Raw genomic sequence first — 115343 nt, forward strand, 5'->3', positions numbered from 1 at the left:
ACAGAACCATATCAAAAAAGACAAAGTCATTCTCAAATCTGGTTGAAAAAATCAGAATCTGTTTAGTGTATTATTTAAGTTTAGATTATATCTGCAATCAGGTTGGAGATGGAGCCAAAAAAATAAGATCAGAACCAGAATTAAAATTCAGTTCTGACTTATTTTCAGCACAATAAAAAAGTAAACGCCTATTTATAATGGGTAACAAGGTGTTTTATGCTCATTCATTAAAACTTTCGGATAGCAATGATAATTGTTCTGTTATTTTCAGTAATATATTTATGAATGTTATTGTTCCATCGTAGCAATTTCGGCTTCAAGTAGTGATCTATGCCATTCCCATAACTCGTCCAAGGTATTGAAATCTTGAGGAACAGGATTATTTTTCCTAAATGCTTCACTTGGTGTTATTGGTTGGTAATGACTAAAGTAACTTTCACTTGTTCTTCTTGGATTATAAGCTAATGATGATTCAAAATAATTATTTGCTATATCATAATGGTGAGTATGAATGAATCCGTTCCATCTATTACGTAAAATATCTTCAGGAGTAATATCTATAACTTCAAATTGCTCCATTTCTCTTTCATCTGGAGTACCCCAGGCTCCGTTTAGTAATGAAACAGCTTCTACATCTGAAACAGGTGCGCCATAACCAAATATAGTTGCTCTTACAGTTCCACTTTCCTTACCTAGCCAATACTTTACTCTTTCCCATTCAATGTTGATAAACTCATCATCTGTGTAGTTTTTTTGCTCAACGGGGTATAAAAGTTTTGTTGGTTCAAACACACCACCATCTTTTCGCATTTGATAGCCAACAGGGCCGCACCTTTTATCATCAGCACTGTAACCAATAGCTACATTACCATGTAAGAAGGAAAGGCGAGGGAGGTCTTTCGTAAATTCTCTATTTCTAACCCATGCCTGATACAGAAAAGGATCCCAATTAAATGTTGCAATTAAATCTTTGTTTCTTAGAGCCAATACCATATAGTCATATATGGTTGGTACTTCAGGAAGTTTCATGTCGCCAAAATATGCTTGAATGCGTTCTTCTATTGCTATAAGAATTTCTGAATTAGGGATTTCTCTATGCAGATTTCCATACAGTTTTTCAAAATTACTATCGCGTAATTTTTGCGGTACTAATTCTAATAAATCCTGTAAACCGACTACCTCTGCAAAATTATCCATTGAAGGCAATCTTTTACCATTTAATTCACTATTTCTTATTGTGGATGCAATACTTGCACCAGCTCCTAAAATAACAACATGGCCACCTCCACCATATACTTGTTTTATACCTTCCTCTTTTGTCATTTTCTCATTTATTATTCAGTTGATTGAATCCTATATTGATAATGGCAAGTTACGAAATATTAAAAGTAACAATGTCACACACTGCCAAGTAATTCCGCTTACTGCCACTTTGTTATAACACTTTCTATTCCATGAGATATTTGTCTGGAAAACCTGCATGGAGCAGGAAAAACATAACAATTTAAAGTGTTAAAATCATGGAAAAACAAAGAAAAAAAATCCTGCTGGCAACAATGGCAATGCTGACAGGCTTCAGTGTGTTGGCACAGGGAGACGGTTCAGCTGGTATCACCGAAGCGACTCAAATGGTTACGTCCTATTTCGATCCTGCTACACAACTCATCTATGCTATTGGAGCCGTGGTAGGTCTCATTGGAGGGGTTAAAGTGTACGGTAAGTTCAGTAGCGGAGATCCCGATACAAGCAAGACTGCAGCAAGCTGGTTTGGTGCATGTATCTTCTTAATCGTAGCCGCTACCATTTTACGTTCATTCTTCCTTTAATCCCTTGCCTTATGAATTACAATATTAATAAAGGCATCGGAAGAACAGTAGAATTTAAGGGGTTGAAAGCACAATACTTGTTCATTTTCGCAGGCGGACTGCTTGGTATGCTTATCCTAGTCATGATACTGTATATGGCAGGCGTAAACTCTTACATCTGCCTGTTGCTTGGAGCAGGCGGTGCTTCGCTGATTGTATGGCAAACTTTCTCACTAAACAAAAAGTATGGGGAACACGGGCTGATGAAAATTGGGGCAAGAAAAAGACACCCACGATACATCATCTGCCGCAAGGCGGTACACCGCTATTTAAAGTTCACTTCTAAATCGAATGCCGTATGAGAAATGTAGCCAAGACCACTACGCTGGAAAATAAGTTTCCATTACTGGCGGTAGAAAATAATTGTATTCTCTCGAAGGATGCTGACATTACCGCCTGTTTTGAAGTGCATTTGCCGGAACTGTTTACGGTGGCTTCTGCTGAATATGAAGCTATTCATTCCGCTTGGCACAAAGCCATCAAGACTTTGCCCGATTATACGGTCATCCATAAACAGGACTGGTACATCAAGGAAAACTATGCGCCCGATATTGCTGGCGATGATTTGAGTTTTTTGGGTAAATCCTATCAACTGCATTTTAACGAACGTCCTTTTCTTAATCATTATTGCTACCTGTTCCTGACCAAGACCACTAAGGAAAGAATGCGAATGCAGAGCAATTTTTCATCGCTTTGCAAAGGTGCTCTTATACCAAAAGAAATCAGGGACAAGGAAGTGATCCATCGTTTCATGGAAGCCGTTGGACAATTTGAACGTATTGCAAATGACAGCGGATTTATCGGTTTGCGACGTCTTACAGAAGAGGACATCATTGGTACGGATGAAAAACAGGGGTTATTGGAACAGTATCTAACGCTGTCGAGGGAGGTCGGGACACCAATGCAGGACATCGGATTGGGAGCTGAGGAAGTACGTGTTGGCAACAAAAGATTGTGCCTGCATACCTTATCCGATACAGACGACCTGCCCTCAACAGTATCAGCAGATACTCGTTACGAAAAACTATCTACCGACCGGAGCGACTGCCGTTTGTCGTTTGCTGCTCCAGTGGGCTTGTTGCTAAACTGCAATCACATCTACAATCAATATCTGTTTTTGGATAACAGTGAAGACAACCTGCAAAAGTTTGAGAAGTCTGCAAGGAATATGCATTCATTGGCTCGTTACAGCCGTGCCAACCAGATCAATAAAGAATGGATAGAGCGATACTTGAACGAAGCACACAGTTTTGGGCTATCCTCCATCAGGGCACACTTCAACATCATGGCTTGGTCGAATGACCCGAGTGAATTTAAACAGTTAAAGAACGACTGCGGTAGTGCTTTGGCACTTATGGAATGCAAGCCCCGTCATAATACCACCGATGTAGCTACGCTCTACTGGGCAGGAATGCCGGGAAATGCTGGCGATTTTCCAAGTGAAGAAAGCTTTTATACGTTCATTGAGCCTGCTTTATGCTTATTCACTGAAGAAACCAACTATCACAATTCGCCATCGCCATTTGGGATCAAGATGGCAGACCGTCTGACCGGAAAGCCAATCCATCTGGATATTTCCGATTTGCCAATGAAGCGTGGCATTATCACAAACCGAAACAAGTTTATATTGGGACCTTCGGGAAGCGGTAAATCTTTCTTTACCAACCACATGGTCAGGCAATACTATGAGCAAGGTGCACACGTCCTGCTTGTGGATACGGGTAATTCGTATCAGGGGTTATGTGAACTTATCAAAGGAAAAACCAAAGGCGAAGACGGGGTTTATTTCACTTACACAGAAGACAATCCCATTGCTTTTAATCCTTTCTATACCGATGATGGCGTGTTCGACATCGAAAAAAGAGAAAGTGTCAAAACCCTGATACTTACGCTTTGGAAACGTGATGATGAACCGCCGACCCGTTCAGAAGAGGTGGCATTGTCCAATGCGGTAAGCGGGTATATCGAACGTATCAAACAGGATGATGTATTTCCTTCTTTCAATGGTTTCTATGAATATGTTCAGGGTGATTACCGTAAGGTATTGGATGAAAAACAGGTCAGGGAAAAAGATTTTGACATCGCCAATTTCCTGAACGTACTGGAACCTTATTACAAAGGTGGCGAGTATGATTACCTGCTAAATTCCGACAAACAGTTAGACCTGCTTTCCAAACGCTTCATTGTGTTTGAAATTGATGCGATTAAAGACCACAAGATTCTCTTTCCAATCGTGACCATCATCATCATGGAGGTGTTCATCAACAAGATGAGAAGATTGAAAGGTATCCGCAAACTCATCCTGATTGAAGAGGCTTGGAAAGCCATTGCCAAAGAGGGAATGGCAGAATATATAAAGTACCTCTTCAAAACAGTTAGGAAGTTCTTCGGTGAAGCTATCGTCGTAACACAGGAAGTGGATGACATCATCCAATCACCCATTGTCAAGGAAAGTATCATCAATAATTCCGATTGTAAAATCCTGCTCGACCAGCGCAAGTACATGAACAAGTTTGATGATATACAGGCTATGCTTGGACTTACGGACAAGGAGAAGGGACAGGTACTTTCCATTAACATGAACAATGACCCGTCACGGCTTTACAAGGAAGTGTGGATTGGTTTGGGTGGAACCCATTCGGCAGTATATGCCACAGAAGTGTCCGTAGAAGAATATCTCGCCTATACCACCGAAGAAACGGAAAAAATGGAAGTGATGCGGCTTGCCGGTGAACTGGATGGAAATGTAGAGCAGGCCATCAAGCGTATAGCCCTGCAAAGAAGAGAAAAGTAAAACAAATTATTAATCATTAAAAATAAAAGAGAAATGAAAAAAATATTATTCATGGTGTTAACAGCACTAATGTTGGCTGTAGCACCGTCTGCAAAAGCCCAATGGGTGGTTACCGATCCTGCAAACCTGGCTTCAGGTATTCTTAACAGTGCCAATGAAATTGTTCAGACTTCAAACACAGTATCCAATGTTGTCAAAAATTTCAAGGAAGTGGAAAAGGTATATAAACAAGGCAAAGAATACTACGACAAGCTACAAGCTGTAAATAATCTAGTGAAAGATGCACGCAAGGTGCAGCAGACCGTACTGCTGGTTGGGGATGTGTCAGAAATGTATGTGCAGAATTTTGGCAAAATGATGAACGACCCCAATTTTTCTGCTCAGGAATTAATAGCTATCGCCAATGGTTATGCAGCTCTGCTTAACGAAAGTACCGAACTGCTGAAAGAACTCAAACAGATAGTAAGCTCTTCCAGCTTGTCGTTGAATGACAAAGAGCGTATGGATATTATTGACCGTGTGTACAAAGAAATAAAGGGATACCACAGCCTTGTACGCTATTATACGAACAAAAATATCTCAGTAAGTTTTCTAAGGGCAAAAAAACAGAATAATAGTAAAAGAGTACTCGAACTCTATGGGACTGCTAACGAAAAATACTGGTAGGTTATGGAATTTAATAATCTTCACGAGGTTCTGCGCTCCTTGTATGATGAGATGCTGCCACTGTCAGCCGATATGTCGGCAGTGGCGAAAGGAGTGGCTGGTTTGGGAGCCTTATTTTATGTAGCAATTAAAGTGTGGCAGGCACTAAGCCGGGCAGAGCCGATTGATGTGTACCCTTTACTGCGTCCTTTTGCTTTAGGTCTTTGCATCATGTTTTTCCCAACCATGGTACTTGGAACAATCAATGCAATCCTTAGTCCGATAGTACAAGGGACGCATGCCATCCTCGAAAATCAGGTGCTTGACCTGAACGACCTACAGACAAAAAAGGATCTGTTGGAACGGGAAGCCATGCTTCGAAATCCTGAAAATGCCTATTTGGTATCTAACGAAGAGTTCGATAAAAAGCTGGAAGAACTGGGTTGGTCACCATCTGATCTGGTCACGATGTCGGGGATGTATATGGAAAAAGAGATGTACAGGATTGAGCAGTCTGTAAAAAACTGGTTCAGGGAATTGCTGGAAATTCTATTTCAAGCAGCTGCTTTGGTGATTGACACCATACGTACATTCTTTTTGATTGTGTTATCAATTTTGGGTCCGATAGCTTTTGCTATATCGGTCTGGGATGGCTTTCAGTCCACACTTACGCAATGGCTTACCCGATATGTTAGCGTGTATCTATGGCTGCCCGTAGCAGACCTGTTTAGCTCCATGCTTGCCAAGATACAATCCCTGATTATAGAAAGGGATATTGAAATGCTTGCGGATCCGACTTTCATTCCAGACACCTCAAACACCGTGTATGTCATTTTTATGATCATTGGTATAGTGGGATATTTTACCATACCAACCGTGACAGGCTGGATTATTCAGGCTGGTGGCGCAGGAAATTTTACCCGTAACGTGAATCAAGCCGCAATGAAAGCTGGAAATATTGCTGGAGCTGGGGCAGGTTCGGCAGCAGGAAATATCGGTGGACAGTTACTCAAATAATGTAAAATGATAAATCAGTAAATAATGGAATTTAAAACGCTAAGAAATATCGAAAACAGCTTTCGTCAAATAAGACTTTACGCCCTTGTATTTGCCGTTCTCTGCATAAGTGTTACAGGATATACCGTATGGCAATCCTACCGCTTTGCAGAAGAACAACGCCAAAAAATCTATGTACTGGACAATGGGAAATCACTAATGCTGGCTCTTGCACAGGATGCATCCATCAACCGACCAGTTGAAGCAAGGGAACACGTAAGACGTTTTCACGAACTGTTTTTTACGCTGGCTCCTGATAAAAATGCTATCGAAAGCAATATGAGCCGGGCGTTTAACCTTGCAGATAAAAGTGCTTTTGATTATTACAAAGACCTTTCGGAAAAAGGATATTACAACCGTATTATATCGGGGAATGTACAGCAGCGTATCGAAGTGGATAGCGTGGTTTGCAATTTCGACAAGTATCCCTATGCGGTACATACGTATGCTAAACAGTTTATTATCCGTTCCAGTAATGTAACCAAACGTAATCTGGTAACTTCCTGCTATCTGGTCAATTCCGTCCGTTCGGATAATAACCCGCAGGGCTTCAATATCGAAAAATTTTCGGTGGTCGAAAACAAGGACATTGAAGTTATTGAACGCTAAAAATAAGAGTATGGAAACATTTTCAGATTTAAACACCTTCGCTATAACCCTTACCGAAAAAGGATATAGCGGTTATTTCCACACTCAGGGCGCGTATCCCGGAAAGCTAAAAGACAGTATTTGTGAATATCTCGAAAGTTGCCAAAAGGATGCCGACAATTTGCCTAAACAGGAATTGTTGCTGACAAGCTATCTGCAATGGTCAGGAGAAGATAAGCCTCGTGTAGAATGCAATATGTGGATAAAATACCTGAACGGCAAATTCTCTCTCAACAGAATGGAGGTAGCAAAAAAAGATGGCTTCGGACAACTGATGAAAAAATCAACTTTGACAGACCTTTCTATACTATCCGTACCCAAAGCAATTGCTTCAATCGCTTTGGTTAGTGAAGAGCCGAAGCAGGAGGCAGAAAAAAGTCCAAAGCGTTTCAAGCTATAACAAAAAGAAATTTGAAGGCTATGAAAAAATTAAGAACAACTATGGACAGGTACTTTGACAAGCTGGATGAACGTTGGCGGGTATTGCCAATACAAAAACAGCATCAATGTATGCTGTACTTCTTTGTGGGCTATCTGCTACTTACTGCAGGGGTCATTGGCAAAGTATGGTATGAAACTTCAAAGTCCCGTAACGATATAGGCATTGAGCATATCGAGAACCCCATCCACAAAAAAAATGAAAGTCCTACAAAATTGCAGGATACATTAACAACAATTTATAAAAATAAGATTTATGAAAGTAAATGAGAACAAAAAAACGGTTGTTCGGGTAACGGAAGGTAACCCAGCAGCAACCGATGATGTACTGCAAGACAGTACACAGGACAAAATTCAAAAGCTTAAAAAGCCACTCATCTTTGGTTTGATGGGTATTGTGTTCCTCGGCTGTATATACCAGATCTTTAAACCGTCTTCAGAGAAAAAAGAAATTGAGAAAATCGGATTGAACGATGTCGTGCCTCAGGCCACGGGTGCAGGAATGCCTGACGATAAGGGCAAGGCATACGAAGAGGAAATGCTGGAAAGTAAGAATCAGGAAAAACGGAACGATCTCACATCTCTTTCTGATTACTGGAATGAAGACGAAAAAGGAGAGACGGGAGACGAGTTGCCTGAAGAGGAAGAAAGCTATAGTAGTGCCAACGAATCTGGAAAAAATAGTAATCCCGCTTTGAACAGTTACGGCAACGTGCAAAGCACATTGGGCTCTTTCTATAAGGACGATAATTCTGAAACGAAGGAACTCCGTAAGCAATTGGAAGAATTAAAGGAAAAACTAGCTGAGAAAGATGCTCCAGCCAGAGTAACAGTAGATGACCAATTGGCATTAATGGAGAAATCCTATCAGATGGCTGCAAAATATCTTCCTTCAGGCACAAATACGGGAGAAGCAGTACCTGTAAATGGTGCTGTTTCTAAGTCTTCTTCCTCTACACAAAAAGAGCAGTTTGTGGCATTCACTTCTACAAAAAAGAACACTGTATCGGCTTTGTATCGTGAGCGTAGCGATAGTGTCTTTTTAGCGGATTGGAGCTGGAACAGGAACAGCCGTTTTTACACTGCTGGTGCTTTAGAACAAGTGGTACTGCCCAAAAACAGCATCAAAGCCTGTGTACAGGAAACGCAGACTATTATCGGTGAAAGCGGTGTACGCCTCCGTTTATTGGAGCCTGTCCAAACGCCTAATCGTACCATTCCCAAAGGAACAATTTTAACGGCTAACGCCAAACTTGAGGGAGGACGTTTACAGATGAAGGTTATTTCCATAGAATTGGAGGGAAACATCCTCCCGGTTGATATTACGGTTTATGATCTGGACGGTCAGCAGGGTTTGTATGTGCCGTATTCGCCCGAAATGAATGCCCTTAGCGAAATGGCAGGGAATATGAGCCAGCAATCCGGTACAAGCCTGATGCTTACCCAATCAGCAGGACAACAGGTTGCCGCTGATTTGAGCCGTGGTGTAGTACAGGGCATCTCGGGCTATTTCTCCAAAAAAGTGAAGACACCGAAAGTTACCTTAAAGGCAGGTCATCAACTGTTTCTTGTCTCCAAAAAATAATGTAAAACATAAATAGAATTAAACAATGAAAAATCATTTTAGAACCTTGTGGGCATTTGCCCTGATCATTGGCTTTGCCATTTCCTCTTTTGCACAGGACAGTGCAAAAAGTTCCCTTACTTTAGGTAAGATAGAACCGTTCTGTATGGAAGTTACTTATGACAAAACTTCACATCTGATTTTCCCAACTGCTATACGCTATGTGGATCTGGGCAGTGAATACCTTATTGCAGGAAAAGCAGAAGATGCGGAAAATGTACTTCGTGTAAAAGCATCGATAAGAGAGTTTGCACCAGAGACAAATTTTTCGGTGATTACCAATGACGGCCGCTTTTACAGCTTCAATGTACATTATAATTCATGCCCAGAGGCATTGAGTTATGACCTGCTATCAATGCAAAAGGCAGTGGATAAAGCGGGCGGGAACGATGTGCTTTTTGAAGAATTGGGAAACAATTCTCCATCTCTGGCAGGTTTGTTATTGGAAACCATTTACAAAAACGATAAGCGTATTGTAAAGCATATCGGGGCGAAAAGTTTCGGCATACAGTTTATTCTCAAAGGAATTTACATCCATAATGGTAAATACTATTTCCATACAGAACTCGCAAACCGTACCAATGTTCCTTTCCAGATTGATTTTATCAATTTCAAGGTAGTGGACAAAAAGATTGCAAAGCGAACCGTGGTACAGGAAAAGCCAATGATACCACTACGCACTTACAGGCCACTGAGTGAGATTGACGGAAAAAGAACTGAACAAAATGTGTTCCTATTAGACCAGTTTACGATTGCCGATGACAAGATGTTGTTGATTGAGATTTTTGAGAAAAACGGGGGCAGACATCAAACACTTCAGGTAGAAAATTCCGATTTGATTAAGGCTCGTTTGATTAATGATATGCACCTCAAATTTTAGTAATCCATTAAAATAAAGATAGAAAAATGAAAAAGTTTATTTATACGATGATGTTTGCCCTTATAGGCATCACTGTCGCACAGGCACAACGAATGCTTCCTAAACAGAAAGGACTGGAAGTAAACACAGGAACGTTATCCAATGACCATCCTGGCAGGAACTACTACCTCAATATAGGTATGACCGTAAACGGTAAAAATGGCAATTACCAGCTTTGGGCTTTGGAATATACGCATCAGTATGATGAGTATAAAGACTTCCGCTTACCACAGGAAACCTACACAGCCGAAGGGGGATACAGTTTCTTTCTGCTGGGCGATGCCCGTAAGAACATTAGCCTGAATGCAGGAATAACTGGTGTGTTGGGGTATGAAAGCATTAACCGTGGCGAAGCTCAGTTGTATGACGGGTCAATAATACTGACTGAGGACAATTTTATCTATGGTACAGGCGGAAGGCTGTCTTTTGAAGCATACCTATCCGACCGTTGTGTATTGATCCTTCAGGGGCGTACTAAAGTTTTGTGGGGTACTGACTTGGAACAGTTCCGAACTTCAGTAGGTCTAGGATTGAGGATTAACTTCTAAAATATAAAACTATGACAGCATTTTTCAATAGATTCAAAATAGGCTTACTGCCAATGTATGTATTGCTGGCAATCCTGACAAGCTCTGTTACATCTTGTAGCAAAGGCGAACTGGAAATACAAAATGATTTCCCTTTTGAGGTTAAGGTTATGCCCGTACCCAAAGAAATTGCTAATGGCAATACCGTGGAGATTAGGATAACGATACAGCCAACCGGCAATTATAATAACACGCAATATTATCTTCGCTACTTTCAGTTTGATGGACAAGGAACTTTGCAGTATTATGAAGAACCGCCGTATCTGCCCAACGATTTGTACCCGTTGCAGGCGAAGCAATTTAGGCTCTATTATACTTCGAACTCCACTGTATCGCAATCCTTTGACGTATGGATTTCGGATAATTTTGGAAACGAAAAGCAATTGAGCTTTGAGTTTAATAGCAGTGACTAAAGTGAAAATGTGTTTAGTCTTAAAAAACCGATACAGGATTAATAAAAAATAAAAATTACAATTTTTAAACAGTAGTAAGCAAAAGTTTACTACTGTTTTTTGTTTTATAAGTCTTCATTTTAATTTGGTTTTGTTTAAATTTATTGGGATTATAATCTTTATAATATGAATGTATAAAATGCGGATAACAAACTGTTAAACAATGCCTTGTAATGCTAATGGCTACAACATTGTTCAGATGTTTAGAAAACCTTTATAAATGTAATTCTATGTTATCTAACATAGGAATAGGAACATTTGGTAATTCCGATGTAACTGTTTTTTTTAATTATAAATTTAAGAAATAAAACCTTAGACCGTAAAATGTTAAAACCCAACTTTAACCAAGCGACCTTCTTTTGCTTCTTTTCTTTGGTCGCTTATGCGGAAAGAAAAGAAGTCCGCTAAAACTATGAAAGGGATAATGTATATCCCTTAGAAATAGAATGGCAACCTGTTTGATAAAATACGGAGTGAGGAAGCGAAGGGTGTATTTTGGCAAAGTGGTTGTACCGATTTGACGCAAAAAGACTTTTCCGACCATCGGAAGGGAGTGTCTTTTTGCCGCCCGATTTTCGGTTATCAGGCGACTTTTATGGGGTGGGTACGAAAGTCCTTCAGATTGTGGAAAAAGCCCCTGTACGGCGTCATACCATATCGAAACAAGTTCCATAAAAGCGAACAGCCCATCTGGGTTAGAGAGGAATTGATAAACAAATCCTGTTTCTCCAATGCTTCTGCCAAACTGCAACTTGGGGTGTTGTCCTCTTGTTCAGACTGTTTCAATAATTCTCCAAATTCTTCCGTAATCATTGGCAGGCTTGCCACCGTTTCATATTTCTCCGAATTGGGTTGATGAATGTTTCCTATGGTAGATAGTAACACTTGCCCTGTATGCTGGCTGTTACCAAAATCCAGCCAATATTTAGGTTCGTCCCTGTGGTGTCTGCGGTTGCTTATTTCTTTCAGTATTTCAGCAACTCCAAATCTCGCCTGTACATTGTCCACGCAGGTAATGTAAATAGTCGCCCGTGCTTCTTCGGGAATTCTGCCCAAACTGTCCTTTTCAAACTTTGCGCTTTCGGCTTTCCAATTTGTCCCCGAAAAGCGGTTTGCACGGTTGATGAGTGCAACGGATTTGTACAAGCCTGTTTCACTTTCTGCAAAACGCTGTCTTCCTAAATTGGCATTGGTCACAATATCATCATCCCACAATCGGACGGTCAACCCTGCGTGTCCCAATTCGATTAAGCTGTGGTTCATTTCCATTAAAGCGGTCAAAACCTTTGAGCCTGTGCCACCTGCACCGATAAGGTTTACCGTAATGGGATTGGTGGGGCTTATCAGATAATTATCGGTAAAATGTACTTTTAGTTTCTCGGTATTCATCACAAAAGATTTTTAAGGGTTTTGTTGTTCTTTTTCAAAACCTCTTTAGGAAAGGTTTTGCTTGTTTCAATCAGTTTTTTCCAAAGGCTTACGCAATTCCCTTTGATGGGGCTGTGGTTTCCTAATAAATGACTGAAATAGCTGTTGAAAAAGTAGTCTTCCCAAGCAGTTGTAAATTCCTCCACAGAAGCGGAATTTTTGATGTCTATACTTACAGTTCCCATACATACTTTGCCATCTTCATAAATGTTGAAGAAAGGAGCATAATACAATGGTGTGTTTTTTGTTGGTCTTCTATCGCTTGCAAGAGCAAATACAGTAAGGCTGTTTTTACTGGCATACCAAAGCATTGACGGTACATATGCTTTGCCGTTGGGCATATCCAGACTGCTGACAAAATACAATTGCTGTTCCTGTGCTTTGGTGTACCAAAGCACCGTGCCTTTTTCGCTTGGATTGATATGCAGTATATTGGTCGGCAAAATTCCTTTTGGCTTTAAAAAGGCTCTGTCTTTTTCTTTATCGGTGTGTAAAGCCTTCGCCAATACTTTAGCTTCATTTACGGTCAATGGGTGGGCATTGACAGGATTTCCGGTTTTATCCATATCAAAATGCTCTACGTACAGATCGGTATTCGTTCCTTTGGTTTGGTAAAAAACCAATGCGGATTTTGGATGGTAAAGCGTTCCAAAATTCTCTGTTATGTCGTTTGCGTTGTTCATTTTCTTGTCGTTTTATAATCATACAGTAGTGTGCAGAGTTCGTCTAAAAGGGAAAATAGGCGGTTCTCAAAATCAAGGTTGGTTTGTGTTATGTTGCTTCCGTCAAAGCGTTTGCAAATGGTCGGTTCTTCCATTGCTTCATACTCGTTAAACTCATTGTTAATACTGTCGGCAAGTCTCTCATACAGCCAACCTGTAGTATCTGCTATAAAGGAGATGTATTTTTCCATTCCAACAGTTTCGGAGTCGTTTTCATCATTATAGGGGTCTTCTTCGGGTCTTGGGGCGTTTCGGAAAATGCTCTCGTGTGGATATTGCGTGTAGAGGGCAAAGGCATTGTAAGCCACTTTTTGACACTCCTGTTCGAATGTGTCACGGCTTTTAAAATGGTTTAAACGATGTTCAAAAACTTGTAAATTGATACGGTTGAACAGTTTTTGTTCTATCCGTTCGCCTATCCATTCGGCTTTTACAATCTCTGCAATGTAACTTTCCGTTTCTTCGGTACAATCATCCTGTTCGACCCAATCGTTCATCATTTCGTACATCCAATATAGATAGCTGTTTTCCTGTCTGTAATAGGGTATATCGACAATATGGTACAGATAACTGCAAACCGAAACAAGCAATTGAGCCGTCTTTTTACGCTTTGGGTCATTAAGCATTTGAAAGAGTGGCACAATTGGAATATAGTACAGGGTTGTGCCTGTGCTGTATCTTTCTTCGCTTGTAAAAAATGTTTTCTTACTGTCCTGTACCAAACGTAAATTATCCCAATTGATATTGTTTTGTTTTAATTTGGTTTCAGTATCCCACATAGCCAAAGCCATATTGTAGGGGTAGCCGTAATCCTGCGTTTGTAACGGTTCAATGCCATAATGTTCGGCAAGTTGGGAAAGGAACTTGTAAAAATCCCTTTCCGTTTTTGCAGTTCTCTTACAAGCCTGTACGGATTGCACTGCTTTCAGTTTAGGCAGAAACATACACTTTAGAAAAGCATTGGTAGCATAGCTATCGGTACAGATTTCTGCTTGTCTTTCCGTACTTCGTTTGTGTCTTTGGCTCTCTGCATCCAATTTGCGAACTCGCCCAATTGTCGGTGCAGTTGCCGTTGTGTTTTCTGTTCGGGTATGCTGATAGTTCCCGATAGGATATTGCGTTGCATAGTTCATCATTTTTGATTTTTGGTTTAACCTTTCGTTCCCATTACGCTTTCGAATTTGTATTCTATCCTATCATCACGGATAATAGGGGCAGATATTTTTGCGGTGGTTAGTATGGGATAGGTATTGGCATAAAAATTCAATACCGCTTCCACACTCCAACGTGGTTCGGGGTCGGTCAGTCTAATGTCCTGTCCTTTATCTTTAAGTATAAATACTCGTTCTAACTGTGTTGCTAATAACATAACTCTTGGATTTTGCATTAAACATTAGGTTGCTCTGTCGCAAACAGACCTGTTGAAGAAAACTTGTCTGATAGTTCCGATTTGCGTTTTCGTATCTCCTCCGCTTTTTCGGGGTAATCGGTGATTTCGGGTACTTTCATCCACGCTTCACGGAACTTTTCCTCTTTTTCCAATTCGTCTGCCTTTGCCATACCATCTTTAAACTTTTTGTCTTTGGTTTCCTGTTCTTTCTTTTCTTTTTCGGCTTTTTCTTTCTCCATTGCTGATTGCTTTTTAGCTTCTTCCAATTGCTTCATAAAGGCTTCCATATTTACCATTAAGCCCGAAGCAGTTTGCAAAGGAGTTGTTATCTGCTGAAAAAATCCCTCGTCCAATTCTTCTGCCGTTCCCCTTAAATTAAGCGGTGGTATCAGTTGTTTTGCGTTATCTCCACATTGTTCGTTTTGGAGCATAACCGATACAATAAGGTTGTTTTCTGCTCCCTTTGCTATGGTCAGGTGCAAATCTCCTGTAATGCTCATTTGCGCTATCTGATTGAAAAAATTTGTGTTCATCGTTCTAAAATTTAATTGTTTTTACATGGCTCTTTTTTAAGACTATCTACGGTCAACGAACGACTCAATTTTCAAAGTTGCTCTTCTGTTTGCCCAATAGACATACTCAAGGGCTCCTTTCTTCGTTCTGAACCTTCTACCGTTTACGTTCCAACGTACTTTTATCCTGCTGATAGTCGATGGTGTTCTGAATGCATCATACGTAATTCCAGTAATTTCTGTCTCTTTTTTAATCTTGACAACTTCGATATATACCCCCTTTTGTTCAACATTAGGATAGTATGTTGACAGTAAGAGGTTGTTGTTTGGGTCAAAGATTTCAAAACGGACAAAATCTTTGTTATTCAACATAATGTGGAGCAGTTCTGATAAATTGAAATTCCAATTAAGCCCTATGTTTTTTACCTCGTATTCCTTATATGTTATAATTCCGATATTCATAGCTTTAGTTCATAAAGACTACCGCCATTTAAGACGGTAGCCCGTGGTTATTTAATTAAGGTTTAAAATTTCCGTACCGTCTATTGCAAAGGCAGTACATAATTCAAATGCTTTCTGTGATTTGAGTTGAGCCGTTCCACCCATTACAATACTTTGTAACTTGGCTTCATCATCTTTGTAATTGCGTACATTTTGATAGTAGCCTGTCACGGCATTGTACGCTCCGAACAATGTACCTTTAGTAGTGTCCATTTGTTGGGTGTCGCTTGTCATAGCGTAGACAAAGGCATCTTGCACCACATTTTTGAACACGGTGGAAACTTCATCTTCCGCACCCTTTTTAAGCAAATCCAACGTTTCTTTGTTTGGGCAAAGTGCCAATTGGATTAGTTTTCTTACTTCACGGTCTGTAACTCTTACCTTAGTCCATTCATTGAATATGCCCTCTAACTGTGTGCTTAGGGTATTCGCCAATCCCATAATTTTGTGGGCATTCTCAATACGTTGTTTTGCTCCCGAAGTATGTTTGATGCGCACTACGTTGGTCATACTGCGAAGCGAAGCATTAAGGGTATTTTGGCAAACAATACGGATAGGGGTGAAGGCTGCTGTTATACTTCCGCTTCCATCGTGCGAAGTGGTTAGGAAAATATACTTTTCTGTCACGTCATCTCCATTGCCTACACGTATATAATCGGGAAGCTTGGCTGTGATAAATATGCGCTCTCCCTGTCCCAACGCTCCTGCGGTTTCATACATTATACCCTCAGTACCTCCTACAATAGCATCAAAAAAATTGAACGCTTCACGGTTTTGTACAATGTGGTAATCTTTACCCACCACACCCAATACGGCATTGTTATCGGTGCGGATATTGGCAAAGTAGTTGGGAACGTGCAGTTCGTTACTGCCTATCTCTATACCGTTTGCCGTTTCAATAATTCCCGAACCTTTGGTATATAGTGGTGTTTTGATGACTTCATAGTCTAAGCCTGCGTGTTTTATAGCTTCTTCGCTTGTTGGATACTGCTCTACAATTTGCCCTAAACCGTGCCACGCTTTTTGGTTTACGCTAAAGAATGAATAGTTTCCTGTTTTCTCGTTGAAATTGATATTATGTGCCATGATATAATGATTTAAAAAGTTTAAAAAAGGTTGATGCTAGTTGTTAAAATGGGAGGTCGTTCTCTGGCTTGTCATTGTTGTTTACTGTAGGAGCTTGTACCGCATCTGCTTTTTTACCTCCCCCGTGCAGTTTGATTTGCGAGGTGTTGAAATTCAGTCCTGCGTGCGGTTGTCCGTCACTGCCTGTCCACGCTCTTGCGCTCACTTTGCCTGTAAGTTCTACCACCGTACCTTTTGTGAGTATCTGCGCTACTTTTGGACTAAGCCAATAGGCGCAGTCGAAATACGTTGTCTGCTCTATGCGTTCGCCCGCTTTGTTTTTGTAGCTGTCGTTGATGGCTACCGAAAAGTTTACTACTGTTTTGCTGTTCGACACGTTGCGTACCTGTGCATCCGCTGTCACTCTTCCTGTGATGTTCATAATTTCTGCGATTTTTAGTGATTAATTTTTTTTGAAATTTTATTCGGCAATGAGAGGAGGTGCTGTTTTGTTTCATCAAATCCATTTTTAATATTTTACTTTTCATTGCTGACATTTTTTTTATTCGTCTAAAGAGCCGGAGTATGCTATGTTTCGTTTCGGGAGCATAAAAAGGTTAGTGTTTAGCAATAGCAAGGTTTTGACAAAAAATACAACCCGGATGGGTGGAGATTTTTTGTCAAACCTGAAGGGCCTGGCCTTGCTATTGCGTTAAGAACACGGAGTTACCTTTGCTGCTGAAATGAGACAAAAGCATACTGGTTTTTGAATACAAAAATGAAGGGGAAGCAACGAAGAGATTGGGAAATGGTTCTAATGATTAGAAAATTTAATCAATATGACAAAATCTCTAAATCGATGTTTAAGAATTTTTATAAAACTGCTGTTGATAGAGTTATTGATTAATAATATTAGATGCTGTTACAACACATGTAATGAGTGCTGATGTAGTTATGCGGGTAAATAATTATATAGTTGTTCACTAATATTAAGTGTTCACGTTTTCGTGAACGTAAGTGTAAAGTGAACAAGATAAATGAGCAGGCAAATACTATATCTCTGATGATGATTCACAATCATCCTTCAGGAAAGCTCACAATCATTATTGGCAAAACTATTGATTAATTTATTATATTTGCATGATAGGCTAATTTGCATACAACAAGACAAGCTAATTTAAATACAACACAATAGGCTAATTTATGTGCGGCACGATAGGCTAATTACGATGCAAAATTATTAAGCTTTTTTTGTTTTAAAAAGATAGTAGGTTAATAATTTCGGATATAAAATATTTCAAGAAAAGAATAATATGGCTACACCTGGAGAAAAATTAGCGGCATCGCTTCAGATACTTCGTGATTTACAGGAGGATCAGAATATTGTCGCAATAAAATCATCGGAAATAAACAGAACGCATAGAGAGCGTCTGATAAAAAACGGCTTCTTGAAGGAAGTATCCAGAGGCTGGTACATTGTGTCAAATCCCCACGAAGCTGCAGGTGACACTACTTCATGGTATACATCCTATTGGCAATTCTGCTCACGTTATCTCAAGGATAAATACGGTGATGCCTACTGTATTTCAGCTGATCAGTCTCTCATGATACATGCAGGAAATAGGACTGTACCTACACAATTGATTATTCGCGCATTGGAAGCTTCAAATAAAGTCATACCATTGTTATATAAAACGTCATTACTGGAAATGAAGTCGCCGCTTCCATATATGACCGATATTGTCGAGATAAATGGCATTAGGATGTTACCATTGCACTCCGCTTTGACAAACTGCTCTACAGCAATGTTCGAAAGGAATGCGGTCGATGTACGCGCCGCGATGACACTGGTTCAGGATGCATCCGAACTTCTCGGCACGCTTCTCGAAGGCTCACACTCAGTAGTGGCCGGACGGTTAGCCGGTGCGTTTCGGAATATTGGGCGAGACCGTATCGCCGATGATATTTTGAAAACAATGAAAGCCGCTGATTACAATGTACGCGAAACAGATCCTTTCCAAAGTAAATCTCCCGTTGCTCTATCATTCAGAGAAAGATCACCCTATGCAAACCGTATCAAGTTGATGTGGGATGAATGGCGAAAAGTTGTTATAAAGTATTTTCCCGATGAACCAGGTCTTCCAAAAGACAAAGAAAAATACCTTGAAGTTGTAGAACAGATATATGTCACAGACGCCTACCATTCCCTTTCTATCGAAAGATATGTGGTATCAGTAGAGTTGATTGAAAAAGTCCGAACTGGTGATTGGGACATCAAGGGGAATGAAAATGATAGAAACCATAGGAATGCAATGGCAGCAAGAGGTTACTGGCAGGCTACACAAGCTGTAAAGAAAAGTCTCGGGAAAATTTTAGAAGGCGACAATGCTGGAAAAGTTGCCGATGATGACCATAGAGAATGGTATCAGGAATTATTTTCGCCGAGTGTAGTAGCCGGAATTTTAAAAGCTTCGGATTTAGCAGGATACAGAACCAATCAGGTCTATATTTCTAATTCTCTGCATGTGCCTCTAAACAGAGATGCTCTGAGAGATGCAATGCCCACGCTTTTTGAATTACTCGAAAGCGAAACCAGCGCCGCGGTACGCGCAGTGCTCGGTCACTTCATATTTGTGTACATACATCCCTATATGGATGGCAATGGTAGGATGGCAAGATTCCTAATGAATGTAATGCTAGCCTCCGGAGGATTTCCTTGGACTGTTATTCCTGTGGAAGAACGTGATCCTTACATGGCAGCTCTTGAAAGTGCAAGTGTGGGAGGCGATATAGAGCCCTTTACAATGTTTCTTTCAAAACTGGTTAGTGAAAGCTTAAAGGGGAAACCAGTCGCACGAATATAAATAATTATATGTCATTGCAGATAATCGAGCTCTCATTTTGAGGGCTTTTTTACGTTATGATTGTGGGTACAGGATACAACCTGAACTAAAATTCAAGTCAGTATAGAATTATTAAAAGATTTTAAATAAGGAAAGTTTTTCCAACTATGGCACACAAAAGAGTGTATATCACTTAATGATAGACATAAGTGATTTTCCATCCTGATGCATTTTTTAGATACTTTCAGTATAATTATATAGTCATTTCATTAGTGTTATACATACTAAAAATGACAGTCTAATTGCTTCCCATATTTTATATCTTTACTTGATTGATTTATAAATAATATCTACAGATAAATGGCATTAACGTCTGCACACGAGGGTTATGAATACCAAGATTTACTTACTGCATACTTTATTTTAAGTGAAATACTGCAAGAAAGGGAAGCTGAATTTATAATTGACAGAAAAGAATATGAGGGAGATAATATAGATGACCTTGTAATCGTAAATAAAGACAGGACTTTTAAGAAACAAATCAAATACAGCAATCCTGATTACAATCATATTCTGTCAAAAACAGATTTATCTACTGACAGCAGTTACAACCTATCTATTGACAGCCTATATTTTACATGGTTAAATCATACCTCTAGGGAGAGCACAGATTTTAGAATCTGTTTATCTTGGCAAGCACCAATTGATGAATTGATTGACATACTGGAAAAAGTAGATGGATTAAGTACGTTTTCAAACGACTCAACTAAAGTCTTTAAAATAAAAGGTGAAAAACTTTGGCCAAAAGACTCACAACCATTGTCCAACTGGAAAAGATTTAGAGCTAAATCGAAAGATATTGATAGAAATTTGTATTTAAAGTTTTGTGACAGTCTATCGATAGAAGTCTTAATGCCAAAAATTAGCTTAAACCTAACAATACCTGGGGATCTTGAAAAAATCGTTATAGAACAAACCAAAGATTTAGGAATAGGTGTATTTCCTAATGGACAAATGCAACCAGAAGCTTTTATATTATCATTATTAGCTATAATAAAACGTTCCAGAAGTAAAGGTAAGTCTATAACAATTTCATCTGTTTTTCATGAATTGAATATAATAACAGATTATGGATCAATTGAACAAACTTTTCCTGTAATAGAGTCTGAAAACATCAAAAGAGTTTCCGCCATCGAAGATTTCACGAATGAAATTAAATCTGACGAAAAAATATTATTGTTAGGAGAACCAGGAAGTGGCAAATCGTGGTTTATTGAAAATCTCATGAACCATATCAAATCTAAGAAAATGTGCGTGATAAGGCATTTTTGCTATACTGATTTGAATGATACTTTACAAAAGGAAAGAATCAAGCTGAATGTTTTTTATGGAAATCTAATTGCCGATATTATACTGCATTATCCAAGTTTAAAAAAAATTAAAAAGCAAAAATTTGCCAGTACTTTAAATGAGTTGAATCATCTTCTGCAACATATTAAAGAACCTACCTTTATTATTATAGATGGGCTGGATCATATCGAAAGGATAGCTACATTCAGGAGCTTTTCAGAAATCTCATTACAAGACAGAGCCATAATTGAGAGTTTAGAAAAATTAAAAGCAACTCCATTTGTTAAAATAATTGTTACCTCTCAAAATATTCCTGAGCTAGACCTTATAAAAAGTTTTACAAAAAAAACACTTCCACCTTGGACAGAAAACGACATAAAGAAACTTTTAAAGAAGAATAATATTAGAAATAAGATATTAAAAAAAGGGTTAAATATTGTGAGTTTCCTTAGTCAAAAAAGCAAAGGAAATCCACTATATCTTAAATATCTTATTGATGAAATCAAAGGGCTTCCTATTGTTACATTAAAATTATTAGAAAAGCTTCCCGAATACTCATTTAACTTAAGTGAATATTATTCCTATCTGTTAAGTCATTTACAGCTTCGCGAAGATGTACCGCAAATCTTATCCGGAGTATCTTTTAGCCTAACAAAACAAGAGCTGAAAGAGATAACTAATAGTGGAGAATTTGTAGATGAATCACTTCAAATTTTATCTCCAGTACTGAAGGTAAATTTATCTCAAAGCGGCTATAGCATATATCATGAAAGCTTTAGAAGATATATTGTAGATCATTTAAACTCAAAATCGATTTCAATTGATAAAAAAATATTCAGGCCTATTTTAGAGTGGTTTGAAACCAAAAATTTCTTTTCGCATCAAAAATCTTATCGATATTATCTACAATTTTTGCATGAAGGAGGAGCTTTTGACAAGATTCTTTCCATATTGAATCAAACATTTGTAACTGATAGTGTTGTCCATGGGCAATCATGGAAACTAATCGAAAAAAATTATAAGTTTTTTGTAAATGCTGCTTGTTTCACTCATAATTTACCCTCTATAGTGCTTTTAAATGAAATTAATAAAATTATTAGTTCTTGTCCCGAGCCATTTGAAGAAATTTATTCAATTTATTTAGAAGCCATTGGAAAAATATATGGATTTCAATATTTGAGTGATTATCTAATATTTGAGGGTATACCAACAATTCCATATTTAGATGGATTAAAGGCTTGCTATATCTGCGATGAAAATAATTTTGTTGCACCTTGGTCTGTTTATATGGAATATTTTAAGGAAAGTAAAAATGTTGATGATGATAATTTTAAATACTTGGTCCGAGGCTTATTAATAGCCAAAGATGAAGAAAGATTGAATAGAATTGGGGAAAAAGTTTTAAAACATTCAGACAATTATCGTGAAGATTTCATAAATGAGTTTAAAATATACTCGGGGAGAGAATTTATTGAATCTTTGTGTAATAAATATGAAAGTATTGCTTTTTTGACAAAGTCTAAAGATTCACTCAAAGAAATTTATACCCATGAAAGTATCATTGAATTAGTAAATAGCATTTTACTAATGAACAATATTCATACTGAAGAGGAAAAAGTCATAAAAAAATTCTTTAATGGTGTAAGAATTCTAATAAATAACGATGCTCTCCTCACTGAAATTATCCAAACCTTTACCGGGAAAAATTGGTTTTATAACTGGTTGATATATTATATTAAAATAATAAAAATTAGTACTAAACCTACTACTCAATTTTCGGAAGTGAAAGAGGCATTTGATTATCTTACCTATAATACTGGACCTTTTGCTGGAAAACCACGAGCTTGTGATTTATATTCTTTACATCCGTTTATTTACGAGTCATTTACTGATGGATTAAAACTAATGGCTAATGAATTTGAGTGGAAAGAAATTATAGAAGCATTAGTTCTTGTAAGTAATAAAACTACCACTACTTTACAAAGAACCCTTACTGGACCTTTGGCTACAGATAAATTATTTCAATTACTGAGTGAATTTATAAATGTTAAAAATATTGATCTTATTATTGCAGAATTGGAAAAGCAGATTGTTGAAAATTCTCAAGATCATCTACACACAAATGTTGCACAATATAATCTTCAATTAGCATCTGTTTATGCTTTACATCAAAATAAGGATATTGCATTAGATTATCTCAAAAAAGGAATTGAATTTAGTCTCGCCTATACAATGCATAAAGACTTAACATTACTTGATGTAATTGAAGGTGTTGAATTTTATTCTTCAATCAATCCTCAAAAAGGCTTGGTAGATTTAAAAAAAGCAAGAATATTGGCCTACTCAGCTGTTCTACATACAGATGGAAAAGAATCAAATCATTTCCCAATAATGTGGTTTGAAAGTTTCTTGAAAATTGATTTTCGAAAAGCTTCTTTGTATTTATTAAATGAACTTATAGATTCCAGATATCACTGGTGGGAAGAATCCTCCCTAATAAATCTCTTATGTCATGCTAATGGTTCCATAAATCCAGAAATTGAAGCATATATCGCTTTAACTTTTCCAATCGAGGATTCCGAGAAATTCATGATTTACTGCTTAAATCTACATAAAAATTTAAAAAGTAGTAATTCTTCTCTTGCTGAAAAGTTAATGGATAGAATAATTGCAGGCATGAAGCCTATTCAGAATAGACAAAGATCAAATGAAATAATTAACATATACAATAATGCGCAGGAAGAAGTTACTTTAAAAATTATTCCTAAGCCCGAAGAAAACAAAATAGCGAGGAAATTTGTTCCTTGGTATAAAAACATTTCCGAAAGACAGCCATTTTCATTGATGCAAAGCGATGAAATACTACTGCATTTTGAAGAAAATAATATTCAATATAAAGATTTAAATTCTTTTGGTTTCTTTTTAGATACGTTTGAAGAATTATCAGAAAGCATAAAAGAACTGATCAGATTAATTGTTTTTAAAAATAATAAAAGCTTTTACGATAAAGTGGACTTGGACACTGCTTTTGGAACTGGAAATGATATAGAATGTTATTATTGGGTATGTAGATTTGTCTCTGATTCGGGAGGATGGTATGAGAAATTTGTAAATCCTGAAGCTTTTTTGAAAGCTTATCATATTGACCAACAAAACGCATTTAAATTTCTATTTGAACTATTACCAATATATTTAGAAATTGGCTTCAATACTCTGTTTTCCTCTAACTTGATAAAGTTATTGGCCTCATTGAATTATGATCGAGATATAATTGAAAAATGCTGGCAAAATTTACTGGATATCACAAGCTATAGATTGCCTGTTCAAGAAGATATTGAATGGGAAACTGTTTTCGAAACAGAAATGAATATAGAAGAAATCTTTCTTGCTATACTTTTATCGAGAGTTAAGGCAGAAACTTCGGATAGATACAAAGTGACAGTGATGGCGCTGGAAAACCTTGCGATGGCTGAATCTGTAAATTTAATAAAGCCATTCCAATGGTTTCTTCAAAACAGAGGGGAATTTTCAAATGCTTCATTTATTATAGTGCTTCAATACATTTATAAAAAATCAATTAAAGACCAAAATTATCATTTAAACTTTAAAGAAGATTTACTTAAAGTATATCCGTCAAAATATTTTCTAATTGATTACATAATTACTCAACTTTATAATCCCCAGATAAGTAAGATATATAATCCTAAAGGATTGATTTATCCTGTCATTTCAAAAGGAATCTTTGATTTTATTTATTATCTGAATTACAAATTTCGAATCTTTGAAACCAACGAAATTGATTTAAATAGCTGCTTTAATAAATATGCTGCTACTTTTAGTCAAAAATATAAAGACCACTTTAAACTTTATGGAAGCAGAATATATAATAAAATGGTTCGTCATATTTATGGATCGGAGCACATGATGGAAATATTCAATACGGAATGTTATGAAGAATTTAGTTTATGGCAGCTTTGGGAGGAACCAGAGTTTTTTACATTAGGTATCTTCATTGATACTGATGCTATTGCTGCCCATGCAAATTCGTGTGGTATACGACCATCAGATTTGCTAAGACCATCAGAGATTGAAAAAGAAAATTCCGTTTTAAAAACCTTTAAAGGAGATTGGATTAGATTAGGACATGTTGAAACTGAGTTAAAAAAACAAGATACATTTAAAACTATTCCATATAAAAATTTTGGCGGAATTGTATTTTCAAATAATTCTGAGACTGGAGTTCCATATTCAAGATATGCTTTATATCCTATTCACTTTTGGGGAGATATTAAATTAGATTTAGCACTTGAAAAAAATATAATTTTTTCGATTATTCAAGAAGATCCTTTAGAATATTTTAAACTTCTTTGGTTAAACCCTAAAATAATTGATCTTTTAAAATTAACTGTTGTTCGAAATTCTGATGGCCTATTCGCTAATGATGAAACAGGAAAAAAAATTTTAATAATGAGAACATGGAGCGGTGATTACATCGGAGAAGGCGGATACCACTCTTCGCTTTCAGATGAAATACCAACATTAGAGGGAACTGATCTCATAATCAGAAAAGATTATTTTGAAAAATTATGCAGCTTATTTAAATATAAGCCCAAGTATTATATAAAAAAAGTTCAGAAAGAATTTGCCTGATTTTTTTGTATTTTAAATTACTTATCTTCAACCTTTGTTATATCAAACTGATAATTATAAATCTTAGACAATGACAATTCATATCTTGAAAGAAAAGTATAAAATTTACAAAGGAGAAAAAACAGCCGGAAAAAAATATAGAAATGCATTATCAAAAATACTAATTGATAACTATGGAAAAGGCCCATTCAGTCAAGATGAAATTAGAGAAATATTAAATACAAGCCTGGAATATTACATATCAGAATTCAATAAAATATGTCATAATGAAACCTCTGTGCGATTTTATCAGGATATCTTCACAATGCACGAAGATGTAACTGATATGGTTTATAGGCACTCTGAGGAAGAATTATCGGATGAGATTGATTGGCCATACATCGCTAGATATCGCCGAATACTAAAGTTTATTATTGAGACAGGTTGTGATGTTAAAATGGTGAACGGCGAAGTAAGAAATCATGCATACATATCCAGAATTACACCCAAAATAGACGACTTATTTTTTTTGGGAGAAATGATTTTAACATGTGTAGGTCTATTTGCGGAACAATCAATGATAGATGATTTAGCGGAAGTTACTTTTGACAAAAATGAACAATATCAATTTAGTCGAAGACATCATTACGAGTTTATATTTGAAGACATCACTAAAAATTTAGATGGGCAATTTACAAAAGTTGTAGTCGATAGTAGTGATTTAGCAGGATTCAAAGATCTTAAAGATGCAATAAAAAATTGTTTCGATATTGTATACGATGAAGTTAGGACTTTAATCTCTACAATCCATCAGCAACTTGAGTCAAAAGGGGGACAACTAGTGGGTAATGAATGGAGAGTCTTACCCATAAATCTTAACCATTTTTGTAAAGTACCAATGGACGTTGCCGAGCAATTTTTTAAAGGGCTAACATTGGATAAGTCAAACAAAATGACGCTACTTGATTTGGCCTGTAAGCCTTACAGTCTGGACCGATATATGTACAAACCAATAATTATTTGGAACATCAATGGTGCCGATTATGCTTTTTTTGGAAAAAATGCTTGGTCAGAAACTTTCATACAACTGTCCTCAAATGCAATCCCATGGGGTAAGGCTCCGAAGGAATGGCTGGCAAATAAATGCTTTAAAAAATATGTACACGGTAAAGAAGATGCTCATGATAAATGGTTAGATGATGAAGTTGAGACACAATTAAAAAAAAACAATTTACAATATGATCGAAATGTAAAACGAATTTTTTATGATAAAATATCAGTTAATATTGACGTTGAAGGTTTAGGCGAAATTGACTTTATAATAATTTCTCCTACCTCAAAAAAGATTTTTGTAGCTGATTGTAAACACTTGGTTAGTAGATACGATACTGTTAATCAGAAAAACGATTTTAATGCATTTTCAAAAGGCTCTAAAAGCTCACGATCGTATAATGATACTATTAGTAAAAAGGTTAAATGGTTTGAAGAGAATAAAATTTTACTACAAAAACATTTTATTAAAAAATATCCTGAAGAGCATATTGATATAAGCGACTTTACAATTGAGGGAATATTTATTATAAATACTCCAACATTATATATGTATAATGCTGAATACCGGATTTATACAGTAGAACAAATTGAAGAAGTAATTAACGGTACTTTTGTAGATAAAACATTTACGATTTTGGATAGCCATGAGAAATATGAAAAGTTTCTTATTATAAAATACCCATACTTTCAAAAACCAGCATATTTGAAATTTGATCCTTTTAATACTGAAAATTAATTATTAAATATAGCATATTATACATGGCGACAGAATCCGAAAGTATTGTAACAGAAATCAACGCTAATATATTTTTCAAGGAATTTACTTTTGCAAAAAACGAATTTTACCCGCCAGAAGGACAAAAAGAATTGGCAGACCATATTCTATGGCTGGATAATCTTCTTTTTATAATTCAGACCAAAGAAAGAAATCCTAAGGATATCAAATCTGCAGCTGAAGAAAATAACTGGTTCAAAAACACCGTCCTCAAGAAAGCAAAGAACCAGATTAAGGACTCGGTAGCCTTCTTTAAATCTTACGACAGCATCGATATACAAAACCTGCAAAATCATAAGCTTAATGTAGCTGGGGCGTATTCCGAGTTTGCTAATAATATTATTATTTACAAACCGAACAGTGATCTTATTAATGAAGAAAACAAATTGATGAAATTCTATGAAAGTTCTGATGTTGGACTTATTCATATTTTTCATATTGAATACTATTACAAGCTTTGCCGTACTCTTCATACACCGACGGAGCTTGATGATTATTTGAAATTCAGGGAGAGAATTTATCTACTTCATAAAAATACAATCAGCCAATATCCCGAGGAGTATATTCTTGCACACTATCTTAATACAGACAATGAAAGTACCATTGATCCCCACTATATTGCCACGCTCCCTAATCTAGCCAATGATTTAGAGGTTTATGACATGTCCAGAATACTAATGGACTTTTATGACAAAATACATTCACCTGAACATAAGCAATCTACTGATTATTATGCAATCCTTAAGGAAATAGCAAAAATGAAAAGATATGAACTTTCCGAGTTCAAAAAGCGTTTCACCAACATGTTTGAATATGTTTCCATAGGTGAATTTAAGCCGCCCGAAAGGTTTGCCAATTTACGAACAGGTTGCGGTTTTGTTTTTATCTCACTTGCATATGATATGGACAAGTGGGAAAATGTCCTATACAACAATGCGGAGATTTACAAATATAAAAGACAATTGCAAAAATGCATTGCTGTAATCATGTTCAAGAATGGCAAATATCGTGACATTTATTGGGCATTTATGGACAGTCCTTGGCGGTACGATCAGGAATTAGAAGAAGAGGTTGTAGAAATGGAAAAAGGATTCTACGGACCCGGTACGATAAAAAAATACGACAGATACAGGTTTACAGATAATCAAAATACCAATGACAATAGAGGACAATATTAAAGAGATAATGCTCCAAATTGCCGAAAATACAGAAGTGCAATACATAAACAACAATACAAAAATATTTACTGAAGAATCTTTTATATACACCCATACAGGAAGCGACAAATTTGGTTGTTTTTTATATTGTGGGGAAATTAAAGTATAACACACTCATTGTCAGTTTTTTTTATTTAAATTTGATTATGCTTTTTGCCCGAAGTATATCAATATCACACCTCATATCCGGTTGTTTAACGCACTTCTTGTTAAAGGAGTGAATGTTTTTCTATTGATTTCAGCGTCATCTGATTATATAAAGTCATAAAATTTAAACTTATGCAAAACGCAATTGCTTTTTCAAACAATGATATCATTACCATTGCTTGGAGTTATGGAAAAAAACCGGTTGGCTGTATGGGCTTTGCCATTTATCGAATTGATGATAAAGGGATAGAAATACCACTTCCTAACAAAGCGGTATTTAAAAATACGGGGCAGGTTGAGGACAAATCTTCCGTAAAATTCCCAATACAAAAGTTTTATTGGAAAGATGTTTATGTTAGAATGGTTTCCGAAGAAACCAATAATAAAACCTTCAGTTATAAAATTGTTCCCATGCAAGGTACGCCTGGTAATTTTGTTCCGATGGATAATTTTGTCCCTCTTATTTCAAACATAGTAGAGATATCCTCAGATGTAGGAAATAATATGAATGCGTATTTTAATCGTGGACTAATATCTACACAACGTATTTCAAAATATCTTGATGGAGATCTTAATATTCCTTCTCTTCGTACTAAGATTGGTGATTATAAAGGTGATACTGAATTGCGAGATAGCCTATCAGGAGGAATGGTTGAAGCGCTAATAGATTTTATGGATAGAGCGAAAAATTCTGGAAAGATTTATGCGGGTCTTTATGAACTTGGCGACGAGCAATTAATTGAAAATTTATGCGGACTTGGCAATAAACTTAGTATTGTTCTATCCAATTCTGCAAAGAAAGAAGATGATACCAGTAAGCCGAAATATGCACAGAAGAAAACCGGCAAAATGGTTTACCCTCAAAAAACGACTGATGACAATGATCCTGCACGGGAAAAACTTAAACGAAGTGGTGCTCTTGTATATGATCGTGTTATGCCTGATAGCCATATTGGCCACAACAAATTTTTAATTTACGTTGATTCGTCTGGTACGGCAAAGGCTGTACTTTATGGTTCCACGAATTGGACCGGTACTGGCCTCTGTACTCAAACCAATAATACAATAGTTATAGATGATGAGCTTTTGGCAAAACGATATTTAGAATATTGGAATAAGATGGTCGAGGATACTGTAGCAGCTAACAAAGTGAAAACAAATCTGCAAGGATCGGTATTTAGGTCATGGAATAATATAGGTAAGTCTTTAAATATAGGTGAAACTTCAGTGCAAAGTTGGTTTTCTCCGAATACCCCTAAAGCAAGGGGCAAGCGCTCACCTGATGAAATATGTCCATCTGATATGGTAGAAGTCATAAAATGCATTGATAAAGCACAACATGCAATATTGTTTTTAGCTTTTTATCCAGGAGCTCCTTCTCTAGCAAATTGGTCAGCCTTGGCATTAAAAAATAAAAAAGACCTTTTCGTAAGAGGTATGGTAACAAATGATAGTGCTTCAGAAGGATTTTATTATGATCTTATTGGAGGCACACCTCCTAAACGAGATAAAGGTGTGCCAATAAAAGAAGATTATCGTGTTGGTTCGGCTGATGCCTTTACGGGTACAAATATTCCTTTAGGATGGCAAAAAGAAATCCTGAGTGCTGGATTCGCAATTATCCATGATAAGATCATGGTAATAGATCCATTTTCAAAAGATTGTACTGTGATTATGGGTAGCCATAATTTGGGTTATAAAGCTTCCTATGACAATGATGAGAATCTGACAATTATTAAAGGTAATAAAAAATTGTCTTTAGCATATACAACCCACATTCTCGATATATACGACCATTTTTCTTTTCGAATTTATTACAAAAAATATGGAAATGGTTCCAATGCATTTTTAGAAGATAACTCAGAAAAGTTTTTGGGTAAATACTTTAATGCAGCTGGTAAAATCAAAAATGAACAATTAAACTTTTGGATGAATGGTGCTTTAGACATATAAGATGGTTCCTCTAAATTATTCAGATATGAAAAACTTATTATTAGCTCTATTTTTAGTGTGTTGCAATCTTTTTTTTTCAATCTCATTTTGTCAAACAAAAGTGCAGCTTGTTGAAGCCTCAGATTATTGCTTTAATATATATAAGCAAATTCATCAAAATCCCGAACTAGGAAAAAATGAAATTAAAACGTCCGCTTTGATAAAAGAGGAACTGAAAAAAATGGGTTATGGCACTTTAATTGAAATTCCCATACTTCCAACATGTGTTATCGCGGAGCTCGATACAAAAAAACCAGGTCCCGTTATAGCCTTCAGAGCGGAACTTGATGCTAAAAAAGGGAAGGAAGAAACCGGGTTACCATATGCTTCTAAATTGAATTTAAGTCACAGTTGCGGACATGATGCTCATGCATCAATCCTTCTCGCTACTGCTAAACTTTTGATGTCGGTAAAGGGAAATTTGAAAGGGAAAATTTATTTTATTTTTCAGCCTGCCGAAGAAATAGCCGGAGGAGCTGATGATATTGTTAATTCTGGCAAACTTGAAGAATTAGGTATCAAAAACATATTTGCCTTACATTCGGCTCCTAACTTAACGGTCGGAAAGCTTAGTATTTCGCCAGGCTATACTATGGCTGGAAGTAATTATTTTTCTATTGTCGTAGAAGCTAAGGAATCACATGCGGCGGAGCCTTTCAGGGGTGACAATATGCCAATCAAATTGAGTCAATTAATCCCGAATATTACAGCAATTCCTGCAACTAAAATGAGTACTACCTCTAGACCATGTGTAATAAGTGTTACGTATATTGGCATGGGAGATACATTAGTAAAAAATCTTAATACCATCCCTGGCAGGGCGGTTATAAAAGGAACAATAAGGTCATATGAAGATATAAAAAAACGCTTTGATAATCAGCCATCTATAGAAGAACTGATAAAAACTGAAATCAGCGCCGTTTTTAGCGAAGTAAATAACTCTGATAAAATATTTTCAAAAGGCGCACCAGCGACCATCAATGATGAAACCTTATACTATACAATAATCACAAAACTGACAAAAATATATTCTGGCAAAATTGTTCCTTCAGAAAGATATATGTTTTCAGAGGACTTTTCATATTACACGGAAAAAATACCCTGCTTATATTTTGGTTGGGGTATAACAAAAGACGATTTTGGCGTAGCGGATGTTCATACAACCAAATTCTCAATCCATCCCGATGCTTTTATTTATGGGATTGAACTATTTGCTGACATAGCTACAATTCAATAATTTTAATTTATATACAATGATGATATTCGCATATGGTTCAAATATGAATATTAATAGATTACGTGAAAGGGTTCCCTCAGCTACCAAATTTGCAAATGCATATATAACTGGCTATCGGTTGGAATGCAACAAGATAAGTAGAAAGGATGGTTCTGCAAAAGCAAATATTGTGCAAACAGGAAATGATGTTAACATTGTGTGGGGCGTATTATTTGTAATAAACAATAACGAAAAACCTGCCTTAGACAGGCTTGAAGGTCTTGGGTACGGTTATGAAGAACGAACACTTACATTTGTAGATGCTGTTGGTAATTCGCATAACGCAAAGGTTTATATAGCATACGAAGCTAAATATCTAAATAATGAATTATGGCCCTATGATTGGTACAGAGAATTTATATTGTCAGGAGCTATTCAGGCACAGTTTCCGCAGGAATACATTGATTGGCTTAAAACAATACCATCTACAGTTGATTACGATGTTGCCAGAAGACGTGAAAATTTTGCGATAATTAATGCTCAACAATAACAATCTGGCATTTGACACTGTATCTTTCAGTATAATATTTTGGGAATATGGCATCATTAATTTTTCCTTCAGCTATCAGTCCGTAATGTATTGCCCCGAGGCAGAGCCATCGAGATACCTATAGAAAGAAAGAAATTTTTTTGTTTTATGAAAACCAATGGTTTTCAAACTTTCCTCTATAACCCCGAGGTAAAATCTGTATAAATTCAACTGGTTAAAAATAAATATATTAACTCGCTATTTCAAGCTATTAAAAAACGTCAAAACTAATACATCTTGGTAATAAGCACAAAACCAACGAATTAAGGAATAGTTAAATAATCCAGCCACTACTATGTATAAATTTGACAGCATAAACTTAAATTTGACAGCTTAAATTTACTTCTACCTAGCAGATGCGACAGGATCGAATGCTATCGAAGTAATAAAAAACCAACCGAATTGCTAAGGTTGGTTTTTAGTTTATTTAATCCCAAATTGTTCTTTTAGTTTTTGTAATTCTTGTTCCAGTTTCGATATCATAGACATTGCTTCATCAGAAATAGTAGGATTGACTTTACTCAACTTGCTGCTCAAGTTGTTCATCTCCCTTCCAATTGTTTGCTCTGTAGTAATTGCATACGACTCAGTCTGGCGGATTGATTGGTGTCCCAGCATCTCTTTTACTACTGAAATAGGCACATCATTATTAAGAGTAACTGTGCTGCCAAAAGTACGTCTGGCTTTATGAGTGTTCAATTCGGAGGTAAACCCACATAGATCGGCTATTTCTTTGAGATATGCATTCATTTTTTGATTAGATGCGACGGGCAGGACAGCATTTCTTGAAAGGCAGAGTGGATGTTCTTTGTACTTCTCGATTATTTCGAGGGCTTTGGGAAGTAATGGAACATTGGTCACAGAACCGGTCTTTTGTCTTTCCGACATTATCCATTGCGCTCCATCTATACCAGTTTTTATGTCCGTTTTCCGAAGTTGGTAAGCGTCAATATATGCCAGACCGGTATAGCACTGGAAGACGAAGATATCCCGAACAGTTTGGAGTCTTGAGGTTGTAATACTGACCTGTTCAAGCGTGCGCAGTTCACTCGCGGTGAGTGGTCTTTTGACAGTTTTTGTCATCTTACGTTTGAATGCTCTGAAAGGATCCTGCGCAATTATATCTTTATCAATTGCCCTGTTTATTATCTTTTTCATGCAGGAAATGTATTTCAATGCAGAGTTATTTACACAATTCCGTACGGTTTTTAGATATAATTCATAGCTAATGATAAAATCATAATCTAAATCCCTGAACTCAATATCTTCCGTCGCGTATTTGTATTTTACAAATTCTCTAGCATGAAATCTTGCTGTCTCATAACGTTTGTGCGTCGCTAAAGCATAATCCTGTGGAACCAGTGCCAACATCTCGTCATTATGCTTTTTAAATTCTTGAAGAAGCATTGCTTTTGAAACTATCCTTCCCAATACAAAATCAATAATCCGCTGCGCTGAAATCGATTTTTCGTTGTAAATTAAATCCATTTTAAATTGGTTGATCCGAGTGGTTAGAGCATCAAGAAAATGATTTAGAGTTCTGGCATCTTCCTTATTTCCCGTTGCTCTTTCTGTTTTTTGATCCCACCTTTGAATGTCCCATGTCCTTTTAGTAGATGTCTCTTTAGGTATTCCATCTACTGTTACTCTCAGATAAATATATCTGCTGTTTGATTTGTTTTTGGTTGTTTTCAAAAAGAAACAAAGCCCAAAGCTGCTTTCTAACATAATTCAATTTTTTAAGTTAATAAATATAGAATTATGACGTTCTTCAGTCAAGTCGTTAACCTGCTTTACATGTTGTAATTCAGTTACTTAAGCCCTTTTTTATGGCAATTTTGTGGCACTTTTTGCTCCAGTACTAAAATGCCACAAAATTGCCATAAATATTTGGAGCACTTTTGAAAATTTTGATAGTTACAGGAAAAATAAAAAAGCCTGCAAATTCAAAAATTTGCAGGCTTTTAAAGGGTTTCGAGACATTTTGTACGTTTTTGACAACTTTGAAAAGTTGGCTTTAAACGGTCCCAGTGGAATCGCCGAGAATCGAACTCGGGTCCAAACAAGCAACTAAAAGGCTTTCTACACGCTTATTTCCTGATTGGGTTTTCGATGTTGAGCTAGGTCAGAAACAACCACTCAACACTTATCTTCTTAGTTTCGATTACCACCCGAAGCTTATGGAAATCTAGGTTTATTTTTACGGTTCCCCTGTACTGACCGCCACAAACCAAGGCTTTCAAGGAGAATCCAGCTTTCCTACCTTGTAGGAACGTGGCGCAATCGTACTATAATTCGGATTATGCAGCTAAAGCGTAGTTATTTTCGCCGTGTAAAAGTGTGAGATCTTATATTTACGAGCAAGGTCTCAATGCTCGACGTGCTTACTTTTCAATTCGACTTGCTGTCAAAACCAGTCGACCCCAATATTTTTTGGATTGCAAATATAATCTATTTGAGGTAATAAAAAGTATTTAAATCAAATTCTATGCCTATTTTTTAAAAAATGGATTTTCCTTATTCTTCGTCCTCCAGTTTAAACGGGTAATCTCCAAAAAGCGTTGCAAGCTTTCTGACCGAATACGTACTTCTTGTCATTTTATTGGATAAAGCAATGATGACCACTTTTTCTTTTGGAAGTGTGATGTATGAGGAGGTGTTTCCATGCCACCAACCGTTATGGAAATAAAAATTTTGACCTGTTTCCCAATTGATCATTCGAATGCCTAAACCATAGTTTTTGGTTCCTTTTCGTTCGTTACTATAGGGGGTAAAAACTTGCTTCCAAAGATCTGGTGAAATGAAAGTACCTGTATTTCTGGCTAAATCAAATTTTAATAGATCTCTTGGAGTAGAGTAGATGTTTTTGTCGCCATACACCCCGTCTAAGTAATCAATTCCAATTTCAACCTTATTGGCTTTATATGACGGGACTATTTTCTTTTTGTCTTTGGTAATGTCAAACACAAAACTGTGGGTCATTCCCAACGGTTGGAAAATCATTTTGTGCATTGCATCGATATACGTTGTATGAGTTATTTTTTCAATAATCAAAGCCAAAATCGCATAGTTGGTATTGCAATAGGCAAAACGACTATCTGTTTTAAACTCTAAACTGATATCTTTTGTAGCCATTAAATCCAAGACATCTTGGTTGGTTAATGTTTTTTTACGATCCCAAATATTAGCTTTCCTATCCGTAAAGTAAGCATAGTTTCGCATTCCAGAACGGTGATTCAATAAGGTGCGGACTGTAATTTCAGGATATGGAAAGGTTTCAAGAATACTGTTAACCTTTTGGTCCAAATCCAAGCGTTTGGCATTGACTAATTTCAAAATCAATGTAGCCGTTAGCACTTTACTCACCGATGCAATATGCAAAGGAGTTTCGCTTGTAATAGTATCTTTATCTCTAAAATTTCCATAACCATTGTATTTTTCATAAATGATTTGGCCGTTTTGAGCTACTAAAAAACTCCCATTCATAGAATTGTTGGGCCAGGTTTTTTGATAAAACGTAGCGATTTTTGCCTTTTTTTCTTGAATGTAATTTGCACTAAGTTGGGTGCTATCTTTTGGTGCTGGCTTTAATATGGGTAGAACGTTTTTCGGAAGCTGGTCGTCTGTAAGCTCTACTTTTTTAATTTCTTTTGCACAAGAAATTATGGTTAAAGATACGAGGAGTAATTGTGCTATATTTGCTTTTTTGAGAAGTGCCATCTAAAGTAAAATTGAAAGGGGCAAATATATAGATTCCTTTACATTTTTTCTTTCTTGTTTTTTTTCTATTGCTGCATTTAGGATAACTTTAATATTCCTCCAAAAACATAGCGTATTGGTGTTCAATATTAATTTGTTTTTTTTGTAATGAAAATCAAAATAAAAAAAGGCTATTCTTAGTACTATTGTTATATTTGTAACAATAATTCAATTGTGAGTTAAATTAATTGTCGTATAAATACTGTAAAATGAAATTTGGAATTATAAAAGAAAGGAAAAATCCACCAGACAAGCGTGTTGTTTTTTCTCCTAATGAAATAAAAATATTACAAGAACAATTTCCAGATCTTATTTTTAAAGTCGAACCTTCGGATATTCGTGTTTTTAGTGATGCATCTTATCAGGATCAAGGAATAGCGGTAACCGATGATTTGTCGGATTGTGAAGTGTTATTTGGGGTAAAAGAAGTGCCAGTGGAGTGGTTGATCCCCGATAAAAAATACTTCTTTTTTTCGCACACGATCAAAAAACAGCCTTATAATCGAAAATTATTGCAAGCTGTTTTAGAAAAAAACATTGAACTGTATGATCATGAAACCATTGTGGACGCTTCGAATAGACGGCTGATTGGTTTTGGAAGGTATGCAGGAATTGTGGGTGCCTACAATGCTATTCGAGCTTTCGGAATTAAGTTTGAATTGTTTAAAATGCCGAAAGCTTGCACTTTGAATGGAAAAGAAGATCTAGTACGTCAATTAAAGCGCCAAATTCTTCCTCCTATAAAAATTGTGGTGACTGGCAAAGGTAAAGTCGGAGTGGGAATACAAGAAATTTTGACGGCAATGAAAATTAAAGAAGTTTCGGTAGAAAATTTTTTGAATAAAAATTATTCTAGTGCTGTTTTTACCCAAATTGAAGTTTTGGACTACAATAAAAGACTGGATGGTACTACGATCGATACGAACGATTTTTACAAAAATCCCCAAGATTATGGTTCTGATTTTGAGAAATTCACCAAAGTATCCGATATTTATATCTCAGGACATTTTCATGGCAATGGTGCTCCAGACATTCTAACGCAAAAAATGTTACAAGCTAGTGATTGCAAAATAAAAGTGGTAGCTGATGTTTCCTGCGATGTAAACGGACCTATTGCTTGTACACTCCGAGCTTCAACTATTGAAGAGCCATTGTATGGGTATTTACCCTCCGAGCATAAAGAAGTTGATGTGTTTCATCCTGCAGCCATTGTGGTAATGGCCGTAGATAACTTGCCTTGTGAATTGCCGAAAGATGCCAGCGAAGGTTTTGGTCAGATGTTTGCACAACATGTAATTCCAGCCTTTTTTAATGGTGATGCTGACGGAATATTGGCTCGGGCTCGAATGACTCATAACGGGCAATTGACAGAGCGATTCCAGTATTTACAGGAGTATGTGGATGGTAAATAATTGATTTTTAGTTATTTGATAGGATTGCGTAATGATAACGTTATAGTTAAAAAAGCATTCTTAAAAGTTTCTTAAAAATAAAGCTGAGTTTTTATGCTTTTAATTGCTTTAAAACAATATTCCCGCTATATTTGTCGCAACATTCAAAATTCCGGAAAACATGTTTGAATTTTCACAGTATTTAGGTTTCTTGCTTTTTTTAACCATCCTAACCATGGGATTTTGGTTAATGTTTTTCTTAGTTGGTTTCATATCCTATTGGGTAGGAGGCGCTTCTTGGGAAGCTTATAAAGAGAAAAAAGCAAAACAGAAACAAGAAGAAGAATTAGTATAAGCTAATGATCTTAATAAAAAAGGACTCAATTTGAGTCCTTTTTTTTGTGCTTTATCCAAAAAGAAGACCTGCTTAAGCAGGTCTTTTAATTGATTATCCTTGAAATTCCATTTCGCCTTCGTTCATGTTGCGTTTCGGTTTTTCTCTTTCGTTTTTAGGTTTGTTAAAACGATAAGTAAATGAAAGTGTTACTTGTCGGATTCTAAATTGCATTTCTGAATACGATTCAACACTTGGAATGTGTGTTTCTGACATCATTTTTCTACTATTGAAAACGTCACTTATGTTGAAGGCAACCGTAGCTTTGTCTTTTAAGATATCTTTACTGAAACCTAAATTCATAGCCAATATTCCCAATCTTTTTCCTTGGGCATTGTCTTGTGGTCCATTGTAGGATAAGTTGGTTTGCCAGTCTATTTTGGCTGGTAAAGTAATTTTTGAAGTCAATCGGGTAGACCAAGAAGTGGCATCAAAATCAAAATTTTGAACAATAATCTCTCCTTTTGAAGTTGTGTATTCATAATCGCCACGAGTTTGCACGGCAAAGAAGTTAAAATTGCTATTCAACTTCCACCATTTGTAAGGAGAATAATTTAAGTTAACTTCAAAACCAGTTCGCATTTCTGTTCCAAGATTAATAGGTGATGATTCAATTACAGTAATGCCATTAACAGTTTTCCCTGAGTCACGTCTAATAAATTGGAATGCATCTTTAGTAGTGTTATAATACAATGATGTGCTTAAAGTTAACTTTTCCCATCTTTTAATGTAGCCAAAATCAATTGCATCGGTTAGCGCAGGGTCTAAATCAGGATTTCCAACAAAAATATTGATGTTGCTCGAGAAGTTGTTGAAAGGGTTTAAGAAACGTCCTCTTGGTCTTTGAATTCGTTTGCTATAACTAATTGACGTACTACTTTTATCTGATAATTCATAGGTAAAAAACGCACTTGGAAATAAGTTGCTGTATTTTTTGGTATTGAAATCGTTAGTTTTTAAAAAGTTAATATCAATATTTGAATCTTCATAACGCATACCAAAAAGCATTGAGAGTTTGTTTACTTTTACGCCATATTGTGTATATAAGGCGTTTACTTTTTCTTTATACTCTAAAAAATTGGTGAAAATAGCTACAGAAGTACCACTACTAGTTACAGCATAATCAGTGTTTAAATTCGTAAAGTCACCTCGGTAACCCGCTTCAAATTGTTGTCCTTTTCCTAACGGCAACACATAATCAACCACAAATAAATTTCTTTTTTGATCTTGGTTGTTGCGGGAATCATCCAATTTAACCTCTGGATCATTCGTTGCTTTATCAGTAATTATAGCAGAATTCAAATCTTTATTGCTAGAAATAGAGATATCAACACTCAGCTTATGGCCTTCTTTTTTGAAGTTTTTGATAAAATTAGAAGTGTATTCAAAATTCTCGCTATCACTATTTTCTTTATTTAAACGATTACGGGTAAACTCGTAAACAAAATCTTTGTCATAATTATCTTGAAATACATTATCCTCATTGTTACCATTACTTTTTCGGTAATTGATACTATTGGTCCATGAAGTAGACTTATTGATGTACCATTCTATCCCAGCAGTACCATTGTAAGCGCTGTTAAAACGATCGTTTTCTCTGTCTTCGTATACATAGCTTTTGGTTGTCCCGTCAGTATTAAAGTATTTTGAATCGTTTAATCCTCGACCAGGATTGTTTCTGTAATTGTAGCCTTGGGTCGTAAACAAATTGAATTTTTCGGTTTTGTAATTCAAAGTTCCGCTCAAACCATGATTGTCTGGATATCCGGTATTAGCTATGAAGGTTCCGTTGAATCCTTGGTTTTTTCCTTTCTTTAGAATGATGTTCAATAATCCACCACCACCTTCGGCATCGTATCTAGCAGAAGGATTGGTTACAACTTCTACTTTTTCGATAGCATCCGCTGGAATTAAACGTAAGGCTTCGGTAATATTAATAGCGTTTGAAGGTCTTCCGTCAATAAGAATTCTCACATTTTCGTTTCCTCTCAAACTTACGTTTCCTTCGGCATCTACTGCTACAGAAGGAATGTTATCTAGAACATCGCTCACTGTTCCTCCTTTAACCATTAAATCAGAACCTACATTATATACTTTTTTATCTAATTTAATATCCACAGTTGTTTTCTCGGCGCGTATCACGACTTCGTTTAGTTGTGCAGCATCTTCTGTTAGGGAGATGAGTCCAAGTGATACGTTATCTGAAATGTTTTTTTGTTTGATTTCAAAAGGCTTAAACGAAATGAATTCTACAATGATATCGTAAGTACCAGCGTTCAGATCTACTGAAAACTCTCCTTTATTGTTTGTAACACCTCCAGCAATAATTTTTGGATTGCTATTGTTTTTTAAGGTGATTGTAGCGTATTCTAAGGGTTGTTTTGAATTTTTTTCAACAACTCTTCCTGTGACTTTGAGTTTGGTTTTTCCTGGTTGTGCATAACTCGCAATAGTAAAGCAAAGTAGTAATAAGGTAATGAAGTGAGTAAGGTTTTTCATTTTTAGTTTTAATGATTTGGCTTTTTAGACACTTAAAAAGTAAAAAGGTTTCATTCTGAAATCATAATATTTTGTTAAAAAGAAATGATTAATCTTTTAAAAAGTCTAGTATTTTTGATTCCTCACGGGCAATGATCGCTCGATCTCCTGATACAATAATTGGTCGTTCAATAAGTATGGGATTACTAGACAAGATCAAGATGATTTCAGCTTCGGTTAGTGTTTTTTCTTTGTAGTTTTCGATCCAAATTTTTTCTTTTTGCCTTACTAATGCTATAGCTGGTATGGACAGTTTTTGAAGCAGTATTTTTAATTCCTCTGGTGTAGGTGGAGTGGTGAGATACGAAATGATTTCAAACTCTTGATTCATAGTTGTTAACTGAGCAAGGCAATTTCTGGATTTCCCACATCGTGGATTATGAAAAATTTGTAGCATTTTTAAAGTTATTTTTGAATTTATAAACAAATAAAAGGGTATTTTTAGGCATACAAATCTATGAACTTTATTATAAACCATTCATCAAATTGTTAAACTATGTTTTTAACACAAGGAGTTCTTCCTCATAATCATTTTTACAAATATATTATTGGTTCTGTACTTGTTATAGTGGCATCTCTTATTGGTCAACTCCCGATGTTAGTTGTGATTTATTTCAAATCGATTCAAGATAATTTACCCTTTCCTGCAACTAACGAAGCTATGATGCATTTTTTAGCCCCGAATGCTACTTTGTTTTTCATGCTTTTATCGTTTGTCTTTGCATTGTTGGCTTTTTTTCTGGTGGTTAAAGTGATTCATAAACAATCTATTTTGTCAGTAACTACATCAAGAGCTCAGGTCGATTGGAGTAGGGTTTTCTTCTCTTTTTCAATTTGGGCATTTTTCGCAATTGCATCTACTTTATTGGATTGGTTGTTGTCTCCCAAGGATTATGTATTGAATTTTGATCCCTTGTCTTTTTTGCTTCTTTTATTGATTGGAGTGGTTTTTATTCCTATTCAAACCACAACAGAGGAATATGTATTTAGAGGTTATTTAATGCAGGGTTTTGCGAATATGTCTTTGAATAAATGGTTTCCATTGGTCATGACATCTAGTATTTTTGGATTGATGCATTTAGCAAATCCTGAAGTGGTTAAAATGGGCAATAGTATACTGATCTACTATATTGGTACGGGCTTTTTTTTAGGAATTATTACGTTGATGGATGAGGGAATGGAATTGGCTTTGGGTTTTCATGCAGCAAATAATTTGGTTGGCGCTTTATTGGTGACCTCAAATTGGTCCGTTTTTCAGACGCATTCCATTTTAAAAGACGTATCAGAACCATCCGTAGGGTATGATGTATTACTGCCGGTTTTGTTGATATACCCAATTCTTTTGCTTATATTTGGGAGAAAATATCAATGGACTCAATGGAAAAATAGGCTCGCGGGTTCAATTAATAATAGATTATAAATTGCAATAAATTACAACCACTATGAAAACAGTTACATACAAGAATGTTCATAATTATTTTAAGTTTAATGGTGTTCACTTAAATCGCGAACAGTTATGCATGGTAGCTTATTCTTTTATTAAAGAAGGAGCTGAATTTCAAAAATCGTTAGGCGATTTTTTAATTGATTGGTTTGATAATAGATCTTATATTGAGATCAATACTTCAGGTACGACAGGTGCGCCAAAATTAATTCGTATTGAAAAAGACGCCATGGTAAGTTCTGCTTTAGCTACAGGTGATTTTTTTGAGTTAAGCCCAGGTAACAAAATTTTGCACTGCTTACCTATTGATTATGTTGCTGGTAAAATGATGTTTGTTCGTGCCTTTATTCTAGGTTTGGATATGGATTTTGTAGAACCTAATTCTAATCCTTTGCAGTATAATGATGCAAAATATGATTTTGCTGCCATGGTTCCATTACAGGCCAAAAATTCAATAGATAAATTAAAAAATATTAAGAAAATAATAGTCGGAGGGGTGAAAATCCACAAGTCGTTAGAGGATAAGTTAATAAAGTTACCAAATAAAATTTATGAAACTTACGGAATGACTGAGACCATCACACACATTGCTGCTAAAAGGGTAGGGGAAAAAGCTTTTACAACTTTACCTAATGTGACCGTTTCTGTAGATGATAACAATGGTTTAATTGTACATGCTCCGGCTATCAATGCTAATCCAATAGTAACAAATGATATTGTAGAATTGGTTTCAGATACACAATTTATTTGGGTTGGACGATTGGACAATATTATTAATAGCGGTGGAATAAAACTTGTACCTGAAAAAATTGAAGCTAAATTGTCCTCTCAAATACCAAGACGTTATTTTGTAGCAGGTAAACCTGATACTGTTTTGGGAGAAAAAGTAGTTTTGTATGTTGAAGGTGAGCCGATGCCAATTGAGGAGTCTGTTTTTGATGTTTTGGATAAATACGAAAAACCAAAAGAAATTCTATTTGTTCCTGCCTTTGAAGTAACCGCTACTGGAAAAATTATCAGAAAAGAATCGATAGTAGCGTAGTTTAAAAATTATAGTAGTTAGTTTATCTTCTATAGTAGAAATAACCAAGAATTATTGAGTACAAATAAATTTCTACTCTTCAACTTAGAGGGGTAGGAAAGGCAATAAAAAAGAGCTGAGAAATCAGCTCTTTTTTTATGTACTAAGTAGTAAGAAATATATATTGTCATAATCATTTAAAAGAGTTTTTGCTACAGCTTGAAAAATTAATCTGTGCTAATCTGTGACAAAGAAATTTTTAGCTTTAAAACACGAAATCAAATTTTAACCTTAGGTTTGAATGATACCCAGATTAAACTTTTTTTCAATAGGGGCATGATTGGCTGCTTCAATACCCATAGCGATCCAAGTTCGGGTATCCAATGGGTCGATGATAGCATCGGTCCATAATCTGGCGGCGGCGTAATAGGGCGAAACTTGTTCTTCATAGCGAGCTTTGATAGTAGCGAACAATTCGGCTTCTTTGGCCTCGTCTACCACTTCGCCTTTGGCTTTTAGAGAGGAAGCTTCTATTTGCGCCAACACCTTTGCTGCTTGTGTGCCACCCATTACAGCTAATTCTGCACTAGGCCATGCAACAATTAGTCTTGGATCATAAGCTTTGCCACACATGGCGTAATTTCCGGCACCGTAAGAATTTCCAACTATGATGGTGAATTTTGGAACTACAGAATTCGATACAGCATTGACCATTTTGGCGCCATCTTTAATGATTCCGCCATGTTCTGATTTGGATCCCACCATAAATCCGGTGACATCTTGAATAAAAACCAGTGGAATTTTCTTTTGGTTGCAATTGGCAATAAAACGAGTGGCTTTATCGGCGGAATCAGAATAGATTACGCCACCAAATTGCATTTCCCCTTTTTTGGTTTTTACTACTTTGCGTTGATTGGCAACAATACCTACGGCCCAGCCATCAATTCTTGCATACCCCGTTATAATCGTTTGCCCGTAACCGTCTTTATAAGGTTCAAATTCTGAGGCATCAACCAATCGGAGGATAATCTCGTTCATGTCATATTGTTCGTTTCTCGCTTTAGGCAAAATACCATAAATGTCCTTTTGTTCTAAAGTGGGTGGGGCAGATGGAATGCGATTGTAGCCTGCTTTTTCGTAATCGCCAATTTTACCCACAATATTTTTAATTTTATCCAAAGCATCTTTGTCATCTTTGGCTTTATAATCGGTTACACCTGATATTTCGCAATGTGTAGTGGCGCCTCCGAGGGTTTCATTGTCAATGGTTTCTCCAATGGCAGCCTTAACCAAATAGCTTCCTGCCAAGAAAATACTCCCCGTTTTATCTACGATCATGGCTTCATCACTCATAATAGGTAAATAAGCTCCTCCAGCGACACAGCTTCCCATCACAGCGGCAATTTGAGTGATGCCCATACTACTCATTTGTGCGTTGTTTCGAAAAATTCGCCCAAAGTGTTCTTTGTCAGGAAAGATTTCGTCTTGTAGTGGCAAGTACACTCCAGCGCTATCGACTAAGTAAATAATAGGCAACCTGTTTTCCATTGCAATTTCTTGTGCTCTTAGATTTTTTTTGCCTGTAATAGGAAACCATGCTCCTGCTTTTACGGTAGCGTCATTCGCAACTACGATACATTGTTTTCCTTGGATGAAACCTATCTTTATAACAACGCCTCCTGAAGGGCAACCTCCATGTTCAGGGTACATTCCTTCACCAACAAAAGCACCAATTTCAATACTTTCAGCTTTGGCATCTAATAAATAATCAATACGCTCTCTTGCCGTCATTTTGCCTTCGGTATGCAACTTTTCAATTCTTTTTTCGCCACCTCCCAATTTCACTTTACTTAATTTGTGACGCATTTGAGAAAGCAGTAATTTATTGTGGTCTTCGTTTTGATTAAAGTTTAAATCCATAAAGATTGATTGGTTTTTTAAATTGTAAGCTAATTTACAAAAAGGTTTTAATTTCTTTTATGTTTAAATGCATATCAATGTGTTGTTTTTTAATAAAAACAAAAAAGCAGCATAATATTGCTGCTTTTTTTGTGAAATTAATAAAATTTTATCCGTTAGGAGTGTTTATTTTCTTGTGTCATTTACTAATTGTTTTAATATTGCCCATTGGCGTAGTGCATCTTTGGCGGCTACGGCAGGATAGCCCAAAACGACTTTTCCTTCAGGAACATCGCAGGTTACGCCTGAACCAGCACCTACAGTAGCTCCCGATCCAATGGTAGTGTGATCTTTGATCGAAGCACTTCCTCCAATAACTACACCGTCTCCAAGTGTTACAGAACCGGCAAGACCGCTATGCCCAGCCATAATACAAAAACGACCCAGTTTACTGTTGTGACCAATTTGTACCAAATTATCAATTTTGCAGCCATCACCAAGTACGGTAGCGCTAAATTTGCCACGATCCACACAAGAATTAGCACCAATTTCAACTGAATTTCCAATGATTACATTGCCAATTTGTGGAATTTTGACCAATCCTTTTTCTTTACACATTCGAAAACCGAAACCGTCTGCTCCAATAGTAGCATTAGGATGGATGATGCAATGGTTGCCAATTTGACAACGTTCTCTCACCACGACTCCAGACCAAAGTACTGTATGGTCTCCGATAAAGGATCCGTCCAAAATAGTCACATTTGGGTAGATGGTTACATTTTTTCCAATAACCACATTGGGTCCAAGATAACATCCTGCACCAACTTTGCTTCCTATTCCTAAAATAACGCTGTCATGAATAGTGGCATTAGGGTGAACATCAAAGTCAAATTGAGGAGGCTCTGGTGCGTAAAGTTGTAGTAATTGTGCCATTGCTAATTCGGCATTTTTTACTTTAATAAACGCTTTGTTTTCTCCAGGCTCTATGCTAATATCTTCGTTTACAATAGCAGCGCTGGCATTTGAAGTAGCCCAATATTTTTCGTATTTTTTGTTGCCAATAAATGAAATTTGATGGGTTGTTGCTAATTCTAATTGTTCGGGTGCAGTAATATGGTGTAATAAGTTGCCAATTAATTGGCCTTGCAAAGCCTCGTTAATTTCTTGAATAGAGTAGGATTTCATTATAGGGGAAAGAATTTTAAGTGTATTTGGTTTCAAATAAAAGAATTTGTTATAGACCTACCTAATAATTTAACTTTTAAAAGTTAAAAAAAATATAAAACAAGAAAAAAACGACTTTTTATATACAAAAACGACTTCAATACACCATTGAAGTCGTTTTTAGTTGTTGTAAAGAACATATTATTCTTCTTCTCTTTGTCCCATCATCATTAAAAATGATTTCAAAAACGGGTCGATGTTGCCATTCATGACGCTATCCACATCACTGGTTTCATAGCCAGTTCTCACATCTTTGACTAATTTATAGGGGTGCATCACATAGTTTCTAATTTGTGATCCCCATTCAATTTTCATTTTTTTAGCTTCAATTTCGTCTCGTAGTGCTTGTTTCTTTTTTAATTCAATTTCATATAATTGTGATTTCAACAATTGCATGGCTTTGGTTTTGTTGTCCAATTGAGAACGCGTTTCGGAGTTTTCGATAATGATGCCCGTAGGAAAGTGACGCAAACGAACCGCAGTTTCCACTTTGTTTACGTTTTGGCCACCTGCCCCGCTTGAACGCATGGTTTCCCATGAAATATCGGCAGGATTAATCTCAATTTGAATAGTATCATCCGCAAGGGGATATACGTATACAGAAGCAAAAGAAGTATGTCTTTTGGCATTACTATCAAAAGGAGAGATACGAACCAAGCGATGTACTCCATTTTCTCCTTTTAAATATCCAAATGAATAATCGCCTTCAAATTCTAAAGTCACGGTTTTGATACCTGCTGATTCTCCTTTTTGAAAGTTCAATTCTTTGATTTTATAGCCATATTTTTCGCCCCACATGATGTACATACGCATCAGCATTTCAGCCCAATCACAACTTTCGGTTCCGCCAGCACCAGCTGTTATTTGTAGTACAGCACTTAAGGTATCGCCTTCGTCAGAAAGCATGTTTTTGAACTCTATAGCTTCAATGTGGTCTTGCGCAAAATTGTATTGTTCATCCAATTCTTCTGTAGAGAGCTCGCCTTCTTTGTAAAAGTCGTAAGCGAGTTGCAATTCTTCTGTAAGTGCCACGGCCTTATTGTAATCTTCAATCCACTTTTTTTTGTTTCTCAAGTTTTTTACAATAAGCTCAGCTTCTTTTGCATTATTCCAAAAATCTGGAGCAAAAGTTTTTTCTTCTTCATTGGTAATTTCAATAAGTTTGGCATCTACGTCAAAGATACCTCCTCAACGCACCAAGGCGCTCCACAATACCTTTAATTTGTTCGGTAGTTGTCATAAATTTTAATTAATTTTGTTTTGCAAAAATATAAAAAAAATAGCACAGCACAAGCTAAGGTCTTACTGTGATTGATATAAATACTTCTTATGGAAATTAATTTAGTGAGTGATACTGTGACTAAACCCACTCCCGAAATGTTACAATATATGTTCAGAGCGGTTGTTGGTGACGATGTCTACAAGCAAGACCCAACAGTAATTGAATTAGAAGCACGTGTAGCAGCCATGTTTGGGATGGAAGCGGGTTTGTTTTTTCCTTCAGGGACTATGGCGAATCAAACGGCGATTAAATTACATACGCAACCTGGAGAACAACTTATAGCAGATAAATATGCCCACGTTTATAATTATGAAGGAGGAGGAGTTTCGTTTAACAGCGGGGTTTCTTGTTGTTTACTAGATGGATCTCGAGGCATGATTACAGCGGCTCAAGTGGCTGAAGCGATAAATGATCCCGAATTTTATCATAGCCCCAAAACCAGTTTGGTATGTGTAGAAAACACTACCAATAAAGGAGGTGGCGCTTGTTATGAATTAGAAACATTACAACAAATAAAGCAAGTTTGTACTAGCAATAACTTGAAGTTTCATATGGATGGCGCCCGAATTTGGAACGCTTTGGTGGCTAAAAGGCAAAATCCTAAAGAGTACGGAAAATTATTTGATACCATTTCTGTGTGTTTGTCCAAAGGATTAGGCGCACCTATCGGATCAGTTTTGTTGGCTGATAAAGAAACCATTCATAGAGCGCTTCGGGTTCGTAAAATTTTGGGAGGCGGTATGCGTCAAGTGGGGTATTTGGCAGCAGCTGGGATTTATGCTTTAGAAAATAATATCATGCGATTAACCGAAGACCATCGTAGAGCGAAAGAATTAGGGCTACTGTTAAGTCGTTTGCCTTGGGTGGAATCCGTGGAACCGGTGGAAACGAATATCTTGATTTTTAAAGTCATTCCTAGTTTAAGTGATGCTTTATTGATCGAGAAGTTACGCCAAAAAAACATTGCAATTAGTTCACTCGGAAAAGGAAAACTTCGAATTGTGACGCATTTGGATTATAGAGAAGTAATGCATTCTTATGTAATAGAAACCTTGCAGCGTTTGTTTGTAGTATAAAAAAAAAAGGATTTATAGTGACTAACTGTAAATCCTTTTTTTTATGTAATGAAACGAGAATTATTTGAATAGATTATCCATTCCAGGAATCATGGGCATGTCCATTTTGGCAACAGCATCAAGTTCTGTTTGATTCACTTGTTGGGCTCTGCTAATGGCTTTATTGAAAACTAAAATTAAATAGTCTTCTAGTTGTTCTTTGTCTTCAAGTAGCTCGTCAGCAATAGTGATTGATTTTACAGCTGTGTTGGCAGTAAGTGTAACTTTTAATAAGCCATCAGTACTTTGCTCATCAATCAACACAGTATCTAATCTTTTCTTAGTGTCTTCTATTTTTTGTTGGGTTTCTTTAAGTTTACCCATCATTCCCATTAAATCCATGTTTGCTTTATTTAAGATTATTTAAGGCAAAATTACTATATTGCTGGTTGATAATCAATAAAAATTATGGAAAGTACTATTCGTTTGGGGTGGCTTTGTGTTATTTTTGCAGCTTTAATTCCAAAAGGTAAAGCACAAACTATGTCTGAAAATATTCAAGCTCCAATAGCAAAAATTATCCCAAAACAATTAGTAAAACACAAGAATACACGTACTGATAATTATTTTTGGTTGAACGAAAGAGAGAATCCTGAAGTTATTGCTTATTTGAATCAAGAGAACGAGTATTACAACGCTAAAACCGCACACACAAAGCAATTTCAAACTGAACTGTTTGAGGAGATGAAGGCGCGTATCAAGGAAGACGATCAGTCGGTTCCCTATTTTTATAATGGCTATTACTATATAACTCGCTACGAGAAAGGGCAAGATTATCCTATTTATGCGAGAAAAAAAGAAAGTCTTTCGGCTCCCGAAGAAATTCTCTTCAATTGTAATGAAATGGCTAAAGGGCATTCCTATTTTCAGTTGGGGGGACTAAGTGTGAGTCCTAATAATAAATATGCTTCTTTTGGTGTTGATACCCAAGGGAGAAGGATTTATACGATTCAAGTTAAAGATTTAGAAACGGGCGAAATTTTATCCGACACTATCAAAAATGTAACGGGTGGATCGGTTTGGGCTAATGATAATGCGACTCTTTTTTACACCCAACAAGATAAAGTAACGTTACGATCAGACAAAGTGTATCGTCATAAATTAGGGACAGATGCTAAAAAAGATATTTTAGTATTTGACGAAAAAGATGATACTTTCAATGTGTATGTTTATAAAGAAAAGTCTCGAAAATATCTTGTGATTGGTTCAGGAAGTACCTTAACTAGTGAGTACAGAATTTTGAATGCTGATCAACCTGAAGGGGAGTTTCAAGTTTTTCAACCTAGAGTTCGTGGTCTAGAATATAGTATTTCACACTATGGAGATTCTTTTTATGTTTTGACAAATAAAGACAAAGCAACGAATTTTAAGTTGATGAAAACTCCTGAAACTGCTACTTTAAAAAAGCATTGGAAGGATGTCATCCCACACAGAGAAGAAGTGTTGTTGGAAGGGATTGATATCTTCAAAAATTATTTAGTAGTTGAGGAACGTTCTAATGGTTTGAATCATATTCGTATTATGCCTTGGAGTGGGAGTGGAGATTACTATTTGCCTTTCGATAATGAAACTTACAATGCCTATACCACTACAAATATCGATTTTGATACAGATGTCTTGCGCTATGGCTATCAATCTATGGCTACGCCTTCGTCTGTGATTGATTTTAATATGGCCACCAAAACCAAAGTAGTTTTAAAAGAGCAAGAGGTTCTAGGTGGTACTTTTGACAAAAATAACTATGTAGAAGAGAGAGTTTGGGCTACGGCTACTGATGGTACCAAAGTGCCTATTTCGATGGTGTACCATAAATCGGTTCAAAAAAACGGAAAAAACCCACTATTACTTTATGCTTATGGTTCGTATGGTAGTACTATGGAGCCTTATTTTTCTTCGACGCGATTAACATTGTTGGATAGGGGATTTATCTATGCTATTGCTCATATTCGTGGAGGCGAAGATTTAGGAAGAAAATGGTATGAAGACGGGAAATTATTACATAAAAAAAATACGTTTACTGATTTTATCGATTGCTCAAAATTTGTAATTGAACAAAAATACACTTCGGCTTCTCATTTGTATGCCGAAGGTGGTTCGGCAGGAGGATTACTGATGGGAGCTATCGTGAATATGTCGCCTGAATTGTACCACGGTGTAATTGCTCAAGTTCCTTTTGTGGATGTTATTACCACCATGTTAGATGATAGCATTCCATTAACAACAGGGGAGTACGACGAATGGGGGAATCCAAATAGTAAAAAATATTACGATTATATGTTGTCGTATTCACCTTATGATAATGTCAAAGAGCAAAAATACCCTAATATGTTTGTTTCAACTGGCTTGCACGATTCTCAAGTCCAGTATTGGGAACCTGCAAAATGGGTGGCTAAATTGAGAACTGTAAAAAAGGGGGATACCGCCTTGTATCTAGTAACCAATATGGATGCAGGACATGGTGGGGCTTCAGGTCGATTTGAGTCCTTGAAAGAGTTGGCAAGAGAGTTTAGTTTTTTGCTAGATTTAGAGAAAATTAATAAGTAATTGAATTTTTTTGTTAGATTTGTATCTTACCTTCTTGTTTGATTCACAACTCAGGTTAACATTTATTTATGAAAGAAGAAATAAACGCTTTTAATAATGTTTTAGAATTAATAGGAAATACTCCTCTTATAAAGCTAAATAGTGTAACAAAAGAATTAAAAGGTAACTTTTATGCAAAAGTTGAGGCTTTCAATCCAGGGCATTCATCTAAAGATCGAATTGCTTTGTATATCATTGAAGAGGCAGAACGAAAAGGCATTTTGACTCCTGGCGATACTATAATTGAAACGACATCTGGGAATACGGGATTTAGTCTTGCCATGGTGAGTATTATCAAAGGATACAATTGTATTTTAGCGGTGAGTTCCAAATCATCCAAAGATAAGATTGATATGCTCAGAAGCTTGGGCGCTAAAGTATATGTTTGTCCTGCTCATGTATCAGCCGATGATGAGCGTTCCTATTATAACGTAGCGAAAAGACTGCACGAAGAAACGAAAGGATCGGTTTATATCAATCAGTATTTTAATCAATTGAATATTGATGCCCATTATTTAACTACGGGACCCGAAATTTGGAAACAAACCAATGGTAAAATAACCCACTTAGTAGCTTGTAGCGGAACAGGAGGTACCATTTCAGGTACAGCAAAGTATTTGAAAGAACAAAATCCTACCATAAAAATATTAGGCGTTGATGCCTTTGGATCAGTGCTTAAAAAATACCATGAAACCAAAGAGTTTGATAGTGCCGAAATTTATCCATATCGTATTGAAGGTTTGGGGAAAAATTTAATCCCAACGGCTACTGATTTTGATGTTATTGATAAATTCATGAAAGTCACCGATGAAGAAAGTGCCCATTCCACCAGAGAATTAGCTCGCAAAGAAGGACTTTTTGTAGGCTATACTTCTGGGGCAGTGTTGCAAGCTATAAAACAATATGCTGAGGAAGGTGAATTTGACCAAAATAGTAATATAATTGCTATTTTTCCGGATCATGGCTCACGGTATATGAGTAAGGTATTTAGTGACGATTGGATGAATGATCAAGGTTTTTTTGACAGTATCAATGAAGAGGAAGTTCAAAAAATAGAGTTTATTAAGTAATAATACAAGTAAGCGTCTCTGTTCAGGAGACGCTTTTTTTACAGTTTTTTTTAAAAATAACTGACAATTATCAGGTTGTAAATTGATAGATTCAGCTATATTTGAGTAACAAACTAAAACGATTTCGCTATGAAAACTAATGTCACTTTTTTATTCATTTTTCTTTTTTTTAGTATTGGAAGTACTACTGTTTTTGCCCAAGATTCTGATTGGAAAGCGCCAAAATCAGCCGATGCAATAAAGAATCCTCTGGCCGGAAATAGTAAAGCTACTGCAGAGGGAAAACGTATTTATGAACAAATGTGTGTTTTGTGTCATGGAATAAAAGGAAAAGGAAATGGAGAAGCGGGACTAACACTAGATAAAAAACCAGCTAATTTTTTAGCCTTTAAAGTAAAAAAAGAAACAGATGGTGTTATTTATTGGAAAATCACCAATGGAAAATCACCAATGGCGGGTTATGAAGAACTTCTTACTGAAGATCAACGTTGGCAATTGGTAAATTATATTCGGGCCTTAGAAAAATAACGTAAAAAGAAACTCCAATCAAAAAGCAATCTAAAATAATTGCAAATAAGATACACGAACGTTTGCATCGTGATCCTAAATATGTGCCGCATCATTGGCGTGTCTTACCTAATATTGTTATCAATTCCATTTGCTTTTTGTTGTCAGCAGTGGTTGTTTTTACGCTAATGTATTGGCTGGTTAGGTACATACTCACCGTATTTTATCATTTGCAATAAAAATTTTGAATGCTGTTACTTTTGTATCTTTCGAACCGACTTTTTTTGGGGAAGAAGTCGGTTTTTGTATGGATACAACCCTTCTTTGATAATATTAAACCCAGAATCCGCATTAGACTTCGTAGCGAAACTGAATTATTCAATAAAAGCAGGAGCTCACGGACTATTTTTGAAGAAGGAATACTTTTGTATTTTGAATTTAAAAATGGGAGTAAGTTCTTGGTTTTGAAGAAGAAATTCATTCACTGAACTCCGCTAAAGAATATAAAAATGGTGAAGTAATTTAGTTGTAGTAGATTTCTAATGCGGAATCTGGGTTAAAGTTTCTTTGCAATATTTCCTCGTGGTGCATCGCTTTTATGGAGCACTAGTTCAGAATGTAGGAATTGGGCTGCTGAAGCTGAATCGTTTACTTTTACAGCGCTTCGGGTTAACATTTCGGTTTCGAAGGCCTCTAAAACACTGGCTCTTATTCCTTTTTCACGCCATTGCGATCCGGGTTTGCATGCTGTACTGATGGTACGAGCCAGACGTAAGGCATCTAGCAAGGCCTGATTCGCACCTTGTCCTTTAAACGGGCTCATGGGGTGAGCGGCATCGCCAATTAGGGTGATGTTTTCTTGGTTTTGCAGCATTTCATGTTGCAATAATTCACGGTCATACACGGGATATCCCGATACGTTTGCGATGGGCGTCGCTTGAATGATTTGTGGAATAGGATCGTGCCAAGGTGTTCTTTTTATAGCTTCTTCCTTGAGTGCTGCGGGGCCTTGAGCACTTAAAGTCTTGGCTGCTGTCTCAGACATGGGAAAACTAAATTGCCACATGATGGTATCGGCGGTATAGGGCATCATATACATTCGCTCTTGACCATTGGCCGTTTGGAAAACGGTGGCCGAGTCCAATAAAGGATGTTGGGCGTTTTCGAGCGATTCGAGCGAACAAATGCCTAGAATTACAATACAACCCAAATAGCGCAACGATGTTTTTTCTTCACCTATCAAAAGCTTGCGAACGGTGCTTCGTATTCCATCGGCACCAACCAAAAGGTCGGCGGTTATTTTTTTTTGCGCGCCCTTTACATCGAAGGTTAGCGCTATTTTTTGATCTTTTGTAGTTTCAAAACCCATGAATTGATGCCCCCATTGTACAGCTTCGTGACCTTCGAGTTGGTCCAATAATGCCTTGCGCAAATGTTGACGAGCAATGTGAATATTGGTTTTTTTGGACTTATAGTTAGCATCGGATTGCATCCATTTTCGAACGCCCCATTCCCCGATAATGTTGCCATCAGTGGTATGCACTACGTGTCGAGTGGAAACCACACCTGTTGCTAGAGCAACAATTCCTAAACCCGCAATGGCTTTACTGGCTTGCTGTAAGGTGAGTCCGTAGCCTTGGGAGCGAGCGTCAAAATCCGTATCACGTTCAAAAAGAGTAAAAGGAATCCCGCGATGCAAGCAAGCCACCGCAAGGGCCACACCACCAATACCTCCGCCAATGATCGCTACATGAGGAAAATTTTCAGTATCAACACTAGTTGGATTTTCTGACGGTATTATACCTGAACCTTTACATTCTAAACAGGTATAAAGTGCAGCCTTAGGTTTAACGGGCGGTAATCCCGTGCTATTACTTTCAAATTGAGCTAAGGCAATCTCGAACGCCAAGCGATTTTTTTTACTAATTCTTCTACTTTTTTGCCCTTTTCCATGACAATCTGAACAAACAGTCCAATTTTTATGCGAATTTTCAAAATTTTCCAAGTTGTTGTTATTTTATAAAGTGCCATTGAGGGTACAAAAGTAGTAAAAGCAAGCGTATTTATTGGCTTTGGTCCTTCCATTACTTATGACAGCAGAAAAACCAGTGAAATGAACAGGCTTCTAGCTTTCATAAAAAAAAACAAAGACGTTTAATAGTATTTGATATATTTTAACATCGATTTCTCGAAAAAAGTTCGGTATTTTGCAACATAAAAAAAAAGTAATTTATCTAGATCAATATTAGATTCAAAAAGTAGTCTTTAGAACTATTTTCTACCCATAAAACCTTATTTTTTGTCTTGATTTTTATACTTATTTTTTAAAATTAAATATGCTGTAGCCACAGTCTGACACACTTTTTTTAAGTTTTAATACCATACACATGTCCAACAACGTACTTATTGAAGATCAATATAAAAGAACGCAATTATTTGAAAAAGAAAATGTAAATGATCTAGTAAGAGTTTTAAAGCGTTTTAATACCGTACCTAAGATTAATGATATTAATATTATTACCTCTAACAAAGAGCCTAATGTATTTAAGATTATACCCAACAAATCCATCATTATTGGTGCATCTTTTTTAGAGCAACCCGTTCTAGCTCTTACGTATTTACGCTACGGCGTGGAGTGGCAACTTTGGTACAAGGCATTAGGAAAAGATAAATCCAATGTTTTCTTGTGTGATGTTGCTGCATTAAAAGTGACCAAAATATTTTATGATATTTTACCCAAAGAAGATAAAGATAAACTTGCGGATAGCCCACATTTTTTAATTGAATTACTTCAAGAAAAGGAATCTTTAAGCTATTTGAGTTTAGCCAAGAATAAGGAATTAGCAGCTGTACATGGCATTAAAAATGAAGATAAAAAGATTCATGATGCTTGGGAACCTATTTTAGAAAATTTAGCCAAACCAACGGAATACTTATTGATGTCTGGTGGCGATCTTCGTTTAAACATTGACGAAATTGAGTTGTTAAACAAGTACGGCTGTCGACCATTTCCGAGACCAGATGCCTTTACCTTTGCCTCTTCAACAGCTACGAGTATCTCTAACTTTGCCTTTGACAAATCCGATAAACTAAGACGTGTTTTGATTCAAAATAGTCTTAAAAATGGTTTTAAAAGCACGACCAATGATTTTTCGGAATTGCTAAAAAACAAGTTAAGAAAAGCACTCAAGATAAAAGACGAATGTCAAATTATTTTTTCTCCATCGGGCACTGATTCTGCTCTACAGATTGCCGCAATAACACAAGTTGTTTCAGATAAACAAATTACGCATGTTCTGGTAGCATCAGATGAAACGGGTAGTGGTGTACCAGCTGCCTTGAAAGGTTGCCATTTTGAAAACACCACAGCATTGAATTATCCAGTCAAAAAAGGCGATACTATTGAAGGATTTAGACCCGTAAATGTGATACAAATTCCATCGCGCGACGAGAAAGGACAGTTAAAATCGTTGGAACAAATGGATGAGGAAGTTTTCAATGCCATTTTGCAAAAAAATCAAGCAGGACAACACGTTGTATTGCACATTATGGACCAATCCAAACTAGGTTTTCAATCGCCTAGTAAGTCATTATTACAACGCTTAAATACCCTAAAAGAGCTATCCTTGCAATGTATTGTCGATGCTTCACAACTCCGACTTGATCCTAAGGACATTCAGCATTATTTAAACAAAGGATACCTAATTACCATCACCGGAAGTAAATATTTTACTGGACCTCCATATTGTGGAGCCTTGATTTTGCCAAAATCCGTGAGTAAAACTATTGATTCTCTTTCGACTACTTTGCCAAAAGGACTCAACACCTATTACAATCATTCGGATTGGCCAACGACTTGGTCGTGTGCGAAAAATTTATCAGACGGCTTTAATTATGGCTCTAATATGCGTTGGAATGCAGCTATTGTCGAAATGGAACGCTATTACAAAACGCCTATTTTGTACCGAAATATGGGTATCGAAATGTTTTGCAATTTTGTAGAAGATTCCATTAAAGAAGCAACTTTTTTGGAGCCATTATTTATGGATCGATCAACAACAAAACCATTTGAAAAAGAAGAATTTGGCCTCAGAAACATCTGTACCATTTTTCCCTTTTTTATCAAAAAAAATGGAGAAGTCTTGCCACAAAAACAAGTGAAAAATCTGTATGTTTTATTAAATTCTGATATTTCGAATCATTTTGCCCATTCGCCACTCGAAATTATTCGACTCGCAGGTCAAAAATGTCATATCGGTCAACCCGTGGATGTAAAATATAATCCGGAATTTCAAAGTGCCGTTTTACGTATTAGTTTGGGGGCACGAATCATTTCAGAGAGTTGGGTCAATCGCGACATCAGTTTGTTTTTCAGAAACATTGAAAATCAAATGAATCAGATTACCACAATCCTAAAAAAGATTGAGCTCATTCTTTCTACGCCAGACTTGATAGAATAATGTCTCGCCATTAAACATATTTTTCACAACAGCATTAGGTTTTCTATTTATTTGGCTGTTCGGGCAGGCTATCCACTACAAGTCCGCAGCAAGCCGTTCACAAAACAACCCCCAAAAGGAGCTTCCGTTGGTCGCTCTTTTGGGGGGTGTTTTGTAAAAAGAACGGCTAGCTTTACGGGCTTTTCGTTACTATCCTTAACAGAAAATGATCCATAACAAACACATTTCAAATTAATTTTGAAAATCTAAAAGAATAATAGCTTAACTAGTCCTTTAAACTGTAAACTATTTTCTTAAAATCATCTTTATATTTGTTTTTATCTTCTGCAGCTGTCCAAGTTAATACTTTGTAAAATGAGTTTTTAGTTTCAACAATCCCAACTAAATAATAAATCTCAGTCTTATCTTCCTCATTAGTAAAAACAACATCACATTCAACAAAATTTATGTCACCTATTTTTTGAAAAACAGGTTTTGATACAGCACTTTTTTCATCTTTTAAAAAATCTTTCATGAAGTCTTCATAAAATTCATTAATCGAAGTATATTGCATTTCAGCTAATTCGAGCTCTTCTTTGGTATCAAAAATCACAAAACCATAAATTTCTTTTACCTTATTTTGATATTGAATAGCTGCTGCACTATTTAATCCTGATGTTTTACTTAAATAATCTGGCAACCCAATATCAAATAGATGTCCTGCTTTGTATTGTTTTAAATTGGTTTGTGCAATGGATTTTGTTGTCCATATTAGTAGCAATAGTTTTAAAAAAAGAATTGTTTTTTTCATTGAATAAGTACATTTAAAAATATCTGAAATATATTAATAAAAAAAACAAAACAAAATGTTTGTTAAAAAAAAACTGCAAATTGTAAAACAAATTTGCAGTTCTGTAGCCTATTAATTTATAGCGTGTGTTTTTTTAATTGAAAATTACGATGTCATTTCCGTTTCTCTTTTGGGTAACATTATTTGCAGTAACATCGATAAGAAAACAGTCAATAATGCTCCAATAAAATTCAACCACAAATACCCTAATTTTTCTTCATCACTCGGATGGATAAAAATGGCAAAATAATAGATAATAAAAATGGTAATTTGGCTAATTACCGCACTATAGAACACCGCTTGTGATTGTACTTTTTTGATATAAAAACCTACCAAAAAAATACCCAAAACTGTTCCATAAAACACCGAACCAATAATATTAACCAACTGAATTAAGTTTTCGAATAAAGTACCAATGCAAGCAAAAAGGATAGCAATAACGCCCCACATTACCGTAAAAAATTTAGTGGCATTCAAATAATGTGTTTCGGATTTTTCGGTTTTCAGATTGCGCTTGTAAATATCAATGGCGGTGGTTGAAGCTAAGGCACTCAATCCAGAAGCCGTCGAAGACATCGCTGCTGAAAGAATTACCGCCAACAACAAACCAATCAAACCTTTAGGGAGATAGTTGAGTACAAAGTGAAAAAAAACATAATCTTTATCATTGGTCTCGCTATCTGGATCCGCCTTGGCAATAATGACTTTGGCTTGATCACGCAAATCTTTTTCTTTACTTGATAATGCTACCAATTCCTTGCGCAAAGTAGGGTTGTCATAATCCTGATTCAGTTGATCGATGTACAAAAGGTTAATTACTTTCTTGTCTTCAGAAAGCGCATTAAGTTTGTTTTCTAAGGCTTGATATTCTTTTTTATACTTCGAGTTTTCTATTATCGTTTTGTTATTCGGATTGAAGTTAAGCGGAACTGGATTGAATTGAAAAAAGACAAAAACCATAACACCAGTCAATAAGATAAAGAATTGCATTGGTACTTTGAGTAGCCCATTCATAATCAATCCCATTTGACTTTCTCGCACCGATTTTCCAGATAAATAACGTCCTACTTGTGATTGGTCGGTTCCAAAATAAGCTAAAGCCAAGAAAAAACCTCCTGTAATCCCACTCCAAAACGTATATTTTTGCTCAGGGTCAAAAGAAAAATCAACTATATTCATTTTGTCATTGGCTCCTGCGATGTGCAAGGCACTAGAAAAAGTCATATCGTTGGGTAAGTAGTGTAAGATTAAGAAAAAGGTGATGAACATTCCAGACATTATTACAAACATCTGTTGTTTTTGTGTCACGTTTACGGCCTTGGTACCACCAGAAAAAGTATAAATAATCACCGAAATCCCGATAAAAATATTCATATAGGTCAAGTTCCAACCCAATATAGCCGATAAAATAATCGCGGGTGCATAGATGGTCAAACCAGTCCCTAATCCACGTTGTACTAAGAACAAAACCGCTGCTAAGGAACGAGTTTTTAAATCAAATCGTTTTTCTAAATATTCGTAAGCTGTATAGACTTTGTATTTGTGATAAATAGGAATGAAGGTAGCACATATTAATACCATTGCAATGGGTAAGCCAAAATAGAATTGCACGAATCCCATACCATCGTGATACGCTTGCCCAGGAGTGGACAAGAAAGTAATGGCACTGGCTTGAGTTGCCATCACAGAAAGACCAACAACATGCCAAGGGGTTTCGTGGTTACCTAAAATGAAATCTTCAACGTTTTTACTTCCTTTGGTTTTCCAAACGCCATAAATGACAATGAATAAAAGGGTGGTCAATAAAATAATCCAATCAAATAATTGCATAAGCTAGGCGTATAAATTCATAATGAGACAAAAAATCAATATGTAGATAATATTGGCCACCAATACATAGGTGTAGTCCTTTTTCCAAATTTTTTCTTTCTTGGGTTCCATAGAGATCTTTAGTTGTTGATTTTTGGAGTAGGCATTTTGGTTTCGGATTTTACAGAAATGGTATTGGCTATCAGTTTAAAAGCACCAAGAACCCCTTCTGGTAGTTCTCTAAAAAAGCTTAATCCAGTGTAAATATAATTGCCTTTTCCGTAAGGTGCTACTAACAAAGCTCCGTTTTTTGGATTTTCGTCTTTGTCATTTGAGGACAAGATAGGAGTGAAGGCAGCATCAAAAGTATTAGGATAATACAATCCTTGTTCTTGTTTCCAGCCTTTGAAATCATTGGCCGTAATCTTATTTGGGTAATTCAAAATAGGATGATTAGGAGCCAAGAAACGAACTTCGGCATCTTCTTCAGTTACTCGGTCACGAGAAACTTTTAGCGGATAAGGAGCAAGGTTAGGAGTTACTAAATCATCGGTAGTGTTATACTGAACAATCATTGTTTTTCCTTCTTTTACAAAATCAAATAAAATGGATTGTTTGTTGGCCAATGCTTGAACGGTATTGTAGGCTCGAACTCCAGTCATCACCACATCAAACGTAGCCAAACGCTCGGGTGTGATTTCTTCGGGTTTCAAAATAGTTACTTGATAGCCCATTTGCTCTAAGCTTGCAGGAACTTCATCACCAGCTCCCATAATGTAGGCGATTTTTTCATTATTGGTTTTCAAATCTACACGCAAGAACTTAGCCTCGGCATTTTTTAGAATTTGCTGCTTGGTAATATGATTAAAATCAATATTGATTTGGCTTTTGTTCAATTGTTTGTCTCCAATAACCACGATGCTTTTGGCTACAATCTCTTGATTGTTTTTAGGTGGAGTTACGGTAAAATAAACGGTTTTTTCGATTCCTTTTTTATCCAAATTAACTTCGATAAAAGCAGGATTTATTTTCCAATCTTTTCCTAAATCCAATTGAACGATTCCTTTTATTGCATCTTTACCAGCTTTGACTTTCACGCCAACGGTTTTGCTTTTTTCATTGGTAAACAGCAAAACTTTTTCTGTAAAGGTTGATGTGGCTTCAGGAACGATATCCAAGAAATTATACATTTCGCCTTTTACATCGTCATTGTATTTGTAAACTACTGTTCGTTCAAAGGGAATTTCAACATCTTCAATGCTTACAGTAAAAACGGCTTTTGCATCTCTTTCTTTTTCAGGTAGTCCAATTTCAGTAGGATTACTTACAGTGTACATTCCCACAGTAGCTTCTTCAGCCAACCAATATGGTTGTGTGTAGGCTATGGTTTCTGGTAGTTGCAAATCAAGGGCAAAGTTGAGTAATTTGTTGGGTTGTAAATTTGCATTCTGAACCGTTGTGTTTTGGTTAGGCAAGGTGGTTACACTTTTCAATACCATCGGAATTGAAGAACGATTGATGGCTTCTATCTTTAATTTCAGACTACTTCCAGGCGTCGTTTCTTGCGTTGGAGCAACAGCTTCTAGGTATAAACCAGCGCAGGCTGCAATTATTTTTTTGGTTTCGGTTGCTTTTTGTTTCGACCAATGATTTTCGTCTAATTGCAACATCATTTGGTAGGCTTTGACTAGTTTTGGAATGCTAGCCGCAGGATTGTTATGGTTGAATTCTTTGCTAATCAAAGTAAGGAGTTCTCCAATAGCTTTTCCGCCTTTGACACGATTCCAACTTGTATCAATTCCTTCAAAAAGAGAACCGTTTGTAGGGACTCTTTCGCCATTTAAAAATTCTAAATATTCTGTTTCTTCACCACGCGTTCCTGTGCTTCCAAATCCTTGTGATTGATGTGAACTTCTGCTTAATGCAGCAATTTCTTGATTGGATTTTCCAATGTTTGGATAATAAACCCCAGTTTGCATTGCAATTAGATTGGTTTTGTCCGCTGCATTAAATTTTTCTTGTGAACCATAAAACCACCAAGAGGTATTGAAAAACTGGCGTTTGGATTGCCAAGGTTGTACGTATTTAAGTTGCTCTGGATAAACAGAAGGATTGTTGGTTAAATTAAAACTTTCCACACTCAACATTGCTGATGCGGTGTGATGGCCGTGAGTAGTTCCTGGAGAACGATGGTCAAAACGGTTTATGATTACATCGGGTTGGAATTTACGAATCGCCCAAACTACATCGGCAAGGACTTTTTCTTTATCCCAAATGGCTAAAGTTTCGGTTGGATTTTTGGAGAAACCAAAATCATTTGCTCTAGAAAAAAGTTGTTCTCCGCCATCAATTTTTCGTGCTTCTATAAGTTCTTGCGTACGAATTACTCCTAATAATTCGCGCAATTGTGCTCCAATTAGATTTTGTCCTCCATCCCCTCGAGTTAGCGACAAATAGGCTGTTCTGGCTTTGGTTTCATTGGCTAAATACGAAATCAATCGGGTATTTTCGTCATCTGGATGTGCCGCTACATAGAGTACGGAACCCAGAAAATTGAGTTTTTGAATTTGATTGTGAATTTCAACTGAGTTGAGTTTTACTGGTTTTTGTGCATAAGTAGGAAAAACATATAAAAATAAAAGCAAGGAGGCTTTACTAAATAACTTAGGCATAATTCTTCTTTAATTATTGATAGGCCTCAAAAATAGTAATATCCGATTGGTATATTTTGTTAATTTATGTTAATGTTCTGTTTTGCTTTGATAGTATTATCTCAATATTACTAATTATTTTAAGTATTTTAGTAGATCAATTGATTGAACAAAAATTATGAAATATACTGAGGATCATTTAGGACTAGGGTTTGAATGCACCGTTATTGAACAACCCGATGATTATGAGGGAAAGGTTATCACTACTTTGATTAGAAAAAAAGGGAATGCATCGACTACCAAAGCTGTTTTGTATGTTCATGGGTTTAATGATTATTTTTTTCAATCCGAAATGGCAGAACAATTTAACGCTAACGAATTTAATTTTTATGCTCTAGATTTACGCAAATACGGACGCTCTTTGTTGCCTCATCAAAAAATGAATACTATGCGTAGCCTAACGGAATACTATGAAGATTTAGACGCTGCTTTAACTATAATTCGACAAGAAGGCAATAAACAAGTTTTATTATCAGGACATTCTACAGGTGGTTTATTGGTTACCTTATATGCTTCAGAACGCGTGGATAATCAAAAATTTGAGGCTGTTTTTTGTAATAGTCCTTTTTATGATTTCAATATGCCCAACTACCAAAAGCGATTTTTAATTCCATGGGTATGTCAATTGGGTAAATATTTTCCTCAACTATCTATTCCAGGAGGGTTATCACATTGGTATGGATACAGTTTGCATAAAGCACAAAAAGGGGAGTGGGAATACAACTTAACCTGGAAGCCTCATGTTGTTCCTAATGTTAATGCGGGATGGATCAATGCCATACATGAAGGCCATTTGAAAATCAAGAAAGGGATACATCTTACTTGTCCCATTATAGTGATGCATTCTGATAAAAGTAGTATGGATCAAAAATGGAACGATCATTTTTTTGAAGCAGATACCGTATTGGATGTAAAAGACATAAAAAAAGAGGCCGAAAAAATTGTTGCCCCAAAACGGACCATCATTGAAATCAAAAACGGAATGCATGATTTGATTTTGTCCTCGTTTGAGGTTCGAAAAAAGGTCTATACTAAACTTTTTGATTGGTTAGCGGTACATTTAAAATAACGTACTCACCTGTAAATAATAGTTCTAGGTTTGTTCAATTCAAAATCGAGTAATCCAAAATCACTGGTTTCAAAAGCATTATTGATGAGATTTTTATCATTTGGACTAAAGGTATTCGGATAATAGGCAAACGAAAGTTGAAAAGAACTGAATACCAAGTAATCATTGTTAATAATAAAGCCAAGCCCAATACTTGAAAAAGTTTGGTTCTTTTGATTGCTTTTTTTGCTGTTGCCAATCACGGCTATGGAGTAATTAAAAAATGGATTCAATCGAAAGCCCCACAAGTTCCATGGTGAATAGCTTTGCGTTTGTGCACTAAAAACCATCTTTTTAGTGCCATACAAAGCGTTATTAAACCCACGTATTCCATTCTCTTGATTAATGGTTAGTAAATCGCCATTGCTGGGTAATCTATTATAACCAAGCACCACTTGTTGTTTTAAAAATTGCCTAATTTTCCAATCACCCAATTCATATAATTTTGTGAAATAATTGGTTTGAAACGAAAAAGCCGTCTGTGAGGTTTTGCCTTCTTTGAAAAACGTTCCCCATTCTGTATTCATACTAAAAAAGCCCCAACGATAAAAGTTCCCAAAGGAAGCTCTAGTACCAAGATACAATTGCCCCATATGATTTTTTCGTTGATAGCCAGCGGTTACACTATAAGCTTTGCCAATAGGTACATCTTCTATAATTCCGTTATTGAATAAAAAGCGCTCTTGGATAAAGTTTCGTGCATTCAAACCCACACTTATAAGCATTAACTTTTCATTAGAATAAAAATTGATAGTATCGTAAGTAGGTAGCGGTTTTTCTTTAAATAAAACATTTACATACCTGCCGGCTAGAATAATATTGGTGATTTTTGTTTTTTTAGTTGGATCTTTTTCTAAAGCAAAAGCATGACCCAACCAATAATCAGCGGTATTGTATTTGAAATTTTGAAAGTTAAAAACACCATCCGCAGCTGCCAAAGTATCTTTCTTAAAATGTTCTTCGTAAGCTATTCCTCCTGCCCATTTGGTTAAAGGAGAGAAAAATTGTCTTGAAATGTCAAAATTTTTGAACGAGTTATTATCCACGCTTTCTTGATTAGTGGCCTGAATTTTTACAAAAGTTTTTCTGAAATTTGGAATGGTATATTGCAAAAAATGACCATCTTCACCGTTACTAAATTTGTTAGTATACTCACCTCGAATTTCATGTCCTTGACCTAAGAAATTCCGTTCTTTTAGCTTTAATGTAGTTTGACTACTGCTAAAAGAGCCATTAGGGATCAAACTCCACGAGTCTAAAACAGTCAAAGTAACGGCTACTGAATTATTGAAGTCGGGCACATCATCTATAGTGACTTCAACACGATTAATGAAGCGCTGTGCACGAATTAAACGAATACTTTCTTTAATATTGATGGAATCAAGGGCTTCCTTTTCTTTAAACAGCAAGACTTTTCTAATCGTATAATCTTTCGATTTTAAATGGAGTTTATTACCCCATTCTTCTACCATTTTAGGGTTCTTAGGTTCCGATAAAGTCTTTGAATCTTGAATTTTATTACCAAAAGGATCCAAAGTAATAATGGTAATCGAGTGGATATACTTTCCTTGAAAGGGGACGTAATCAAAGGTTGTATTCTTTTTCGAGCTTGCTTTAGGTTGAATTGGTCGAAACACCAAACGATACAAAAGACTTGTACTTTTTTTCTTTTGAGAAAAACTTTGCAAATTCTTATAAAGTGCAATGGTGTCTTTGTTTACCGGTACTTGCGCATAAAAAAAGGGGCTCAACAATAACCAAAGCGCAAAAAATAAGAATGATTTTTTATTTAGCATAGTTGAGCTTTAACATTATCTATTGTAAGCATTCAAAATCAATCGGTAAAATCAGTATATTCAGATGCTTTCTTTTTTTTGATCGAAATTCCTTTTTGAAAAAATAGATTGTTAGGATAAATCACCGTTTCACCATTTTCTGCCAAAATGGTAACATGATAGGCTCCAATATCTTCAATTTCACCTTCAACAGCGTATTCTTTGTCATGAATGACAATAGTATCTCCAATTTTAAAAGGAAACGAAAAAAACAAAATAATTCCTGCTGTGATATTACTCAAAATCGACCATTGGGCAAACATCGCCACACCAATTACCGTTGCTACAGAGGAGATAGTGATAAAGATATCCTTGGCCTGAACGCCCCAAATTAGAATAATGGTAATAACGGCTAAAACAGAAATAAGAATATTGATGTATTTAATGACTAAATTTGTCCTTTTTTCGATGATATCACTAGTTCTAGCGTATCGTCGAATTAGTTTGGCAACCATAGTCCTTGCTAAAACAACAACAAGAAACAATACTCCGGTACTGATTTCTTGTATTAAATAATGTTCAAAAAAGTTCATTTTGTTTCGTTATAATTTACTAAGGTACTCAAAAACTTTATCCGTTGGTAATCCCATTACATTGGTGTACGATCCCTCAATTTTAGCGACTCCTACAAAACCAATCCATTCTTGTATGCCATAAGCACCGGCTTTATCGTAAGGCTGGTATTTTTCTAAATAATAGGCGATTGCCTGATCATTTATATCGCCAAAAGTAACTTTAGTAGTTTCAGAAAGAATAGCTATCGTAGCATTTGTTTTAAAGCAAACCGAAGTAATTACCTCATGTGTATTATTGGATAAAGATTTCAAAATCTGAAAAGCGTCATCATAATCTTTGGGTTTTCCTAAAGCCTTGTCATTATGCCAAACAATAGTATCGCTTGTAACCAAAAGTTCATTATCATTTAGCAATCCTTCAAAAGCATTGGCTTTCAATTGTGCCAAATAATTCGTGATTTCTTCCCCACGTAACGTATCAGGAAACACTTCATCAACCTCTTTGATTCGAATTTCAAAATCCAAATCAAGATCTTTAAAAAATTGTTGTCTCCTCGGTGAACCGGAAGCTAAAATAATTTTTATATGTTGCAATTGAGATTTAAGCATGCTGTTCAATGGTATAATTTAAAATAGGTAATAGAAAAATTCCAAATAAAATAATGACTTTCAATAGGGTACTTATATGGCTAAAATCATTTTTGTTTTGTGCTTTAAATAATTTAATAGTACAATAAATAAGTGGCGAAAGAATGAAAATTAGACTATACAGTGTAATGAGATGCAAGTCATTCAAAATAAAATACTGATACATATAATTAAAAAACAAACCAATAGGAAACAGACAGATTACAGCAAGTAATTTAGCGGTCTTGTAAGTTCCTAATTTAACAGCTAATGTATTCATATTATATTCCTTATCACCATCTATATCTTGTATGTCTTTAACTATTTCTCGAATGAAATTAATGATAAATGCAAAAACAGCATAGTCTATTAAAATACCAAAAACAGGAGCCATCTGCCGTTGATTTTCCTCGGTAGTAACGGGATAGACATCAAAAATTCCGATGATCACTACACTAGAGGCCAAAACCAAAGCAACGGCTAAATTACCAAGTATCAACATCTGTTTTAAAGTTGTGCTATAAAAATACAAAATGGAGGCCACAAGAATAAAAAATACTGCAAAATTTGGCTTCTCAATTGTATTGGACAACCAAAAGCCTATTGCCACACCAAGTATTGTTAGACCAACATATAGATTGTAGGCTTTACTTTCTGAAACAGACTTACCTACTATAACTTTTCTAGGCTTATTAATAGCATCGGTTCCTTGATCAAAAATATCATTGATGATGTATCCACCAGCTGCAATAAAGACTGTAGCGAATACTAAAAGAATAAAATCAAAATTCGATAACGCCAAATCAATGTTCTGCATTTTCAAAAAACCAAAACGCAAAGTCAGTTGCATCAAAGCTAATAATAGCAAATTTTGATATCGAATTAATTGTAAGTATTTCATAAAACGTATAGAAATAGGTTTGAATTGTGAATGCTAATGAAAAAAACGCTTGTTTTTTAACGTTTCATGATAAATTAAAGGAGAAACGCTCAATGATTTAATCTAATTTTCCATCAAAGTTTTCCATCCATTTGCCTTGCACTTTCATTACTTGTTCTATAACGTCGCGTACAGCTCCTTTGCCACCATTTTTATGAGAGATATACCCTGAAATGGATTTAATTTCGGGACAAGCATCTTGTGGACAAGTAGGCAAACCTACCAATTGCATCACATGAAAATCTGGAATATCATCGCCCATATACAACACCTGTTCTGGATTGATTTGATACACATCAGTGTACTCATCAAAAGTAGCTACCTTATCTGGTGTGCCTAAATGAATATCGGTCACGCCTAAATTTCTCAATCGCACTCGAACGCCTTCATTACTTCCTCCAGAAATAATACATACATTGTAGCCGTTATCAACCGCTGTTTTAATAGCATATCCATCGCGAATATTCATAGTACGTAGCATTTCTCCCTCATTATTCACAAATACTGAACCATCAGTAAGAACGCCGTCTACGTCAAAAATAAACGTAGTAATATCATTCATTATTTCTTTATAACTCTTTGCCATGATTTTGAATAGATTGTGTTAATGTTTTATATAAATTATTTTGATTTGCATTCTTTAAAAAAGCCTCATGAGATTGTATGGTTGAAAAATCGTTCCGCTTTGCTGGTCCCGTTTGAGCCTCACTTGGTGATAAATCCATTATTTTATTAGCTGTTTCTATGATTAGTGGTTTTAAAACATCAAACGAAACATGATGTTCTGCACAGATATTCTGACCTATAGCATATAAGTGATTCGTAAAATTATTAACAAATACTGCCGCTACGTGTAAAGCCTTACGCTGTTCCGAATTGATCGAGTGAATGGATCCTGAAATACTTTGCGCTAACCTTTTAAGGATTTCAAAATCTGGAACACTAATCGCTTCCAAACATAAAGGAATGGATTTAAAACTAACTTTTTTGCCCTTAGTAAAAGTTTGTAAAGGATAAAAAACACCTCTTCTGTTTTTAGAAGAAAGCGATTCTAAAGGAGCCGCTCCTGAGGTGTGCACCACCAAACGATTTGAAAACGGAAGTTGCTCAGAAACAGTTGCTATGGCATCGTCAGAAACCGCAATAAGGTAAACATCTGCTTCTTTCAATTCAGCATACGAATGTACCATTTTTTGAGCATCAAAATCAGGAATAGCAATTGTAGTATTCCGAGAAAATACTTGAACAATTTCTATATCCGATTGCGATTGAAAAGCAGAAATTAAATGTTGTGCCACATTACCAGCACCAATAAGCGTTACTTTAATCATCTTACAAAAATACTCATTTTTTTTCTTTGTCTTTAGTAGATAGTAAAACCTTAAAACATAAAAATATGATAATTTTTCAGGAGGGTAATCCACAAAAAAAAGGAACGATTGATGTCATTGCAATACAAGACTCTTTTTAAAAAATAAATAGTATTAAAATCAAGGCTTTTTCTGAATTAAAATGAGCTCATTATGACTTTCAATTCTTGGTATCGCATTAATTTTATATAGTTTAGCGTCTAATTGTTGTATAAAGTTTTTATTCCTTTTGTTATCTGCTTCTTTCAATAACATAGTATTAAAAAGCACAAAGCCATTGGAATTAAGCAAAGAGAGGGTGTGATTGATGAAAAAATGTTCAAACAAAAAATTAGGCATTTCTTTATCCTGAAAAACATCAATAATCACAAGATCATAATGGTCTTTGCATCTCAAAACATACTCAAAGGCATCTTGAATCACTATTTCTACGTTTGGAATACTATTTAACTGAAAATAGGTATTGGCTACTTCAATAATTTCTGGGTCAATATCAACGCCTTTAATCTTACCTTTATATCCAACTTCATTAACTAGCGTTTTGATTACACTTCCTCCAGCCACTCCAAGTACCAAAATATTGTTCATGGATTGAATGGAAGAAAAGCCAATTTGTTTTAAACCGATTCTCAATATACGCTGTAAACTACCGTAGGAGTAATTAGTGTTCTCTGAATCAATAAGTAATTCACCATTCACCCAAGTTACTTCAATGGACTTGCTAATATTGGATTTGGTTTTAAATATAGTAATGGGAAAAACATAACTAAAAAGTTTTTTTAGCATTTCAATAAGTTTTTTTCCAAAAATACCATATTAATCATTTATTTTGTGTCAAATTTTCAAAAAACAATGAAAAAACAAATTTACAAGTGGATATTTTTCAAACTTATGGGATGGAAAATAGTCGGAACTATTGAGCCAGAATTAAAAAAATGTGTGATGATGGTTTTGCCTCATACTAGCAATCATGATTTTTATTTGGGAGTATTTACACGTGGAATCACTGGACTTCAAATGAATTGGATTGGAAAAAAAGAATTGTTTGTTTTTCCTTTTAATTATTATTTCCGTTACATGGGAGGAGAACCATTAGATAGAAGTGGCGGACTTAACAAAGTAGAAGCTATTGCTTCAATTTTTGAAAGAAGAGACGAATTTCGTTTGGCTGTAGCACCTGAAGGCACTCGAAAAAAAGTAACACAACTCAAAACCGGTTTTTATTACATCGCCCAAAAGGCCAATGTGCCCATAGTACCTGTAGCTTTTGATTTTGGCAAAAAAGAAGTGAATTTAGGAAAACCTGTTACTGTCACTGGAAATTATGAAAATGATATTGCGATTCTTAAACAACATTTTGTGGGTGTAGTGGGCAAAATACCCGAAAACGGCTATGTTTGGTAACACTTACAAAGGCAAACCAAGTAATCCATCTTTTGGACGCAGCGTTTTAAAACTGCCGTCAGCATAAATCAAAATAAGCTGCTCTACCTGTTCTTCACTTACGGTTTGAAGAGCAGGTTTTTTTTTATCTTGTTTAAGTGTCATTACTGTCTTTTCGTTCGACAATACTGTAGATGTATCAGTAGGTGAGGGCAAAGTTTTAGTGTGATTACTTTTGTCAACTACCATTTCCTGTTTCGGAAAATTGCCATTACCTAGCAAAATCCAATACAAATCAACTTCAGGAAATACTGCTATTAATTTCAATACAAAATCAAGACTAGGCTTATTTCTCCCCGATAAAAGATGCGACAAACTTGATCGTTGAACTCCAATTTGATCAGCAAAGGAGGCTGCTGTAAGTCCGTAATACTCTAAGATTATCTCTAGCCTTTTATTAAAATCATCAGAATTTACCATTGTAAATTATTTTAAAAATGTTTTGTAATTTACAAAGTTAATTTTTCGTAAACAATAGGCTAGGGTTTTATTTATAATAAAAACAGTCAAATTCACCACAAAAACACTTTATGTAATGTATTTTAAAATACTGATTATATGTAATTTGATTTAAAAATTAACAAAATTAAATAATATCAATTCGTTTGTGTTAGAATTGATTCAAAAGACAATTTGTAACAATTACAATAGTAACTCAATTAACTTTTCAGATTGATTACAATTGTAATTTTAAAGATGTTTATTTTTGTTCACTTAAAAATATTAAACATGGAAGCACTAGATTTATATTACCAACATAAAGAACAATCTATTCAAGGGAGATACCTTACACTAGACTCTATCTTGCCTATACTACAACAATACAATACACAGCATCAACTCCAGCAAGTAGGTCTTTCTGTGATGCAAAAACCAATTTACACCTATAAAATAGGTAATGGGCCAATCAAAATTTTCTTATGGTCACAAATGCATGGTAACGAAAGCACCACAACGAAAGCATTGATAGATTTTATACACTTTTTGAATGGCTCGTCTGATTTAGCAAGAGAACTTCTTGAAGCATTTACCTTTCTCGCTATTCCTATATTAAATCCTGATGGAGCAGCGTTATATACCCGAGAAAATGCAAATAAAGTAGATTTGAATAGAGACTCGCAAAATCTATCACAGCCAGAGAGCGCCACTTTGAGAGGTGTTTTCGAAGTTTTCCAGCCTGACTACTGCTTTAATCTTCATGATCAACGCACTATTTTTGGAGTTGCAGATACTGGTAAACCGGCTACTGTATCGTTTTTAGCCCCGTCTTATAATGAAGCACGCGATATCAACGCTGCACGATTAAAAGCAATAAATAGTATCGCAACAATTAATGAGGTATTACAAAACTACATTCCTGGACAAATTGGGCGTTTTGACGATTCCTTCAATATCAATTGTATAGGAGATACGTTTCAGCATTTAGGAGTTCCAACAATTTTATTTGAAGCAGGCCATTACCCGAACGATTACCAAAGAGAAGAAACGCGTAAATATATTTTTATTTCTCTACTTGCAAGTTTTACTAGCATTGTCGAAAACGATGTAGTTAGCAACAAAACAACTCAATATTTGAATATTCCTCAAAATAAAGTCACTTTTTATGATTTTATATTTAAAAATGTCAAAATAAATTATGACGGTAACGAAAAAATAACGAATTTTGCAATACAATATAAGGAAGAACTAATTGAAGGCGAATTATTTTTCAAAGCATATATCGCCGCCATAAACGATTTAGACTCTTTTTTCGGTCATTATACCTATGATGCTAATGGCGCATTATACAAAGATGATCTAGGTAATTTGCCTATTATTAATAAAATAGCTAGTTTTTCATTAGATAACACGGTGTTTTTTGTTAATGGAGTGAATAAAGTTTAATTATTTTATCAAATTATTGATTTTTTCTTATATTTGCAATCATTCTTGCTTAAACAGTAATATTAATTAAAGAATTATGAGTAAATTTCGTTTAGATGAGGTAGATCATCAAATTTTAGATATGTTGATCGACAACACAAGAGTACCCTTCACAGATATCGCGAAAAAATTATTAATCTCTGCAGGTACCGTTCATGTTAGAGTAAAAAAAATGGAAGATGCTGGAATCATTATGGGCTCTTCTTTAGTATTGGATTACGACAAACTAGGCTATTCCTTTATAGCTTATGTTGGTGTATTTTTGAATAACACCTCTCAAACTAAATTTGTTTTGGAGCGTATTAATGAAATTCCTTTCGTAACCGTTGCTTCTGTAACAACAGGTAAATTTAATATCTTTTGCAAAATTAGAGCAAAAGATACTAAACATGCAAAAGATGTAATCTTCATGATCGATGATATCGAAGGTGTATACAGAACCGAAACAATGATTTCTCTAGAAGAAAGTATCAATGATAAAAAGCGTTTAATGCACACCATCTTCAAAGAGATGTAAGAGGCTTGAATGCGTATAGTTAAAAAATACAACCTCAAGTTTTCTTGGGGTTTTTTTTTGACCAACTTATTAAACTACTAAAAAACAAACCATAATTCATGAATACATTACCTAAAATAGAGCGTTTCCATCGAGATGTACTATCAAAATACAACATTTACAATAGTGTTTTCATTACATTACCTTTTGATTCGGTAGATAATACTGGAGTTTTGCTTCCTTTATTTACTGATATATGTGAAAAAGGTTTTAAAAAACAAGAAACACCTAAAGAGATTGTCAATTTTTTTGCCTCAAAATACTTGAGTACTGCCTCAGAAGCTGAAGCTATTGATTTGATGTTTCGTTTTATTCAATACATCGAACGTCAAATTGTATTGTTTGATGCGATTGAAGACGCCGCTTTTTCATCCGTAAACAATATGGACGGTAGAGGGTCTTTGAGAGATGTAAAAGAAAAATCAGAAGCTAAAAACAAACAAGAAGAACTCATTGATTTTCTTGAAAATTTTAATGTACGCACTGTTCTAACAGCGCATCCTACACAATTTTATCCTGGTGCTGTATTAGGAATCATCAATGATTTGACCGAAGCCATCCGAAAAAATGATTTAATTGAAATCAAACAACTTTTAGCGCAATTAGGAAAAACACCTTTCATTCAAAAAGAAAAACCAAATCCTTTTGACGAAGCTATAAGCTTGATTTGGTACCTTGAAAATGTATTTTATAATACAGCAGGTGAAATGGTACATTATTTAGAAAAAAATATTTTCAATAACAGAACCATTCAAAATCCACTGATTAAATTAGGCTTTTGGCCTGGTGGAGATCGTGATGGTAACCCTTTTGTAACCACAGATATCACTTTAAAAGTAGCTGAAAGACTAAGAACTTCCATCTTAAAATGCTACTACTTTGAAATTAGAAGATTAAAAAGAAAACTTACTTTTTCAGGTGTTGATGTACTCATAACTGAGTTAGAACAAAAACTGTATCGTTCCGTTTTCTACTCCAAAGGTGATATTTTTATTACACTTGAAGAATTTAAAGAACAGATTTGGAAAATTAAAACCATTATAATTGAGCATCATCAGTCCTTGTATTTGGATGAAATCGAGGCGCTATTAATTCGCGTTAATTTGTTTGGATTCCATTTCGCAACGTTAGATATCAGACAAAATAGTAAAATTCACGATGCCGTTTTTAAAGATGTTGTTGATTTTTGTGTAAAACAAGCGGATCCTATTTTTCCAGCAAATTATTTTAGTCTATCAGAGAAGGAAAAATTTGAAATCCTTAATAAAGTATCAGGAAATTTAGACCCGAGTACTTTTGAAAATGACATTACTCGATTGACTTTAGAATCTATAAGAGCGATAAAAAGTATTCAAGCTAATAATGGTGAATTTGGAGCCAATCGTTATATTATTAGTAATAACGAAAGTGCTTTGAATGTAATGGAAACCTTCGCCCTGATTAAATTATCTGATTGGGAGAATGCCGCTCTTGACATTATCCCGCTATTTGAATCGGTAGATGATTTGCAGCATGCACACGAAGTAATGGAGAAATTATATACCAATCCTGCTTACGCTCAGCACTTAAAAAATAGAGGCAACAAACAAACCATCATGCTAGGTTTTTCTGATGGTACCAAAGATGGCGGTTATTTAATGGCGAACTGGAGTATTTACAAAGCAAAAATTGCGCTTACCGAAATCTCTAGAAAATACGACGTACAAGTTGCATTTTTTGACGGTCGAGGTGGACCACCAGCTCGTGGTGGAGGAAAAACACATCAGTTTTATGCTTCTTTAGGATCGAAAATCGAAAATAAAGAAATACAAATTACCATTCAAGGACAAACCATTAGCTCTAATTTTGGAACGCTAGATTCTTGTCGCTATAATTTAGAAAATCTTTTAAGTGCAGGCGTAACCAATCAAGTATTTAGCAAAACCAAAAACATCTTGTCGGAGCAAGAGCTTTTGATATTAGATAAATTAGCAGAATTAGGGTATAATAAATATTTGGGCTTAAAAAATCACCCTCAATTTATTCCTTATTTAGAAAAAATGAGTACGCTAAAATACTACGCCAAAACTAATATTGGTAGCCGACCTTCCAAAAGAAGTACCGCGGAGCAATTGGAGTTTAGCGATTTGAGAGCGATTCCATTTGTGGGGTCTTGGAGTCAATTAAAACAAAATGTACCCGGTTTTTTTGGAGTAGGTACTGCTTTAAAATATTTTGAAGATAATAATGAATGGGATAAAGTACAGGATCTGTATAAAAATTCCTTATTTGTTAAAACACTACTTGAAAACAGTATGATGTCACTAGCAAAATCATTCTTTCCATTAACCGCCTACATGCGAAAAGATCCTGTTTTTGGTGAATTTTGGCAAATCATTTACGATGAATTTTTAGAAACCAAACGATTACTTTTGAAAATTGCCGGTCATCAAGAGCTAATGGAGAATTATCCTGATGGTAAAGCTTCTATTGCAATGAGAGAACGTATAGTGCTGCCTTTGTTGACAATACAACAATACGCATTATCAAGAATCAATGAGCTCAACAAAGAAGAACATCCAGACGAAGCGCTGATCAAAGTTTATGAAAAAATAGTCACACGATCCTTATTTGGTAATACTAACGCGAGTAGAAACTCGGCTTAAAATCATCGTCATGAATTCTAATCAATTGCCCATAAACGAATATTCCAAATTTCAGTCCACTTACATAAACGCTCTTAACGGTGTTGATTTGTTAGAAGAACTTGAAATTTCATTGCATGATTTCATTCGATTTATTCAAAATTTGCCCATGGATAAATTTGATTATCGCTATGCCGAAGGAAAATGGACTATCAAAGATATCATTCAGCACGTCATTGATACCGAGCGCATTTTTAGTTATCGCGCTTTGCGTTTTTCACGCAATGACAAAACGCCTTTGCCTGGTTTCGAAGAAAATGATTTTGCCCAAAACACTGATGCCAATGCACGTAGTATTCAAGAATTATTGACTGAATTTTCTGCTGTACGTTACGCTACTTTATTGCTTTTTAAAAGCTTTAGCCCAAAACAGTTGCTAAATATAGGCATCAGTTCCAATGAAAATGTTTCGGTTCGAGCCATCGGTTTTATCATTATTGGACATCAAAAACACCATCAAAAAGTATTCGAAGGACGCTATTTGTAAAAAAGTATCGGTTATTTTTTTGAAACAGTAGCAATTGGCTTCTTTCAAACAATGTCCCGCTATCCGCTATATCTTTGCTTTTGAAAAAAAAGCAAAGGATGCCGCTACTATCGGGGTTAAGTGATAAAAAATAGGCTTTTTAATAAGATGGGGAACCATAAAAAAAGAAGTTTACAGCTACCGTATCTGGAAAACTGTAAACTTCTTTTCTTTTTATAAGAATTAGAAAACTAAGATTTTGTTTCTTTTTCCAAAACCGCCAAGCCAATTCTAATTTTGTCATAGGACAATTGTTCCTCGAAAAAATCAAAATAAGGTTTAAGTGCATTAGGAGATTCTAATTGTAATTTCGCTTTTCTAATTTTACTAATTTCTTCAGGACTCACAAAACGACTAATATCTATCACATGGCCATCAATATATAATTTGGCAATATGCGATGTAATGGTACTAACACTTAATTTTCTTTTCTCTGCAATTTCTTCCACTGACAATCCTGATTGAAAAAGAGCTAAGGTTTCTTTGAATGTACTTCCTTCTTTTTTGGCCTTAACAGTCTTTTCTTTCTGAAACGCGATAATAGCTTTAATGAAAATATCTCCATATTTTTCTAGCTTAGCTTTACCAACACCGTCAATGGCCAAAAATGCTTCATCACTCATGGGTCTTTCTGTCTCTAATTGTTTTAAAGTCGCATCATTAAAAATCACATAGGCAGGAACACCTTCTTCTTTGGCCAACTCTGAACGAAGTTTTCTTAAACTTTCAAAAAGTGAATTTGCCGCCGCTTTTGTAGTTCGTTCTTTTACTTCAGGTTTTGTTTTATCTGCCTTAAGTACTGTGGTCAATTGCACTTTTTCGCCCTCAAATAAAACTTTTTTAGCAAAAGAAGTCAATCGTAATTTATTTTGCCTATGAAAAGCCACCTCACAATAGCCCAAATTAATCAATTGAATAAGGTATTGATTCCAATCGTACCAAGAAATATCAGCACCAATTCCGTAGGTCTTTAAATCTTGATACCCTTTATCATAAATGGAAGCATTTTTTGAACCTCTTAAAAAATCAACTACAACAGCCAAAGCCTCAGACTCTTTTAATCTTGCAATGGCGGATAATGCTTTTTGAGCGATAATGGTACCATCAAAAAAAGCAGGTGGGTTTTTACAAATATCGCAGTTACCACAAGTATCGCTTACCAATTCACCAAAATAAGAAAGTAAAATCTTGCGACGACAACTTAACGCATCGGCGTACTGCTTCATTCGCTCCAATTTAGCCAACTGCACTTCAGCATTTGCACCTTCCGAAGCAAATTTTTGAAGTTGAATCACATCGCCATAACTTTCAAATAAAATGGTTTCTGATGGTAACCCGTCACGACCAGCACGACCTATTTCTTGGTAATAACCCTCAATATTTTTGGGCAAATTGTAGTGAATCACCCATCGCACATTCGATTTATCGATTCCCATTCCAAAGGCAATAGTAGCGCAAACTATTTGACAATCATCATTAATAAAGGCATCTTGCACTTTTGAACGCGTTGCACTATCTAAGCCTGCATGGTAAGCAGCGACATTAATACCTGTTTTTTGCAACTTTTCTGAAAGTTCCTCCGTAGTTTTTCGACTCAAACAATATATAATACCAGATTCATTGGGCTTATCCTTAATAAAATCAATAATTTGTTTTACTCTATCCAAAGCCGGGCGCACCTCTAAGCTTAAATTTTTTCTATCAAATGAAGCAACAAAAATTTTAGGATGCACTAAGTTCAATTGGTCTACAATGTCTGTACGTGTTGCCTTATCAGCCGTAGCTGTGAGTGCTAAAATTGGAGTAGAAGGGAAGCGGTTTTTTAAAAAACCTAAATTGGTATAAGCAGGTCGAAAATCATGACCCCATGAAGAAATACAATGTGCTTCATCAATGGCAATTAGACTAATAGTCATGCTGGCAAAAGCATTTTCAAGATAGGATAAACTTTCAGGAGCAATATATAATAATTTGTATTCTTTGGTTTTAAGGGCATTAATTAAAGATTGCTGTTCATCAGATGATTGGCTACTATTAATAAAACAGGCTTTAATTCCGTTGGCTTTTAAGCTATCCACTTGGTCTTTCATTAAAGCAATTAGAGGAGAAATCACCACCGTTATTCCGGGTAAGACCAAGGCTGGCAATTGAAAACAAATCGATTTTCCACCACCCGTAGGCATGATGGCTAACGTATCTTGTCCAGATAGGATACAAGTAATAATTTCTTCTTGATTCGGTCTGAATTTTTCGAAACCGAAATTCTCTTTTAAAGCGGCATGTAAAATAGTACTGTTCATAATGGCGTATAAAGGTTTGAATTACAAATATAAAAAAAGGAACTCATTGCTACAGAGTTCCTTTTTTTATATTTTTTGAAAATAAAGAATTAATCTTCATCCTCATCATCGTCTTCATCAATTGGATCGTTATCATTGTCTTCATCGTCCTCAGGATCCAAATCTGGTTTGTCAGAATCGTCATCATCGTCATCATCATCAGACACGGCATCTTCATCATCTAGTTCAATTCCAGAAATTGGAACTACAACATTGTCGATATCATCATCCTCATCAAAATTTTCAATTCTGTCCGCCAATTTCATACTTACTTTTACTAAATAAATAGTATCTTCTGTACGCACTTCAACAGCTTCAATTAACTCATTCTTCGCATTTTTAAAACGAATAATATCCGAATCATCATACCCATCAGGAAATTTTTCAACTAAAAGGTTTAAAATTTCATTAGTTAATTTAGCGTAATCAACAATCACTCTTTTCATAAAATATTTTATAAATCTAACAAATAAGCGAAAATTAATGGAGCCACAATCGTAGCATCCGATTCAATAATAAATTTAGGAGTATTAATATCTAATTTACCCCAAGTGATTTTTTCATTTGGAACTGCCCCAGAATAAGAACCATAACTTGTAGTTGAATCCGAAATTTGACAGAAATAACTCCAAAACGGAACATCATGCATTTCCATATCTTGATACAACATTGGTACCACACAGATTGGAAAATCACCAGCAATTCCACCACCAATTTGGAAAAATCCAATTCCGTTTGAAGAATTTTTAGAGTACCAATCCGCTAAGAAAGTCATGTATTCAATACCCGATTTCATAGTCGAAGCTTTCAATTCACCTTTGATTACATACGAGGCAAAAATGTTACCCATAGTACTATCTTCCCAGCCAGGAACAATAATTGGCAAGTTTTTTTCGGCAGCGGCATACATCCAGCTATCTTTTAAATCAATTTCATAATATTCTTCCAAAACGCCTGAAAGCAACATTTTGTACATGAATTCATGTGGGAAATAACGTTCTCCTTTGTCATCTGCATCTTTCCAAATTTTATAAATGTGTTTTTGCAAACGACGAAATGCTTCATGCTCAGGAATACAAGTATCGGTAACACGGTTCAATCCTCTTTCTAATAAATCCCACTCATCTTGAGGCGTTAAATCACGGTAGTTTGGTACTCTTTCGTAATGAGAGTGCGCTACTAAATTCATGATATCTTCTTCTAGATTGGCTCCAGTACATGATATAACTTGAACTTTATCTTGACGGATAACTTCGGCAAAAATCTTTCCGATTTCGGCAGTACTCATCGCACCAGCCATACTCACCAACATTTTGGCACCGTTGTTTAATTGTTGTTCGTATCCTTTTGCAGCATCTACTAAAGAGGCTGAATTGAAATGCAAATAATGCTTTTCTATAAATTGACTGATTGGTCCTTTACTCATTTTTAACTGTTTAAAGCATTAATATTCAATAAATTATATTTCAAATTTAAAAAAAAATTAATGTAAATATTAAGATCTAATTTTTATTTTTTCCGTAACCTAAAATTTTCAATACATCCTCAGAGGTTTGTTGCTCTGAGAATACTTCTGTAGCCAAAATTCCATTTTCATCCCTATCAATTAAGATATGCTTAGGCTGTGGAATCAAGCAGTGATGCAATCCACCATAACCGCCAATAGTCTCTTGGTATGCACCAGTATTAAAAAAACCAATATACAAAGGTTTTTCTTTAGAATATTTAGGCAAATAAATGGCATTCATGTTTTGCTCTGAATTGTAATAATCATCACTATCACAAGTCATTCCACCGAGTAATACTCTTTCATATGTGTCATTCCAACGATTTACTGCTAGCATTATAAATCGTTTGTTGATCGCCCAAGTATCTGGAAGAGTGGTTATAAATGAAGAGTCGATCATATTCCATTTCTCTCTATCATTTTGTTGTTTTTGATATAAAACTTGATAAATAGCACCGCCACTTTCACCAACTGTAAACGATCCAAACTCGGTAAAAATATTAGGTACATCTACTTCGGCTTCTTCACAAGCTATTTTGATTTGATTGATAATTTCATCAATCATATATTGGTAATCGTACTCAAAAGTTAGTGAGTTTTTAATTGGAAAACCACCTCCAATATTCAAACCATCCAAAGTAGGGCATTCTTTTTTCAAGGCTACATATACTTTGATACATTTTACCAACTCATTCCAATAATAGGCATTGTCGTTGATGCCTGTATTAATAAAAAAATGCAACATTTTGAGTTCCAATTTTTTATTTTCTTTGATTTCTCTTTTATAAAAAGGAACAATGTTTTTGTATCCAATCCCTAATCTAGAAGTATAAAATTCAAATTTCGGTTCTTCCTCAGCTGCGATTCGAATGCCGATTTTGAATTTGTTTTTTATTTGCGATTGCAATAAATCCAATTCTTCATAATTATCAATAATTGGAATGGTATTTTTATGACCATTGTTAATCAATCGAGCAATATTTTCAACATATTGATCTCTTTTGAAACCATTACAAATTACATAAGTGCTTTTGTTGATTTTACCATTTTCTAGTAAATTTTCTACAATGTTAATATCAAAAGCAGAAGAAGTCTCGATGTGGATATTGTTTTTAAAAGCCTCATTCATTATATACTCAAAATGAGAACTCTTAGTGCAATAACAATAGTAATACTTAGCCTCGTACTTGTTTTTTTCCATCGATTTACGAAACCAACTTTTGGCTTTGTTAATGTTGTTGGAAATTTGAGGCAGGTAGGTAAACTTTAACGGAGTACCATATTTTTCAACCAATTTCATCAAATCAATATTGTGAAATTGCAGGTTGTCTTTATTTAATTTAAATTCTTCTTGAGGAAAGTAATACGTTTGATTGATTAAGTCGGAATATTTAGTGTTCATTCTTTAGATGTAAAATTTGTAAAATAATTGAGTTTTCAAACTTTATTATTTATTCAAACCCTAATATTAGCGTACCTAATTTGCAATTTTTCGTTTTCTGTTTTAATGTACTGAAAAGGGTCAAAATTTACACAACCAATCATGGTATAAAAACGATAGAAAGATTTAATTAAAAATCGTTCTTTTCGGTTTTTATCCTTGTTGTTGTTGGTATTATTCTGATTTTTTTTCATCGGTGCAAATGTAAAAAATTTAATCTTCGAAAAACAATGCTTTGCTTAAAATAACTTTTAATTTTCGTAATCTTTAAAGGCTTCAAGAATTAATTCGTTTTCAACTATTTGATTAATTTTGATACCACCGATTCCCTCAATCAGTGCAAATTGAATGGTTCCATATTCATTTTTCTTGTCATGAATCAGAAGCTCGAGAATAGGATCAATGTCTTCATTGTTAAAAATAATCTTGTCGTAAATAGCGTGAATCGTTTTTTTAATTTCTTGATATTCTTCGGTAGTTAGGAGACCTTTTTCTTTTGAAATATAAGCTTCTAATATCATTCCAATAGCTATTGCTTCACCATGCAACAAGGTCGTTTTTTCTGCATTTTCCAAAAAATAACTTTCAATTGCATGACCTAAAGTGTGACCAAAATTTAAAGCTTTTCGAATTCCTTTTTCAGTAGGATCTTGCATCACGATTTCATTCTTTATTGCTACAGAACGATGAATAAGTGCATCAAATTCATCATAATTTATTGCGTCCAAATACAAGAATTTTTCCCAATACTCTTTATCATAAATCAATCCGTGCTTTAGCATTTCTGCCAATCCAGATCGCATTTCAATTTGTGATAGCGTTGCTAAATAAGCGGTATCAATTAAAACCATTTTTGGAACATTAATGACTCCTATTTGATTTTTTAAATTTCCTAAATCAACCCCATTTTTACCTCCAACTGAAGCATCAACCATAGATAATAAAGTAGTTGGGATATGAATAAAATCAACCCCACGTTTGAAAGTTGAAGCCACAAAACCACCTAAATCGGTCACTACACCTCCTCCTAAATTAAGAATCAGGGTTTTTCGATCCGCACCTAATTCGGTCAATACTTTCCAAATTTCAATACATGTTTCAATGTTTTTATTCGCTTCACCTGCATCGAATTCAATAATTTCTATGGATAAATCTGTCTCTAATTGAGGTAAAAACGTTGGTAAACAGCTGTCTACCGTATGGCTATCTACAATAATAAAAAGATTAGAATACTTATGTTCGTTTAAAAAAAGATTCAGGTGATCGTAAGCACTTTCGTTAAAATGAACAGGGTAATTGTTGGCTATTATTGTTTTCATACTTTTCAAAATAATTAAGTCGCAAAATAAGGCAATTTTTAGTTATTAGAATTCAAAACTCTATCTATATTTGCAATAAAAATGTAACAAATAATGAACAATTTATTTAATAACACACAAGTTGCCTTTGCTTTAAAAAGTGATACTGAACTAGATAGAGCTTATTTTTTGTTTAAAATGATTGCAAGTGAACCCTTGGTTCGAATTGGAACTGCTGTAACTAATTTTGCAATTAAAGCAAACTTACCCGTTGAAAGTCTTATCAGGGCTACCGTTTTTGATCATTTTTGTGGAGGTATCAACGAAAACGATTGTTTAAGTGTAGTAGATAAAATGTTTACCAAAGGCGTTTCGTCCGTATTAGATTATTCTGTGGAAGGCAAAGAAGAGGAAGCTCAATTTGATGCGGCTCTAAAAATGACTTTAAAAACAATAGAATTTGCCAAAGAACGACTCGCTATACCGTTTGCTGTATTTAAACCTACTGGTTTGGGCAGATTAGCTTTGTATGAAAAATTAGGGGAGAAAAAAGAGCTAACAGCTGAAGAAACTATAGAATGGAACAAAATTGTAGAACGTTTTGATACCGTTTGCAAAGAAGCCTACATTAAAGATGTTGCCTTGTTAATAGATGCAGAAGAAAGTTGGATGCAAAATGTAGCGGATGAATTGGTTACCACTATGATGCGTAAATACAATAAAGAAAAAGCAATAATCTTCAATACTTTACAAATGTACCGTTGGGATCGTTTGGATTATTTGAAAAAATTACATGAGGAAGCTAAAAGAGACCAATTTTTCATCGGTATGAAATTAGTTCGCGGGGCTTATATGGAAAAAGAAAATCTTCGTGCCCAAGAAATGAATTATCCAACCCCAATTTGTGCCTCAAAAGAAGCAACCGATGCTAATTATGATGCTGCAGTTACTTACATGATGGAACATTTGGAATTTATGTCCATTTTTGCAGGAACACACAACGAATTAAGCACCTACAAATTGATTGATTTGATGGAAAAAAACGGTGTTAAAAATAATGACCCTCGTATTTATTTCGGTCAATTGTATGGAATGAGCGATAATATCAGTTATAATCTTGCTGAAAACGGCTACAATGTTGCTAAGTATTTACCTTTTGGCCCTGTGAAAGATGTAATGCCATACTTAATAAGACGTGCAGAAGAAAACACTTCCGTTGCTGGACAAACCAGTCGCGAATTATTATTGATTAAAACCGAAAGAAAAAGAAGAAAAGAGAAAAATGCTTAATTTGAAACGTTTGATTTTTGGGTATGATTTTTTTTAAAAAGGAAATACCTTATATTTGGCGCTCAAAATAATCCAAACAAGTAATAATCTTTTGAAAATAAATCAAATACCATTTCTTGTGCAATAAGGAACAAGATCGATTTTTATTTTCGAAACGCAAATATTGACAAAAAAATGAAATTATTAGAAGGAAAAGTAGCCATCATTACTGGCGCAAGTCGTGGAATTGGAAAAGGAATTGCCGAAGTTTTTGCCAAACATGGCGCTAATATTGCATTCACATACAGCTCATCTGTTGAATCCGCTTTGGCTTTAGAAAATGAATTGAATACAATGGGCATCAAAGCCAAAGGTTACCAATCGAATGCAGCAGATTTCAACGAAGCACAAACTTTTGTTGACGCAGTTTTAGCAGATTTCGGCTCGGTGGATATTTTAATCAATAACGCTGGAATCACTAAAGATAATTTAATGATGCGTATGTCAGAAGCTGATTTTGATCAAGTGATTGATGTGAATTTGAAATCGGTATTTAACATGACAAAAGCCATTCAAAAAACCTTTTTAAAACAACGTGCGGGTTCTATTATCAATATGAGTTCAGTGGTTGGAGTAAAAGGAAATGCTGGTCAAACGAATTATGCCGCCTCAAAAGCAGGTGTGATTGGTTTTTCAAAATCAGTGGCTTTAGAATTGGGGTCTCGTAATATTCGTTGTAACGTAATTGCACCAGGATTTATTGAAACCGAAATGACCGCCAAATTAAGTGACGATGTTGTCAAAGGTTGGAGAGAAGGAATTCCTTTAAAACGTGGTGGTTCTACAGACGACGTAGCCAATGCTTGCTTGTTCTTTGCATCAGATATGAGTGCTTATGTAACTGGACAAGTGCTAAACGTTTGTGGTGGAATGCTTACATAAAAAACTTTGGTTTTTAGATCCAATTCAAAGTGAAATCTAGCTAAAAAAGCTATATAGTATTGCTAAAACATGACGTAATTACCATTAAAATATGACGATAAACACGATTCTATTCCTGCTCATTGCAATAGTTGTAGCTGCAAGTTTGTCGTATTTTCAGTACTTTTACAAAGCCAAAAACCAATCCAAAGTATATTGGTTTTTGGCTTTTTTACGTTTTGTTACTATTTTGGGAGTATTCGTGTTGTTAATCAATCCGATCATCAGTACCTCTCAGTTGGAAGTCATCAAAACACCTTTACCCATTATAGTTGACAACTCAAGTTCGGTTGTTTTTTTGAATGCTAAAACACAAGCTACCGAGTCGTTTGGCAAAATTATTTCCAATACAGCCATTCAAAACAAGTTTGAGGTGCAGTCGTATGTTTTTGATACCGCATTGCAACAATCGGATGCTTTTAATTTTAAAGGAACACAAACGAAAGTGGATGTTGTGGCCAAAGATTTGAAGAGTTTGTATAAAAACCATCATTTTCCAACCATTCTTATTACGGATGGGAATCAAACTTCGGGCAATGATTATGTATTTGCTTTTAAAGCCGATAATCCTGTTTTTCCAGTTGTTTTAGGCGACACTACAGCGGTTTTTGATTTAAAAATCAATCAGCTCAATGTGAATAAATATGCATTTTATAAGAACAAATTTCCTGTTGAAGTTTTTGTACACTATTCAGGAAACCGACCGGTTAATGCTAATTTCTCCATTTCAGAGGCTGGTAATACACTTACCAAACAGCAAATCAATTTTTCTCCCAATAAAAAAACAGTCAATTTTACGGTTCTTTTACCTGCGGATAAAATAGGATTACACCTTTTTAAAGCTTCAATAGCTTCAAGTTTAAAGGAAAAAAACACGTACAATAATTCCAAAAATTTTGCGGTAGATGTTTTAGATCAAAAAACAAGTATTGGCATTGTTTCGGCTATAAACCATCCTGACATCAGCGCTTTAAAACGCGCCATTGAAACTAATGCACAACGTAAAGTAAATATTATTAAGCCTCAAGAAATCAAATCATTAAAAAATTATAATGTTTTGATTATGTACCAACCTAACACTTCTTTTAAGACTATACTTGACAACGCAAAAACGGCAGGAATCAACACCTTAACCGTTACTGGAATGGCTACCGATTTTGTGTTTTTAAACCAACAGCAAACCGATTTGGCGTTCAAAATGAGCAATCAGAAAGAAGACTATTTACCTTCTTTTAATACCAAATTCAATTTGTTTGCCTCAGAAAATATTGGTCTTGACAATTTCCCTCCTTTGAATCATCCATTCGGAACAGTGACAACTCGAGAAAACGTATCGATTTTACTTTTTTCAAAAATTAGAAGTATTGAGACCGGAATGCCACTTTTAGCTTTTGCAGAGGCAGGAGGAAAACGAAGCGCCTACTTATTGGGAGAAAATAGTTGGAAATGGCGTTTGCAATCGTATGTGCAGCAACAATCTTTTGATAAATACGATACATTTATTGACAAAGCAATTCAGTTTTTAAGTTCAAATAGCACTAAAAAAACCTTTAATGTAACGCATGAAAATTTTTATAATTCAGGAGAAGCCATAGCCATAACAGCAGAGTTTTTCAATAAAAATTATGAATTTGATGAAAATGCTCGATTAACTATTTCGGTCACCAATACCAAAAATAAGCAACAAAAAAATTACGACTTACTTAAAAGTACTAATACTTATCAGGTCAATTTAGATGGACTTTCGGCAGGTAATTATACATTTACTGTAAAAGAACTCAATACAAATTCAACCTATTCTGGACGATTTGAAATCTTAGATTTTGACATTGAAAAACAATTTGTTACACCAGACTACTCAAAACTAAACCAATTAGCAGAGCAAACCAATGGAAAAACGTTTCTCCCTAAACAAGTTGATCAATTAATAGATCAATTACTTGCGGATGAATCGTTCAAGCCGATAGAGAAAGAAATTACTACAAAATTCCCTTTGATTGATTGGATATGGCTTTTGATTATCATCGCCATTTGTTTATCTGCTGAATGGTTTCTACGTAAATACCATGGATTGTTGTAAATTTAGAACTTGTATTTAAATCAACCTCATGGATTTTAGATTAAAAGTTTTTTTCACTGTAGCCACTCGGCTTAATTTTACTAAGGCAGCAGCAGAGTTGTATATTAGTCAACCTGCCGTTTCAAAACATATTCACGAATTAGAGGAGACCTATAATACCAAACTTTTTGAGAGAAATGGTTCGAAAATTGCGTTAACTCCCGCTGGACATCTTTTGTTGAAACATACCAAAGCTATTTTCGATATTTATAGAAATATTGAATTTGACATGAGTACTTTTGTAAGTCAACGTAAGGGATTGCTTAGACTTGGTGCTAGTACCACGATTTCTCAATATGTAATTCCTCCTGTTTTAGCACAATTTCATCAAAGGGAAACAGATATCAGTATTCAATTGACAAATGGAAATACCGAGCAAATTGAAACAGCTTTACTTCAAAAAGAAATTGAAATTGGAATTGTAGAGGGACAATCCAAAAATCAATCCATCAAATATGTTCCTTTTTTGAAAGACGAATTGGTTTTGGTTTGTCATTCTAAGCATCCTTTAGCTAAGCAAAATGAGATTTCAATTGAAGATTTGAAAACACTTCGTCTGTTGACTCGTGAACGTGGGTCTGGAACACTTGAAGTTATAACTTATGCTTTGAGAAAACACAACATTCAACTCTCTGACTTGCAAATTGAAATGGAATTGGGAAGTACCGAAAGCATCAAGTCGTATTTATTGCATTCAGAATGCTTGGCTTTTATGTCAATATTTTCAATAGAAAGTGAACTGAAGAGTGGAGAATTGTCTATTGTAGATATTCAGGGACTCAGCTTTGAGCGCGACATTTATGTTATTACTTTGATGGGGAAGTCGGATACTTTGGCTACCTTGTTCATTCAAAGTCTATTCAAGTATTATAACTTAGAGTTATAGTCTATCTTTTTTTTGAATTGGCATTTGCGGTATAATCGTCGGATCTTTGCATAGTAATATTAACAAACATCACAATGGAAACGATCTCAAATAAAAAACACGCACCCAAACAACATTTATTTCAATTGAATAGAACTACACAACAAATTATATTTGTATTATTATTAATGTCTTGTGCAGTTTTTCCAATTATTTCACCCCCAGTTGCCTTATTAATAGGATTGATAATCGCCAATTTGTTTGGACATCCTTTTTTGCATTTAAATCACAAAGCTACTTCTGTTTTGTTGCAAATTTCAGTAGTAGGTTTAGGTTTCGGTATGAATTTGCATTGTGCCATTGATGCGGGAAAAGAAGGATTTCTGTTTACTGTGGTTTCTATTTTTTCAACCTTAATTTTAGGTTATTTTGTGGGAAAATGGATGGGTATTGACAAAAAAATCTCACATTTGATTTCTTGTGGTACCGCTATCTGTGGTGGAAGTGCCATTGCAGCTATTGCTCCAGTTGTCAAATCTAATGAAAATCAAACATCGGTAGGGTTGGGTGTTATTTTTATTTTGAACTCAGTAGCGTTGTTTTTATTTCCTGCTATTGGTCATTGGTTAGAACTTTCACAAAATGATTTTGGTTTGTGGTGTGCTATTGCGATACATGACACGAGTTCTGTTGTAGGTGCAGCCGACAAATTTGGTGCCGAGGCCTTACAAGTGGCTACTACAGTCAAATTGGCTAGAGCTTTATGGATTATTCCGATTGCTATTGGATCGTCATACATTTTTAAAAGTGGAAAAAGCAAAGTTAAAATCCCTTACTTTATATTCTTGTTCATCTTAGCTTTAGTTGTAAATACTTACATGCCATCGGTATCAACAGTAGCGCCTTATTTTGTAACGATTGCCAAAGTAGGTTTAACTATTACATTATTTTTAATTGGTTCTGGTTTAAATATCAGTAAATTGAAAGAAGTGGGTGTGAAACCTTTATTGCAAGGGGTGTTGTTATGGGCTTTTATCGCTTCTACTTCTTTGTTTGTAATTATGAAACTGAGTTAATTTATAGTAGTATATTTTTATTTATTAGATTATAAAGGTTGCTAATTGCAATAGACTGCCCTCAAATAGTTGAACACTATTTGGGGGCTTTTTTTATGGTATTAAAAATAAAATATATTTTTACTTATAAAGGTGAATAGATAGATTTAGTCTCAAAATTCACTATTTATTTAAAGAGTATTAAATAGAAAGAGGATGTGTTAATGTACTATATTTTTTTAATTTCATTTATCTTTCGAAAAATGCAACATTCATTTTTTTGTAGTTCATCTTATAAAATTAAGATTCCCTTAAAACAACTAATAACGAGTTGAGTTTGACTTTAAATACAATACTTTTACTTTATGAATTTAACAAATGTTTATATGAAGAATACGTTGCTACTATTATTTCTTTTTTTGACCGCAAATGGTTTTTCTCAAAACTGGAGAACCAATTTTGATGATACAAAAGCACAAGCTACTAAAGAGGACAAAAATATCGTTTTGGTATTTTCTGGTTCTGATTGGTGTGCGCCTTGTATGAAATTAGATAATGTAGTTTGGAAATCAGAAGCGTTTAAACAAGAAGTAGAAAAAAATTGGGTTATTTATAAAGCCGATTTTCCAAAGAAAAAAGCGAATCAATTGGCTCCCGATTTAACCGCTGCGAATCAAAAATTAGCCGAAAAATACAATCGTGGGGGAAGCTTTCCTTTAGTAGTGCTATTAGATAAAACTGGGAAAGTGTTAGGAATGACAGGTTTTAAAAATGTTTCTGCCAGTGATTATATTCAATTGATTCATTCGTTAGAGAAAAAATGAAAAAAATAATTCTTTTATTCCTATTAACATCAGTAATCGCTTTTGGGCAAGTGACCCACAAGCGAAAATTGTATATGCTAGGAAGTCCCTTTGAAATGACTGTCGTTGCTAAAGATACAATTCAAGGCAACATTTTTATTGATATGGCTGTTGCCGAAGTAAAGCGCATTGAAAATTTAATTTCAGATTGGATTCCAACCACGCAAATATCTCAAGTGAGTAAAAATTCGGGCATTCAACCTGTAAAAGTTGATAAAGAAGTCTATGATTTGGTAGAACGCGCTATAAAAGTATCACAGCTTACTTCGGGTGCTTTTGATATTTCTTATGCTTCTATGGATAAAATTTGGAAATTCGACGGAAGTATGAAGGCTATGCCCACTCCCGAGGCTATCAAACAATCGGTAGCAAAAATTGGGTATCAAAAAATTGTTTTGGATGCCAAAGCACAGACTATTTACTTGAAGGAAAAAGGAATGAAATTAGGTCTAGGAGGTATTGGTCAAGGCTATATTGCAGATAAAATCAAAGATTTATTGCTATCAAAAGGCTGTACCTCTGGAATTGTAAATGTATCAGGTGATATTAACGCTTGGGGCTATCAAACCACTGGCAAACCTTGGACTGTAGCGATTGTCAATCCAATGAATAAAAGTAAAGTGTTTGCCACTTTTCCACTCGAAAATAGTGCGGTAGAGACTTCAGGCAGTTACGAAAAATATGTGGTTTTTGACGGCAAACGCTATTCTCACATCATTGACCCTAGAACGGGTTATCCAGCACAAGGGATGGTAAGTGTTTCTGTTTTTGCTAAACAAACTGAAATTGCAGATGCTCTAGCTACTGGGATTTTTGTTTTGGGAGTTGATGTAGGGTTGAATTTAGTCAACCAACTGAAAGGCATCGGATGTATAATTGTTGACGATAAAGGGGAAATACATACCTCTAAAAATATTGATATTAAAAAATTTAACTAATGAAAAAATTACTTTTTGCTAGTATAGTGCTAATGGCGCTACAATCTTGTTCTTCTGTAAAAGAATATGAAAAAGTAGCGATTAATGACCCTGATATGAAGCTTGCCGCAAGAGCATCAGAACGCTATGAAACCACTTTTCAGGTCTATAGAGAAGCTTCTGCTGGGGCTAATGGAGGAAAAACTGGTGGTGGTTGTGGATGCAACTAAAACCTTAAAATAATTTATTTTAATTGAAATTTAAATAATGAAAAAAGCCTTATCCATTCTATTATTGTGTATTGTATTCTTTGCCAATGGGCAACAGAAAGACTCCACAGCAGTTGGATTTAAGAAAAGAGTATTAGAAACCACCGAAGTTGATTTCTTGTTGAGCTATTACAAACAAGATGGAATTCATTCGGCTGTTTCTGGTGGTAGCGGAACTGAAAATCTAACCGATGTTACAGCTGCTATAGTAGTAGCAATGCCATTAAGCGATGATGAAGTACTTACGGCTGACATAGGTATTTCTGCTTATTCATCTGCATCATCAAGTAATATTAATCCTTTTGATAGTAATACACCAAACCCTTGGCAATCGAGTTCGGGAGCATCGCAATCAGACCAGTTGACGAGTTTGGCTTTATCGTATTCAGCTAGCTCTGATGACAGAAACACGATTTGGAATGCCCACGTTTCGGCTTCAGTTGAATATGATTATTCTTCTATTGGATTTGGCGGTGGAATTACCAAAGAATTTAATGACAAAAATACTGAAGTAAGCCTTTCTGCTAGTGCGTATTTAGATACGTGGAAACCCATTTATCCGAAAGAATTACAAGATTTTAAAAATAATGGGGATAATTTGAACGGCGGAATATTTGATTATTTTACCATTACTGGAAATACAGCTTATAATCCGAGTCAATTCGAATTCCATAAGGATAAGAAAAGAAATTCTTATTCTGTATCGTTAAGTTTTTCGCAAGTAATTAATAAAAAATTGCAAGCATCGGTGTTTTTGGATGTGTTACAACAACAAGGTTTATTATCTACGCCATATCAAAGGGTATATTTCAAAGATGTGGCTGCTTCCTTTATCAATGATTTTCAATTGGCCAATGATATTGAACGCCTACCAGATTCAAGATTTAAATTACCAATAGGAGCGAGGCTGCATTATTACATCAATGAGCGCTTTGTACTGAGAACCTATTATCGATTCTATTCTGATAACTGGGGAATACAATCACATACCGCTAGTATTGAATTACCAATAAAACTAACGGATCGCTTTACGGTTTTCCCTATGTATCGTTATTATACACAAACGGCTTCAGACTATTTTGCACCAATCAATACGCATTTATCAACGGATCAATTCTACACTTCTGATTATGATTTGTCAGCTTTTGATGCCAATCAGTATGGATTTGGGGTCAATTATACCGATATTTTTACAGGAGCAAAAATTTGGAAATTTGGCTTGAAAAATATTGATTTTAGATACAATCATTACGATAGGAGTGATGGTTTGAAAGCTGATATCGTTTCACTTGGATTCAAGTTTTTAATGCAATAACTATGAAAATTCTTATTGTAGAAGACGAAGTTGGAATTGCTGATTTTCTCAAACAAGGTTTAGAAGAAGAGGGCTATTCAGTATTGGTAGCTTACGATGGTGAAGCAGGTTTAGCCTTGGCTTTACAGCAAAAAGTAAACGTTATTTTATTGGATTGGATGCTGCCAAAAATGCACGGAATAGACATTTGTAAAGCCATTCGAAAAGCCAATATTCAAACGCCTATTTTGTTTTTGACTGCTAGAGATACCGTACAAGAAACGATAGAAGGTTTGAAAGCTGGAGCGAATGATTACATCAAAAAACCTTTTAGTTTTGATGAATTAATTGAACGAATTAAAATTCATTTTAGAAATACCACTTCCAATGACATATTGGTTTTAGGCAACATCAGCATTGATCCGTCCAAACATCAAGTGCTGCTGGGCGATCAAGAAGTTAATCTTACGCAACGCGAATATGAATTATTAGTATATTTAATCAAAAATAAAGGAAAAGTTTGTACTCGAAATCAAATTATTGAGGACGTTTGGGATATTCATTTCGAATACGATACAGGAGTTATTGATGTTTTTATGAACGCTATCCGAAAAAAACTCAATCTCAATAAAGAAGAAGATCTCATCAAAACCATTCGTGGCGTTGGCTATATTGCGAATGATTAATTTCAACTTGTTGGATTTAATTAAAATAAAAAAAATGTAACCACATAGAATCATAGATTAAGCCAATTTGAAGAAGAATAAAATAGAAATAGCACTATTTCTCACATAGAAAGGCTATGTGAAAAGTAAAACGTCTACGAATTCCTTTTAAAAGACTATAAACTCTATGTTTTTCCTGTGTGGTAAAAAAATAGTTTACCTAACGGGTTAATTTCACTTAAATATGTTTTCATTTTCATACAAAGACAGAATTGCCTTTAACTATATTTTGAGCACTGGGCTCTTAATTTCTGTCGTTTTCATTGTGATTTTTCAAAGTATGAAATACAATGTGAACACGCACATTAATGAAGACATTCAAACTGAAGTTCAAAAGCATTTAGAAGAAATTGAAATCGATCGCAACAATACCTATTTAATTCAAGTCGATCAATGGCGTGCGAGAGAGCATAACACTGTAAATGTTAACCCTGTTTTTGTACAGTTTTTTGATAGTAATAATCAATTGATTGACAAGTCGCCCAATTTGAAAGGACTTCAACTTAAAATGTACAAAGAGTCATTTGACAACAAATTCATCGACACCTATTTGAATAAAACTCCTATTCGTCAGATTCAAGTGCCATTGTTTGACCAACAAAAAGTGGTAGGACATTTGTTTGTAGCCATGTCATTAGATGATGCACAAATGATTTTGAATAATTTACGCAATACTCTTTTTGTTTCTTTTCCTTTAATACTCATTTTGCTGTTCCTGATTGCTCGATTGATTGCAGGTCGAAGCATAAAACCTGTTACTGCCATCACCGAAACCTCTAGTAACATTACAAAAGACAACCTAAAAGGACGGATCGTTTTACCTCAAAACAAAGATGAACTCTACACGCTTTCCAAAACAATCAATGATTTACTGGATCGAATAGAAAATGCTGTAGAACGCGAAAAACAATTCACCTCGGATGCTTCTCACGAATTAAGAACACCATTGACCGTTTTGAAAGGGACTTTAGAAGTATTGATACGCAAACCGAGAACACAAGCAGAGTACGAAGAAAAAATTGCATACAGTATTAAAGAAGTCAATCGTGTAAATAACTTGGTGGATCAATTATTGTTATTGGCGCGGTTCGAGAATCAAAAACAACGATTAAAAATTGAGAAGGTTTATTTGAACGCATTGATTTTGGATACTTTGACGATGTATTCAGAGAAGATAAAGTCGAAGAAAACAACCGTTGTTAGTCAATTTACTACTGATTATTATATTGAATCCGATCATTATTTAGTGGCGATAATTATTGGAAATATTATCAGTAACGCCATCAAGTATTCAGGAGAAAATACTGTGGTTACAATTGATTTGAATAAAGACGAAAAAGGCACCCACTGCATCATTACCGACCAAGGAATTGGTATAGCCAAAGCCGATTTGGATAAAATTTACAACCCTTTTTATCGTTCTAATGCGACTAATCATCCTACGATAAAAGGCTCTGGATTAGGACTCTCTATAGTGAAACGAATTGCAGAATTACTCCCTATGGATATCGAAATTTTTAGTGAAACTGGCAAAGGAACTAAAGTAGTCTTAAGTTTTCATTAACCTCTTTTTAAGCCGTTCTTAAGATATTTCATATATTTACCACTTACTTTTGTACTAAAGCTTGACGCTGTAACCATTTGAAAGTAGTTGTATATGTCTGTCAAAAAAATAACGACCCTTTTGTTTCTATTTGTTTTTGTGTATTCCAACACAGAAATAGGGCAGTTATTCAAAATACCCAATTTGGTTCAGCATTATTTAGAGCATCAAAATCACAACCAAGAACAAGCCTTTTCGTTTATAGATTTTACCATCAGCCATTACAATAATTTAAACAAACACACCGATACCGATGGTCACGATAAGCACGAAAACTTACCATTCAAGAGCCAAACTATCAATCTCGATACGGTTGTCTTGGCTTTTGAGGAACCTCAATCTATTTTTACTTTAAAAAAACCTATTCTTGTTGCTGTGAATCAATCACTTCCGATTTATAAAGAATGGTATATTTCTAACGTATTTAGTTCTATTTGGCAACCGCCTAAACTAGTTTAAAATTATCTTTATAATTAATTATCTTTTTGATAGTTACTATTTCGTGAGTTACTAGATTTCTAATAATTCTAAACGTATAATTTTTTAATTTACTAGTATGCTAAATAAAATCATAGCATTTTCTATCCAAAACAAACTCATTGTATTGTTGTTTACTTTGAGCGTGTTCGGTTTCGGATTGTTCTCTGTATTCCAAATTTCTATCGGCGCTGTTCCTGATGTTACCAACAATCAAGTGCAAGTGATTACCACTTCACGCAATCTTTCGACTCAAGATATTGAGCAATTTATTACGTATCCTGTCGAGATTGAAATGGCTAATTTGCCAGGCGTAAAAGAAATTCGTTCCATTTCAAAATTCGGATTATCGGTCGTAACGATTGTTTTTGATGACGATTTGGGAACTTATTTGCCTCGTCAATTAATTGCCGAAAAAATAAAAGCCGCTTCCGAAAAAATCCCCGAAGGTTTTGGTACACCCGAAATGGGACCAATTACCACTGGATTGGGAGAAATTTACCAATACACTTTGGAGGTAAAACCTCAGTTTAAAAACAACTATTCCATAACCGATTTAAGAACAATTCAGGATTGGATTGTGAAACGACAATTATCTGGAATCAATGGAGTGGTCGAAATCAATACTTGGGGTGGTTATTTAAAACAATACGAAATCAGTATTCGTCCTTCGGAATTAAAGGCGATGAATTGTAGTTTGACTGAAATTTTTACCGCTTTGGAGAAGAATAACAGTATTGCTGGTGGGGCTTATATCGAAAAAACAAATCAAAGTTATTTCATTCGTGGCGAAGGAAAAGTCAATAGCATTCAGGATATTGAAAACATTGTGGTTAAAAACACCAATGGTCTTCCCGTTTTGATTAAAAATATTGCCAAAGTTCAATTTGGTCACGCTAATCGTTTTGGAGCGATTACCGGAAATGGAGAAGGAGAGAAGGTGCTCGGACAAGTGATGATGCTTAAGGGCGCCAACTCAAAACAGGTAATTAGTGATGTCAAAGATAGAGTAGCCGAAATCCAAAAATCACTGCCAGAAGGCGTGTATATCAATGGTTTTTTAGAAAGAAGTGAACTCGTTGGAAAAACCACCTTTACGGTAGCCGAGAATTTAATTTTAGGCTGTTTGATAGTAATCTTTGTGGTGGTTTTATTGCTAGGAAATTGGCGTTCTGGATTGGTCGTGGCTTCGGTGATTCCGTTGTGTTTGTTGTTTGCCATTTCGTTTATGAATATTTTCGGAATCGATGCCAATTTGATGAGCTTAGGTGCCATTGATTTTGGAATTATTATCGATGGAGCGGTAATTATTGTTGAATTTATTGCCTTTCAAATTGCTCAAAATTCGGCACATTTGGCGGGATTAAACAAAGAAAATCGCCAAATTGAAATTGACCAAATCACCTATAAAAGCGCTTCTAAAATGATGAATTCTGCCATTTTTGGCCAGTTAATCATTCTGATTGTTTTTATTCCGATTTTGTCTTTGTCAAGCATCGAAGGAAAGATGTTCAAGCCAATGGCTATGACGTTTAGCTTTGCTTTATTGGGCGCGATGATTTTCTGTTTTACTTATGTTCCTGTTGTAGCTTCGATGTTTTTAAAACCAACAAGAGAAAATCCAAACTCGATTTCAGAGAAGCTAATTCGTAAATTAAATTCTTGGTATTTACCAGCAATTACTTGGGCTTTGGGAAATACCAAAAAAGTATTGTACGGAGCCCTTGCGTTATTGGTGTTTTCGGGAGTTTTATTTAGTACTATGGGAGGTGAATTTATTCCCACCTTAGACGAAGGAGATTTTGTGATTCAACCTGTTTTAAAAACAGGAACTTCTTTGACTAAGACCATTGAAACTACTACTAAGATTGAGAAAATTATCCTTAAAAATTTCCCAGAAGTAGAGCAAGTCGTATCAAGAATTGGCGCCGCCGAAGTCCCAACCGACCCAATGTCGATGGAGGAAAGTGATATTATTGTGAAACTAAAACCTAAATCAGAATGGGTTTCCGCCACTTCCAAAGATGAATTGGCCGATAAAATAAAAGAAGCAATAAACGCCCAAATTCCAAATATGGAAATCGAGTTTACACAACCTATTGAAATGCGTTTTAATGAGTTAATTTCTGGAACTCGTTCTGATGTGGCGATTAAGATTTTCGGAACCGATTTGGATGTTTTGTCTAGAAAAGCGCACGAAATAGAACGCGCCATCAAAAAAGTTCCTGGCGCTTCCGATGTTATCATAGAAAAAACAGAAGGTTTACCTCAAATGGTAGTGCATTTTGATCGCTCCAAAATTGCGCGCTACGGTTTGAATATTGAAGATTTGAACGACGCCATCGCGCTGAGCTTCGCTGGAAAAGTAGTGGGAAATGTTTTTGAAGGCGAAAAGCGATTCGATATGGTGATTCGTTTAGACCAAAGCAACAGAAAGAGTATTGAGGATTTGAAAAACCTATATGTTTCTGTTCCTAATGGAGGTCAAATTCCGTTGAGCGAATTGGCAAAAATCGAATACTCTGAAGGACCAGCCAAAATATCGCGCGACAATACTAACCGACGCATTGTGGTTGGAATCAATGTTCGTAATAGAGATTTACAAAGTGTAGTGACTGATATTCAAAAAATTGTGGATACGCAAATTAAGCTACCCGCGGGATATTATGTGCAATACGGCGGGCAATTCGAAAATTTAGAAAGTGCCAAAGCCCGATTGCTTATTGCTGTTCCTATCGCTTTGTTGTTGATATTTATACTGTTGCATTTTGCTTTTGGCTCAATGAAAGAAGCTTTGATGGTGTATTCGGCGATTCCGTTATCAGCAGTGGGAGGAATTTTGTTGTTGTGGATTCGTGATTTGCCTTTCAGTATTTCGGCAGGGGTTGGTTTTATTGCCCTTTTTGGTATTGCAGTATTGAACGGAATCGTGCTTATTGAACATTTTAAAGAACTAAAACATCAAGGAATGACCGATATGAATGCCTTAATTTTGAAAGGAACTACCGACCGTTTGCGTCCAGTGCTATTGACCGCCGCCGCTGCTGCTTTAGGATTTTTACCAATGGCGATTTCGTCATCGGCAGGAGCAGAGGTACAACGTCCTTTGGCTACTGTAGTGATTGGTGGACTTTTTACAGCTACAGTATTGACCTTGATTGTATTGCCAATTCTGTTCAAAGTCTTTGATTCAAAAGAATTCAAAAGACCAAAATTGAAGAAAGGCAAAAAGCACCTAACTGTTATTTTACTTTTGTTAGCCAGTAGCTTTGGATTTGCCCAAAACACAGCGATGTCACGAGAAGCGGTAATAGCCAAAGCTCTTGAAAACAATAAAGGAATTAAAGCTGCAGCATTGCAAGTCAATAAAATGCAAGAGAATATTAAAAGCAGTTTTACCTTTGAAAAAACCAATGTGTATTATTCGTATGACCAAAATAATTTGGCCTTGAATAATCTACCGCTAAAAGTTTTCGGAGTGCAACAACGCTTTTTGTTTCCTACCGTTTATGGCGTGCAAAAGAAAGCAAATACCTCAGAATTTGAGAAAGAGAAAGCCAATTATGAGCTTCAAAAAAATAAACTTTCACTGCAAGTAGCCAAAACTTATGAGCAAATCGTTTATTGGCAACATCAGGAACGCTTGTATTCTTATTTGGATAGTTTGTACCAAAATTTCTCTAAAGCCAGCGACCGTCGTTTCGAATTGGGCGAAACCAATTATTTAGAAAAAATTACAGCCCAATCGAAATACAGACAAATTAAAACCAAGCTCACACAAATTAACTTTGAGAAAAAAGCACAATACGAATCTTTGCAAGCTTTGGTGCAATCCGATGAAAAAATAAGCATTCTTGAGAAAGAATTAGTACCAATGGCTACTTTGGATACTACCTTAAATAAAGCTATTCATGTTGCTTATTTAGAAAGTATTAGTAAAATGTATAAATCTCAGATTAGCTTGCAAAAACAACATTGGTTACCCGATTTGAATTTGGAATATTTTCAAGGACGAAATAACGGTCTGTCACAATCTTTGTATGGTTTTCAAGTGGGTATTGCGGTTCCTATTTTGTTCTCAGGAAATGTATCCAAAACCAAAGTAGCACAATTAGAATCGCAAAGTTGGGAAGAGCAAAAGCTTAATCAAGAACAGAAAATGACGCAATTTATCCGTCAACAGCAAAATGAAATTGCCAAGTACCAAGAAAGCATCAATTATTACAACGCCACTGGGAAAAAATTATCTGAGGAAATCATCAAAGTGGCGAATAGCAGCTATAAAAATGGAGAAATTGACTTTTTTCAATACATCCAAAGTTTAGAAAATGCTGTGGCAATAAAAATAGAATATGTAGAAGCTGTGCTACAGTTCAACAGCAATCAATTAGAATTACACTACCTTAATTTTTAGTTTAGATTATGAGAAAACAACTGTATATATTAGTGATTACACTGCTTTTAATAGGCTGTAAAAAAGAAGAAAAGGCACCAGCAACAACAGAAGACGATGGTTTGGTTAGAGTTACCCAGGCACAATTTCAATCCGCAGGAATGGTGATTAGCAGCCTTGTAATGAAAGATTTTGACGAAACCATAAAAGTATCTGGCAAGATTGATGTTCCGCCTCAAAACAGGGCAAAAGTGACTACTTTTATTGGTGGCTATGTAAAGAGCACACAACTTTTGGTGGGCGACAGAGTTAGCAAAGGACAAGCTTTATTAACCCTTGAAAACACAGCTTTTATCGATATTCAAAAAGAATATTTAGAAGTAGCAGAGCAGTTAAAATACCTCAAATCTGAATTTATTCGACAAAAAACCTTGTATGACGAAAAAATAACCTCACAAAAGAACTATTTCAAGGCGGAAAGCGAGTACAAAAGAGCGATGGCAACCTATCAGAGCTTGAAACAAAAACTGATTTTGATGCACATTAGCCCTGTTCAGGTGGAGAAAGGCAAATTCACATCGGTGATAACTATTTACGCTCCAATTTCTGGTGATATTGTGATTATGAATGCGAATGTAGGAATGCTGATGGCGCCGGAAGATGTCATTCTAGAAATTGTAGATACAGATCATTTGCACTTGGAATTAGCTGTGTTTGAAAAAGACATTTTGAAAGTGACTAAAGGGCAAAAAATCAAATTTACCGTTCCCGAAGCCACCAAGGAAGTCTTTAATGCCGAAGTACATTTGGTAGGGAAATCAATTGAAGGAAATGACAGAACCATTAATGTTCACGGGCATTTAGAAGACGAATCCAAGCAAAGATTACTTACGGGTATGTTTGTAGAAGCGGCCATTATTTTTGATACTAAAAAAGGATTAGCAGTACCTACAGAAGCTATTATGAAAGAAAACAACAAGTATTACGTTTTTACTTTGGTTACCAATAAAAATGGGTATGCCTTCAAGAAATTAGCTGTATCTTTAGGAGAACAAAATGAGGATTTTAGTGAAATACTACCAAATACTACCATCAACGCTTCAACTAAAATCTTGACCAAAGGTGTTTTTGATTTAGCAGAATAGAAAATTTAACTTAAAAAACAATACTTATGAATGATGCACATTTACACCTTGTGGTGAACCATTTTCCTATTATCGGGACGATTTTAGGATTAGGAATTTTAGTAGTTGGGTTGTTGTTTAAGAACAATTCGGTTAAGAATACAGCGTTTTTTCTGTTTATTGTTGCGGCTATTTTTGCTGCAGTGAGTATGGCAACTGGAGAAGGAGCAGAGGAATTGGTTGAAGATATGCCTAACATCGGTCACAATATCATTCACGAACACGAAGAAATGGCAGAAAAATTGGCTATTGCATTGTATGTTTTGGGACTAACTTCCCTAATTGGCTTGTATTTGAATTACAAAAAATCAGCTAAATCAGTTCTAGTAACTTATGTAGCAGTTATTATTGCTGCGGTAGCTGTATTTTTAGGACAACAAACCGGAACAACAGGAGGAGAGATTCGCCATACAGAAATAAGATCGGTAGCCATTCCAGCTGATGTTCAAATGAAAGACAAGGATTAACTATAGTTTTAACCCAGAATTCGCATTAGACATCGTAGCGAAACTGAATTATTCAATAAAAGCAAGAGCTCACGGACTATTTTTGAAGAAGGAAACAACGTTCAGCGAATACCTATATAAATATTAACCAATGAGCTAATACTTTTGTATTTTGAATTTAAAAATAGGAGTAAGTTCTTGGTTTTGAAGAAGAAATTCATTCACTGAACTCCACTAAAATTATAAAAATGGTGAAGTAATTTAGTTGTAGTAGATTTCTAATGCGGAATATGGGTTTAAGCTAATAAAAAAAGGATGTCAAACCAATGACATCCTTTTTTATTGAAATTAAATAACAACATATAGATTAACTCGCGAAGAGTAAAATCAGTAATTGTGCAACCAGAATTCTACTTATGGTTACAAGCGGATACACCGTAGCGTACGATTGATTTGGAATATCCGAATCTAAAAACTTAGTACTAAAAGCCAAGGCTGCAGGATCCGTATAAGAACCACTCATGATTCCCACCATTTGGTAAAAATTGAGTTTGAATACAAATCGACTAATCAATACCAAAAGAATAAGAGGAATAAATGTGATGAAACATCCATAATACAACCACATCCAACCATTGTTAGCTACAAAATTATCATAGAAACCATGTCCCGCTTTGATTCCAAGTGCGGCAAAGAATAAACAAATACCAAAATCCTTCATAAAGTGAATCGCCCCGTTATTGATGTATGAGTGAATCACACCAACACCACCATATCTACTAATAAATAAAGCAGCAATTAGCGGACCAGCAGCTAAACCTAATTTTAACGGAACTGGTAAGGAAGGAATCATAATTGGAATAGATCCGATAATAAGACCAAAGATCAAACCTCCAAATAAAGACAGAAAATCTGGTTCTAGTAAGATTTTTTTCGAATTACCGATTAGTTTTTCAACTTCATGAATCGCTTCTTTATTACCTACTACCATTAAAGTATCTCCATAGAACAATTCCAAAGAAGGTTGTGCTAAAATTTCTAATCCAGAACGAATCACACGAGTTACTTTTACATCAAATTGATTGTATAAATCCAATTCTGCCAAGGTTTTGTGAATGGCAGTTTTGTGTGTAACACTTAAAATTCTTGTCGTTACATCATCTTCTGATTCAATGAATAAATCTGTAGAAGCTTTACCAACCACATGAATAAAACTGTCAATATCCTTTTGTTTGGCTACCACCATCAATACATCTTTATCATGAATGATAGATTCCAATGAAGGAGAATAAACAACTTTACTACCACTTTGTTTTTGTCTTGAAATAATTACATTCTCAATATTATTTTCCTTAAATACTTGTTTGAATGTTTTACCTATAATTCCAGACTTTGTGACTCTACATTTCTGACGTACAATAACATTTTCATGCTCTTTATTTTTTTCTTTTAGCATTTTTACTTCCTTCTGTAAATCAATTTTCAGGAAGCTTTTAGCCAAAATTATAAGCAGAATAATACCAAAAACCCCTATAGGATAAGTAATTGCATAGGCAATAGCCGGATCAGAGAAGTGATCTGTGGGTAAATTTAATTGCTTTTGAATTTCAATTAAGGTCGTTTTTGCAGCTCCTAATCCAGGAGTATTGGTTACAGAACCCGACATTAATCCCACTGCATTTTCAATTTTTACATTAGCAAACCAATGGATTAGATACGCAATAACACCTCCTAAAAACACAGTACTTACAGCTAGACCATTAAATACTAAACCTTCTTTTTTGAAAGAAGAAAAGAAAGTAGGCCCAACTTGTATACCAATTCCATAAACAAATAAAATAAGTCCAAATTCTCTAATAAATTGAATTAAATCAGGATTCATGCTAAAACCCAAATGACCTAAAAACAAACCCACAAACATCACAGCAGAGACACCTAGTGATATTTTTCCGAATTTCAATCTCCCGGCAAAAAAACCGATACTAATTGTTAAAAACAACACAATTAAGGATTGAGCCAACTCCGGTTCTTCTGTCGGAGTAAATAAGAATTTTAACCATTCAAACATACTACTAAAATTTAATTATTATTTTTTTTAAGTAATGTAAAAGAACTCAATATTAATAGTAAGGCGCATGATAAAAATCAGTAAATCAACATTTTTCTTAAAAAAAACTATAAATTTGTTATGAAAACGATTGCGAAAGCGAACTTGTATTCAACTAGAATGATACTAAATCGTTATCGTTTTTTTTCTCTTTCATGACATTTATCAGTTCTGATCCAAAAAAACAGTCTTAAATTTGAATGTATCAAAACAAATAGTATACTATAAATAGGGTTAAAAAATATTTAAATTAATAGAATATGAAAAACATTAAAATTATTCAGGAATTACATGATTTAGGCATAACAGGATATCATGAAGTAGTTTACAATCCAACTTATGAAGAATTGTATCAAGCCGAAATTTCACACAGAAGAAAAGGATATGAAAAAGGAGCCCATACCGACACGGGTGCAATAGCAGTAAAAACAGGAGTCTTTACTGGTCGATCTCCAAAAGACCGATACATTGTAAAAGATGAGATTACAAAAGACACCATTTGTTGGGATAAAGAAAGTGGTATTAGTTCACCAAACTACCCAACAACCAAAGCCATTTGGGACGATCTAAAAGCATTAACACTAGAGCAATTATCAACCTCTCCCAGATTATATGTGGTTGATGCGTTTTGCGGAACGAATCCAGATACACGTTTAAAAGTACGTTTCGTAATGGAAGTTGCTTGGCAAGCGCACTTTGTTACTAATATGTTTATTCGTCCGTCTATTTACGAAATAGAAAATTTTGGAAAACCAGATTTTATTGTGATGAATGGTTCAAAAGCAACCAATCCTAATTGGAAAAAACAAGGTTTAAATTCTGAAAACTTTGTCATGTTTAATTTAACAGAAAAAATCCAAATTATTGGCGGTACATGGTACGGTGGAGAAATGAAAAAAGGAATGTTTGCCATGATGAACTACTATCTACCATTAAAAGGAATGGCTTCCATGCACTGTTCTGCCAACGTAGGAGAAGAAGGTGATGTAGCTGTATTCTTTGGACTTTCAGGAACAGGAAAAACTACTTTATCTGCTGACCCAAAACGTTACTTGATTGGAGATGACGAACATGGTTGGGATGATAATGGAGTATTTAATTATGAAGGTGGCTGTTATGCCAAAGTGATCGACTTGAGCGAAAACAACGAACCCGATATCTGGAGAGCTATTAAACGTGATGCCTTGTTAGAAAATGTAATTGTCGATGAATATGGAGAAATCGATTATTACGATCATTCTATCACAGAAAATTCAAGAGTTTCGTATCCAATTTATCATATTAGCAAAATCGTTTTGCCTTCAAAAGCAGGACATGCTAAGAAAATTATTTACTTATCAGCTGATGCCTTTGGAGTGCTACCTCCAGTTTCAATCTTAGACGAAGATCAAGCTCAATACCACTTTTTGTGCGGATATACCTCTAAATTAGCAGGTACTGAAAGAGGAATTACAGCACCAGAACCTTCTTTTTCTCCTGCATTTGGTGAAGCATTCTTGACTTTACATCCAACAATGTACTCTAAAACGTTAATTGCAAAAATGAAAGAACATGGTGCAAAAGCTTATTTAGTAAATACAGGATGGAATGGAACTGGAAAAAGAATTTCCTTAAAAAACACTCGTGCAATAATCGACGCTATCATCAGTGGAGAAATCGATACAGTGCCAACAAAACACATTCCATATCTAAATTTGACCATCCCGACAGAATTACCAAATGTTAGCGAAGGCATTTTAGACCCAAGGGATACCTACAGTAACGATGAGGAATGGGAGATTAAAGCCCAAGATTTAGCTTCACGCTACATCAAATATTTTGAGCAATACACCAATACGGATGAAGGAAAACGATTGGTTGCAGCAGGACCAAACCTTGAACCGGTATTAAATTAATTTTTTTTTTAGTTGTGGCTTGGAACACTTATTTGGGCTAATATCATCAAGTAAGTGTTCTTTTTTTTTTCGTAAACTAAGAAAAAATAGCGTTTTTACTAATTCGACACTGTTTTAACAAAATTATTACAAAAAAAGTAAAACAAAATTTGCTTTTATCGTTTGGTTTGCATTATATTTGCCGCATAAATTTTTACACACGAAAATGTTCGCGACTCAATTACATCATCATCATTTACATTATTGCTCTCAAGCGATGTGTTAATGGTATGTTTGTAAATCATCATATTTTAAAACCCGTTTGAGTACATCAAACGGGTTTTTTTATACCTATAAAGCTGTACTCAAATTTTATCAATCTAAACAAGAAAACTAAAATGAGTACACTAAAAATTGCTATCCAAAAATCAGGAAGATTAAACGAAGATAGCATCCAAATCCTAAAAGATGCCGGAATATCCATAGACAACGGTATCGATCAATTAAAAGCCGAAGCCTCTAATTTTCCTCTTGAAGTATTGTACTTGAGAAATTCGGACATTCCGCAATATCTTATCGATGGAGTAGTAGATATTGCTATTGTAGGCGATAATTTATTAGTCGAAAAAGGAAAAAACATTGAAGTAATTCAAAAGTTAGGTTTTTCTAAATGCAAAGTTTCTGTAGCTGTTCCAAAATCGTTCAATTATACTTCCGTAAAAGATTTGGAAGGCATGCGAATCGCCACTTCTTACCCAAATACAGTCATTAATTTTTTCAATTCCAAAGGCGTTACGGTTGATATTCACCAAATTTCAGGATCGGTGGAAATTGCTCCAAACATAGGTTTAGCCGACGCAATTGTAGATATTGTTTCAAGTGGTAGTACGTTGTTCAAAAACAATTTGAAAGAAGTTGAAGTGATTTTCAAAAGTGAAGCGGTTTTAGCCGTTTCACCTAAAGTAAGTAAGGAATCTCAAAAGATCATCGATACTTTGAAATTCAGAATTGAATCGGTGTTGAGAGCCAGAAGATCCAAATATATTTTGATGAATATTCCCAATGATAAAATCGATGCTGTAGGCAAAATTCTTCCTGTTTTGAGAAGCTTAACCGTATTACCATTGGCTCAAGAGGGATGGAGTAGTGTTCACTCGGTTATTGATAAAGATACGTTTTGGGAAGTCATCGATCAATTAAAAGAAGTTGGCGCCGAAGGAATTTTGGTTTGCCCAATTGAGAAAATGGTGCTTTAAGCCCCCTAACCCCCGAAGGGGGAATTACCGATTAGGTTTAAAAAATTCAAGACAGAAAATAACATTATAATCTTAGCGAACTTTGCGAGCAACCTTTGCGGACTTTGCGGTTAAAAAAAATAGAATAATGAACAAAATATACAATCCAAAACCCGAAACGTGGTCAATCCTCTTAGAAAGACCCACGAAAACAGTAGATGATATAGAAGCTACTGTAAAAGAAATTTTTAAGGAAGTGCAAAAAAAGGGAGATGAAGCCATTACCAAATACACTTCTCTTTTTGATGGAGTTGCTGTAGCCAATCTTGAGGTTACTGCAGAGGAAATCAATGAGGCGATTGCATCAATTCCTCAAGAATTACAAGACGCTATTCAATTGGCAAAATCCAATATTGAAAAATTCCATACCGCTCAAAAAACGACTCGTGTAAGCGTAGAAACCACTCCAGGTGTTGCTTGTTGGCAAGAAAAACGTCCGATTCAAAAGATTGGGTTGTACATTCCAGGTGGAACAGCTCCTTTGTTTTCGACCGTTTTAATGTTGGCCGTTCCAGCGAATATTGCGGGTTGTAAGGAAATTGTTTTGTGTTCTCCTCCAGACAAAAAAGGAAAAATCAATCCAGCCATTTTGTATGCCGCACAATTGTGTGGGGTAACCAAAATTTTGAAGGTGGGTGGCATTCAGGCCATTGCAGGATTGACTTTTGGTACAGCTGCAATTCCGAAAGTGTATAAAATTTTCGGACCAGGAAATCAATTTGTAACGGTAGCCAAACAATTAGCCACTCAGTTTGGGGTTGCTATAGATATGCCTGCGGGACCATCAGAATTGTTAGTTGTAGCTGATGATACAGCCGTTCCAGCCTTTGTAGCTTCGGATTTGTTATCGCAAGCGGAACACGGTACCGACAGTCAAGTGATTTTAGTTTCGACTTCAAAAGAACTAATTGATACGGTTGAAACTGAAATCCAAACGCAATTGGAAGTACTGCCAAGAAAAGCCATTGCAACAAAAGCTATTGAAAACTCTAAATTGATTTATGTTGAAAATGACCAAATTGCTTTAGATTTGATTGACGAATATGGACCTGAACATTTCATTATTTGCGCTAAAAACGAAGATTTTTATGTAAATAACATTGGTAATGCTGGGTCGGTTTTTATTGGAAATTACACGCCCGAAAGTGCGGGAGATTATGCTTCTGGAACCAATCACACTCTGCCAACTAATGGTTATGCTAAAAATTATAGTGGTGTTAATTTGGATAGTTTCTTGAAATCGATGACGTTTCAAAAAATTACAGCCGAGGGCATTCAAAACATTGGTCCTGCTATTGAACTAATGGCAGAGGCTGAAGGATTGCAAGCCCATAAAAATGCGGTGACGTTAAGATTGAAAGATTTAAAAATTTAAAAATTGAAAGAAATGAATTTCAATATAAATGATATTATTCGCGAGAATGTAAAAAAAATGAAACCTTATTCTTCCGCACGTGATGAATTTGAAGATTTTGATACCGCTCAAATGATTTTCTTGGATGCGAATGAAAATCCGTTTGAAAATGGAGTAAATCGCTATCCAGACCCGCAGCAACAATCGGTAAAATCGATTTTAGGGCAAAATAAAGGATTGCAAAAGAAACAAATCTTACTTGGAAACGGTAGCGACGAGGTGCTGGATTTATTGTTTAGAGGATTTTGTGAGCCAAAAACAGATAATATAATTACATTGCCACCAACCTACGGAATGTATAGTGTTTTGGCGAATTTGAATGATGTAACCAACAAAGAAGTATTGTTGACGAATGAATTCCAGCCGAATGTAGAAGCCATATTGGAAGCGGTGGATGCGAATACCAAAATCATCTTTCTCTGTTCGCCGAATAACCCAACGGGGAACTCGTTTTCGGATGAAAGTGTGGTGTATTTGTTGAATAATTTCAACGGATTAGTAGTTATTGATGAAGCCTATATCGACTTTTCTACAAAAGCGAGTTGGGTAAACGAATTGGACGCTTATCCTAATTTGGTTATTACACAAACCTTGTCCAAAGCTTACGGATTGGCAGGTATCCGACTTGGAATTTGCTATGCTTCAGAAGCTATTATTGGGGTGTTGAATAAAATTAAACCTCCTTATAATGTCAATGAATTAACGCAGCAAAGAGCAATAGAACGTTTGCAACAACCTGCTAAAATTGATTTAGAAATTGCCTCTATTATTTCGCAAAGAGCGCTTTTACTTAAAGCATTACTTAAAGTTAATTTTGTTGAAGTTGTCTACCCAACAGAAGCGAATTTTGTATTGATTAAAGTGGATGATGCGAACAAAAGATACGATGAGTTAATCGCCAAAGGCATCGTGATTCGGAACCGAACTACGCAACCCCTTTGCGACAATTGTTTGCGATTGACGATTGGTACAGAAACAGAAAATAAGAAATTGATAGAAGCACTAACTCTGTCAGGGTTTTAAACCCTGACAGAGTTCTAAATAAAATAAAACAAGATGAAAAAAGTACTTTTTATAGACCGTGACGGAACACTAGTTTTAGAACCAGAAGGGTATCAGTTGGACAGTTTGAGTAAATTAGAATTTTACCCTAAAGCGTTTCAATATATGGCAAAAATCGCCAAGGAATTGGACTATGAATTAGCGATGGTTACCAATCAGGATGGTTTGGGAACCGCTAGTTTTCCTGAAGATACGTTTTGGCCTACTCAAAATTTTATTCTGAGAGCTTTTGAAAACGAGGGCGTTTTGTTTGATGATATTTTTGTCGACCGCTCGTTTCCAGAAGACAACGCGCCAACGCGCAAGCCTAGAACGGGAATGTTGACCAAGTATATCGACAATCCTAAGTATGATTTGGCGAATTCTTTTGTGTTGGGCGACCGCTTGACCGATGTGGAATTGGCTAAAAATCTAGGAGCCAAAGCCATATTCTTGAAACAAGAAGAAGGGTTGGGAGCAGCAGAATTGTCTAGTAAAAAAGAGGAATTAGATGCCGTAATTGCCTTGCAAACTACCGATTGGAAAGCAATTTATGAGTTTTTGAAATTAGAAGCTCGTTCAGCTAATATTGCCAGAAAAACGAATGAAACTGATATCAACATTCAGCTGAACTTGGACGGAACAGGAAAAAGCAAAATCGACACTGGAATTGCCTTTTTTAACCATATGTTGGACCAAATTGCGCGTCACGGGCAAATGGATTTAGAGATTTCGGTCAAAGGCGATTTGGAAGTAGACGAACACCACACTATCGAAGATACAGCCATTGCTTTGGGAGAAGTTTTTGCCAAAGCTTTAGGTAATAAATTAGGGATAGAACGCTATGGTTTTTGTTTGCCAATGGATGATTGTCTATCACAAGTGGCAATTGATTTTGGCGGAAGAAATTGGTTGGTTTGGGAAGCTGAATTCAAGCGTGAAATGGTGGGTAAAATGCCAACCGAGATGTTTTATCATTTCTTCAAATCCTTTTCAGACGGAGCAAAAGCAAACATCAACATCAAAGCGGAAGGCACCAATGAACACCACAAAATCGAAGCGATTTTCAAGGCTTTCGCCAAAGCTATAAAAGTAGCTGTGAAACGCGATACGGAGAAAATGATTTTACCAAGTACGAAGGGAATGTTGTAAAATCCCCCTAACCCCCGAAGGGGGAATTACAAAGTTTGAAATTAAAAATATGGAAAAAAATAAAACACAAACTACTTCAACTCCCCCTTCGGGGGCTGGGGGGCTTGTCATCATAAATTACGGCGCAGGAAACATTCAAAGCATTATGTTTGCCATAGAAAGATTGGGCTACAAAGCGGTTTTGAGTAACAATCCTGAGGAGATAAAAGCAGCAGATAAAGTCATTTTTCCCGGTGTGGGCGAAGCGAGTTACGCAATGAAAATGCTACAAGAAAGCGGACTAGACACCTTGATTCCAACTTTGCAGCAACCTGTTTTAGGCATTTGTTTGGGAATGCAGTTGATGTGTCAATCCTCTGAAGAAGGGAATACAAAAGGTTTAGGAATTTTTGATGTGGATGTGGTCAAATTTTCTTCCAAGGTGAAAGTACCACAAATGGGTTGGAACACGATTTACAATCTAAAATCGGATTTATTCAAAGGCATTGCCGAGAATGAATACATGTATTTGGTACACAGTTTTTATGCGCCACTTTGCAAGGAAACCATTGCTACCACAAACTATGAATTAGAATATTCATCGGCTTTAGAGAAAGACAATTTCTTCGGAACACAATTTCATCCTGAAAAGAGCGGTGATGTTGGGGAGAAGATATTAGAAAACTTTTTAAAATTGTAAGATTGAAAAATTTAAAGATTAAAAAAATCCGAAATCTTTAAATCATTCAATTTTTAAATCTTTTAATAAAACAAAATGAGAATAATACCCGCAATAGATATTATAGAAGGAAAATGTGTGCGTTTGTCCAAAGGGGACTACGATACCAAAATTATTTATAATGAAAATCCACTGGAAGTCGCCAAATCATTTGAGGCACACGGAATCGAGTATTTACATTTAGTAGATTTGGATGGAGCCAAATCTAGCCAAATTGTCAATTATAAAATATTGGAACAAATAGCTACTAAAACGAAATTGAAGATTGATTTTGGCGGTGGTTTGAAATCGGATGCCGATTTGAAAATTGCTTTCGAAAGTGGTGCCAACCAAATCACAGGAGGAAGCATAGCCGTAAAAAATCGAGCCATTTTTGAGAAATGGATTGCTGAATATGGTTCGGATAAAATCATTTTGGGAGCAGATGCCAACAATGAAAAAGTGGCTGTTTCAGGCTGGTTGGAGGATTCGAATGAGGATTTGATTCCGTTTATACAAGACTATCAAAGCAAAGGTATTCAGTACGTGATTTGCACCGATATCGCCAAAGATGGAATGTTAGAAGGCCCGAGTTTTGATTTGTACCAAAAGATACTGGAACAAGCCCCAGGGATAAAATTGATTGCTTCTGGAGGGATTTCCACCTTCGATGAATTGCCAAATTTGGCCGAACTTGGTTGTGAAGGAACCATCATCGGAAAAGCTATTTATGAAGGAAGAATCACGCTGAAACAACTTGAATATTATATTTTAAACCAATAGATTTATTCGCAAAGATGCACAAAGTAAAACACAAAGAGGCACGAAAATCTCTGTGTGGCTCTGTGAAATCTTCGTGATGCTCTGTGAAATAACTACACGATGTTAACAAAAAGAATAATTCCTTGCTTGGATATAAAAAACGGACGAACTGTAAAAGGGGTGAATTTTGTCGATTTACGCGATGCGGGCGACCCAGTAGAATTGGCCAAAATCTATTCACAAGAAGGGGCAGATGAATTGGTGTTTTTGGACATTTCGGCTACTGAGGAGCGACGCAGCACCTTGATTGACTTGGTGCGAAAAGTGGCGGCTACTATCAATATTCCCTTTACGGTGGGTGGTGGTATTTCGTCTGTTGAAGATGTGGAAGTACTCCTTCAAAATGGTGCTGATAAAGTGTCTATCAATTCTTCGGCAGTAAAAAATCCTCAATTGATTAATGACTTAGCGCAGAAATTTGGTAGCCAATGTATTGTGGTTGCTATCGATGCCAAACAAATAGAAGGCGAATGGATGGTGCATTTGGTAGGAGGGAAGGTACCAACGGAAATTCGCCTGTTCGATTGGGCGAAAGAAGTAGAACAACGCGGTGCGGGGGAAATACTCTTTACTTCTATGAATCACGATGGAACCAAAAATGGTTTTGCCAACGAAGCTTTAGCGCAACTATCGCAATTGGTTAATATTCCTATTATTGCTTCAGGAGGCGCTGGAAACATTCAGCATTTTGTGGATACCTTTATTGACGGAAAAGCCGATGCAGCTTTGGCAGCTAGCGTATTTCATTTCAAAGAAATTGAAATTAAAACACTAAAAAAAGAACTTAAAAATAATACTATAGAAGTCAGAATTTAAGTCTTATTACTTAATTCTCAATACTTAATACTAACAAAAATGAATGTAGATATTAAAAGTGCTCACGGATTAATTCCAGCCATCATTCAGGATGCTGAAACCAAAAATGTCTTGATGTTGGGCTATATGAACGAAGAATCGCTTCAAAAAACCATAGATACTCAAAAAGTAACCTTCTTTAGCCGTTCGAAACAACGATTGTGGACCAAAGGAGAAGAAAGTGGTAATTTTTTAGAATTGGTTTCCATTAAAAATGATTGTGATGGTGATACCTTATTGATTCAGGCAAAACCAGTGGGACCTACTTGTCATACTGGCGCTGATACGTGTTGGCAAGAAGCGAATTCCGCAAATTATGGCTTTATCTCACAATTGGAGTCGACCATTAAAACGCGTCGTGAAAATGCCGATTCTGAGAAGAGTTATGTGGCTTCTTTATTTGAAAAAGGCATTAACAAAATTGCTCAAAAAGTAGGAGAGGAAGCGGTTGAAGTGGTTATTGAAGCAAAAGATGATAACGATGAATTATTCTTGAGCGAAAGCGCCGACTTGTTTTTTCATTACTTGATTTTATTGCAAGCCAAAGGGTTTCAATTGAATGATGTAGTGGAAGTATTGAAGGGAAGGCAGAAGAAAGGATAAAAGATTTTAGACTTAAGATTTTAGATTTTTTTTTGAATTAAAACACTCTTAAGAATTTGTTTAACATTTTTTACTAGTTTCGAATCTTTAGTTTCAAATAAAACTTATCAAATGTTAGAGAAAATTAACACCGAAGTAAAAATATTGTTTCGTTTTTATAGTAACATACTAAATGATTGGACTGTTGAAACAATGTGCGCTTCAATAATAGATGAAAAAGAGGGTAAATACAAATTAGATAATATTCCTTTTTATGCACCAGTATCTTGTGGCGATATAATTTCTGCTGAATTTAATCAAGAAGAACAGAGGTTAGTTTATAAAGAAACGATAGAGCATTCTGGAAATTCGACAATTCAAGTTATTGTTGCAAAAAATGAGTCAATTGAAAACCTTAGAGAGATGTTTAAATTATTAGGATGTGACTCTGAGAAGTTTAGTGATAGTTATTTTGTAATGGAAATACCTGCTGCTATAAGTTATGTACCTATTCGCGAAAAATTAAACTATTTAGAAGAAGAAAACATTATTTCTTATGCTGAACCTAATTTGTCTAAAAATCATTGGTACTAAAACTTTAGTTGATTACTGTAAACTTCATAAAGTAGTATTATGTATTATTTTAGATTCCCAAAATTCTATTATGCTTCCAAAAACAAAACCTTCTTTTCTTTTAGCCCCGGGAGTAGCGGCATCCTTTTGTAGTGATGGGTTCTAAACCCATTACTACAAAAGATATAGCGAATCACGGGACGATGCTAGCTGAAATACCTATTTTTTCTGCTCCAAATAAAATTTATGTAGGGAATTCTTGTTTTTTTTTTACTGCAAAATCTAAAAAAGTATGTAGTTTTGAAAAAAACTATACCCGATGAAAAAAATAGCTATCCTTCTTTTAATGACTTCGTTTTCGGTCAGTAAAGCCCAAGGATTATTGAATAAAAAGGAAACCATTTTTACCCGACAAGACAGTCTTAGGGGCAGCATTACCAAAGAACGCGCTTGGTGGGATTTGAAACACTATCACTTAGCTATCAAAGTGAATCCTTCGGATAGCACTATTTCTGGGTCGAATACTATTCGCTATCAGGTGCTTCAAGAGAATTCGGTGTTACAAATTGACTTGCAAAACCCGATGGCCATTACCAATGTCACTCAAGACGGTAAACCGTTGACCTACAAGCGTGAAGGAAATGTCTATTTTATCACTTTAACAGCTCCTCAAAAAGTAGGAACAACCAAAGAAATTGTGGTGTTTTATGGAGGAAAGCCAAAAGTAGCTGTTAATCCGCCTTGGGATGGAGGAATTACATGGAAAAAAGATAAAAATGGAAATCCCTTTATCGCTTCGTCTTGTCAAGGATTGGGCGCTAGTGTTTGGTGGCCTTGTAAGGACCATATGTATGACGAAGTCGAAGAAGGAATGCGCATTAGTGTGAATGTGCCTGGCAACTTAACAGATGTTTCTAACGGGCGTTTACAAAGTGTACAAAAGGAAAAAGACGGCACCAAAACCTTTCATTGGGTGGTTAAAAATCCAATCAATAATTATGGGGTGAACATTAATATTGGCGATTATGTTTCTTTTTCTGAGAAATACAAAGGGGAAAAAGGCGACTTGGATTGTACGTATTATGTATTGCGTGATGATTTAGACAAAGCCAAAAAACAATTTCAAGATGTGCCCAAAATGTTGAAGGCTTTTGAGCATTGGTTTGGTCCTTATCCATTTTATGAAGACAGCTACAAATTGGTGCAGGCTCCGTACTTGGGGATGGAACACCAAAGTAGCGTAACCTACGGCAATAAATTTCTGAATGGTTATTTAGGACGTGATTTGAGTGGTACGGGTTGGGGAATGAAGTTTGATTTTATCATCATTCACGAATCGGGGCACGAGTGGTTTGCGAACAATATTACTTATAAAGACATCGCCGATATGTGGATACACGAAAGCTTTACCAATTATTCGGAGAGTTTGTTTTTGGAATACTACTTTGGTAAAGAAGCGGGCTATACTTATGTCCGCGGCATTCGAAAAAACATAGAAAATGACAAACCGATTATTGGAGTTTATGATGTAAACAATGAAGGTTCTGGAGATATGTACTACAAAGGCGCCAATATGCTGCATACTTTGCGACAAGTGGTAAACAATGACGAAAAATGGCGCGAAATATTGCGAGGTTTGAATGCTACTTTTTACCATCAAACAGTGACGACTCAGCAAATTGAAAGTTATTTGAGCGAAAAAATTGGAAGAGATTTGACGCCTGTTTTTAATCAATATTTGCGTGATACTCGCATTCCAACTTTGGAGTATTTCTTTAAAAATAATCAGTTGGGGTATCGTTGGGCGAATAGTGTAGCCAATTTCAATCTTCCTATAAAAGTGTTTTTGAATGGTACCGCACAAAT

General features: G+C 35.4%; 95 protein-coding genes and 1 other RNA gene (1 of these 96 running past the window's edge). 60 read left to right on the forward strand and 36 right to left on the reverse strand.

The window, feature by feature from the left end:
* Positions 1-288: 288 nt before the first annotated feature.
* Positions 289-1323, reverse strand: coding sequence for a hypothetical protein (locus AO58_RS0110780; RefSeq protein WP_024981712.1), 1035 nt, complete (start codon positions 1321-1323; stop codon positions 289-291).
* A 197-nt stretch (positions 1324-1520) separates the two neighbouring features.
* On the opposite strand from AO58_RS0110780, the gene AO58_RS0110785 reads away from it, so the two are divergent.
* The 12 genes from AO58_RS0110785 to AO58_RS0110840 are packed head-to-tail and all read left to right on the forward strand — an operon-like array spanning position 1521 to position 10989.
* Positions 1521-1826, forward strand: a complete 306-nt coding sequence (locus tag AO58_RS0110785; RefSeq protein WP_024981713.1) for a DUF4134 domain-containing protein — start codon at positions 1521-1523, stop codon at positions 1824-1826.
* An 11-nt stretch (positions 1827-1837) separates the two neighbouring features.
* Positions 1838-2167, forward strand: coding sequence for a DUF4133 domain-containing protein (locus tag AO58_RS0110790; RefSeq protein WP_024981714.1), 330 nt, complete (start codon positions 1838-1840; stop codon positions 2165-2167).
* Positions 2164-4659 (forward strand): TraG family conjugative transposon ATPase, encoded by a 2496-nt coding sequence (locus AO58_RS17220; protein ID WP_035717702.1) that lies wholly within the window; start codon positions 2164-2166, stop codon positions 4657-4659. The genes AO58_RS0110790 and AO58_RS17220 overlap by 4 nt, the downstream gene beginning before the upstream one ends.
* Positions 4660-4692: 33 nt before the next feature.
* Positions 4693-5325, forward strand: coding sequence for a DUF4141 domain-containing protein (locus AO58_RS0110800; RefSeq protein WP_024981869.1), 633 nt, complete (start codon positions 4693-4695; stop codon positions 5323-5325).
* 3 nt (positions 5326-5328) lie between these two features.
* Positions 5329-6321: a conjugative transposon protein TraJ gene (gene traJ, locus AO58_RS0110805; RefSeq protein WP_024981715.1), complete on the forward strand. Its 993-nt coding sequence runs from the start codon at positions 5329-5331 to the stop codon at positions 6319-6321.
* A gap of 24 nt (positions 6322-6345) precedes the next feature.
* A complete protein-coding gene (traK, locus tag AO58_RS0110810) occupies positions 6346-6969 on the forward strand; it encodes a conjugative transposon protein TraK (RefSeq protein WP_024981716.1) in 624 nt (207 codons plus the stop codon).
* Between the two features lie 10 nt (positions 6970-6979).
* Positions 6980-7408 carry a hypothetical protein gene (locus AO58_RS0110815; RefSeq protein WP_024981717.1) on the forward strand — a complete coding sequence of 143 codons (429 nt, stop codon included), beginning with the start codon at positions 6980-6982 and terminating at the stop codon, positions 7406-7408.
* A gap of 20 nt (positions 7409-7428) precedes the next feature.
* Positions 7429-7716: a hypothetical protein gene (locus tag AO58_RS0110820; RefSeq protein ID WP_024981718.1), complete on the forward strand. Its 288-nt coding sequence runs from the start codon at positions 7429-7431 to the stop codon at positions 7714-7716.
* Positions 7703-9031, forward strand: coding sequence for a conjugative transposon protein TraM (traM, locus tag AO58_RS0110825; protein WP_024981719.1), 1329 nt, complete (start codon positions 7703-7705; stop codon positions 9029-9031). Before AO58_RS0110820 ends, traM begins: the two co-directional genes overlap by 14 nt.
* A gap of 25 nt (positions 9032-9056) precedes the next feature.
* Positions 9057-9950: a conjugative transposon protein TraN gene (gene traN, locus AO58_RS0110830; protein WP_024981720.1), complete on the forward strand. Its 894-nt coding sequence runs from the start codon at positions 9057-9059 to the stop codon at positions 9948-9950.
* 26 nt (positions 9951-9976) lie between these two features.
* Positions 9977-10537 (forward strand): conjugal transfer protein TraO, encoded by a 561-nt coding sequence (locus AO58_RS0110835; protein WP_024981721.1) that lies wholly within the window; start codon positions 9977-9979, stop codon positions 10535-10537.
* Positions 10538-10548: 11 nt separating this feature from the next.
* Positions 10549-10989, forward strand: a complete 441-nt coding sequence (locus AO58_RS0110840) for a DUF3872 domain-containing protein (RefSeq protein WP_024981722.1) — start codon at positions 10549-10551, stop codon at positions 10987-10989.
* A 621-nt stretch (positions 10990-11610) separates the two neighbouring features.
* On the opposite strand, the gene AO58_RS0110845 is transcribed toward AO58_RS0110840, so the two are convergent.
* From AO58_RS0110845 to AO58_RS0110880, 8 genes are all read right to left on the reverse strand, one after another.
* Positions 11611-12417: a PRTRC system ThiF family protein gene (locus AO58_RS0110845; RefSeq protein ID WP_024981723.1), complete on the reverse strand. Its 807-nt coding sequence runs from the start codon at positions 12415-12417 to the stop codon at positions 11611-11613.
* Positions 12417-13139, reverse strand: coding sequence for a PRTRC system protein B (locus AO58_RS0110850; protein WP_024981724.1), 723 nt, complete (start codon positions 13137-13139; stop codon positions 12417-12419). The genes AO58_RS0110845 and AO58_RS0110850 overlap by 1 nt, the downstream gene beginning before the upstream one ends.
* Positions 13136-14314 (reverse strand): hypothetical protein, encoded by a 1179-nt coding sequence (locus tag AO58_RS0110855; protein WP_306372110.1) that lies wholly within the window; start codon positions 14312-14314, stop codon positions 13136-13138. Before AO58_RS0110855 ends, AO58_RS0110850 begins: the two co-directional genes overlap by 4 nt.
* A 14-nt stretch (positions 14315-14328) precedes the next feature.
* On the reverse strand, positions 14329-14547 hold the full coding sequence (locus tag AO58_RS0110860; protein ID WP_024981726.1) for a PRTRC system protein C: 219 nt from the start codon (positions 14545-14547) through the stop codon (positions 14329-14331).
* 17 nt (positions 14548-14564) lie between these two features.
* Positions 14565-15101 (reverse strand): PRTRC system protein E, encoded by a 537-nt coding sequence (locus AO58_RS17225; protein WP_035717704.1) that lies wholly within the window; start codon positions 15099-15101, stop codon positions 14565-14567.
* A gap of 42 nt (positions 15102-15143) precedes the next feature.
* Positions 15144-15452, reverse strand: coding sequence for a hypothetical protein (locus tag AO58_RS0110870; RefSeq protein WP_139225583.1), 309 nt, complete (start codon positions 15450-15452; stop codon positions 15144-15146).
* Between the two features lie 141 nt (positions 15453-15593).
* A complete protein-coding gene (locus AO58_RS0110875) occupies positions 15594-16667 on the reverse strand; it encodes a DUF932 domain-containing protein (protein WP_024981728.1) in 1074 nt (357 codons plus the stop codon).
* Between the two features lie 43 nt (positions 16668-16710).
* Positions 16711-17088 carry a single-stranded DNA-binding protein gene (locus tag AO58_RS0110880; RefSeq protein ID WP_024981729.1) on the reverse strand — a complete coding sequence of 126 codons (378 nt, stop codon included), beginning with the start codon at positions 17086-17088 and terminating at the stop codon, positions 16711-16713.
* Between the two features lie 871 nt (positions 17089-17959).
* On the opposite strand from AO58_RS0110880, the gene AO58_RS0110890 reads away from it, so the two are divergent.
* The 7 genes from AO58_RS0110890 to AO58_RS0110925 all read left to right on the forward strand — a co-directional run bounded on the left by AO58_RS0110890 (position 17960) and on the right by AO58_RS0110925 (position 32418).
* Positions 17960-19510, forward strand: coding sequence for a Fic family protein (locus AO58_RS0110890; RefSeq protein WP_024981730.1), 1551 nt, complete (start codon positions 17960-17962; stop codon positions 19508-19510).
* 339 nt (positions 19511-19849) lie between these two features.
* On the forward strand, positions 19850-25489 hold the full coding sequence (locus AO58_RS0110895) for an NACHT domain-containing protein (protein ID WP_024981731.1): 5640 nt from the start codon (positions 19850-19852) through the stop codon (positions 25487-25489).
* A gap of 70 nt (positions 25490-25559) precedes the next feature.
* Positions 25560-27257 (forward strand): hypothetical protein, encoded by a 1698-nt coding sequence (locus AO58_RS0110900; protein WP_024981732.1) that lies wholly within the window; start codon positions 25560-25562, stop codon positions 27255-27257.
* 23 nt (positions 27258-27280) lie between these two features.
* On the forward strand, positions 27281-28474 hold the full coding sequence (locus AO58_RS0110905; RefSeq protein ID WP_024981733.1) for a hypothetical protein: 1194 nt from the start codon (positions 27281-27283) through the stop codon (positions 28472-28474).
* A 318-nt stretch (positions 28475-28792) separates the two neighbouring features.
* Positions 28793-30613, forward strand: coding sequence for a phospholipase D-like domain-containing protein (locus AO58_RS0110915; RefSeq protein WP_024981734.1), 1821 nt, complete (start codon positions 28793-28795; stop codon positions 30611-30613).
* A 25-nt stretch (positions 30614-30638) separates the two neighbouring features.
* On the forward strand, positions 30639-31889 hold the full coding sequence (locus AO58_RS0110920; protein WP_162150403.1) for a M20 metallopeptidase family protein: 1251 nt from the start codon (positions 30639-30641) through the stop codon (positions 31887-31889).
* Positions 31890-31905: 16 nt separating this feature from the next.
* Positions 31906-32418 carry a gamma-glutamylcyclotransferase family protein gene (locus tag AO58_RS0110925; RefSeq protein ID WP_024981736.1) on the forward strand — a complete coding sequence of 171 codons (513 nt, stop codon included), beginning with the start codon at positions 31906-31908 and terminating at the stop codon, positions 32416-32418.
* 462 nt (positions 32419-32880) lie between these two features.
* Here the strand turns inward: AO58_RS0110925 and AO58_RS0110930 are convergent, their stop codons facing one another.
* From AO58_RS0110930 to AO58_RS0110940, 3 genes are all read right to left on the reverse strand, one after another.
* Entirely contained in the window at positions 32881-34185 is a 1305-nt protein-coding gene (locus AO58_RS0110930; RefSeq protein ID WP_024981737.1) for a site-specific integrase, read from the reverse strand.
* A gap of 300 nt (positions 34186-34485) precedes the next feature.
* Positions 34486-34882, reverse strand: a transfer-messenger RNA (tmRNA) gene (ssrA, locus tag AO58_RS17800).
* Positions 34883-34974: 92 nt separating this feature from the next.
* A complete protein-coding gene (locus AO58_RS0110940) occupies positions 34975-36177 on the reverse strand; it encodes a serine hydrolase domain-containing protein (protein WP_024981739.1) in 1203 nt (400 codons plus the stop codon).
* Between the two features lie 248 nt (positions 36178-36425).
* Here AO58_RS0110940 and AO58_RS0110945 point away from each other — a divergent pair, with 248 nt between their 5' ends.
* Positions 36426-37628: an NAD(P)-dependent oxidoreductase gene (locus tag AO58_RS0110945; RefSeq protein WP_024981740.1), complete on the forward strand. Its 1203-nt coding sequence runs from the start codon at positions 36426-36428 to the stop codon at positions 37626-37628.
* Between the two features lie 160 nt (positions 37629-37788).
* Positions 37789-37962 carry a hypothetical protein gene (locus tag AO58_RS18160; RefSeq protein WP_024981741.1) on the forward strand — a complete coding sequence of 58 codons (174 nt, stop codon included), beginning with the start codon at positions 37789-37791 and terminating at the stop codon, positions 37960-37962.
* Between the two features lie 93 nt (positions 37963-38055).
* Here the strand turns inward: AO58_RS18160 and AO58_RS0110955 are convergent, their stop codons facing one another.
* Positions 38056-40500: a TonB-dependent receptor gene (locus AO58_RS0110955; protein ID WP_024981742.1), complete on the reverse strand. Its 2445-nt coding sequence runs from the start codon at positions 40498-40500 to the stop codon at positions 38056-38058.
* A gap of 88 nt (positions 40501-40588) precedes the next feature.
* Positions 40589-40936, reverse strand: a complete 348-nt coding sequence (locus AO58_RS0110960) for an ArsC/Spx/MgsR family protein (RefSeq protein ID WP_024981743.1) — start codon at positions 40934-40936, stop codon at positions 40589-40591.
* A 99-nt stretch (positions 40937-41035) separates the two neighbouring features.
* Between AO58_RS0110960 and AO58_RS0110965 the strand changes: the two genes are divergently transcribed.
* Together AO58_RS0110965 and AO58_RS0110970 are read left to right on the forward strand one after the other, a co-directional pair.
* Positions 41036-41959 carry a CPBP family intramembrane glutamic endopeptidase gene (locus AO58_RS0110965; protein ID WP_024981744.1) on the forward strand — a complete coding sequence of 308 codons (924 nt, stop codon included), beginning with the start codon at positions 41036-41038 and terminating at the stop codon, positions 41957-41959.
* A gap of 22 nt (positions 41960-41981) precedes the next feature.
* On the forward strand, positions 41982-43025 hold the full coding sequence (locus tag AO58_RS0110970; RefSeq protein ID WP_024981745.1) for an AMP-binding protein: 1044 nt from the start codon (positions 41982-41984) through the stop codon (positions 43023-43025).
* Positions 43026-43295: 270 nt separating this feature from the next.
* Here AO58_RS0110970 and AO58_RS0110975 read toward each other — a convergent pair whose 3' ends face one another.
* From AO58_RS0110975 to prfB, 3 genes are all read right to left on the reverse strand, one after another.
* Positions 43296-44924: an acyl-CoA carboxylase subunit beta gene (locus AO58_RS0110975; protein ID WP_024981746.1), complete on the reverse strand. Its 1629-nt coding sequence runs from the start codon at positions 44922-44924 to the stop codon at positions 43296-43298.
* Between the two features lie 165 nt (positions 44925-45089).
* Positions 45090-46088 carry a UDP-3-O-(3-hydroxymyristoyl)glucosamine N-acyltransferase gene (lpxD, locus tag AO58_RS0110980; RefSeq protein ID WP_024981747.1) on the reverse strand — a complete coding sequence of 333 codons (999 nt, stop codon included), beginning with the start codon at positions 46086-46088 and terminating at the stop codon, positions 45090-45092.
* A 180-nt stretch (positions 46089-46268) separates the two neighbouring features.
* Positions 46269-47367 (reverse strand): peptide chain release factor 2 gene (prfB, locus tag AO58_RS17230; RefSeq protein ID WP_139225582.1). Its coding sequence is split into 2 segments (ribosomal slippage): positions 46269-47303 and positions 47305-47367, totalling 1098 coding nucleotides; the frame shifts between segments, so codons are not numbered across the junction.
* 89 nt (positions 47368-47456) lie between these two features.
* On the opposite strand from prfB, the gene AO58_RS0110990 reads away from it, so the two are divergent.
* Entirely contained in the window at positions 47457-48485 is a 1029-nt protein-coding gene (locus AO58_RS0110990; protein ID WP_024981748.1) for a threonine aldolase family protein, read from the forward strand.
* A gap of 60 nt (positions 48486-48545) precedes the next feature.
* On the opposite strand, the gene AO58_RS0110995 is transcribed toward AO58_RS0110990, so the two are convergent.
* A complete protein-coding gene (locus tag AO58_RS0110995) occupies positions 48546-48866 on the reverse strand; it encodes a YbaB/EbfC family nucleoid-associated protein (RefSeq protein WP_024981749.1) in 321 nt (106 codons plus the stop codon).
* 141 nt (positions 48867-49007) lie between these two features.
* On the opposite strand from AO58_RS0110995, the gene AO58_RS0111000 reads away from it, so the two are divergent.
* The 3 genes from AO58_RS0111000 to AO58_RS0111010 all read left to right on the forward strand — a co-directional run bounded on the left by AO58_RS0111000 (position 49008) and on the right by AO58_RS0111010 (position 52705).
* Positions 49008-51068 carry a S9 family peptidase gene (locus tag AO58_RS0111000; RefSeq protein WP_024981750.1) on the forward strand — a complete coding sequence of 687 codons (2061 nt, stop codon included), beginning with the start codon at positions 49008-49010 and terminating at the stop codon, positions 51066-51068.
* Between the two features lie 68 nt (positions 51069-51136).
* The gene (gene capA, locus AO58_RS0111005) at positions 51137-52177 is read left to right on the forward strand and encodes a cysteate synthase (RefSeq protein WP_024981751.1); all 1041 of its coding nucleotides are present in this window, start codon (positions 51137-51139) and stop codon (positions 52175-52177) included.
* A gap of 129 nt (positions 52178-52306) precedes the next feature.
* Positions 52307-52705, forward strand: coding sequence for a c-type cytochrome (locus AO58_RS0111010; RefSeq protein ID WP_024981752.1), 399 nt, complete (start codon positions 52307-52309; stop codon positions 52703-52705).
* A 535-nt stretch (positions 52706-53240) separates the two neighbouring features.
* Here the strand turns inward: AO58_RS0111010 and AO58_RS0111020 are convergent.
* Positions 53241-54689 (reverse strand): FAD-dependent oxidoreductase, encoded by a 1449-nt coding sequence (locus AO58_RS0111020; RefSeq protein WP_024981754.1) that lies wholly within the window; start codon positions 54687-54689, stop codon positions 53241-53243.
* Positions 54690-55071: 382 nt separating this feature from the next.
* Here AO58_RS0111020 and AO58_RS0111025 point away from each other — a divergent pair, with 382 nt between their 5' ends.
* A complete protein-coding gene (locus AO58_RS0111025) occupies positions 55072-57144 on the forward strand; it encodes a hypothetical protein (protein WP_024981755.1) in 2073 nt (690 codons plus the stop codon).
* Positions 57145-57409: 265 nt separating this feature from the next.
* Here AO58_RS0111025 and AO58_RS0111030 read toward each other — a convergent pair whose 3' ends face one another.
* The 3 genes from AO58_RS0111030 to AO58_RS0111040 form a co-directional block, all read right to left on the reverse strand.
* A complete protein-coding gene (locus tag AO58_RS0111030; RefSeq protein ID WP_024981756.1) occupies positions 57410-57934 on the reverse strand; it encodes a hypothetical protein in 525 nt (174 codons plus the stop codon).
* 144 nt (positions 57935-58078) lie between these two features.
* Positions 58079-59803, reverse strand: coding sequence for a sodium:solute symporter family protein (locus tag AO58_RS0111035; RefSeq protein WP_024981757.1), 1725 nt, complete (start codon positions 59801-59803; stop codon positions 58079-58081).
* 119 nt (positions 59804-59922) lie between these two features.
* Complete coding sequence (locus tag AO58_RS0111040; protein WP_024981758.1) at positions 59923-62454, reverse strand: PIG-L family deacetylase; 2532 nt, start codon at positions 62452-62454, stop codon at positions 59923-59925.
* 157 nt (positions 62455-62611) lie between these two features.
* Between AO58_RS0111040 and AO58_RS0111045 the strand changes: the two genes are divergently transcribed.
* Positions 62612-63562 (forward strand): alpha/beta hydrolase, encoded by a 951-nt coding sequence (locus AO58_RS0111045; protein WP_035717706.1) that lies wholly within the window; start codon positions 62612-62614, stop codon positions 63560-63562.
* Between the two features lie 5 nt (positions 63563-63567).
* Here AO58_RS0111045 and AO58_RS0111050 read toward each other — a convergent pair whose 3' ends face one another.
* The 7 genes from AO58_RS0111050 to AO58_RS0111080 all read right to left on the reverse strand — a co-directional run bounded on the left by AO58_RS0111050 (position 63568) and on the right by AO58_RS0111080 (position 69674).
* Positions 63568-65397 carry a BamA/TamA family outer membrane protein gene (locus AO58_RS0111050; RefSeq protein ID WP_024981760.1) on the reverse strand — a complete coding sequence of 610 codons (1830 nt, stop codon included), beginning with the start codon at positions 65395-65397 and terminating at the stop codon, positions 63568-63570.
* A gap of 38 nt (positions 65398-65435) precedes the next feature.
* Positions 65436-65969, reverse strand: a complete 534-nt coding sequence (locus AO58_RS0111055; protein ID WP_024981761.1) for a mechanosensitive ion channel domain-containing protein — start codon at positions 65967-65969, stop codon at positions 65436-65438.
* A 9-nt stretch (positions 65970-65978) separates the two neighbouring features.
* Complete coding sequence (locus AO58_RS0111060; RefSeq protein ID WP_024981762.1) at positions 65979-66560, reverse strand: Maf-like protein; 582 nt, start codon at positions 66558-66560, stop codon at positions 65979-65981.
* Complete coding sequence (locus AO58_RS0111065) at positions 66553-67479, reverse strand: geranylgeranylglycerol-phosphate geranylgeranyltransferase (protein WP_051536701.1); 927 nt, start codon at positions 67477-67479, stop codon at positions 66553-66555. Before AO58_RS0111065 ends, AO58_RS0111060 begins: the two co-directional genes overlap by 8 nt.
* A gap of 97 nt (positions 67480-67576) precedes the next feature.
* Positions 67577-68104, reverse strand: coding sequence for a KdsC family phosphatase (locus AO58_RS0111070; protein ID WP_024981764.1), 528 nt, complete (start codon positions 68102-68104; stop codon positions 67577-67579).
* Positions 68088-68849, reverse strand: coding sequence for a Rossmann-like and DUF2520 domain-containing protein (locus tag AO58_RS0111075; RefSeq protein WP_024981765.1), 762 nt, complete (start codon positions 68847-68849; stop codon positions 68088-68090). Before AO58_RS0111075 ends, AO58_RS0111070 begins: the two co-directional genes overlap by 17 nt.
* 159 nt (positions 68850-69008) lie before the next feature.
* Positions 69009-69674, reverse strand: coding sequence for a spermidine synthase (locus AO58_RS0111080; RefSeq protein WP_024981766.1), 666 nt, complete (start codon positions 69672-69674; stop codon positions 69009-69011).
* A gap of 66 nt (positions 69675-69740) precedes the next feature.
* Between AO58_RS0111080 and AO58_RS0111085 the strand changes: the two genes are divergently transcribed.
* Entirely contained in the window at positions 69741-70292 is a 552-nt protein-coding gene (locus AO58_RS0111085; RefSeq protein ID WP_024981767.1) for a 1-acyl-sn-glycerol-3-phosphate acyltransferase, read from the forward strand.
* A gap of 3 nt (positions 70293-70295) precedes the next feature.
* Here the strand turns inward: AO58_RS0111085 and AO58_RS0111090 are convergent, their stop codons facing one another.
* A complete protein-coding gene (locus AO58_RS0111090; RefSeq protein ID WP_024981768.1) occupies positions 70296-70751 on the reverse strand; it encodes a helix-turn-helix transcriptional regulator in 456 nt (151 codons plus the stop codon).
* Between the two features lie 309 nt (positions 70752-71060).
* On the opposite strand from AO58_RS0111090, the gene AO58_RS0111095 reads away from it, so the two are divergent.
* From AO58_RS0111095 to AO58_RS0111110, 4 genes are all read left to right on the forward strand, one after another.
* On the forward strand, positions 71061-72215 hold the full coding sequence (locus tag AO58_RS0111095) for a M14 family metallopeptidase (protein WP_024981769.1): 1155 nt from the start codon (positions 71061-71063) through the stop codon (positions 72213-72215).
* Positions 72216-72291: 76 nt separating this feature from the next.
* Positions 72292-72771 (forward strand): Lrp/AsnC family transcriptional regulator, encoded by a 480-nt coding sequence (locus tag AO58_RS0111100; RefSeq protein WP_024981770.1) that lies wholly within the window; start codon positions 72292-72294, stop codon positions 72769-72771.
* Positions 72772-72869: 98 nt separating this feature from the next.
* Complete coding sequence (locus AO58_RS0111105; protein WP_024981771.1) at positions 72870-75455, forward strand: phosphoenolpyruvate carboxylase; 2586 nt, start codon at positions 72870-72872, stop codon at positions 75453-75455.
* Positions 75456-75465: 10 nt separating this feature from the next.
* Complete coding sequence (locus AO58_RS0111110; RefSeq protein ID WP_024981772.1) at positions 75466-75981, forward strand: DinB family protein; 516 nt, start codon at positions 75466-75468, stop codon at positions 75979-75981.
* 230 nt (positions 75982-76211) lie between these two features.
* Here AO58_RS0111110 and recQ read toward each other — a convergent pair whose 3' ends face one another.
* The 5 genes from recQ to aroB form a co-directional block, all read right to left on the reverse strand.
* The gene (gene recQ, locus AO58_RS0111115) at positions 76212-78320 is read right to left on the reverse strand and encodes a DNA helicase RecQ (RefSeq protein ID WP_024981773.1); all 2109 of its coding nucleotides are present in this window, start codon (positions 78318-78320) and stop codon (positions 76212-76214) included.
* 89 nt (positions 78321-78409) lie between these two features.
* The gene (locus tag AO58_RS0111120) at positions 78410-78805 is read right to left on the reverse strand and encodes a hypothetical protein (RefSeq protein WP_024981774.1); all 396 of its coding nucleotides are present in this window, start codon (positions 78803-78805) and stop codon (positions 78410-78412) included.
* An 8-nt stretch (positions 78806-78813) separates the two neighbouring features.
* Entirely contained in the window at positions 78814-79785 is a 972-nt protein-coding gene (locus AO58_RS0111125; protein ID WP_024981775.1) for a deoxyhypusine synthase family protein, read from the reverse strand.
* A 76-nt stretch (positions 79786-79861) separates the two neighbouring features.
* Positions 79862-81268 (reverse strand): type III PLP-dependent enzyme domain-containing protein, encoded by a 1407-nt coding sequence (locus AO58_RS0111130; protein WP_024981776.1) that lies wholly within the window; start codon positions 81266-81268, stop codon positions 79862-79864.
* 290 nt (positions 81269-81558) lie between these two features.
* Positions 81559-82626, reverse strand: a complete 1068-nt coding sequence (aroB, locus tag AO58_RS0111140; RefSeq protein WP_024981778.1) for a 3-dehydroquinate synthase — start codon at positions 82624-82626, stop codon at positions 81559-81561.
* A gap of 93 nt (positions 82627-82719) precedes the next feature.
* Here aroB and AO58_RS0111145 point away from each other — a divergent pair, with 93 nt between their 5' ends.
* From AO58_RS0111145 to AO58_RS0111215, 15 genes are all read left to right on the forward strand, one after another.
* On the forward strand, positions 82720-83895 hold the full coding sequence (locus AO58_RS0111145) for a proline dehydrogenase family protein (RefSeq protein WP_024981779.1): 1176 nt from the start codon (positions 82720-82722) through the stop codon (positions 83893-83895).
* Positions 83896-84069: 174 nt separating this feature from the next.
* The gene (gene fabG, locus AO58_RS0111150) at positions 84070-84816 is read left to right on the forward strand and encodes a 3-oxoacyl-[acyl-carrier-protein] reductase (RefSeq protein ID WP_024981780.1); all 747 of its coding nucleotides are present in this window, start codon (positions 84070-84072) and stop codon (positions 84814-84816) included.
* Positions 84817-84907: 91 nt separating this feature from the next.
* Positions 84908-86935 (forward strand): hypothetical protein, encoded by a 2028-nt coding sequence (locus AO58_RS0111155; protein WP_024981781.1) that lies wholly within the window; start codon positions 84908-84910, stop codon positions 86933-86935.
* Positions 86936-86963: 28 nt separating this feature from the next.
* On the forward strand, positions 86964-87860 hold the full coding sequence (locus tag AO58_RS0111160; protein WP_024981782.1) for a LysR family transcriptional regulator: 897 nt from the start codon (positions 86964-86966) through the stop codon (positions 87858-87860).
* A 74-nt stretch (positions 87861-87934) separates the two neighbouring features.
* Positions 87935-88915: a YeiH family protein gene (locus AO58_RS0111165; protein ID WP_024981783.1), complete on the forward strand. Its 981-nt coding sequence runs from the start codon at positions 87935-87937 to the stop codon at positions 88913-88915.
* Positions 88916-89259: 344 nt separating this feature from the next.
* Positions 89260-89718 (forward strand): thioredoxin family protein, encoded by a 459-nt coding sequence (locus AO58_RS0111170; protein WP_244530697.1) that lies wholly within the window; start codon positions 89260-89262, stop codon positions 89716-89718.
* Complete coding sequence (locus AO58_RS0111175; protein ID WP_024981785.1) at positions 89715-90695, forward strand: FAD:protein FMN transferase; 981 nt, start codon at positions 89715-89717, stop codon at positions 90693-90695. Before AO58_RS0111170 ends, AO58_RS0111175 begins: the two co-directional genes overlap by 4 nt.
* Positions 90695-90904: a DUF4266 domain-containing protein gene (locus AO58_RS0111180; RefSeq protein ID WP_024981786.1), complete on the forward strand. Its 210-nt coding sequence runs from the start codon at positions 90695-90697 to the stop codon at positions 90902-90904. Before AO58_RS0111175 ends, AO58_RS0111180 begins: the two co-directional genes overlap by 1 nt.
* A gap of 37 nt (positions 90905-90941) precedes the next feature.
* Positions 90942-92258: a DUF3570 domain-containing protein gene (locus AO58_RS0111185; RefSeq protein ID WP_024981787.1), complete on the forward strand. Its 1317-nt coding sequence runs from the start codon at positions 90942-90944 to the stop codon at positions 92256-92258.
* 2 nt (positions 92259-92260) lie between these two features.
* On the forward strand, positions 92261-92923 hold the full coding sequence (locus AO58_RS0111190; RefSeq protein WP_024981788.1) for a response regulator transcription factor: 663 nt from the start codon (positions 92261-92263) through the stop codon (positions 92921-92923).
* 223 nt (positions 92924-93146) lie between these two features.
* Positions 93147-94526 (forward strand): sensor histidine kinase, encoded by a 1380-nt coding sequence (locus AO58_RS0111195; protein WP_024981789.1) that lies wholly within the window; start codon positions 93147-93149, stop codon positions 94524-94526.
* Positions 94527-94619: 93 nt separating this feature from the next.
* Positions 94620-95024, forward strand: a complete 405-nt coding sequence (locus AO58_RS0111200) for a hypothetical protein (protein WP_024981790.1) — start codon at positions 94620-94622, stop codon at positions 95022-95024.
* Between the two features lie 97 nt (positions 95025-95121).
* The gene (locus tag AO58_RS0111205; RefSeq protein WP_024981791.1) at positions 95122-99456 is read left to right on the forward strand and encodes a CusA/CzcA family heavy metal efflux RND transporter; all 4335 of its coding nucleotides are present in this window, start codon (positions 95122-95124) and stop codon (positions 99454-99456) included.
* Positions 99457-99464: 8 nt separating this feature from the next.
* Positions 99465-100580 (forward strand): efflux RND transporter periplasmic adaptor subunit, encoded by a 1116-nt coding sequence (locus tag AO58_RS0111210; protein WP_024981792.1) that lies wholly within the window; start codon positions 99465-99467, stop codon positions 100578-100580.
* A 26-nt stretch (positions 100581-100606) separates the two neighbouring features.
* Positions 100607-101086, forward strand: coding sequence for a DUF2231 domain-containing protein (locus AO58_RS0111215; RefSeq protein ID WP_024981793.1), 480 nt, complete (start codon positions 100607-100609; stop codon positions 101084-101086).
* 346 nt (positions 101087-101432) lie between these two features.
* Here the strand turns inward: AO58_RS0111215 and AO58_RS0111220 are convergent, their stop codons facing one another.
* A complete protein-coding gene (locus tag AO58_RS0111220; protein WP_024981794.1) occupies positions 101433-103133 on the reverse strand; it encodes a putative transporter in 1701 nt (566 codons plus the stop codon).
* Positions 103134-103432: 299 nt separating this feature from the next.
* Between AO58_RS0111220 and pckA the strand changes: the two genes are divergently transcribed.
* From pckA to AO58_RS0111280, 11 genes are all read left to right on the forward strand, one after another.
* Entirely contained in the window at positions 103433-105067 is a 1635-nt protein-coding gene (gene pckA, locus AO58_RS0111225; RefSeq protein ID WP_024981795.1) for a phosphoenolpyruvate carboxykinase (ATP), read from the forward strand.
* A 377-nt stretch (positions 105068-105444) separates the two neighbouring features.
* On the forward strand, positions 105445-106302 hold the full coding sequence (gene hisG / locus AO58_RS0111230) for an ATP phosphoribosyltransferase (RefSeq protein WP_024981796.1): 858 nt from the start codon (positions 105445-105447) through the stop codon (positions 106300-106302).
* Positions 106303-106429: 127 nt separating this feature from the next.
* Entirely contained in the window at positions 106430-107716 is a 1287-nt protein-coding gene (hisD, locus tag AO58_RS0111235) for a histidinol dehydrogenase (protein ID WP_024981797.1), read from the forward strand.
* Between the two features lie 12 nt (positions 107717-107728).
* Positions 107729-108778, forward strand: coding sequence for a histidinol-phosphate transaminase (gene hisC / locus AO58_RS0111240; RefSeq protein WP_024981798.1), 1050 nt, complete (start codon positions 107729-107731; stop codon positions 108776-108778).
* Between the two features lie 33 nt (positions 108779-108811).
* Positions 108812-109948 (forward strand): bifunctional histidinol-phosphatase/imidazoleglycerol-phosphate dehydratase HisB, encoded by a 1137-nt coding sequence (hisB, locus tag AO58_RS0111245; protein WP_024981799.1) that lies wholly within the window; start codon positions 108812-108814, stop codon positions 109946-109948.
* A gap of 49 nt (positions 109949-109997) precedes the next feature.
* A complete protein-coding gene (gene hisH, locus AO58_RS0111250) occupies positions 109998-110627 on the forward strand; it encodes an imidazole glycerol phosphate synthase subunit HisH (RefSeq protein WP_024981800.1) in 630 nt (209 codons plus the stop codon).
* Positions 110628-110702: 75 nt separating this feature from the next.
* Positions 110703-111428: a 1-(5-phosphoribosyl)-5-[(5-phosphoribosylamino)methylideneamino]imidazole-4-carboxamide isomerase gene (gene hisA / locus AO58_RS0111255; protein WP_024981801.1), complete on the forward strand. Its 726-nt coding sequence runs from the start codon at positions 110703-110705 to the stop codon at positions 111426-111428.
* A gap of 99 nt (positions 111429-111527) precedes the next feature.
* Positions 111528-112283, forward strand: coding sequence for an imidazole glycerol phosphate synthase subunit HisF (gene hisF, locus AO58_RS0111260; protein ID WP_024981802.1), 756 nt, complete (start codon positions 111528-111530; stop codon positions 112281-112283).
* 39 nt (positions 112284-112322) lie between these two features.
* Entirely contained in the window at positions 112323-112925 is a 603-nt protein-coding gene (gene hisIE / locus AO58_RS0111265) for a bifunctional phosphoribosyl-AMP cyclohydrolase/phosphoribosyl-ATP diphosphatase HisIE (RefSeq protein ID WP_024981803.1), read from the forward strand.
* 111 nt (positions 112926-113036) lie between these two features.
* Positions 113037-113498 (forward strand): DUF4265 domain-containing protein, encoded by a 462-nt coding sequence (locus tag AO58_RS0111270; RefSeq protein ID WP_024981804.1) that lies wholly within the window; start codon positions 113037-113039, stop codon positions 113496-113498.
* 298 nt (positions 113499-113796) lie between these two features.
* On the forward strand, positions 113797-115343 hold the 5' portion of the coding sequence (locus tag AO58_RS0111280; RefSeq protein WP_024981805.1) for a M1 family metallopeptidase. The gene runs 109 nt beyond the window's last position; 1547 of the gene's 1656 nt are visible here — the first part of the coding sequence; its start codon is at positions 113797-113799; its stop codon lies off the right edge, out of view.

It is taken from the genome of Flavobacterium succinicans LMG 10402 (assembly GCF_000611675.1).
Classification (GTDB): domain Bacteria; phylum Bacteroidota; class Bacteroidia; order Flavobacteriales; family Flavobacteriaceae; genus Flavobacterium; species Flavobacterium succinicans.

What these genes read in the sequence shown, in the direction of transcription:
- AO58_RS0110780 (WP_024981712.1), bottom strand. Translation starts at nt 1,323, where the DNA reads ATGACAAAAGAGGAAGGTATAAAACAAGTATATGGTGGAGGTGGCCAT.
- AO58_RS0110785 (WP_024981713.1), top strand. Translation starts at nt 1,521, where the DNA reads ATGGAAAAACAAAGAAAAAAAATCCTGCTGGCAACAATGGCAATGCTG.
- AO58_RS0110790 (WP_024981714.1), top strand. Translation starts at nt 1,838, where the DNA reads ATGAATTACAATATTAATAAAGGCATCGGAAGAACAGTAGAATTTAAG.
- AO58_RS17220 (WP_035717702.1), top strand. Translation starts at nt 2,164, where the DNA reads ATGAGAAATGTAGCCAAGACCACTACGCTGGAAAATAAGTTTCCATTA.
- AO58_RS0110800 (WP_024981869.1), top strand. Translation starts at nt 4,693, where the DNA reads ATGAAAAAAATATTATTCATGGTGTTAACAGCACTAATGTTGGCTGTA.
- traJ (WP_024981715.1), top strand. Translation starts at nt 5,329, where the DNA reads ATGGAATTTAATAATCTTCACGAGGTTCTGCGCTCCTTGTATGATGAG.
- traK (WP_024981716.1), top strand. Translation starts at nt 6,346, where the DNA reads ATGGAATTTAAAACGCTAAGAAATATCGAAAACAGCTTTCGTCAAATA.
- AO58_RS0110815 (WP_024981717.1), top strand. Translation starts at nt 6,980, where the DNA reads ATGGAAACATTTTCAGATTTAAACACCTTCGCTATAACCCTTACCGAA.
- AO58_RS0110820 (WP_024981718.1), top strand. Translation starts at nt 7,429, where the DNA reads ATGAAAAAATTAAGAACAACTATGGACAGGTACTTTGACAAGCTGGAT.
- traM (WP_024981719.1), top strand. Translation starts at nt 7,703, where the DNA reads ATGAAAGTAAATGAGAACAAAAAAACGGTTGTTCGGGTAACGGAAGGT.
- traN (WP_024981720.1), top strand. Translation starts at nt 9,057, where the DNA reads ATGAAAAATCATTTTAGAACCTTGTGGGCATTTGCCCTGATCATTGGC.
- AO58_RS0110835 (WP_024981721.1), top strand. Translation starts at nt 9,977, where the DNA reads ATGAAAAAGTTTATTTATACGATGATGTTTGCCCTTATAGGCATCACT.
- AO58_RS0110840 (WP_024981722.1), top strand. Translation starts at nt 10,549, where the DNA reads ATGACAGCATTTTTCAATAGATTCAAAATAGGCTTACTGCCAATGTAT.
- AO58_RS0110845 (WP_024981723.1), bottom strand. Translation starts at nt 12,417, where the DNA reads ATGAATACCGAGAAACTAAAAGTACATTTTACCGATAATTATCTGATA.
- AO58_RS0110850 (WP_024981724.1), bottom strand. Translation starts at nt 13,139, where the DNA reads ATGAACAACGCAAACGACATAACAGAGAATTTTGGAACGCTTTACCAT.
- AO58_RS0110855 (WP_306372110.1), bottom strand. Translation starts at nt 14,314, where the DNA reads ATGATGAACTATGCAACGCAATATCCTATCGGGAACTATCAGCATACC.
- AO58_RS0110860 (WP_024981726.1), bottom strand. Translation starts at nt 14,547, where the DNA reads ATGTTATTAGCAACACAGTTAGAACGAGTATTTATACTTAAAGATAAA.
- AO58_RS17225 (WP_035717704.1), bottom strand. Translation starts at nt 15,101, where the DNA reads ATGAACACAAATTTTTTCAATCAGATAGCGCAAATGAGCATTACAGGA.
- AO58_RS0110870 (WP_139225583.1), bottom strand. Translation starts at nt 15,452, where the DNA reads ATGTTGAATAACAAAGATTTTGTCCGTTTTGAAATCTTTGACCCAAAC.
- AO58_RS0110875 (WP_024981728.1), bottom strand. Translation starts at nt 16,667, where the DNA reads ATGGCACATAATATCAATTTCAACGAGAAAACAGGAAACTATTCATTC.
- AO58_RS0110880 (WP_024981729.1), bottom strand. Translation starts at nt 17,088, where the DNA reads ATGAACATCACAGGAAGAGTGACAGCGGATGCACAGGTACGCAACGTG.
- AO58_RS0110890 (WP_024981730.1), top strand. Translation starts at nt 17,960, where the DNA reads ATGGCTACACCTGGAGAAAAATTAGCGGCATCGCTTCAGATACTTCGT.
- AO58_RS0110895 (WP_024981731.1), top strand. Translation starts at nt 19,850, where the DNA reads ATGGCATTAACGTCTGCACACGAGGGTTATGAATACCAAGATTTACTT.
- AO58_RS0110900 (WP_024981732.1), top strand. Translation starts at nt 25,560, where the DNA reads ATGACAATTCATATCTTGAAAGAAAAGTATAAAATTTACAAAGGAGAA.
- AO58_RS0110905 (WP_024981733.1), top strand. Translation starts at nt 27,281, where the DNA reads ATGGCGACAGAATCCGAAAGTATTGTAACAGAAATCAACGCTAATATA.
- AO58_RS0110915 (WP_024981734.1), top strand. Translation starts at nt 28,793, where the DNA reads ATGCAAAACGCAATTGCTTTTTCAAACAATGATATCATTACCATTGCT.
- AO58_RS0110920 (WP_162150403.1), top strand. Translation starts at nt 30,639, where the DNA reads ATGAAAAACTTATTATTAGCTCTATTTTTAGTGTGTTGCAATCTTTTT.
- AO58_RS0110925 (WP_024981736.1), top strand. Translation starts at nt 31,906, where the DNA reads ATGATGATATTCGCATATGGTTCAAATATGAATATTAATAGATTACGT.
- AO58_RS0110930 (WP_024981737.1), bottom strand. Translation starts at nt 34,185, where the DNA reads ATGTTAGAAAGCAGCTTTGGGCTTTGTTTCTTTTTGAAAACAACCAAA.
- AO58_RS0110940 (WP_024981739.1), bottom strand. Translation starts at nt 36,177, where the DNA reads ATGGCACTTCTCAAAAAAGCAAATATAGCACAATTACTCCTCGTATCT.
- AO58_RS0110945 (WP_024981740.1), top strand. Translation starts at nt 36,426, where the DNA reads ATGAAATTTGGAATTATAAAAGAAAGGAAAAATCCACCAGACAAGCGT.
- AO58_RS18160 (WP_024981741.1), top strand. Translation starts at nt 37,789, where the DNA reads ATGTTTGAATTTTCACAGTATTTAGGTTTCTTGCTTTTTTTAACCATC.
- AO58_RS0110955 (WP_024981742.1), bottom strand. Translation starts at nt 40,500, where the DNA reads ATGAAAAACCTTACTCACTTCATTACCTTATTACTACTTTGCTTTACT.
- AO58_RS0110960 (WP_024981743.1), bottom strand. Translation starts at nt 40,936, where the DNA reads ATGCTACAAATTTTTCATAATCCACGATGTGGGAAATCCAGAAATTGC.
- AO58_RS0110965 (WP_024981744.1), top strand. Translation starts at nt 41,036, where the DNA reads ATGTTTTTAACACAAGGAGTTCTTCCTCATAATCATTTTTACAAATAT.
- AO58_RS0110970 (WP_024981745.1), top strand. Translation starts at nt 41,982, where the DNA reads ATGAAAACAGTTACATACAAGAATGTTCATAATTATTTTAAGTTTAAT.
- AO58_RS0110975 (WP_024981746.1), bottom strand. Translation starts at nt 44,924, where the DNA reads ATGGATTTAAACTTTAATCAAAACGAAGACCACAATAAATTACTGCTT.
- lpxD (WP_024981747.1), bottom strand. Translation starts at nt 46,088, where the DNA reads ATGAAATCCTACTCTATTCAAGAAATTAACGAGGCTTTGCAAGGCCAA.
- AO58_RS0110990 (WP_024981748.1), top strand. Translation starts at nt 47,457, where the DNA reads ATGGAAATTAATTTAGTGAGTGATACTGTGACTAAACCCACTCCCGAA.
- AO58_RS0110995 (WP_024981749.1), bottom strand. Translation starts at nt 48,866, where the DNA reads ATGGATTTAATGGGAATGATGGGTAAACTTAAAGAAACCCAACAAAAA.
- AO58_RS0111000 (WP_024981750.1), top strand. Translation starts at nt 49,008, where the DNA reads ATGTCTGAAAATATTCAAGCTCCAATAGCAAAAATTATCCCAAAACAA.
- capA (WP_024981751.1), top strand. Translation starts at nt 51,137, where the DNA reads ATGAAAGAAGAAATAAACGCTTTTAATAATGTTTTAGAATTAATAGGA.
- AO58_RS0111010 (WP_024981752.1), top strand. Translation starts at nt 52,307, where the DNA reads ATGAAAACTAATGTCACTTTTTTATTCATTTTTCTTTTTTTTAGTATT.
- AO58_RS0111025 (WP_024981755.1), top strand. Translation starts at nt 55,072, where the DNA reads ATGTCCAACAACGTACTTATTGAAGATCAATATAAAAGAACGCAATTA.
- AO58_RS0111030 (WP_024981756.1), bottom strand. Translation starts at nt 57,934, where the DNA reads ATGAAAAAAACAATTCTTTTTTTAAAACTATTGCTACTAATATGGACA.
- AO58_RS0111035 (WP_024981757.1), bottom strand. Translation starts at nt 59,803, where the DNA reads ATGCAATTATTTGATTGGATTATTTTATTGACCACCCTTTTATTCATT.
- AO58_RS0111040 (WP_024981758.1), bottom strand. Translation starts at nt 62,454, where the DNA reads ATGCCTAAGTTATTTAGTAAAGCCTCCTTGCTTTTATTTTTATATGTT.
- AO58_RS0111045 (WP_035717706.1), top strand. Translation starts at nt 62,612, where the DNA reads ATGAAATATACTGAGGATCATTTAGGACTAGGGTTTGAATGCACCGTT.
- AO58_RS0111050 (WP_024981760.1), bottom strand. Translation starts at nt 65,397, where the DNA reads ATGCTAAATAAAAAATCATTCTTATTTTTTGCGCTTTGGTTATTGTTG.
- AO58_RS0111055 (WP_024981761.1), bottom strand. Translation starts at nt 65,969, where the DNA reads ATGAACTTTTTTGAACATTATTTAATACAAGAAATCAGTACCGGAGTA.
- AO58_RS0111060 (WP_024981762.1), bottom strand. Translation starts at nt 66,560, where the DNA reads ATGCTTAAATCTCAATTGCAACATATAAAAATTATTTTAGCTTCCGGT.
- AO58_RS0111065 (WP_051536701.1), bottom strand. Translation starts at nt 67,479, where the DNA reads ATGAAATACTTACAATTAATTCGATATCAAAATTTGCTATTATTAGCT.
- AO58_RS0111070 (WP_024981764.1), bottom strand. Translation starts at nt 68,104, where the DNA reads ATGGCAAAGAGTTATAAAGAAATAATGAATGATATTACTACGTTTATT.
- AO58_RS0111075 (WP_024981765.1), bottom strand. Translation starts at nt 68,849, where the DNA reads ATGATTAAAGTAACGCTTATTGGTGCTGGTAATGTGGCACAACATTTA.
- AO58_RS0111080 (WP_024981766.1), bottom strand. Translation starts at nt 69,674, where the DNA reads ATGCTAAAAAAACTTTTTAGTTATGTTTTTCCCATTACTATATTTAAA.
- AO58_RS0111085 (WP_024981767.1), top strand. Translation starts at nt 69,741, where the DNA reads ATGAAAAAACAAATTTACAAGTGGATATTTTTCAAACTTATGGGATGG.
- AO58_RS0111090 (WP_024981768.1), bottom strand. Translation starts at nt 70,751, where the DNA reads ATGGTAAATTCTGATGATTTTAATAAAAGGCTAGAGATAATCTTAGAG.
- AO58_RS0111095 (WP_024981769.1), top strand. Translation starts at nt 71,061, where the DNA reads ATGGAAGCACTAGATTTATATTACCAACATAAAGAACAATCTATTCAA.
- AO58_RS0111100 (WP_024981770.1), top strand. Translation starts at nt 72,292, where the DNA reads ATGAGTAAATTTCGTTTAGATGAGGTAGATCATCAAATTTTAGATATG.
- AO58_RS0111105 (WP_024981771.1), top strand. Translation starts at nt 72,870, where the DNA reads ATGAATACATTACCTAAAATAGAGCGTTTCCATCGAGATGTACTATCA.
- AO58_RS0111110 (WP_024981772.1), top strand. Translation starts at nt 75,466, where the DNA reads ATGAATTCTAATCAATTGCCCATAAACGAATATTCCAAATTTCAGTCC.
- recQ (WP_024981773.1), bottom strand. Translation starts at nt 78,320, where the DNA reads ATGAACAGTACTATTTTACATGCCGCTTTAAAAGAGAATTTCGGTTTC.
- AO58_RS0111120 (WP_024981774.1), bottom strand. Translation starts at nt 78,805, where the DNA reads ATGAAAAGAGTGATTGTTGATTACGCTAAATTAACTAATGAAATTTTA.
- AO58_RS0111125 (WP_024981775.1), bottom strand. Translation starts at nt 79,785, where the DNA reads ATGAGTAAAGGACCAATCAGTCAATTTATAGAAAAGCATTATTTGCAT.
- AO58_RS0111130 (WP_024981776.1), bottom strand. Translation starts at nt 81,268, where the DNA reads ATGAACACTAAATATTCCGACTTAATCAATCAAACGTATTACTTTCCT.
- aroB (WP_024981778.1), bottom strand. Translation starts at nt 82,626, where the DNA reads ATGAAAACAATAATAGCCAACAATTACCCTGTTCATTTTAACGAAAGT.
- AO58_RS0111145 (WP_024981779.1), top strand. Translation starts at nt 82,720, where the DNA reads ATGAACAATTTATTTAATAACACACAAGTTGCCTTTGCTTTAAAAAGT.
- fabG (WP_024981780.1), top strand. Translation starts at nt 84,070, where the DNA reads ATGAAATTATTAGAAGGAAAAGTAGCCATCATTACTGGCGCAAGTCGT.
- AO58_RS0111155 (WP_024981781.1), top strand. Translation starts at nt 84,908, where the DNA reads ATGACGATAAACACGATTCTATTCCTGCTCATTGCAATAGTTGTAGCT.
- AO58_RS0111160 (WP_024981782.1), top strand. Translation starts at nt 86,964, where the DNA reads ATGGATTTTAGATTAAAAGTTTTTTTCACTGTAGCCACTCGGCTTAAT.
- AO58_RS0111165 (WP_024981783.1), top strand. Translation starts at nt 87,935, where the DNA reads ATGGAAACGATCTCAAATAAAAAACACGCACCCAAACAACATTTATTT.
- AO58_RS0111170 (WP_244530697.1), top strand. Translation starts at nt 89,260, where the DNA reads ATGAATTTAACAAATGTTTATATGAAGAATACGTTGCTACTATTATTT.
- AO58_RS0111175 (WP_024981785.1), top strand. Translation starts at nt 89,715, where the DNA reads ATGAAAAAAATAATTCTTTTATTCCTATTAACATCAGTAATCGCTTTT.
- AO58_RS0111180 (WP_024981786.1), top strand. Translation starts at nt 90,695, where the DNA reads ATGAAAAAATTACTTTTTGCTAGTATAGTGCTAATGGCGCTACAATCT.
- AO58_RS0111185 (WP_024981787.1), top strand. Translation starts at nt 90,942, where the DNA reads ATGAAAAAAGCCTTATCCATTCTATTATTGTGTATTGTATTCTTTGCC.
- AO58_RS0111190 (WP_024981788.1), top strand. Translation starts at nt 92,261, where the DNA reads ATGAAAATTCTTATTGTAGAAGACGAAGTTGGAATTGCTGATTTTCTC.
- AO58_RS0111195 (WP_024981789.1), top strand. Translation starts at nt 93,147, where the DNA reads ATGTTTTCATTTTCATACAAAGACAGAATTGCCTTTAACTATATTTTG.
- AO58_RS0111200 (WP_024981790.1), top strand. Translation starts at nt 94,620, where the DNA reads ATGTCTGTCAAAAAAATAACGACCCTTTTGTTTCTATTTGTTTTTGTG.
- AO58_RS0111205 (WP_024981791.1), top strand. Translation starts at nt 95,122, where the DNA reads ATGCTAAATAAAATCATAGCATTTTCTATCCAAAACAAACTCATTGTA.
- AO58_RS0111210 (WP_024981792.1), top strand. Translation starts at nt 99,465, where the DNA reads ATGAGAAAACAACTGTATATATTAGTGATTACACTGCTTTTAATAGGC.
- AO58_RS0111215 (WP_024981793.1), top strand. Translation starts at nt 100,607, where the DNA reads ATGAATGATGCACATTTACACCTTGTGGTGAACCATTTTCCTATTATC.
- AO58_RS0111220 (WP_024981794.1), bottom strand. Translation starts at nt 103,133, where the DNA reads ATGTTTGAATGGTTAAAATTCTTATTTACTCCGACAGAAGAACCGGAG.
- pckA (WP_024981795.1), top strand. Translation starts at nt 103,433, where the DNA reads ATGAAAAACATTAAAATTATTCAGGAATTACATGATTTAGGCATAACA.
- hisG (WP_024981796.1), top strand. Translation starts at nt 105,445, where the DNA reads ATGAGTACACTAAAAATTGCTATCCAAAAATCAGGAAGATTAAACGAA.
- hisD (WP_024981797.1), top strand. Translation starts at nt 106,430, where the DNA reads ATGAACAAAATATACAATCCAAAACCCGAAACGTGGTCAATCCTCTTA.
- hisC (WP_024981798.1), top strand. Translation starts at nt 107,729, where the DNA reads ATGAATTTCAATATAAATGATATTATTCGCGAGAATGTAAAAAAAATG.
- hisB (WP_024981799.1), top strand. Translation starts at nt 108,812, where the DNA reads ATGAAAAAAGTACTTTTTATAGACCGTGACGGAACACTAGTTTTAGAA.
- hisH (WP_024981800.1), top strand. Translation starts at nt 109,998, where the DNA reads ATGGAAAAAAATAAAACACAAACTACTTCAACTCCCCCTTCGGGGGCT.
- hisA (WP_024981801.1), top strand. Translation starts at nt 110,703, where the DNA reads ATGAGAATAATACCCGCAATAGATATTATAGAAGGAAAATGTGTGCGT.
- hisF (WP_024981802.1), top strand. Translation starts at nt 111,528, where the DNA reads ATGTTAACAAAAAGAATAATTCCTTGCTTGGATATAAAAAACGGACGA.
- hisIE (WP_024981803.1), top strand. Translation starts at nt 112,323, where the DNA reads ATGAATGTAGATATTAAAAGTGCTCACGGATTAATTCCAGCCATCATT.
- AO58_RS0111270 (WP_024981804.1), top strand. Translation starts at nt 113,037, where the DNA reads ATGTTAGAGAAAATTAACACCGAAGTAAAAATATTGTTTCGTTTTTAT.